Consider the following 109986-nt stretch of genomic DNA (forward strand, 5'->3'; position numbering starts at 1 on the left):
TGATGTATGCGCCGATCCTCCTCGTCATCGGTGCGCCGATCCTCCTCCTGCTCCGTGCCACCCCTGCACGCACCGACGGCAGCAGGGGCCTGCGTGAATGGACGCTGTGGATCTTCACCTCCCGCTACAGCCACTTCCTCACCAGACCTCCCGTGGCAGGCTTGCTGTTCATCGGGAGCCTCATCGGGTTCTACTATTCGCCGGCCTTCGAGTTGTCCCTGTCCACCCACCTCGGGCACGTGCTGATGTGCATCCACTTCATCCTCACCGGATACCTCTTCGCCTGGGTGCTCATCGGCATAGACCCCGGCCCGGCGCGTGCACCGTTCCCGTTCCGCCTCATCATCCTGCTGGCCATCATGGCGTTCCATGCCTTCTTCGGGCTGTCCCTGCTCAACGGCACGGAGATCCTCGCACCCGGGTGGTGGGCGGATCTGCAACTGACGAATCAGGAAGCGCTCCTCGCCGACCAGCAACGAGGAGGAGCCATTGCCTGGGGTGTCGGCGAGCTGCCCACGCTGCTCCTCGCACTGGCGGTCGCCGTCGCGTGGAGGAAGGACGACCAACGCCGCGCACTCCGCGAGGACCGCGCCGCGGACAGGAACGGTGACGCCGCCCTCCGCGCCTATAACGACCATCTTCACCAGCTGCGCACGGGAGCTCCCCCAGCACCACCGGAACACCCCTGACGGGTCGTCGCCCGGGTATCGGTGCCTCCGCAGGCCGGCCGGCGCCTTCACGGGATCGGTCACCCGACGGTCCCCGCCCCCGCCCCGAGCCGGGGGCGGGGGCGGGGGATGCGATCGGCTAGGACAGGGCAGGGGTCGTGCAGGACGACGGCAGGACGACGGCGTCGTCCGTCCGGACGTCGGGGACGGAGCCGGCCCAGGCATTCATCGCTTCGAGGACTGCCCGCAGGTCGTAGCCGATCGGGGTGAGCTCGTACTCGACCCGTGGTGGGATCTCGGGGTAGACCGTGCGGGTGACGATCCCGTAGGTCTCGAACCGGCGCAGCCGGTTGGTCAGCGTGTGCGCACTGATACCCGGTAACGCGTTCTTCAGATCCGTGAAGCGCAAGGGTCCCTTCAAGAGTTCTCGCACGACGAGAGTCGCCCATGGGCCATCAAGCAGGGTCAGGAACCGGGCTATCCCGCACTCGGGCCACACCTCCGGTGTGAACGACATGGGTGATCTCCTCCTGGTGCAGTTGACGTAACCAATGCATCATATGCACTAATGGGCGCATGACCTTCATCATCCACGGAGCGACCGGCGCCCAGGGCGCTCCCGTCGCTGCCGCACTCCTGCAGGCAGGCCACTCCGTGACCGCCGCCGTCCGCAACCCCCAGACCTACCAGCAGGGCCCCGCCGTCGCCATCGACCTCTCCGATGCCGCAGCACTCGCCGACGCGTACACCGGCGTCGACGGGGTCTTCGTCCACCTGCCCCTCGGCTCGCCCGGGCAGCAGCTCGAACTGGCCCGGACGATCATCGCCGCCGTGGACGAAGCCCGGCCGGCCCGTGTCGTCTTCTCCACCAGCGGGTACGACCTCGGGGATGGCGAGGACAGCCCGCACGGTGTCCTGATGCGCGGCCTGCTCGATACCGGCGTGTCGACCGCGATCATCGCCCCGCGCCTCTACCTCGAGAACCTGCTGCTGCCGCCGGTGATCGCCGCCGCCCGTGAGCACGGCGTCCTGCCCTATCCGATCAGGGCCGATTATCGCGTCTCCTGGAGCTCGCATCTCGACGTCGCCGACGTCGCCGCGCAGCTGTTCGACCGGGTGGACATCACCGGCACCATAGCCGTCGGGGCACGTCCCGGGCTTCTCGGTGATGACCTCGCCGCGGGCTTCGCCGCCTACCTGGGACACCCCGTCCGTTTCGAGTCACAGACGCCGGATGCCTTCGGCGACTCACTGATCCCGATCTTCGGGGCCGACGCCATGACCCCCGTCATCGACTCGTACCGTGCGCGGTCCACCCAGCAGGATGACGTCATCGACGCGAGCCGTAGTGCGCAGACACTCCTCGGGCGTCATCCGCGCTCCGTCGAGGCATGGCTCCGCGACACGAACGCCTGACCCTCACGGCCCGGATTCCACCCAGCCGATGCAGCACACGACGCCCACGCCCGGTCGACCTCCCGAGCGGCGGGTTCGCCCGCCCTCAGGCGTCGAAGTGTGTCTCGGGGAGTTGCTGGCCGATCGATGCGACCACGGCGGCCGCGATCTCCGCCAGTTTCACATTGCGCCCGCTCGAGGCCGCCTTGAGGATGGTCATCGCGGTGTCGTGGCTGCAGCGGTTCTGGCCCATGATGACGCCGGCCGCCACGTCGATGGTGGTCCGGGAGCTCATGGCGTCCCGGAGCTGCTTCCCGGTGTCGGAGAGGTGGGCCACGCGCACGGCCAGGCGCAGCGACTGCGATGCCTCCCGCGCCAGATCGCTCACCGCGGTGATCATCGCGTCATCGAAGGCTCCGGGCTGCGGGGAGTACAGGTTGAGGCCGGCCGCCGCGAAGCCGTCGAGGGGGATCGGCACACCGAGGGCGGATCTCAACCCGTGTCCGGCGACCGCCTTCGGGTACTCGCCGAAGCATGATTCCTCGCGGAAGTCCGTGACCACGTAGACCTGACCCTCCCGGGCGGCGCGGATGCAAGGGCCGTCGTCGAACTGGTACTGGATCTCGTCCATCAGCCGGGCCTGCTCGCTGCTGCTCGCCACCGTGCCCTTGGACCGAGGCCTCAGCAGGGTGATCCCACACAGCATCTCGGTACCCTCGGAGGAGAGCCTGTCGGCGGCGAGCCCGGCCAGGCCATCGAGGAACTGGTGGATGTCGGGGCTCTCGAGCACCATGTCCTGCAGTATCCGCGGCAGGCTGACCTCACCAAGGATCCTGTCGTCAGTCATCACAGCGCCTTCCCTCACCTTCGGGCCACGTCCGCGCGGTCCGCTGAGGTCACGCTACCGGGCCGGGTCGCTCCGACGGAAGGCTGGGATTTCCGCCCCGGACACGTGGGCGCGCTGTACGACGCCGACGGCGCGCCCGCCCTGGACGGGGCGGGCACGTGCGCGGTACGACGACGGCGCGCCCACTGCGGACGGACCCGGGACCGGTCCGACTAGGAGGCGCGACCCGCCGGCGTGAGGCCCCCCGAGCAGGCGGCGCCGGGCTCGCGGGTCTGCTCACCCTGGATGTACTTGTCGAGGAAGGTGGCGAGACGGGCATCGTCCGCGGAGTCGACCTTGAGCTGGAGGCCCCAGGCGCTGGCCGCGATCGGGGTGTCCAGATCGGGGTACGGGCTGAGCAGCACGTAGGACCGGGTCCCCACGAGCTCCGTGAGCTTGTCGATCTCGGCCTGCCCGATCTCCGGGTCGTACGTGATCCAGACAGCGCCGTGCTCCATCGAGTGGACGGAGTTCACGTTCGGCACGGGCTCGGTGTACACACCGCAGTTCGTCCAGATGGGATTGTGGTCCCCACCGACGGGTGGGGCCTGGTCGTACTCGACCTCACCCTCGACGTGGTTGAAGGTCACGTCCGGGTACTCCTGGATGCCTTCGATGGGCTGGGACGCCGCCGCCTCGCGCTCCTGGTTGACCTGGACCTGGTTCACGATCACCAGGGTCACGGCGATGATGACGGCCAGGATCACGGCACCGATCCCGCCGAAGATGAGGGCGTTGCGCTTGCGCTCACCGGCCCGCTGCTCGGCCTGGATGGCGGCCAGGCGCGCTTGGCGGTCCTGGTTCTCCTGTGATCGCTTCTTGTTCAACGGTCGTCCTTCAGTGCTGGGGGTCTGCGGCAACGGCCGCGGATCGGGTGGCGCCGGAACCCAATGTACCGGCGGGAGCTGCCAGTCCTCGAACCGGCGGGCGCGCGGGTCGGGTCCACGGTTCGGTCAGAGCTTGTCGAGCAGGGACTCCATCAGCGTGATCTCCGACTGCTGCCCCGACTGGATCTTCGATGCGAGGTCGCGGACCTGGTCGGTGGCCCCCAGCTCTGCCCCTGCCTTCGCCATGTCGACGCCTGCGACGTGGTGGGTGATCATGAGCTGCAGGTAGAGCCGCGCGGCGTCGTCCCCGGATGCGGACCTCAGCTCGTCGAGTTGCTGCTCGGTCGCCATGCCGGGCATCCGGCCGTCCGCTTCGAGCATCGAGCCGGACCCGTCCGACTGCCCCATCTGCATCCCGCCGTGATCGCCGGAGGCGCCGGCCATCCACTCCATCCGGGGTTGGGTGCTGCTCTGCGACAGGCCCCACTCCTCCAGCCACGCGTACATCTGGCCCGCCTGCTGCTGCTGCGTGGTGGCGATGTCGTAGGCGACCGCCCGCAGCGTCTCGTCGTCCACCTCGTCCCGGACGATCATGGACATCTCGACCGCCTGGTGGTGATGGACCTGCATGTCGCGGGCGAAACCGGCATCGGCACTGGTGGTGCCCGGATGGGTGGGCGCGGCGGACAGGCGACCTGCCGAGAAGGCGAGGGCGAAGAGCGCGACGACGGCGAGCGCGGACAGGGCGAGGAGAACGCGTTTCTGCCAGCCCGACAGCGAGATGTTCATGGTGTCCTTGGATCGGTGGGGTGCCGGTTGACCACCGTACGGCATGCTGCTGGACGTTCCCGCAGAACGGCCGTCGAAGCAGCGGAATGAAATCGCCACTGGTCCGGTTATACCCCCCGAGGGTATAGTCGAGAGCATGCGAGGACCACGATGACCACGGAGACCCGTGCTGAGAACAGCGCACCCCACGGCTACACCGCCGACAAGGAGGCCTACCTCAAACGCCTGCGCCGGATCGAGGGCCAGGTGCGCGGTATCGCTCGGATGGTCGACGAGGACAAGTACTGCATCGACATCCTGACGCAGGTCGCCGCGGTCAACAAGGCGCTGCATGCGGTCTCCATGGGCCTGCTCGAGGAACACATCTCGCACTGTGTCGTCGGCGCGGCACAGGAGGCGCAGTCCTCCGGTGACGACACCGCCGTCCAGGACAAGGTCCAGGAAGCGACGGCCGCCATCGGCCGTCTCCTCCGCTGACACCCCACCCGCCGGAAGAACCCGGCACCCCACCCGACTCAAGGAGAACACCATGACAACGACCACCATCGGCATCACCGGGATGACCTGCGGCCACTGCGTCAGTGCCGTGAAGAGCGAACTCGGGGGGCTCCCCGGCGTCGAGACCGTCGACGTGGACCTCGTCAACGGCGGTACGTCCACCGCCACCATCTCCTCCTCAGCACCACTCGGTGCCGACTCGATCGACGCCGCCGTCGCCGAAGCCGGCTACACCGTGGTGCCGTCGGAGGCCTGAGATGGCCGCGCAGCAGGCCCCGCTCCGGAACCCGGGATCGGAAGGGGCGGGCATCGCCGGGGAACAGCGCGTCGTCGAACTCTCCATCCAGGGCATGACCTGCGCCTCCTGCGTGGGCCGCGTCGAGCGCAAGCTGGGCAAGCTCGACGGCGTCGAGGCGAGCGTCAACCTGCCGCTCGAATCCGCCGTCGTCCGGGTCCCCCCTAGCGTCAGCGACCAGGACCTGATCGACACGGTGGTCGCCACCGGGTACGGCGCCCACGTGGTGCGGCCCGAGCACGACGGCGAGGGCGGTCACGACCACGACCACACGCCGTCGCTGCTGGGCGCCCGCCTGACCCTCGCGGCCGTGCTCTCCGTGCCCGTCCTGCTGATCTCGATGGTGCCCGCACTGCAGTTCGCGAACTGGGGCTGGGTGGTGTTCGCCCTCTCCCTGCCCGTCGTGACGTGGTCGGCGTGGCCGTTCCACCGTGCGGCCGCCGTGAACGCGCGCCACTTCGCCTCCACGATGGACACGCTCGTGTCCATCGGCGTCACCGCCGCATTCCTCTTCTCCGCCTGGCAGCTCCTCGCCGACCCGACGCTGACGCAGCACGCCGGCATGGCCGGTATGGACATGACGGAACACTCGCTCTACTTCGAGGTGGCCGCCGTCGTCGTGACCTTCCTGCTGCTCGGCCGCTTCCTCGAGGCGTCCGCCAAGCAGCGGGCCGGGAACGCCCTGAAGTCACTGCTGAGCCTCGGCGCCAAGGAAGCACACGTGCTCCGCACGGTGGACGGCGAGCGCACCGAGGTCACGCTTCCCGTCCACGCGCTGATTCCCGGGGACGAGTTCGTGGTCCGCCCGGGCGAGAAGATCGCGACCGACGGCGTGGTGGCCGAGGGCCACAGTGCCGTGGACACCGCACTCCTGACGGGCGAGAGCATCCCGGTGGAGGTGGCTCCCGGTGATGCGGTCACGGGCGCGACGATCAACACGTCCGGCAGGCTCGTGGTCCGCGCCACGCGCGTCGGCTCGGACACCGTGCTGTCCCACATGGGCCGCCTGGTCGGCCAGGCGCAGAGCGGCAAGGCGCGGATCGCCCGCCTCGCGGACCGCATCAGCGCCGTCTTCGTGCCCGTGGTGCTCGTGATCGCCGTCCTCACCTTCGTTCTGTGGCTCGTGCTCACCGGGGACCTGGATGCGGCCTTCACCGCGTCCGTGACCGTGCTCGTCATCGCCTGCCCGTGCGCCCTCGGACTCGCGACCCCGACGGCGCTCCTCACCGGCACGGGGCGCGGCGCCCAGCTCGGTATCCTCATCCGCGGCCCCCAGGTCCTCGAGGACACCCGCACCGTGGACACCATCGTGCTCGACAAGACCGGTACCGTCACCACGGGAACCATGGCCGTGGACGACGTCGTCGTGCTGGCGGACCTGCCCGCGGCCGCCCTGCTCGGGCTCGCCGGAGCGGTCGAGGCGCAGAGCGAGCATCCGATCGCCCAGGCGATAGCCCGGCACGCAGCCCGGGCAAGCCGGCTCCCCGAGGCCACGGCCTTCGCGAGCGCACCCGGTGGCGGCGTGCGCGGGACGGTCGACGGCGTGACCGTCACCGCAGGGCGCGCCTCGTGGCTGGAGCACAACGGCATCCGCCCGACCGCCGGCCACCTCGCAGCGTTCGCCGCGGCTGAAGCGACGGGCACGACGGCGGTGTGGGTCGCCGTCGACGACGCCGTGGCCGGATTCATCGCCCTGTCCGACACGGTGAAGGACGGCTCCGCTGCCGCGATCCGGCGGCTGCGGGACCTCGGGCTGCGCCCGGTCCTGCTGACGGGTGACAACCGCGCCGTCGCGCTCCAGGTCGCAGCGGCCGTGGGAATCGACGCCGCCGACGTCCACGCCGGCGTCACGCCGGAAGGCAAGGTGGACGTGGTTCGGGATCTTCAGGCGGCAGGGGCCACGGTCGCGATGGCTGGTGACGGCGTGAACGACGCCGCGGCCCTGGCGCAGGCCGACCTGGGTATCGCGATGGGCTCCGGCACCGACGTGGCCATCGAAGCCGCCGACCTCACGGTGATGGGGAACAGCCTCGAGCAGGTGGCTCAGGCCATCGAACTCTCACGGCGCACGCTCGGCACCATCAAGGGGAACCTCTTCTGGGCGTTCTTCTACAACGCGGTCGGCATCCCCGTGGCGGCGTTCGGCCTGCTGAATCCCATGCTCGCCGGGGGCGCGATGGCTGCCAGTTCCGTCCTCGTGGTCCTCAACTCGCTCAGGCTCCGCCGCTTCGGGCGGTAGCCCGCGGCGCGGCCTCCCGGTGGCTGCTCCGGGCGGCAGGCCCCGAGCGGGGGCGGGCAGGCGTGGGGTATCGGCTCTTGTGCAGGGCGCAGCATCTGCCGGCTCGTCACGGACGGGGACCATACCGGCAGGCGGCCGGGTCGCTTTGCATCCGTCAGACGCGCGGCAGTGACTCCACCGGGTTGGGAACGCCGGGTCGGCCGCTCGTCTCGTCCACTGTCCCGTCGACTGTCTCGTCCACGGCTGCGGACCGGAGTTCGTCGAGGCGCACGCACACGACACCAACGACGATCAGCAGTCCGCCGAGCAGCTGCACGGCAGCGGGGAGCTCACCGAGGATGAGCCATGCCGCGACGACGGCGAACATCACCTCGGTCAGGGCCACGAAGCTCGCCACCTTCGACCCGAGGCGCCGCGCGGCGAGGATGCCCGTCACATAGGCCGCGACCGTCGCGACGAGCACGAGGACCGCCACCGGGACCAGCCAGCTGTAGGTCTGCCCGGCCAGCTGGACATCGGAGAAGACGAACCGGAAGGGCATGATGTTCGTCAGCCCGAGCACCAGGATCACGCCGGAGGCGACGACCATCCCGCCCCCGGCCATGACGATCGGCGGCAGGGACTCGTCCACCCGGGCCGACATCAGGAAGAACACCACGAGGCAGACGGCGGCCGCGAGCCCGAAGAGGATCCCGACCGGATCGAGGCGCGTGTCCCCGGCGAGGTCCAGCACGAGGAGCAGTCCCAGGATCGCCGTGACGGACCCGATGATAGTGAGTGGCCGAGGCGCCTTCCGCGAGGTCAGCCAGAGGAACCCGACGAGGAGCACGGGCGCGAGGTACTCCAGGAGCAGCGACACCCCGACGGACATGCGCTGCACGGCGTTGAAGTAGAAGAGCTGGCAGAGGGCGATCGCCGTCGCGCCGTAGATCGCGATGGTGAGGGCGTTGCCGCGCACCGTCGACCAGCGGCCGTGCAAGGCGATCAGTGCCGGGACGAGGAGCACGACGGCGGCCCCGCCGATGCGGAGGCCGACGGCGGCGCCGGGGCTCCAGCCGATCTCGAGGAGGGACTTGGCGAAGGGCCCGGAGACGCCGAACGTCGCAGCCGAGACGAGGGCTATCCAGAGGCCGGCGGCGGGTCGCAGGGTCACGTCCGCTCCCTTCGGGTCGATGATTGGTGTCAGGACTGACAAGTGGTTATGGTCGTGACATTAGAGGTGCACGCTGTCAGGAGTCAACATGTCTTTCACCTATGACACGGAGGTGGCGCTCTCCTCGGCCGCCGCGCTCATCAACACCGGGAAGGATGACGCGGATCCCCTCGCCACCCTCGAGGGCCTCGACCGGTTCCTGGCGGAGCAGCGGTTCACCGGCTCGCGCACCCATACCGATGCCGAACTCGCCTCGGTGCGGACCCTGCGCGCCGAGTTGGAGGTGATCTGGTTCGCGGAGGAGGACGACGCCGTCGCCCTGGTGAACGCGATCCTCCGCCGTGCGAGGGCACTCCCCCAGCTCGTGCGGCACGACGAGTGGGACTGGCACCTGCACGCCACCGCACCGGAAGCCCCGCTGGAGGAGCGCATGGCGACCGAGGCGGCCATGGCCCTCGCCGACGTCATCCGCGGACACGAACTCGACCGCCTGCGATCCTGCGCGGCGGAGGACTGCGACGGCGTGGTGCTCGATCTCAGCCGCAACCGTTCGAAGCGGTTCTGCGACACCGGCAACTGCGCGAACCGCACCCACGTGAAGGCGTACCGGGCCCGGCGGGCGCGCTCCGCCTGAGCCCCGGCCCCATCTCAGTTGCATAACGATCGCCATCGGCCTTGATGTAACGCGCATCACTGGATATGTTGTCTTCGCCTACATATTGTCGACATCCCATCGACGGGGCGCTACAGCGTTGTACCAGCTCGATCCGCCCGGACAGCGGACCGCCTGCCGCCGTCAAGGCCGCACCCGGTCCGCCGACGCCCGGATCCCTTTCGAAGGCTCGACCATGACCACGATCAAGAAAGTTTCCGCCGCCCTGCTGGCCGTCGGCGTAGCAGCAGGCCTGTCGGCCTGCGCGCCCGCCGGATCCACGCCGGCCGCCGACGGCGATTCCGCCGCCACCTGCAATGTCGGTATCTCCATGCCCACCCGCAGCCTCGAGCGCTGGATCAACGACGGTGAGGGACTCAAGGAGAAGCTCGAGGCCGCGGACTGCACCGTGGATCTCCAGTACGCGGACAACAAGACGGACCAGCAGATCAGCCAGATCCAGAACCAGGTGGCCGGCGGGGCGAAGATCCTCGTCGTCGCGGCCATCGACGGACAGACCCTCGGACCCGCCCTCGAGGACGCTGCGTCCCAGGACGTCAAGGTCATCGCCTACGACCGACTGATCAACGGCACCGAGGCCGTGGACTACTACGCCACGTTCGACAACTACAAGGTGGGCCAGCTCCAGGGCCAGTTCATCGAGGAGCAGCTCGGCCTGGCCGACGGCAAGGGCCCCTTCAACCTCGAGCCCTTCGCCGGCAGCCCGGACGACAACAACGCGGCCTTCTTCTTCGCCGGCGCCTGGGACGTCCTCCTGCCTTACGTCGAGTCCGGCCAGTTGGTCGTCCCCTCCGGGAAGTCGCCGGCGGACAATGACGGCTGGAAGGCCATCGGCATCCTCGGCTGGGGCTCCGACGACGCCCAGGCCGAGATGGACAACCGCCTGCAGTCGTTCTACACCGGCGGTGACAAGGTCGACGTCGTGCTCTCGCCCAACGACAGCCTGGCGCTCGGCATCGAGGCGTCCCTGGACGCCGCCGGCTACAAGCCGGGTACGGACTGGCCGCTCATCACGGGGCAGGACGCCGACGTCGCCAACGTCAAGGCGATCCTGGCCGACCAGCAGTCGATGACCGTGTGGAAGGACACCCGCGAGCTCGGCGGCCAGGTCGAGTCGATGATCCAGGCGATCGTCGCCGGCGAGGAGGTCGAGGTCAACGACACCGAGACGTACGACAACGGCACCAAGGTGGTCCCCTCCTACCTCCTCGATCCCGTGGTCGTGGCGAAGGACGACGTCGAACCGACGCTCGTGGAGTCCGGCTTCGTGAAGGCAGCAGACATCGGTCTCTGACCACCGGGTGGCAGCACGGGGCGCGGCGACGAGCCACGCCCCGTGCTGCCCTACAGCGAAGCGAGAACAGCATGAGCAACGTCATCCTCGAGATGAACGGCATCGTGAAGGAGTTCAACGGCATCCGGGCCCTCGACGGCGTCTCGGTGAGCGTGGAGCGCGGCGAGGTGCATGCCATCTGCGGTGAGAACGGCGCCGGGAAATCCACCCTGATGAAGGTGCTCAGCGGCGTGTACGCGCACGGCAGCTTCGATGGCACGATCACGATCGACGGCGAGCCGGTGGCGTACGGCTCCATCAACGACAGCGAGCGTGACGGCGTCGTCATCATCCATCAGGAGCTGGCGCTCAGTCCGTACCTGTCGATCGCGGAGAACATCTTCCTCGGCAACGAGGTCCAGCGGGGCGGGGTGATCGACTGGAACGGGACGAACCTGCAGGCCACCGAGCTGCTCGCACGCGTGGGCCTGCAGGAGAACGCCGCCACGAGGGTGCTCGAACTGGGCGTGGGCAAACAGCAGCTCGTTGAGATCGCGAAGGCCCTGTCGAAGGAAGTGCGGATCCTCATCCTGGACGAGCCGACGGCGGCACTCAACGACGACGACTCCGCCCACCTGCTGGGCCTCATCGACCAGCTGCGGAACCAGGGCATCACCTCGATGATCATCTCCCACAAGCTCAAGGAGATCCGGGCGATCGCCGACACCGTCACCGTCATCCGTGACGGACAGACGATCGAGTCCTTCCCGGTGAAGGACAGCGATGACATCGAGACCCGGATCATCCGGGCGATGGTGGGGCGCCCCCTCGACCACCAGTTCCCCCCGAGGACACCGGAGATCGGCGAGGAGAAGTTCCGGGTCGAGGACTGGTCGGTGCACCACCCCATCGACGTGGAACGCGTCGTCGTGGACCGGGCGTCCTTCCACGTCCGGGCCGGCGAGATCGTCGGCTTCGCAGGCCTGATGGGTGCGGGTCGCACGGAACTGGCCATGAGCATCTTCGGCCGGTCCTACGGGACCGGCATCTCCGGACGGGTCTACAAGGACGGCAGGGAGATCCAGACACGGACCGTGGGGGAGGCGATCCGGAACGGGATCGCCTATGTCACGGAGGACCGCAAGCGCTACGGCCTGAACCTGATCGGCAGCATCACGGTCAACGTCTCGGCGGCAGCCCTCGGCAAGCTCGCCCGGCTGGGGATCATCGACCGGAACAGGGAGTACGCCGTCGCGGACGAGTACCGCAAGCAGATGAACATCAAGACGCCGAGCGTCTCCTCCGTCGTCGGGAACCTGTCAGGCGGGAACCAGCAGAAGGTCGTGCTCAGCAAGTGGATCTATTCAGGACCGGACGTTCTCATCCTGGATGAGCCCACGCGCGGGATCGACGTCGGCGCCAAGTACGAGATCTACGGGATCATCAACGAGATGGCGGCCCAGGGGAAGGCGGTCATCGTGATCTCCAGTGAGCTGCCCGAGCTGATCGGCCTCTCGGACCGCATCTACACCATCGCGGAAGGCAAGCTCACCGGCGAGCTGGATCGCGCCCATGCCACCCAGGAGGAGCTCATGCGCTACATGACCGCCGCCAGGAACGAAGGAGCACAGGCCTCATGACCACCGCCACTCCCGAGCAGGCCACTGCTCCCGTCCCACCGCGCCCTGATCCGGTGAGGAAGAAACGGCGACGGGTCGACATGCGCCAGTACGGCATCCTCGCCGCGCTCGCCGTCATCATCGTGCTGTTCCAGGTCCTCACCGGTGGCCGTCTCCTGTACCCCGGGAACGTCAGCAACCTCATCCAGCAGAACGCCTACGTGCTCATCCTCGCGATCGGGATGGTGATCGTCATCATCGCCGGCCATATCGACCTGTCCGTAGGGTCGATCGTGGCGACCGTCGGTGCAGTGGCAGCGCTCTCGATGAACAGCTGGGGCCTGCCCTGGGGCGCGGCGGTCGCCCTGTCACTGCTCGTCGGAGCACTCATCGGTGCGTGGCAGGGGTTCTGGGTCGCCTTCGTGGGGATACCCGCCTTCATCGTGACGCTCGCCGGCATGCTCGTGTTCCGCGGCGTCGCCCTCGTGCTCCTCACGGGCGGCACCATCAGCGGCCTGCCCCGGGCCTTCAACTCCATCGGCTCCGGCACGCTCCCGTCCACCGGCACTCCGGATCTCATCACCCTCGGCATCGGGGCCCTCGCCTCGCTCGCCCTGGTCGTCCAGCAGCTCAAGGGCCGCGCTGACCTCCGCCGCCTCAACCTCCCCCGGGAGCGGACGCTGTCCTTCGTCCTGAAGACCGCCATCGCCGTGGTCGCCATCATGTACCTCTGCTACCTGCTGGCGTACAACCGGGGCACACCGATCATCCTCATCATCCTGGCCACGCTCGTCCTCCTCTATTCGTTCCTGCTCTCGCGCACGGTGTTCGGACGACACGTCTATGCCATGGGAGGGAACCTCTACGCGGCCATGATGTCCGGCGTGAAGACGAAGTGGGTCAACTTCTTCATCTTCGTGAACATGGGTTTCCTCGCCGGTCTCGCCGGGGTGGTCAGCACCGCCCGCGCAGGCAGCGCCGTCGCCTCCGCGGGCGGCAGCTTCGAGCTCGACGCGATCGCGGCGGTCTTCATCGGCGGCGCCGCTGTCCAGGGTGGAGTCGGGACGGTGATCGGTGCCGTGATCGGTGGCCTGGTGATGGGCGTCCTCAACCAGGGACTGTCGATCCTCTCGGTGGACGCAGCCTGGCAGCAGGTCATCAAGGGCCTCGTCCTCCTGCTCGCGGTGGCGTTCGACGTGTACAGCAAGCGCAGGACCGGTCGCTGAGCCCGCCCGGCGGTTCCATGATCGACGACGTCCTTCCTGGGCGTCCTGCCTCGGGCGGAGACGGGCGGTGGCCCGTCCCCGCCCGAGGCAGGACGCCGAGCACCGTCGACCGCGTGCGGGAGCGGGTCAGCCGGTCGTGCGCGGCCCCGCGTCAGGCGGCGCGTCCTCCCTCGATTCCGACGGCGGCACCACGGCGTCGACGCCCTCACCCGAGAAGCCGTCCTCGGAGTACCCGCCGTCGGCGAACCCCGGCCGGCCCGTGAAGACCTGCCCGGTCGTGGCCGGCATCGGCGTGTAGCTGCCGGCAGACCTGAGATGACCCGGTCCCGCGGGGAACGGTGCCGCGGGGAACGATGGATCGGGATACGATCCTCCGGGTCTGGGGTCACCCTCCCCGCCGGGCCCGCCGCTGCCGAGCAGCCTCCTCGTCAGGGCGGCTCCGTCCGACATGAGTTCCTCGACCGCGGCGAGGAGGTGCCCGTCCGTGACGGGACCTCCCTGCAGGGCAGCCGCGAGGACGGTCCTGCGGACGAGCTCGCGGGTGAAGGACGCCGTCGTACCCTCCGTCCGGCCGGCTGCCACCCCGATCCCCGCCCCCGTCAGCGGCAGTCCGGCCGCGTACAGGCGCAGCAGCGCCGCCCGTTCGGTCTCGGCAGGCAGGGGTACCTCGATCGCGAGGTCCACGCGGCCCGGCCGCTGGGCGAGCGCCCGCTCGAGCATGTCCACACGGTTGGTGGTGAGGACGAAGGTGACGTCGGCGTCGGCGTCGAGCCCGTCCATGGCATCGAGGACCTCGAAGAGCAGGGGCTGCGGCCCGTGGCCGAAACTCCGGTCCTCGGCGATGAGGTCGCAGTCCTCGAGCACCACGATCGAAGGCTGCAGCGCGCGCGCCATCCTCGCGGCCTCGCCCACGTGGGCGAGCGTGCCGCCGGACAGGAGGATCGCCGTCGTCCCCTCGCTCGCGCCGAGCAGGAAGCGGACCGTGTGGGTCTTGCCCGTCCCGGGCGGTCCGTAGAGCAGGATCCCCCGCTTGAGATGCTGGCCCGCGGCCACGAGCGCCTCCCGATGGGCGGCGATGCCCAGCGCATGTTCCGTGACCCTGGCCAGCAGGCCTTCGGGCAGGATGACGTCCGCTGCGGTGATCCGGGGCCGGTGGTGGAAGGTGACGCCGGCGGTCTGCTGGCCGAAGTCGTCGCCTGCGAGCGAGAGGACCTGGCCCTTCAGGACGCTCTCGGTCTGCATGCGCCGGCGGAACTCCGCGAGGAGCGCGGCCGTCACACCCGGCTCCGCACAGAGCACCTCGAGCGTGGCCGTCTGGCGGCCGAAGCGCGGCTCCGCCCTGCGCTGGAGGAGGGCGACGGCGACGCCCCCACGCTCGAAGAGCCGGAGTCCGAAGGCCACGGTCTGGCGCTGCTCGTCCGGGCCGATCGGGAGGTTCGCGTAGTCCGGCTGGGCGAGGGGGAAGTTCGGGTACATCTGGGACTGCTGGAGCATGTCGCTGAGCGACATGTGGTTGCGCTGGTCCCCGCCCCCGATGCCCACGAGGCGCGCGTCCCCGCCCACGAGGCCGGTGAGGACGATGTCCGCATCCACAAACCGGTGCGCACTGACGTCCTCGAGGACCACGGCCACGCCACCGGCGTCCGTGCCGAGATGGGCCGTCAGCGTGTCGAGCAGTTCCCTCCCGCGCGCCGACTGCGGCTGGGCCTCCTGGACCAGGCGCACCATGGTGCCGAAGTCCGTGACGAAACGCGCTGTGTCATCCCCCATGGGGGGAGGTTAGCAGCGCCGTCAAGGGGCGGTGCCGGCACTGGCCGGAGCTAGGTGTCCTGCCGGGGGAGCCGTTCGCCGTACCGGGGTTCGCCGTCCGGCTCCGGGGCCGCGGCGGGACGGGCCGCGCCCGGCTTCGGGTCCGGCTTCGCGGAGGAACGGTTGACGCCCGAACCCTTGCTGAGGTGCTCGGCGTTCGGCGTCTCGGCCATCATGAGCATGGCGCAGATGACCAGCGAGGCGATGAACGCGATACCGGCCGCGGTGAAACCGAGATCCACCCGCAGCTCCCTGGTCCCGCCGCCGGTGGCGAAGATCGACGTCGCCGTCCCGGCCACCACGGCCAGCACGGCGGAGAACACGAGCGGAGCCTTGATGCCGTGGCGGAACCGCCCCTGCGTGGGTTTCCCCGGTCGGCGCTTGGCCACGGGCACTCCTTCCGGTGATGCGTTGTCTTCTACGAGCCGTAGAGCTTCTAGTTTACGGGGTCCGCTCCGCCGTGGGCGCCCGAAGTGCCCGGTGCGCTCAGCGCTGAATCGTGCCGGTAGCTGAGGGCCGCGATGGCGAGGACGACGGCGGACAGCAGCGCCCCTCCCCCGGTCACACCGAGGAGGGCATGGGCGCCCAGTCGCTCGACGAACGGCAGGAGGGCACCGGTGGCGATGGACACGATGCCGACGATCACGAGGTCCCGGGCTGCGAGGTGGCTTCTGAGGCCGAGACCGCGGATCAGTTCCGCGAGCCCTGCGACCACGAGGGCGACCGCCCCGGCGAAGGCGAAGGTGCGATCATCGACGAACGCGATGCTCGCGATCCCGGCGCCCAGCAGCAGCCCCCCGCCGATGTCCGTCAGGAGGGACGTGGAGCCCCAGTGCGCCTGGCGGTGCGTCCACAGGTATACGGCGCCGCCGAGCAGGAGGTAGAGGCCTCCGGCGATGGCCATGACGAGTGTGGACGGCTCGCGCCAGAAGATGGTGACGAGCCCGAACACGGCGCCGACCACGGCGCGCGCGAGGAACGGCTTCCACGCGGCCGCCGCGGCGGTGTCGGGGCCGAGACCGGAGGCGGTCGGTGCAGCAGCCATCAGGGGCCTCTCGGGAGGAGAACGGTGGCCGGGCGATCTCCGGCCAGTCCAGTTTAGTCCTGCCGGCGGCGCCCCTCACCGCCGGTGTCGGAGCCCTGTCGAGGCGGGATCCGCATGCTTCAAGGGTGACCTTCCACGATCGCCCCTCCCCGGCGTGAACGCGATCCGTCGCTCACCACCCTGTGATCGGCGCTGTATCGCCCGACAGGTGATGCCTCGACACCTCACCTCCACCGAAGGCGACGTGGCTCCCGGCCCGGAATCAGACGTCGATCAATCCGCTCTGCACGGCGAGCACCGCCAGATCGACGCGGCTGAAGGCCTTCATGGTCTTCATGATCCGGTTGAGATCGGCTTTGACCGTGGCAACACTGACATGAAGGTGCTGTGCAATGTCCGAATTCGTGCGCCCACGCGCGAGTTCCCGGAGGATGACGGACTCCCTGATCGACAGGGCGCCAAGCCGGGTGAGCACGTCCGCGCTGATCGCAGGATGGCCATCGGTCCGTGCTACCTCGACGCCGCACGACGTGACATGTCCACCATGACGAACGACCCGAAGGATGGGTCCGATGTCCTGCAGATAGTCACCGCCCCGGATCAGGACGCCCTCGAGTCGCGGTCGCACCGTCAGGTGGAGTGTGTCGGCAAGCCGTTCGTCCGCGAGCACGACGATCTTCAGCGATTCATGTCGCCCTCGAGCGGCCGGCACGATCGACTGCACCTCCGATTCGCTGCCGGCGTTGAGCAGGAGTATGTCCGGCTGCTCGGCGTCGAGGGCAGACAGCGTGACCTGCTCGTCCTCACTGACTCCGGTGACGCTGATGAACGAGCAGGGCTTCAGCAATTGCCTCAGACCTGCAATGGTCAGGACGTCCCTCGACGCCAGATGAACCCCTACTCGCCGCTGAGACCGGACCGACGCACGCATAATCCCCACCCACCCCCAAATGGCCGCCGCTGGCCACGCGTCTAGTCTGTCTGACTACTTGGCTATGTGCCACCAAATACTTGGTCCCTTCTTGGCCTTCGAGCCAGAAAAGTCTGGTCGACCGGCCATGGTGCTTCATGGAGCGCGTGGTGTGCCATGAGAGGTAGGACGCGGTCTCAGGAAATTCTCAGGTTCACCGGTGTTCTACACGCTCGCTTCACTCAGGAATGCACGTCTAAAGGGGAAACATCGCAATGTCTCAGAACACCCGACTTCTTGCCGCTGGCTCGACCGCCGCTCTCGTAGCCGGCGGTCTTTTCTTCACCGCCGCCCCGGCTTCGGCCGCACCGAACTCCGCAGAGTGCCTCGCGGCCCAGGACCTGTTCCGCGCGGCACTGGACAACGCCGCCGCAGATGACGATCTGTCGATAGAACTGGGAGCAGCCCTCGAGGCCGTCCTCGTCGCGCTGGCCGAGCGCGACGCCCTTGTCGCAGCCGTACCCGGAGACACGGAAGCTGCCCAGGAGGCACTGGACGCGGCCCTGATCGTGCTGGCCGACGCACAAGCAGATGTCGAGGCCGCCCAGATCGTCCTCGACGAAGCCGAGGCAACGCAGGAGCCCCTGGACCAGGCCGTTGTCGACGCCCAGCTCGAACTGGATGTCGCGCTCCAGGCCCTGGCCGACGCCCAGGCAAAGGTGGACACCGCAACCCAGGCCCTTGCGGACGCAGAGGCACTCCTCGTGCAGCTGCAGGCCGACGTCGACGCCGCGCAGGATGCCGTGGATGCAGCGATCCTCGTGCTGGTCGATCTGAACGCCGACGTCGACGAAGCCCAGGACGCCCTCGACGCGGCCGTGGCTGCGCAGGTCGGCCTCGACCTGGCCGTCGATGCAGCTCAGGACGAGCTGGACCTGGCCCTCGAAGCGCAGATTCCGCTCAATGAGGCCGCGGACGCAGCGGAACTGGAACTGAACGGAGCACTGACGGTTCAGACCGCTCTCGAGGCCGCTGTGACGGACGCCGAGGGCGACCTCGCTCTTGCGGCCGCAGCGCAGCTCGAACTGGACGCGGCCGCAGATGCTGCCGAAGCGAACGTCGCGTCCGCCGTCGCAGCGCAGCTCGACCTCGAGGCCGCCGTCGACACGGCTGCCGATGACCTCGCCGATGCGAACGCAGCCCTCCCTGTCCTGCAGGGCGACATCGACGCCCTGACCCTTTCCCTGGGCGTCGCCGTGGAGGCCTTGCCGGCCCTGCAGACGGCAGTCGATACAGCAGCTGTCAACTTCAACGCAGGTGGCGCCGTCGTCGCTGATCTGCAGGCGGACGTCAGTCTCGCCACGACGGTCCGTGACGATGCCGTCGCGGTGCAGGCCGGCATCATCGCCGCCGCCCAGGCGGAAGTGAATACTGCAGCGACGAACGCCGCCGCTACGCAGGCGATCGTCGTCACCGCGCAGGCGAACCTTGCGGCAGCGATCGCCACCGACCCCCAGGATGCAACCGCCATCGCAGCAGCGTCTGCAGCATTGCAGGTCGCGAACACGAACAACGCCACGGCGCAGGGGCTCCTGGTCACCGCGCAGGCGAATCTCGCCGCGGCGTCGATTCCGTCGCCGGCAGTCGTTGCCGCGGAAGCCAATTTGGCGGCTCTCACTGTCGAGCTGGCAGCAGCCCAGACTGCCCTCGCCGGCCTTCAGGCTGCACTGACGGTTGCGGTCAACGCCGAGAATGCGGGAGAAGCACTCGCTGCTTCCCTGCAGGTCGACCTGAACCTGGCGATCGGCGCCCTTGCCGAGGGGCAGCAAGCAGTCATCGACGCCGAGGCAGCCCTGGTGGAAGCCCAGACCGCCGCGACCGCCAACGCCCAGGTGATCCTCGACCTCGGCGTCCTCCTCGAGCAGGCCGAAAGCAACCAGGCCGCCGGTCTGCTCGTCCTCGCCGACCTGGAGGATGCCCTCGCGGACGCCGAATCGGACGCGACGGCAAATGCTGCCATCATCGCCGAACTGCGGGTCCTCCTCGCCGACGCCGAGGCCGACCAGGCGGCCGGCGCGGCGATCATCGTGGGGCTGCAACTCACACTGGACGAGGCCGAAGGGGCGGCGTCGACGAACGAGGCGCTCGCCGTCAGCCTCGGCGTCATCCTCGATGCCGCCACCGATGCCCGGGACGCGGCCGAGCTCGAGCTCGAGAGGTTGGAGGACGTCCTCAACTTGGCGCTCGAGGCACAGGCGGACGCGGAAGCCACGATCGACCTCGACGCCCTACAGGAGGACATCGACGCGGCTCTCGCCGATCAGGCGGAGCTCGAGGCAGGCATCGACCTCGATGCCCTTCGGGCAACCCTCGCCGCAGCCGTCACAGCAGCAGCCGAGGGCCAGGTCGACGTCGACGCAGCGCAGGCCGACGTCGACGCAGCCCTCGCTGCGCTCGCCGCCGCCGAGGACGGCGTCGAGGAAGCACGGGCTGCGCTGGCAGCAGCAGCGAACCTCGAAGCGATCATCGCTGCGAACGTCCGGCTGGAGCTGGCGATCGCCGCCGCGAACGAGATCCGCATCGACGCCGACGCCATCACCACGGACTTCGAAGCCATCGAGGATCTCTTCGACGCAGCGGTCATCGCCTGCTCCGGAGATACGACCGTCATCATCGACATCGACATCGACGGCGACGGCACTGTGGGCATCATCGTTGATGGTGTCAGTGGAGGAGGGACCGGCGGCGTCGTGACCGGCGGTACCGGCGGAGGCAAGGGCGCGGCCAACACCGGCAGCAACCGCGGCATGAATGTGCAGACCGCCACGGTGGAAAGCACTCCTGACAGCGGGTTGCCGCTCGGCGGAATGCTCGCGGCGGGCTTCGGCCTTCTGGCCGCAGCCGGTGTCTGGGCTCGTCGCTCACTGACGACGAACGACTAGCAGGGCGTGCCCTCGCCTTCGAGGGCACCTGAGGAGTGAACTCCCGGCCCCGTTCCGCAGCCCACGCTGCAGAACGGGGCCGGTTGCTCGAGTCCTGACGTCAGGACTCCCTGCGTCCCACCATCTCCCGGATCCACACGGGCGCGAACGGGGACGTGCAGTTCGGCGGCGTCGGGTAGTCCTTGAGGACCGCCAACCGCTCGCCGATGTCCAGTGCACGAGCCCGACGGTCGGCGTCCTCGATGCCGATGAAGGCCAGGGTGTGGTTCATGGCCCACTGCAGTCGCTCCGGCGCCGTCTTCATCTCCGCCTCGACGGTGTCGAGCAACGCGTCCAGGTCCAGCCCCTCGGGGCCCTTCGCCACACGGTCCGACGTGAGCGCCCAGCCCGCCGAGGCCACCACCGGGTCCGCGTCCGCCAGCCAACGGACCCTCAGCTCCTCCGCGTGACGGCCCTTCTTCACCACGTAGTTCACGAGCCAGTCGTGCACCTTGGGCGAGCGCGCCTCCCGTAGCATCGCGTCCAGGTCCTCAGCCCCGAAGTCCCTGGGCCGGCAGATCAGCAGGGCGAGGAGTTGCGCGGCGGTGTCGTCCGCCCCCCATAGGCTGAGCGCCAGGTCCTGCCGGGTCTTCAACCGTCTGGCCAGTGCCCGGAGCGCGCCGAGGTTCACCCCGTGGTCGTCGCCGTGCCTCTCGTTGACCGCACGCATGCGCGGATCCTCGAGTGCGGCGAGTTCGGCGAGTACCTCGTCGACCGTCATCGGTTCCTTCCCTCCACGCTCTCGCCCGCCCGGGTGGCGCACCCCCCGGCCGGGCCTACTGTGCGGCGGAGGTGGGCAACGTCAGGATCTCCGCGCCGGTCTCCGTGATCGCGATCGTATGCTCACTGTGCGCCGTCCGGCTACCCGTTACACTGCGGAGGGTCCAGCCGTCCGGATCGGTCACGAGCGTCGCGGTGTCCGCCATGATCCATGGTTCCAGAGCGAGCAGCAGGCCCGGCCGCAGCGTGTAGCCGCGTCCCGGGCGCCCCGTGTTCGTGATGTGCGGATCCTGGTGCATCGTGGAGCCGATGCCGTGCCCGCCGAAATCGGTGTTGATCGGATAGCCGGCAGCGCTCAGGACCGACCCGATGGCGTGTGAGAGGTCCCCGATGCGGGCTCCGGGACGCGCCGCGGCGATACCCGCGCGGAGGGCACGCTCGGTCGTCGCGATCATCTCGGCATCCTTCGGGGACGGCGCCTGCCCGACGGTGAAGCTGATGGCCGAGTCCGCTGCGATCCCGCCCTTGAGGACGGCGAGGTCCAGCGTCAGCAGATCGCCGTCCGCCAGCGCGTAGTCGTGCGGCAGGCCGTGCAGCACGGCGTCGTTCACCGCGGTGCAGATGTAGTGGCCGAACGGTCCCCGCCCGAAGGACGGGGCGTAGTCGACGTAGCAGGACTGGGCGCCGGCGGCCACGATCATCTCCTGCGCCCACCGGTCGATCTGCAACAGGTTCGTCCCGACCACGGCGCGCTGCCGCAGCGACTGCAGGATGTCGGCGACGAGCCTGCCCGTCACGCGCGCCCGGTCCAGTTCGGCGGGTGTCAGGATCTCGATCATGGGGTGCCTTCCGACTGCTTCCAATAACTATCCCGGTAATACTATCCCGGGCTATCATCGGGGGCATGGTCAGATTGCCACTCACGCCCGCCGACGTCGAACGCGGCCAGCGCCTCGGCGCCCTCCTGCGTGCTGCCCGCGGGGAGCGGTCCGTGCTGGAGACAGCCCTCGACGCGGGCGTCTCGCCGGAGACGCTCCGGAAGATCGAATCGGGCCGCGTCGCGACGCCGGCCTTCCCCACGATCGCAGCCGTCGCCGTCGTCGTCGGGCTGTCCCTCGACGCCGTGTGGGCGGAGATCAGTGCGGCCGGTCCCTGCACGGTGGCGCCCCGAGGCGATCGGGCTCGGGAGCCCCTGGCCTCCTGAGCGCTACGCGGTCCCGCCGCGTGTGGCACCCGTGACCATCCAGCGGTCGTCCCGTACGCGCCAGCCGAGGGTCGCGGCCCGCGCCAGCATGTAGCCGACGCCGAAGGCGAGCCACAACCAGACGATCCCGGTTCCACCGGTGAGGTCGGCCCGGGCCACGAGGACCAGCAGCGGCACGTAGACCACGAGGTTCACGACGCCCGCGAGCGCGAGGTAGCGGGCATCCCCCGCACCGATGAGGACGCCGTCGAGCACGAACACGAAGCCGCAGACGGGCTGCGACGCGGCGAGGACCCAGAGCCCGGCCGCGAAGGCGGCCTGCACGGCGGGATCGGTGGTGAAGATCCAGCCGACGAAAGGCGCGACGGCGGCGAGCAGCGCACCGGTGACGACGCCGAAGCCCACGCCCCAGACGAGCATGCGCCGCGTCAGGGCACGGGCGCGGGGTGCATTCCCGGAGCCGAGTTCCTTGCCGATCAGCGCCTGTGCGGCGATGGCCAGGGCGTCGAGGGCGAAGGCCAGGAACGTGAAGACCGTCATGACCAGCTGGTGGGACGCGAGACTCAACGGACCCTGCGCGGTCGCGACGAAGACCGTGGCCAGGATGGCCGCGCGCAAAGAGAGCGTGCGGAGCATGAGCCAGGAGCCCACGCTCGCGGTTCCACGGATGCCGCGCAGCGTGGGGCGGAGCGTCACCTGCTCCCGCCGCGTGGACCGGACGATCATCACCAGGTACACCGCGGCCATGCCCCACTGGGCCAGGCTCGTCCCGAGCGCCGAACCCGCCACCGACATCCCGGCGCCGTACACCAGCAGGTAGTTGAGCACGACGTTGGCACCGAACCCCGCGCCGGCCACCACGAGCGGGGTCCGGGTGTCCTGCAGCCCGCGCAGCACGCCGGTCGCGGCGAGCACCACGAGCATGGCGGTGAGGCCCGGCATGGACCAGCGGAGGTAGTCGACGGCGAAGACGTGGACGGCACCCTCGGCGCCCAGCAGGGACGCGAGCCGCGGCGCCGTGGCCCAGCCGGCTGCGGACAGCACCACACCGAGGAGCACCGCGAGCCCCACGCCGTCTCGCCCCGCTGCCAGCGCCTCGGGCAGCCGACCGGCGCCGAGGAGGCGGGCGACGGCGGGCGTGGTCGAGTAGGCGAGGAACACCATCAGCCCGACGGCGGTCTGCAGCACGGTGGAGGCGAGCCCGACGCCGGCGAGCTCGTCCACGCCGAGGTGGCCGACGATCGCCGAGTCGGCGAGCAGGAACAGCGGCTCCGCGATGAGGGCCCCGAGGGCGGGTACCGCGAGGCGGAGGATACTGCGGCTGAGCCGGCGGTTGCTGGGCAGGGTCTCGTGCACCCGACCAGCGTAGGCGTGTGGGCGGCACGGCCTAAGCTGGGAAGGAACCGTGACGGGTCCGTCCCGGTCGCGACGACACCCAGGGGAGTCATGAAGCTCGGCATCAAGCAGTACCTGGCAGGACTCGTCCTGCTGTTCGTCAGTACCCTCTTCGTCCCGCAGGCCGTCTCCGACTTCGCACGGGCCGAGTCCACGGACACCCCGATACCCGCCGAGGCACCTCTTCTCCTGGCGATCGGCCTCCTCTTCATCCTCGCCGCCGCCGCGTGCATCGGCTGGGGTTACTGGCTCACCCACCGCGTTGGCGGCGCCCGTAAGGTGAACCCGGAGGACGATCCGGACGAGCCACTCCTGCGCCCCGGCTACGGGCCGGACCCGTCGGAGGAGGCGTCCTGGCGGGAGAATCCGCTACGCCGCCGCGACCCCGACGGACGGGCCTGAGGACCGCGGCTCCCTCACCGGGCAGGTCGCGACGAAGAGACCGGGACGTTCCGGCTACGCGGAGTCGACGGTGACGCCGCCGCTGTGCACAGGCCGGACCTCGACACCTCCGGTGGCCGTGCGGACGGCGGGATTGAGGCGGGCGAGCGCCACCGCGGCGTCGAGGTCGGGGGCGTCGAGGACGTAGAAGCCCGCGACGAACTGATCGGCCTGCAGGAACGGTCCCTCGGTGGTGCCGTCCCGGCGGATGGAGACGGCCGCCGCCCGGGGCGTGAGGGCATAGGCCAGGGTGAGCGACCCCGAATCCTGCAGGTCGCCTGCGTGCCGGTCGTTCTCCGCCAGCTCGGCGTCGGCAGCATCCAGGGCATGGAGGGATTCGTCGGCGTAGATGAGAACGGCGAAGTGCGGCATCGGAGCTCCATCGTCGAGTCGGTGGACCTGAGCGCGGCCCGCTGGATCCTCCGACGATGATGCGCCCTTCTCCTCCGATCGGCCCGGCGCCACGCCCTGTCCTCCGCCGCCTGTCCACGTCTGTCCACATCCGTGACCCTCCGCGTCGCCGCTTGTTGCGCGGCCGGGCCCGATCGTATCGTCGAAGGGAAAGCGTGCCGGCGAGTCCGCCGGTGACACCGACGATCCGCCTGGCCACGAGGAGCGCCCGCCCATGACGTCCACCACCCGCCGTCCCCTCCGGGCGACCATGGTCGCTCTCGCCCTGCTGCTCGCCGTGCCGGGGTGCACCGCCACCGGGGTCTCCGTGCCCACGGCGAGCGCTCCCACCCAGGCGCAGGAGGGTTCGGCGTCCGCCACCGCCCCTCCCGGGTCGTCCGGCGGCGGGACGGGCTCGGCGCAAGACGCGGACGCGGACGCCACCATGAGCATTCCCGAGATCGTCGAGGCCGTCGAGCCGTCGGTGGTCACCATCTTCACCGAGGAGGGTCTGGGCAGCGGGGTCATCTACACGGAGGACGGCCTGATCCTCACGAACGAGCACGTCATCCGCGGCAACGAGGACGTCGAGGTGGCCTTCGCCGACGGCCAGCGCGTCTCCGGCACCGTCGAGGCATCCGACGCCGTCTCCGACCTCGCACTGGTCCGCGCGGACCGGACCGACCTCCCGGCAGCCACCTTCCAGTCCGGGCTGCCGCGCATCGGCGAACTCGCCGTCGTCCTGGGTTCCCCGCTCGGGTTCGAGAACACCGCGACGTCCGGCATCATCTCCGGCCTGCACCGGGAGATCCCGGGCTCGGCGGCATCGAGCCAATCGCTCGTGGACCTCATCCAGACCGACGCCGCCATCAGCCCGGGCAACTCCGGCGGCGCGGTGGTCAATGGCCGCGGGGAGATCATCGGCATCAGCGAGGCCTACATCCCGCCCGCGCAGGGAGCCGTCGCGCTCGGGTTCGCCATCCCGGCCCCCACGGCGGTGGAGGTGGCGGAGGAACTGCGGGAGGACGGTACCGCCGAGCACGCGTTCATGGGGCTGGCGCCCGGCGCCATCACGCCGCAGATCGCGGAGCAGCTGAACCTCCAGGACACGGCGGGCGTCGCCGTCCTCTCGGTGTCCGAGGGCGGACCCGCCGACGACGCCGGGATCCGGCCCGGTGACATCATCACGCGCATCGAGGACGAGGATCTCGCGGCCCCGGAAGACCTGCTCGCGGCACTGCGGCAGCGTGACCCGGGGCAGACCGTCTCGGTCGAGCTCCGTCGAGGGTCCCAGACCCGGACCGTCGATGTCGGACTCGAGGACCGGCCCGCCGCCGACCGCTGACCGCCGGGTCTACGGCCGCCCGCTGACGCGAGGTCTGCCACCCGCGACCGACGACGGGACCGAAACTCCTCCGCCGACGTCGTCCCAGGCAGCCGTCAGACCGTGCCGGCCCGCTCGGACCCCGTCGCCGCCGAACTTCCGAGATCACTGCCCTGCAATGTCTCGCCCGCCTCGAGGGCCGCGATCCACTGATCCGTCTCCGCGACGGCGGCCCAGTTCGAGTTCAGCAGGGCCATCAGCGTGGTGTGGACCGTCTTGGCGTCGGCGAAGCCGGCACTGTTGGCGAGGTTGATGGCGCCGGTGGCGTCCGAGAGGACCTCCGTGGAGAACCCGATGGCCTCCGCCTCCACGGCCGAGGCGAGGATGCAGTTGTTGGTCATGTAGCCCACGAGGGTGATGGTGTCGACGTCGTGCTCCCGCAGCCATGCGGTGAGGTCGGTACCGGCGTAGACGGAGCCGTACTGCTTCGTGATGACCTTCCAGGCGTCGGTCCGTCGGCTCTCGATCTCCGGGTGGAGCTCGAACTCCGGGGTGCCGGGCGCGAAGACGGGCGCGCCCTCACCGGACGAGTGCTGGAAGGCAGCGACGGGGATCCCCGCGGCGGTCGCGGCGTCGATGGCGGCCGTGATCCGGCCGAGCGACCGGGTGTGGGGCGGGAACTGGATCTCGAGGAGTCCGCCGAAGTACTGCTGCTGGACGTCGACGAGGACGAGGGCGCGGCGAGGGGTGCTCATGATGTGGCTGCTCCTGGGAGGTAGGGGACCGCTCGATGCGGCATCACGTCCATCCTCCCGGTCCCCGTGCCGACCCACCAGTGGCCCGGAGGTCGGTATACGATGGATTCGGGCCAACGGAAGGTACCCGATGCGTATTGCGGTCTACGCGTTCGATGACGCGACCCTGTTCCACCTCGCCGTCCCGCAGATGGTCTTCGACGAGGTGCGACGCCAGGGCCTCGCGGACTGGACGACGGTACTCTTCGGCGACCGTCCCGGCTCGGTCCGCACGGCGGAAGGCTACCGGCTCGCGGGGGTCGAGGGACCCGAGGCCGGCTCCTCGGCCGACATCCTGGTCATCCCCTCATGGTTCGACGACGGGCGGGCGCTCGGCGACGGCCTCCTCGGCGCGCTCCGTGACGCGCACGCCCGGAAGGCGACCGTCCTCGGCCTGTGCCTCGGCGCGATCGCCGTCGCGGACGCGGGGCTGCTCGCCGGGAGGAAGGCGGTCACGCACTGGCAGGCCTTCGACACGCTCACTTCACGGCACCCCGACATCCCGATCGACCAATCCGTGCTGTACATCGACCACGGAGACGTCCTGACCAGTGCGGGAACGGCCTCCGGGCTCGATGCCTGCCTCCATGTGGTGCGCGCGCGGCTGGGCGCGGATGCGGCGAACCGGGTGGCACGCAGCCTGGTCGTCGCCCCGCACCGGGACGGCGGGCAGGCCCAGTACATCGAGCACCCGGTACCCGAGGGTTCCGGCGACGACCCCGTCGCACACCTGCTCGAATGGGCGCTCGGGCGCCTCGACGAGCCGCTGGGCATCGACCGGCTCGCCGCGCAGGCACACCTGAGCCGCAGGACGTTCGTCCGCGCCTTCCGCGCGACGACCGGGACGACGCCGTCGGCCTGGGTGCGCTCCCGACGTCTCGACGCGGCCCGGCGGCTGCTCGAGACGACCGACCTGCCCATCGACCGCATCGCGTCCGACTGCGGCTTCGGCAACGCTGTCACCCTCCGGCAGAACTTCGCGGCGTCGCTCGGCACCACGCCGACCGCGTACCGGAGGCGGTTCACCACCCGTCCAGCAACCGGTGCGCACAGGCCTCCCGCCGCATGACGGCCCTCGCGCCGGCGGGCCCTGAGGCTCAGGGGTGCGCGACGGCCGCCAGGATCGCCGGGACCTCGGTGCGCCGCGTGTAGTCCGTCTGGACGTCGACGAAGCGGACCGTCCCGCCGGCGTCGACGACGAGGACCGTCGGGAAGGGGATTGCCGCCGTACCGTCCGCATTGCTGTCCGACACCTCGAAACCCAGCTGCGTATGCGCACGCCGTGCAGCCGTGCTCGGTTGGGTGACGATGCCGAGCGCTCCCGCAAGCGTGTTCGAAGGATCGGACAGGACGTCGAAGCCCAGCTCGGCGCCCTCGGCCGTCGCACCGCTCCGCTCCGGGTGCTGCGGGCTGATGGCGACGAGCACGATCCCCTGCCCGGCGAGGTGCGGCAGGAGCTCGCGCTGGTAGGTCCGCAGCGTGATGTTGCAGTAGGGGCACCACGCGCCGCGGTAGAAGACGAGCACCGCGGGGGCACCGCCCAGCACCGCGGACAGCCGGACCGCGTCGCCGTGGGCGGTGAGCAGCGCGGCGTCGGGCAGTGCATCACCCGGCCGCACCACGCCGCTCGGAGTGCCCACCGAACGGAGGTCGGCCTGCTCCTGCGCGAAGGTGCCCGCCAGGTCCGGGCCGATCTGCAGCTCGAAGCCCTCGTTGAAGCGGGCTACCTCGGACTCGATGCTGGTCTGCGCCATGGCGTGCTCCTCGACGTGTCGCTCGATGTGCTGCCGGCCCGGGCGGGCCGTAGCTCAGAGGATAGGTGGGTCACCCGACCGGCTCTCCCCGGTGCGTCACACGCGGACACAGACGTGCTGAGTCCACCGGTCAGAGCAGGCGCCAGGCCTTCCAGCCCGGGTACACCTCCCGCTGCATGTCCTGCGCCAGTTCCTCGAGGTCCTCGAGATCCTCGTCGCTGAACGCGCGTGGCGAGGTGGACATCACGCAGAGCGACCCGACCAGCCATCCGCCCGGCCCGCGCAGCGGACACCCGGAGTAGAAACGGACGTACGGCGCACCGGACACGAAGGTGTGCCCGCGGAAGCGTTCGTCCTGCAGCGTGTCCGTCAGGACGAGGGGACTCACCGCGCGGATGGTCTCGTTGCGGAAAGCCTGCGTCCGCTCGAGATCCTGGTCGGCCTCGCCCACGGCGGACTTGATGAACTGCCGGTGCTCGGCGATCAGGGCGAGCGTCGCCAGTTCGCACCGGAATCGCTCGGCCGCCCGCCGGGTGATCCTGTCGAACCGCTCCTCCGGGGGCGTGTCCAGGAGGTTCAACCGATCGAGGGAGTGCAGGCGCTCGCGCTCGGCGGACGCTTCGTCGAGCAGCGCCGCCCCTGCAGCGCCCAGCGGCCGCAGGGCCTCCTGCTGATCGTGCGGGCTCCCGCCCGGACGACTGAGGACGACCCCGCCCCCAGCCGGCATCCTCTCCCCCGCCGCTTCCTGCACGACCTCGGCGAGGAGATCCGACTCGACCGCGGGCAGGTCGCCGAGCCCCTCGAGGTAGGCAGCCACCCGGGCCTCCGACAGGGTGCCGCCCTGCGCGAAGTAGCCGATCCAGGCCTGGGTGACGGACAACCCGGACCGCCGCATCCCCGCGGCCAGGTGCCGGCGCCGGCCGTGCTCGTTCGAGTGCTCCATGATCGCCGGCCGTGCTGCTACTCGAAGTGCGTGCTGGCCGGACCCTGGCCCAGCGACTGGAGCACGGACGCGGCGACCTCCCGCAGCTTGACGTTGCGGGTACTGGAGGCCGCCTTCAGGATGGCCATGGCGGCGTCCTGGGAGCAGCGGTTCTGCCCCATGATCACCCCGACCGCGAGGTCGATCGTGGTGCGGCTCTCCATCGCAGCCCGCATATCGGCACTCGACTCCGTGAGCTTCCCGATCCGGACTGCCAGGCGGAGCGAGGCCGAGACCTCCGCGGCGAATCCCTCCGCCGCCTCGACGGCCTCGGCGCTGAACGCGTCCACGAGGGGCGAATAGAAGTTGAGCGCCGCCGTCGCATCGCCTTCGAGGGGGATGGGCACACCCAGCGCGGACTTGATGCCGTGGTCCGCGATCGCCCGGCTGTACTCGGGGAAACGCTCCTCCGCATCGAAGTCGCTGACATAGTGGACGACTCCCAGGCGGGCGGCCCTCAGGCACGGCCCGTCGTTGAACTCGTACTGCACCTCGTCCATCTTCTGGGCGTCGGGACTGTTGCTCGCGACGGTCGTCTTCGTGCGTGCCCTCAGCAGCGTCACGCCGCACAGCACCTCGTCATCCTCGTGCGACAGGCTGTGGCCGGCGACGGTGACCAGCTTCGTCAGGAACTCCTCGACGTCGTCGCTGTCGAGGACGAGGTCCTGGAGGAGGCCCGAGACAGCCGGGCCCTTGTCAAAAGGATGTTCGGACAACAGGTGAACCTTTGCATCCGCCCCTGGCCGACCACGCGAGATGCTGGGCAAGGAGAAGGTGAGGAGCCGCCTGCTGCTAAACGACCTAGGAGATATTACCCAATTCTGCCGCCGGGTGGAGACGTCCGCCGACGGTGATCGTCCGGGCGGCCACGCTCGTTCGATGGGAGAATCTCCGCGGTTCGCGGAGCGGGTCTAGGGGACCACCGGCCGCAGGCCATCCCTTCGGCCTCACCACGCCGTGACCTACCGACCCGCGGTGTCGTCCTGCCACGTCGTCCTGTCAAGCTGAGCGGATCTTGACCCGCGTCACTGCGCACCTTGAGCAGCGGGGCGCACACTGGGGACACGCAACGACGGCCCGGACCTGTCCGCGGACCGACGATGAATACATCGATGTGCTTGCACGGGCATGGGGTGTCGGTCAGGGGTCAAGCAGCCGGCTCCTGACCGACGCTTGGCCGTCGTCCTGCCCGAGCAGGCCCGCCGCCTCGTGGTGTCCGCGGTAGATTGCGGTCCGCAGTTCGATCGCGTAGGCCTCGAGAGCGGGCATCCCCAGCGCGGCAGCGAGGGCGATCTCCGCTTCGATGTCGTACGCGACCCGCACGAACTGGATGCCGAACGGGGCCGAGCGGTCGCCGTCGGGCTCACCCTCGAGGATCACGTAGGACGCGTGCGGCTCGTCGAGCGGGTTGCCGACGCTGCCCACGTTGACGAGCGTCCTGCTCCTACGGGTGGAGATGAAGGCGTCGTGGATGTCTCCGTAGCAGACGACGTCGGGCAGCGGTCCGTCACCCGTGAGCTCCGTCGCCGCGAACATGCCCGCGAACTCCTCGTCCGTGTGCTGCGCGTGCACCCGGTGGTACACACTCCTCGCGGACGCATGGAACAGCCGGATGCGGCGGCCGCTGAGGGTGATGTCGTGCGAGAGCGGGAGGGACTGCAGCCACGCGCGGTCCTCCGGGCTGAGCTCGCCGTGCCACCACCAGCCGGCATCGTCACGCCGCGCGGGCGTCTCGCTCGGCAGGAAGTCGTCCCAGTTGCCGCGCACCGTCACCGCGCAGTGCAGGCGGCTGAGCCGGACGCACTCCGACCCGCGTGGGCCCTTGCCGGCGACGTCGCCCAGGTTGATGATCGTGGAGACGTCCCGGTGTCCGAGGTCCGCCAGGACCGCCTCGAAGGCGGTGGCGTTACCGTGCAGGTCCGAGATCACCGCCACGCGTTGCATCTCCTCAGGCTATCCCGGAGCCGCGGCCCGCCGGACATGAACGCCGCCGCGGCCCGCTGGACATGGACGCCGCCGACGCGCAACCCGCTACGCGTCCTTCGTCACCGTTGCCGGCGCCCGCCGCCGGTTCCTAGCGTAGGAGGGGACATGCGGGCCGGATCGATCCGGATCGATACAGGCGGGTGGAGGCACATGAGGCACTGGATCCGGGACCACGGCCTGCTGCTCGTGAACGGGGCCCTCTTCGTCATCTCCTTCGCGGGCATGGTGCTGAGCGGAGCCTCGAGCTACGCCGCAGACCAGCAGGCCCACGGGGAAACGACCGTGGGTGTCCTCGGCTTCCTCGGGACCGGCGAGTTCGTCGAGGCGACGTTCGAGAACTGGGAGTCCGAGTTCCTCCAGATGGGCATGTACGTGGTGCTGACGGCGTACCTGTTCCAGCGGGGATCCTCGGAATCGAAGCTGCCCGGCCGGCACGAACCGCAGGACGACGATCCCCGCGACGCGTCCGGCACCAGCGACGCTCCGTGGCCGGTGCGCCGCGGGGGCGTGATCCTGCGACTGTACGAACATTCGCTGTCGATCATGTTCTTCGTCCTCTTCGCCGCGTCCTTCCTCCTGCATGCGGTGGGTGGCAGTGCAGCCTACAGCGAGGAGCAGGCGGCTCACGGCCTCCCGGGTGCCACGGTCCTGGAGTACCTGGGCACGTCCCGGTTCTGGTTCGAGTCCTTCCAGAACTGGCAGAGCGAATTCATGGTGATCGCGCTGATGATCGGCGCCTCGGTCTATCTCCGGGAGCGGGGGAGCGTGGAATCGAAGCCGGTGGCCATGGCGCACGGATCCACCGACACCTGATCACCGCTATCCTCGTGGTGCCAGGCCTCCCCCGCCGAAGGGCCGTCCCATGCCGCACCGTCAGCACCCCGTCGACTCCGCCCGGCCCACCGAGGCCGCGATGACCGCACGACTGCGCGCCGCCGGATGCGTCTTCGCCGAGGACGAGGCGCGACTCCTCGCGGCGAGCGGGGCCGGCGACGAACGCCTGCTGGAGATGCTGGAGCAGCGGGTGGTGGGCCTGCCGCTCGAGCACATCCTCGGCTGGGTGGACTTCTGCGGACTCCGACTCCTCGTCGGACCAGGTGTCTTCGTGCCGCGGCAGCGGTCCGCCCTCCTGGTCACGGCCGCGGCCGACGTGACGGCGCCGGGTGCCACGGTGCTGGATCTCTGCTGCGGGTGCGGAGCGCTCGCTGCGGGCCTCGCACACCTGGTCCCGGGTCTCCGCCTCCACGCGACCGACATCTCCGGCGCCGCCGTCGCGCTCGCGCACCGGAACCTCAGCCGACACGGCGCCCGCTGCTACGAGGGCGATCTCTTCGCGCCGCTGCCCGCTGCGCTCCGCGGCACCGTCGACACCCTGCTCTGCAACACCCCGTACGTGCCGAGCGCCCAGGTGGGGAACCTGCCGCCGGAAGCCAGGCTCCACGAGCCGCGGGCCACCCTCGACGGCGGCGCCGACGGCCTGGAGGTCCAGCGGCGCGTGGTGCAGGAGGCCCGGGAGTGGCTGGCGCCCGGGGGCCATCTGCTCGTGGAGATCGGCGAGGACCAGGAAGCGGCCTGTCTCGACCTCCTCGCGGCCGGGGGTTTGCGCGCGTGGACGCGGAGGGACGACGACGTCGGAGCCCTCGTCGCCATCGGCCAGGCACCCCGCGTGCGCCGTGAGTACGGCAGGTCGGGGTCCGCTCCCAGTGCTGCGCACAGCAAGATGGTGCCCGAGCAGCCGTAGCCGGGCGCGGGCACCATCAGGGGGTTTGCTGTGTCAGCCGCTCCTTGACCAATCAGTAAGCCCACTTACTAGTTCACCATGCCGTGTCCAGCCCGGAGTACCGCGAGCGCATCCGGAGGCGCGCCGAGGGGACGGAGACGGGGCGGAGCCAGGGCAGGGACGGGTAGCACGCGGGGCGGCCGAGGCTCCGGCACGCCCGGTGTCACGCGTTCAGCTGGGCCTGCACCTCGAGGGCCATGGCGTGGAAGTCCGCCTCGTCTTCGGCATCGAAGATGCGTGGCTCCTGGTCGATCACGCAGAGGGTCCCGACCGCCCATCCGTCGGGACTCCTGAGCGGGTGCCCCGCGTAGAACCTGATGAAGGGATCGCCGAGCACCAGGGGGTTCCACCGGAAGCGGGGATCGTCGAAGGCGTCCTCCACGATCACGGGGACGGACTCGCGGATGGTGGTGTCGCAGAAGGACCGTGTCCGGGGCATGTTCTGCTCGACGGGCCCGATCGCGGACTTCAGGAACTGCCGGTGCTCGTCGAGGAGCGTCACGATCACCGAACTGCTCCTGAAGCGCTCCTGCGCCCTCCGGGTGATGGCGTCGAAGCGTTCCTCCGGCTCCGTGTCCAGCAGGCTCGTCCGGCGGACCGCCTCCAGCCGCTCCTGCTCCTGCTCCTCGTCGGTGAGCAGGAAGGCCGCATCCGCACCGAGGTCGCCGATGCCGCCCGGTCCCTCCGGTGCGTCCTCGGCCATGGGAGGTACCGCCACTTCCATCCCTGCCCCGCGCAGCAGGATGTTCACGGCTGCGGCGAGGACGTCACTCTCGGGGGCCCGGAGATCGAGGCGCTGGTGGAGGTACTCCCTGACGTCCGGCAGGGACAGGGTCCCTCCGAGCAGCAGACCCGTCCGCCACACATCCTCCGGAGCCAGGCCCGCACTGCCGACGGCGGCGATCATGAGCGCCCGCTGGGGCCGTCCGTCGGTCATCCGCCCTGCCGTCCTGTCGTCGTCGTTCCCGTGGTCCCCGCACGATCGGGAGACCCCTCGGGCTCCATCCATTAGACCCCAGGGCCGCAATCCCCTGCGCATCCGTCCGCCGTCCGGACCGGCGATGCCGCGGGAGGCTGGACCGGAGGGGTGGTACGGGTTAGATTCAGGACACAGGGCCGCGCCCTGTGTCCTCAGGAGGGCCGGACTGCCGCTGGTGGCACGCCGGCCCGACGACTCCCGCACCCGCGGTGGGGATGGTTCTGCCCCGGTCTCAGCCAGAAAGCTCCACCATCGCCTCCTTCCCCCAGGCGGTCGCCTCCCCTCCCCCCGCGACCGCCGCTCCCCGGGTCCATCCCGCCCCATCCGACGACGACGGGCAGGACCCACCCGGGCCCGACCTCGTGGAGTTGCTGACGTCCGCCGGATCGAAGGACGAGGCGGCCTTCCGCGACCTGTACACCGCGTGCTCGCGCCGGGTCTTCGGGCAGGCCCGCCGGATCCTCCTCGACCCGGACATCAGCGCGGAGGTCACGCAGGAGGTCTTCCTGCTCGTCTGGGAGCAGGGCGATCGCTACCGGCCCGAGCTCGGCCACCCGCTGACGTGGCTGAAGACCCTGACGCACCGCCGCGCGATCGACCGCCTGCGCTCGGAGGTCTCCCGGGGCGCGCGGGACGAGAAGTGGGGACGCCGGAACCAGTCGAGCGCCTTCGACGAGGTGTCGGAGGCCGTCGTCGGGCGGGACGAGGCGTCGCGCGTGCACGCCGGGATGGCCGTCCTGTCCGCAGTTCAGCGCGAGGCCATCACCCTGGCCTACTTCTCGCACCTCACCTACGCTGAGGTCGCTGTACGCCTCGGCATCCCCGTCCCGACGGCGAAGACACGCATCCGGGACGGCCTCCGGAAGATGCGTTCGGTTCTGGAGACTCGTCCGATCGAGTGAGCCGTGCCTCCCCCACGGGGACGAGTCACGCCTCGCGGCCCACTTCTCCATCAGGGCGCGGCCGCGACTCGTCGGCGAGGCAGGACAGACGGTTCTGGTCTCCGAGCGAGGTCAGTCCCTGCGGGACAGGTACCCGGTCACCGTTCCCGGCGCACGGCTCGACGGACGGGTTGCAGCGGCGATGGCCGTGGCGCTCGACGCGCTGCAGCCCCGGTGGGCGCGGCCTCCGCCATCCCGTCCGCGGCCGGATGCGGTCCGGCGGCCGGGCAGGCCCGGAACAGCGTGCGCGGTCCGGCTGGTCCGCTCGCTCCCGCCCGGCTGTACGGGGCGCGGCAGCAGGACAGCAGGCCCACACGCGCCTGGTCGTCGAGCAATTCGTTGACGGCCTGGGTCACGCAGTCGCCGTCGTCGGCGGGCAGGGTGATCACGCCGTGGAGATAGCCGTCCACCTCGAGATGGTCGATGCATCCGCCCATGTTGAGGAAATGCTCCCAGACCGTCGCGAGGGAGAGGCCCGCGTGCTGCATCGCGAGACGCGTGTGGTGTCCTTGCATGCGGCGGTGTCCTCCGGCGATCCTCTGCGGAAGCCGGATGGGGCCGCCGCCATCGGGCAGCCGAGCGCGCACCTCCCGCAGCCGGCTTCGTGACCACGGGCGGCCACCCGGGTACCGGGCCGTCGCACTGCCATCATTCTGGCACCCGCGAGCGCCGGACGGAGCGCTCGATTCAGCACTGGCGCTCGGGCCCGGATGCTGCATGCAGCGCTGCGACGACCACTGGACTGTCATCCATCGGCCCGAGGCGCGGGAATCGGGTCCGCCGTCGTGCTTCCGAGGGCACCGTGGACCGCCCGGTGGGACTCCCCGATGGAGCCGAGTCCCCGCCACGAGCGACGAACGTGCTCAGGTGGCGGGCCGGAGCGCCGACTGCACGACGACGACGTCGGGCCCGTACTCGGCGTCCATCCGCGTCTGGAAGGAGCCGTCGTCGTACACCACCGTGAGGCTGACGAAGCCGCGGTCCATTCCGGCGGTCACGGCGTAGCCCTCGTGGCCGGCGTAGACCTCGGTGAGGATGCGGTCGAGCTCCTGCTGGTCGGTGGTGCCCTGGCGTCCGGCGAGGGGATCCTCGAACGGCAGGGCATCGTAGAGCGAGAGCGGGACGGGGATCCCCGTGCGGGTGAAGGCACTCCCGTCCCACGTCCCCGTGACCGCGTAGGCGCCCCAGGTCACGCCCGACGCCCTCTCGGCCTGCTGCGCGAGCCCCCAGTCCCAGCCCGCCACTTCGGGACCCGAGCACTGCGGCGGGTAGGACTCGGCGACACCACCGAGGCAGAGCTGCGGCGGCGCGTCCCCGATCTGGAGGACGGTGCCCTGGCCGGCCACGGGCCCTTCGGCGGGCGGAGGTGCGAAGTCTCCGGGTGCGGGGACCGGGGGCGTCGCGGGGTCGGCGGTATCCGGTGGACCGGCGGTGGCGCCCGGCGACGTGGCCGGACCACCGACGACTGCACCGGCGCTGCCATCCGTCCCACACCCGCTGAGCAGCACCGCTGCGAGGACCAGGATTCCGACGTGCACCGACCGTGTCATGCACCCATGATCGACGGCCCGCACCCTCCCGGCCATGGCCCGCCCCGCATCAGCGCCGAACCGTGACCACGCGTCCGGCGGCACCGCGCGCACCGCGGTCCCTCCGCCCCTCCGCCCGGCGCCTTCCGGGGAGCGGCGAACCCACCGTGGTCCACCCGGAGGACCGCCCCGAGAACCCGCACGGCGCCCACGACCGCGCGCCCGGCACCGGGTCCTACGGCCGACGTCCCCCGGCCGCACGGCGCTGTGCGCTGGTGGGCCGAACGGCCTATCCTGTGGAGACGTGCCTCGGTTCGGCTGGTCTCACGGCGTTCGCGCCGGGTCCGCGCCACGGCGTCCCGCCCATCACTGCTGCCGGAGATGCATGAGACCCGCCTACACCTTCGAGACCACGTACGAGATCAGCCGGTTGGAGCGGTGCGCGGTGACCGTCCGCGCCCGGGAACCGGTCTCCGTGACGGAGGTCGATGCGCTCATGATGCTGCGCCGGGGATTCGAGCTCACCGACCACCGACCGTACGTGGTGTTCGTCGACCTGAACGACGTCGTCGAGATCCTCCCCGGGGCCCGCCGCGTCCTTGCTTCCGCACGGCACGTCCTGGCCGCGTCGATGCTCGGCAGCACGCCCGTGGACCGCATGACGGCCGCCGGGTACGCGCACGCCGCCTACCCTGCCGAGTACTTCGAGGACAGGGCGGCCGCGTTCCAGTGGCTGGCCGTGATGCACGACCTGCTGTGCGCCGACCCTGTTCCCCACACCATGAGCCTCACCGTCGATCTCGATCCCTTCGACCGGCCCCGTTACCAGCCGACGCGCGGCTGACCCCCACGCGGGCCCGTGGCGGGATCGGTGATCGAGCCCCCGCGACTCCGGAGGCTGTCAAGGTGACCCGACTGCGGGGACAGCCCTTGTGGAACCTCGCAGCCCGTCCCTAGCGTGAGGGCCATCGACGGCCACGCCCCCGCAGTTCGGCAGAAGGAGTACGGACCATGAAAGCTCTCGTCTGGCACGGTGAAGGTGACATCCGCCTCGACACCGTCGACGATCCCGCCATCCTCGACCCGAACGACGCGATCGTGCGCATCACGCGCAGCGCGATCTGCGGGACCGATCTCCACTTCATCCGGGGCACCATGTCCGGCATGAAGGAAGGCACCATCCTCGGCCACGAGGCGGTCGGCGAGGTCACGGCGGTCGGTGCCGCCGTGCGCCGCTTCGCCCCCGGTGACCGCGTCGTCGTGTCCTCGACCATGTCCTGTGGCGTGTGCTGGCAGTGCCGCGCCGGGCACACCGCGCAGTGCGACACCGCCAATCCCAACGGTCCCCAGGCCGGGACCTGCTTCTTCGGTGGCCCGCAGACCACCGGTCCTGTGAACGGACTGCAGGCCGAGTACGCCCGCATCCCCTACGCCTCCAACACGCTGACCGCGCTCCCCGACACCGTCAGCGACGAGCAGGCGATCCTGCTGTCGGACATCTTCCCCACCGCCTGGTTCGGAGCGGAACTTGCCGGGGTCCGGCGCGGTGACACCGTCGCCGTGTACGGAGCGGGCGTCGTCGGGCAGTTCGCGATCGCCTCCGCCTTCCGCCAGGGAGCCTCGCGCGTCTTCGCGATCGACGGCGTCGAGACCCGCCTCGTACAGGCCCTCGACCAGAATGCCGACGTCGTCGACTTCAACCGCGAGGACCCGGTGCAGGCCCTGATGGACGCGACCCTCGGTATCGGGGTGGACGCCGTGATCGACGCCGTCGGCGTCGACGCGCAGCGCCCTTCCTCCGGACCGGCGGCCGCCGACGGCGAACAGCAGGCCGGCGAGTTCGCGCGTGAGGTCGCGCAGGTGGCCCCCTCGACCAACGTGCAGGGCGAGAACTGGGTCCCGGGGAACGCGCCGTCCCAGGTATCCCGGTGGAGCGTCGAGACGGTGCGGAAGTACGGCCGGATCGGCATCATCGGCGTGTACAGCCCGCAGATGATGTCCTACCCGATCGGACAGGCCATGAACAAGAACCTGACCGTCCGGATGGGCAACTGCGACCATCGCTCGGTCACGCCACCCCTTCTGGACCTCGTGGCCTCCGGCGTGTTCGACCCCACCCGGTTCATCACCCAGCACGAGCCGATCTCGGACGTCGTCGACGCCTACCTGACCTTCGACCGCCGCGAGGAAGGCTGGCTGAAGACCGTCCTCACGACGCCATGACCCCTCGCCTCGCCGACAGGCCCGCACGGGTCCGCGGCCGGTCCCGAGCTGTCCGCGGGGGACGTGATCAGGCCGCAGGGTCCTCATCGGAGGGTTCGTCCGCGGGGATGACGAGGATCTCGGCGATGCGTCGACGATCCATCCCCGTGACCTGGAGGGTCGCGCCCTCCACCTCGACGACGTCACCCTGGCGGGCGAGCCGGCCCAGGCGTTCGAGGACGAACCCCGCGACGGTGTCCCAGGTGCCGCGGGGAAGCTCGATGCCGGTGGCCTCCTCGAAGTCCTGCAGGTTGAGCCGGCCATCGACCACCCCTCCGCCTTCCGCCATCTTCGCCGGCGCGGCATCGGTGTCGTACTCGTCGAAGATCTCGCCGACGACCTCCTCCACGAGGTCCTCGAGGGTGACGATGCCGTCCGTGCCGCCGTACTCGTCGATGACCACGGCGATGTGCGTGTTGCGGGCGCGCAGCATGGTCAGCGTCGGCAGGACGCGGGCCGTCGCCGGCAGGTAGGGGATGGAGCGGATGACCTCCGTGACCGGTGTGCCCGGATCCAGCGCCGCGGCCTCGTAGAGATCGCGCACATGAACGAACCCCGTGATGTCGTCGATCGACTGGTCCACGACGGGGTACCGGGAGAACGGCAGGCCCGCGATCTGCGCCACCGCATCGCCGACGGATTCGGCGCCGGTGATGGCGACGACCTCGGGGCGAGGTCGCATGACCTCGCTGATCTGCCGGTCGCGGAGGGACAGGACGTCGTCGAGGATACGGCGTTCGTCCTCGGGCAGTCCCTCATGGCTCGTGACGATGTCGCGGAGTTCCTCTTCCGTCATGCTCTCGCTCGTGCGGGTCGGGTCCCCGCCGAGGAGGCGCACCACCGCATTGGTGGACACGGACAGCAGCCAGATCACGGGCCGCATCACCCGGGCGAAGTTGTTGAGAACGGGCGCCACGGCGTAGGCGAACTGCGCGTTGCGCTGGATCGCGAGCCGTTTGGGCGCCAGCTCACCGAGGACGAGCGACAGGTAGGCGACCACCAGCGTGAGCAGGATCGTGGCGAGCGTCAGCGCGGCCTGCTCCCCCAGCCCGAAGGTGACCAGCAGCGGAGCGACGGACGGGGCGATCGACGATGCTCCGTAGGCTGCGGAGGCGAAGCCGGCCACGGTCACACCGATCTGCACTGCGGACAGGAACGTGTTCGGGTTGCGCGCGAGCGCGGCGACCTTCTCGCCCCGCCTGCCGCGCTGGGCGATGGCGTTCACCTGGCTGTCGCGCAGGGTCACCAGGGCCATCTCCGTGGCGGCGAACACCCCGCCGATCAGGACGAAGACGATGACCAGCGCGATGTTGAGGATCAGCTCCCCGTTCATCGCTGACTCAGGTCGGCGGGTTGACCCGGCACCTGCCGGGTGCCGGGTCTGTCGGAGTCGGACGAGGTCTCGGGTGATCGGGGCATGCCTCCACTCTAGGAGAACGCGCGGTCGACCGCTGCTCCACGCTCCGCCGCCCGCCCGCTCGCGGTCAGCCGGGCGTCCGGAGTTCGCGTCGCAGGTTGTCGAGAGCGCGCTCACCCCAGCGTTCCCGGCCCGCCGTCGTGCGGAACAGCGGATCGAGGGCGATCAGCCGCGTCAGCACCGCCCGGCGCCCCTCCATGAAGGCCGCATCGGTGACATGGGCGTACTCCTCGCGGACCGCCGCGGTGTACCGCGCGTACTCCGCCTCGGAGCCGCCCAGGACCGCCAGGTCCGCATCGCACAGCAGGTGTCCGGCGCGGTCGTCCTCCGCCGGATCGTGGCCCGCCGTCAGGAGCACGAGCCGCTCCACCTCGCGCACCTCGGCCGGCGGGAGCCGCCCGGTCAGGCGTTCGACGGCGAGGTCCGCCGATGCCCGCTCGTCGCCGCCCGCCACTGCCTCGTACACGGCGTCGTGGAACCAGGCCGCGAGGACCACCGGTCGGCGCAGGGCGTCATCGGTGCCCTCCAGCAGGAGGTCGAGAGCCTCCAGGACGGCGAGGAGGTGCGTCCGGGTGTGATAGCGCCGGTGCTGCTCCCCCCAGCGGTCGAGGAGTTCCGCGCCCAGGTCAGGATCGGACGGGAGCACCGAGGACCAGCGGGAACCGAGAGCCGCGCGGAGCTTCGGGCCCCGCCGTCGGGCAGGGATCCGCAGACCGCTCGCGATCAGGGCGCGCACCAACTCGGCGCCACCGACCTCCTCCGCTCCGCGCTCGACCAGCTCGCGGTACCGCCGCACCGGCACGTCGTAGTGGTCCTCGTCGAAGGCGCGGAGCGGTATGCCCGCGGCCTCGGCGAAGGCGTGCAGCTCCCGCAGGGACGACGTCGACACCAGGTGGGAGAAGACCGTGCCGTGCGCCGGCCAGGACGGAGGATCGATGAGGACGGCCATGGGCAGCAGTCTAGGTGCGGCCCATGGCCGTCCGTCACGGAGTGGGCCGCGTCGCCGCCCCGTCGAGCCACAGCTCGGTGGAGACGTCACGGTGCACCCCGCCGGTACCGACATGCGTATCGCTGATCGTGGCGCCGTTCCTGATCACCTGGACGAGGGCCATGGCGTGACCGCGCCCGAGCTCGTGGTCCTCCTTGAGCCAGGCGACGATCTCGCCCGCCTTCACGCCCGGCCCGTCGAACCCCCGTTCCTTCGCCTGCGCCACGAGCTCGCGTGGGGTGAGCCCTGTCTTCGACTCGATCGCATCGAGATATGCCTGAAAGGACATATCTACTCCCCGACCGATCCGGCACGAAGACCGTAGGACGCGAGGACGTTGCCACGGCTCGTCGTCGTGACCTCCTGCAGCTCCAGTCTCGTGACGGGGTCCGCCGCCTCGAACAGGTGGCGGCCCGCGCCCGCCACCACCGGGTGGATCATCAGGGTCAGGGAGTCGAGCAGCCCGGCGAACATGAGCCGGCGGACCAGGGAGATGCTGGCGCACACGGCGATGTCCCCGCCCTCCGTCTGCTTCAGCGCGCGGACGAAGTCCTCGAGCGGCCGGTCCATGAGGGACGCATTCGTCCAGCCGAGCGGACCGGACAGGGAGCGGGACGCGACGAACTTCTCGACGGGATTGATGAAGGCGCCGAAGGGGTCCGCGGCTTCCGCCGCGGGCCAGTACTGCGCCCACTCCTCGTACCCGCGGCGGCCGAGGAGCACGGTGTCCACCCTGCTGATCATGGCTCCCATCCCGGCTCCGAGTTCGTCGTCGAAACTGTCGAGCTGCCAGAGATGGGGGTCCTCCACCACCCCGTCCACCGAGGAGAAGAGGCCTGCTGTGAGTCTGCGCATGGGGTGCTCCGGTCTGTGTCGAATGCTGTTGTCCCCCAGTAGACGTCACCGAGGGCCCGGAATCATCGACCCTCGCCCACTTTTCCGGCCCTGTTTCCCCCGAAGGTCCCCCGCCCTCGCTACGCTCGAGGCATGCAGCCCGCCACCGCCGCGTCGCATCCGGACGCCACGTCCGGCCCCGTCCGGCCCGACGCCTCCTTCGACCACCTCCTGGAGGCCTCACGCCGGGAGCTCACCGGCTACTGCTACCGCATGCTCGGGGCAGCCTCGGAGGCCGAGGACGCCGTGCAGGAGACGATGATCAAGGCGTGGTCCCGCAGGGACACCTTCGCCGGCCAGTCCTCCCTGCGGACGTGGCTGTTCCGCATAGCGCACAACGTCTGCGTCGACATGCTGCGCAGTCCCCAGCGACGCGCGCGGCCGATGGACCTGGGCCCCTCCACGCGGACGGCGGACGCCGTGCTGGGCGCTCCCCTCACCGAGGGGACCTTCGTGCAGCCCATCCGGGACGATCGGGTGATCGACACATCGGGGGACCCCGCCGTCGTCGCCGAGGCACGTGACACGATCAGGCTCGCCTTCATCGCCGCCCTGCAGCACCTGCCACCCCTGCAGCGCAGTGCCCTGATCCTCTGCGAGGTGCTCCGCTGGTCCGCCGCCGAGGTGGCCGACCTGCTCGATGCGACTACGGCGTCGATCAACAGCGCGCTGCAGCGGGCGCGCAAGACCATGGCCGGGCACGAGCCGAGCACCAGCATGCCGCTCGAGGACCCCGCGCACAGGGACCTCCTCGCCAAGTACCTGCGCGCCTTCGAGTCCTACGACATGGACCTGCTCGTCTCACTGCTGCGCGACGACGTCGTGCTGTCGATGCCGCCGTTCGACCTGTGGCTCAGCGGTCCGGACGACGTCATCGCCTGGTTCGTCGGCAAAGGCAGCGTCTGCGAGGGCGGCCGCCTCCTCCCGCTCGGCGTCAACGGTGCCGGCGGCTTCGCCAACTACCACCTCGTGGAGCCGGGCCTCTGGAAGCCCTGGGCCATCCAGGTCATCGAGACCGCCGGGGGCCGGATCATCGGGCACCACAACTTCCTGTACCCCGAACTGTTCGACGCCTTCGGGCTCCCACCGGTCATCGACGAACGGCGGGCCGCCGTCCCGGCGGACGCGGATCGTGCCGGAACCGCGGACGAGAGCAGGTAGGCGGATGATCACCGTGCACCTGCGCTATGAGATCGATCCGGACAGGATCGCCGACTTCGAGGAGTACGGGCGGCGCTGGATCCGGCTCGTGGGGAAGCTCGGCGGCAACCATCACGGGTACTTCCTGCCGGGCGAGGGCGACAGCGACATCGCCTACGCACTCTTCACCTTCCCCTCGCTCGCGGACTACGAGCGCTACCGCACGGAGTCCCGGACGGATCAGGAGTGCATCGAGGCGTACCGCCTCGCGCGGGACAGCGGCTGCATCCGCCGCTACGAGCGCCGCTTCCTCACGCCGATGTTCGGCTAGCCGTCCCGCCCGCCCAGTGCCCATTCCTGCGCCGCCCGCGGGCATTCGAAGTACCGCGTCTCGGACAGCCCCTGGTCGAGGAACGCCGCGATGACCTGGTCCACGGGCCCGGTGCCGACGTAGGCGATGCGCGAGGAGAGGGAACTCTCGAGGATGAGGGTCCGTGCCGCCGCGGCGATGCCGACCATGCCCTGCAGGTGCACCACGAGCGGGAGGCGGTAGCCGTCGGACACGTCGCGGATGACCTCGGCGGCGCCGGCCACGTCCGCGAGGCCGAGCACGGAGCCGGTCGCCCACCAGAGGGAGAGGAGACGCGGTTCGACCCGCACGCAGAACGAACCGGAGCAGAACCGGCAGGGCGGAGCGGGCAGGGCCGGGAAGACGGTCGAGGCAGCCGGGCAGGATCGCAGCGGTGCTGGACTTCCGAGGACGATCTGACTCACGCGGTGCCTCCAGGGGTGGATAGGTCCGCGCCCCAGCGTCCGGATGAACCCACTCTGGCACGACGCAGCGGGCCCTGTCGCCATTCCGGACAGAAGCGGGTAGTCGGCCCTGTACAAAACGAGTGGCGGGTGGCATCGTCCCAAGTGATCCGCACCAGGAGACGGCCCGACAGCCGCCAGGACGCCAACGGGGGCAGCCATGTCAGCAGCACGGAAGACCGTTCTTCTCGCCATCGGGACGAAGAAGGGGTTGTGGCTCGCGACGAGCACGGATCGTGAGACCTGGACGCTCTCCGACCCCCTCTTCCTGATGGAGGAGATCCCGAGCGTCGGCATCGACACCAGGGGCGGCACGACGCGTCTGTTCGCAGGACGCATGTCCTGGCACTTCGGCCCCTGCATCGCGCACTCGGACGATCTGGGGACCACCTGGACCGAGCCGCAGGAGGGGAGCATCCGCTTCGCGCCCGAGGACGGGGCCGCCCTCGAACGTGTCTGGCAGATCCAGCCCGACGCCGAGAACCGCCCCGGTGTGGTCTGGGCGGGCTGCCAGCCCATCTCGGTGTGGAAGTCCACGGACCACGGCGAGACCTTCGAGCTGAACCGGGGTCTCTGGGACCACCCTCATCGCAGCGAGTGGGGCGCGGGCTTCGGCGGCGCGGCGGCGCACACCGTCCTGCCGAGCCCGACGGACGAGACCCTCCATGTCGCCATGAGCACCGGAGGCGTGTACCGCTCCGACGACGGCGGAGCCTCCTGGCGGCCGAGGAACAAGGGCATCAGCGCCTACTTCATGCCGGACCCGGATCCGGAGTTCGGTCAGTGCGTCCACAAACTGGCACGCGACGCCGTCGACCCCGACCGCCTCTTCGCCCAGAACCACCACGGCGTCTACGCGACGACGGACCGGGGCGACTCCTGGCAGTCCATCGCTGACGGCCTGCCGGCGGACTTCGGTTTCGTGATGCTCTCGCACCCGCACCGCAGCGGCACGGCCTGGGTGATCCCGCTCAAGGCCGACGGCGAGCGCATCCCGCCCGACGGGCACCTCGCCGTGCACCGGACGGACGACGGCGGCGCAACGTGGCAGGCGTCCGACGCCGGACTGCTGCGCGGCGAGTACAACGCGGTGCTGCGCGACGCCGCCTGCGTGGACGACGATGCCGTGGCGGGCGTGTATTTCGGGACGCGTGGCGGGAGCGTCTACGCGAGCGCCGACGAGGGCCGCACGTTCCGGGAAGTGGCCAGCCACCTGCCGGACGTCCTCTCGGTCCGGGCCGCCGTCGTCCCCGCCTGAGCGGGTGCACCCGATGGAGACCCTGCCAGGGGCCGCAGCCGGTGACGTCACCGTCCTGATCCCCACGCTGCTGCGACCGTACGTGGAGGGACGCACCGAGGTCGGTCTGACCGTGCCCGAGGACGGCGACGTCGCGGCCCTGCTGGACCGGCTCGGCGAAGGGCGCCCCCTGCTCGAGCAGCGGATCCGCGAGGAGACGGGGGCGCTGCGGCGGTACGTCAACATCTACGTGGATGGTGAGGACGTGCGCCGCCTCGACGGCCTCGCGACGCCCGTGCCTCCCGGGGTGACCGTCATGATCATCCAGTCCGTGGCCGGCGGCTAGGGACCGGGCGCGGCGTAACACAGAGTTAACGGCGGCCGCCGGGGGCGGAAACGTGGCGCTGTCTACCATGGCTCAGCGCGGCGTGCCCTCCCGGTTCCGTACCCCACCCCCTGTGCGGGAACCGGCCCTGTCCCCTCCGGCACGCAGGAGCGCTGTCACGGAAATGGACTCCCATGGATTCTGGAAACGTCGCTTGGATTCTCGCCAGTTCTGCGCTCGTCTGTCTGATGATCCCGGCCCTGGCCCTGTTCTACGGAGGGATGGTCGGTTCCCGGCGCATCCTGAACATGATGATGATGTGCTTCGGCGGGGCGAGCCTCGTGGCGGTGCTGTGGGCGCTCTTCGGCTACTCGATGGCGTTCGGCGACTCGGTGGGCGGGCTCGGCCTGATCGGTGACGTCGCCGAGTACGCCGGCATGGGCCAGCTGCTCGCGGAGGACCCCGCGGCCTCCATCCCGCCGATCCTCTTCGCCGCCTTCCAGCTGTTCTTCGCCTGCGTCACCACGGCACTGGTGGCCGGGGCCGCGGCCGGGCGCATGAAGTTCGGTGCCTGGATGATCTTCGCGGGGGTCTGGGCCACCCTCGTCTACTTCCCGATCGCGCACTGGGTCTTCGCCTTCAGTTCGGAGGACGGCTCCGTGGTGGGCGGCTGGATCGCGAACGACCTCGGGGCGATCGACTTCGCCGGAGGCCTCGCCGTTCACATGAACGCCGGGATCGCGGCCCTGGCCCTGTCGCTCGTGCTCGGCCGCAGCCACGGCTGGCCGACGGTCGACCATGCCAAGCCCCACAGCCGTCCCCTGGTCCTCGTCGGCGCAGGCCTGCTGTGGATCGGCTGGTTCGGCTTCAACGCCGGATCGGCGCTCTCCGCCGGCCAGTCCGCCTCGGTGGTGTTCCTCAACACGGCCGTGGCGGCCTCCGCCGGCCTTCTGGCCTGGGCCCTCGTGGAGCGGATCCGGAACGGTGCCGCCACCAGCCTCGGTGCGGCGTCGGGCCTGATCGCCGCCCTGGTGGCGATCACCCCCGCCTGCGGTGCGGTGAGTCCCATGGGCGCCCTCGCCATCGGCGCCATCGCCGGTGCCGTCTGCTCGCTCGCCGTGGAGCTCAAGTTCCGCCTCGGCTTCGACGACTCGCTCGACGTCGTGGCGGTGCACCTGGTCGGTGGCATCCTCGGCACCCTGCTCATCGGGTTGTTCGCCACCGAGGACGCGCCGAACGGCGTGGCGGGGCTCTTCTACGGAGGGGGCTTCGAGCTGCTGGGGATCCAGTCCCTCGCGACCGTGGCCGTCCTCGCCTACTCCTTCGTGGTCACCTGGGTGATCGCGCAGGTCCTGCAGCGGACCATCGGGCTCCGGATCGAGCAGGAGGACGAGATCCGTGGCATCGACATCGCGGCCCATTCCGAATTCGCCTATCTGACGGACGAGGATCCGGTGGACCTCGGAGCACCCCGTCCGTAACCCTTGCGCGGATTGTTGAACAATCTGTAAACTCCCGTTCGAGGCGTGACGCCCGTCACGCCGCCTGCTGAACCGATGACGGGAACCCCATGGCCGACAGGGCAGCGAAGAAAAGGACACCGGTGGCAGTGCGCCCCGAACGGGGCGCACTGCTGGGAGCCATGTTCCTCATGGCCACCAGCGCGGTGGGGCCCGGCTTCATCACGCAGACCAGCACGTTCACCGTGACTCTCGGGGCCGCCTTCGCCTTCGCGATCCTCGTCTCCATCCTGGTGGACATCGCCGTGCAGCTGAACGTGTGGCGCGTCATCGGCGTGACGGGTCGCCGGGCCCAGGAGCTCGGGAACCTGGTGCTGCCGGGCGTGGGCTGGTTCCTCGCGGCCCTGATCTTCCTCGGCGGCATGGTGTTCAACATCGGCAACACCGCCGGCGCCGGGCTCGGCCTGAACGCGATGCTCGGGGTGGATGCGAAGATCGGCGGAGTGGTCAGCGCGGTGATCGCCATCGCGGTGTTCCTCATCAAGCGCGCAGGCGCGGCACTGGACCGGATCGTCGTCGTCCTCGGTGCCCTGATGATCCTGCTGACCGGGTACGTGGCCGTCGTGTCGCAGCCACCCGTGGGGCTCGCGATCAGGAACGCCGTCATCCCGGACCAGATCGACTTCCTCGTGATCACCACCCTGATCGGCGGGACGATCGGCGGCTACATCACATATGCGGGAGCACACCGCATGCTCGACTCCGGCGTCGTCGGGCCGGCGAACGTCCGCCAGATCACCCAGAGCTCCGTGCTCGGCATCATCGTGACGGGCGTCATCCGCGTACTCCTGTTCCTGGCCATCCTCGGCGTCGTCGCGGGCGGTGCGGAGCTCGCCGGCCAGAACCAGGCCGCGGAGGCGTTCCAGATCGCGGCGGGCGAGGTGGGACTCCGGCTGTTCGGCATCATCCTGTGGGCCGCTTCCATCACGTCCGTCATCGGAGCGGCCTACACGTCGATCTCCTTCATCACCTCCTCCGCCACCGCGCCCCGCCGCCGGAACCTCTACACCTGCGTCTTCATCGCCGTCTCCGCCGTGATCTACCTGCTCGTGGGACAGGCGCCGACGACGCTGCTCATCGCCGCGGGCGCCGTGAACGGGCTGATCCTGCCCGTCGGCTTCGCCGTGATCCTGTGGGTGGCCTGGCGCCGCAGGGACCTCCTCGCCGGGTACGTGTACCCGAGGTGGCTCCTGGTGGTCGGGGTCCTCGCCTGGCTCCTGACCCTCTTCCTCGGCTACCAGTCGCTCAGCGGTCTCGCGAAGCTGTGGGCATGACCGTCGCAGGGGTACCGGCCCCCTCCGATGCGTCGCGGCTCACCGCCGGCGAGGCGCGCGCCCTGTTCCGCGGCGGCACGGTGGCGCCCAGCGCGGGCTGGGCGGACGGCTACACGCAGGCCAACCTGCTGATCGTCCCCGCGGACCTCGCCTACGACGTCCTGCTCTTCGCGCAGCGCAACCCGAAGGCCTGCCCCGTCCTCGACGTCCTCGACGCTGGACAGGTCACCGGGCGCCTCCTGCCCGACGGCGACATCCGCACCGATGCCGCGCGGTACGTGGTCTACCGCGACGGAGTCCCCGTGGAACGGCCCACCGACCTGCTGGAGGTCTGGCAGGAAGACCTCGTGACCTTCATCATCGGGTGCAGCTTCACCTTCGAGTCGGCCCTGCAGGCCGGCGGCATCCCGATCGCGCACATCGACCAGGGCGTGAACGTGCCCATGTTCCGGACCGATCGCCGGTGCTGGCCGGCCGGGAGTCTCGCCGGACCGCTCGTCGTCTCCATGCGGCCGGTCAGCCCGGACCGGATCGCCGACGCCGTCCGGATCACCTCGCGCTACCCGGCCGTGCACGGCGCTCCCGTCCACGTGGGAGACCCGGCAGCCCTCGGTATCGCCGACCTCGGCTCACCCGATTTCGGCGATCCCGTGGACCTGCCCCGCGGCACCGTCCCGGTGTTCTGGGCCTGCGGCGTCACGCCCCAGGCCGCGGTGATGGAGTCCCGGCCGGGCCTGGCCATCGGCCACGCACCCGGCCACATGCTGGTCACCGACGCGCGCGACAGCGACTATCTCGTCCCCTGACGCATCGCGGTCAGAGCCGCAGGGCATCGAGTCCGGCCAGTGCCCCGTCCGGCCCGACGGAGGCGATGCCGTGCACGCGCGCCCAGGAGGTCAGCTCCTCCGTGATGGCGCGCGCGATCCCCGACCACCGGGCGTAGGGCACGACATAGACGTCGGTGACCTCGGCAGCGGCGCCGATCAGGCGGAGTCCACCGCACCCGACGGGCTGTCCCGACGCCAGCTCGTACGCGATGAGGAACACCGCAATGTCCGAGCCGTCGTCGGGCGCGACAGGGACGGGGGGCACGTGCCCGCTCCCGGACTCAGCACGGAGCGCTTCCCGCAGCCCCCTACCCACGGGGTTGGTCCAGGGGACCTGTCGAACCCTCAGCGTCTGCACGGCAGCCTCCTGTGAACGGGGTGTTCTCCCTCACGCTACGGAACGGCGGTTTCAACCGCGTTTCCGGCCGCGAACATCCCTGTGCCGGGAATCCCACGGCCACGCGGCCCGTCCCGATATGACGACGAGGCCCACCGACGGGACGTCGAGCATCCGCGCGTGGGCGTCCGGCAACGACCTCTGTCAGTCCGGGGCCCGGGGTCCCCCCGCCGTTCGGGCTGAGCGCAGCGCCGAAGGACCCGTCAGCTCCGGCGCACCGCCGCGAGGAGTTGGGACTCCGCCTGGTCCAGATAGGCGCGCATGCCCTCCGCTGCCTCGTCCGCCCGGTCCGCCCGCAGCAGTGCTGCGATGTCCCCGTTGGCCTCCACATAGGGCGCGTGGAACGCAGGATCGTCACCCATGCCGTGGAACACCAGGCGCATCTCGGCCAGTACCTCGGACATGATGGCGTCGAACCGCGCACTGCCCGCCCGCGCCACCACCGCCTTGTGGAACTCCTGGTTGGCACCGGCCATGGCGGCGACGTCGCCTGCGTCCCGCGCTGAGCGAGCCCGGGCGATGACGGCGTCGAGCTCGGCCGTCGCCACCCTTGAGCCGGCACCGCCCCAGCGCAGCGCCGCTGGCTCCAGGTACCGGCGGACGCGATAGATCTCCGCGATGTCCTCGGCCGTGGGGCGGGCGACGAAGACCCCCCGGTTGGGGACCCGCGTGACGATGTTCTCCGCGGCGAGGATGCCGAAGGCCTCCCGCAACGTGTTCCGCGAGACCCCGAGCGCGGACCCGAGCGCCTCCTCGAGGAGCTTCGTCCCGGGCGGCAGGTCACCCTCGGCGATGCGGGTCCTCAGCGCACCCGCGACCCACTGCCCCGTATGGGCGTGGCGCGCTCCGCTGGAGAGCCGGCGCATGGCCGCCAGGGCGTCGTCGAACGTCATGATCCCACCCTAACCGGGCCCGCCCGCCCGGTATCCGGTCCGATCAGGGGTCTGCGACGAGGAATCGCACGGTGGAGCCGGGCGGCAGCTGGGCCGCACGGTCCAGGTCGGCGGAGACCACGACGGCGATGACAGGGTACCCGCCGGTCACCGGATGGTCGGCGAGGAACAGCACCGGGAGGCCCGACGGCGGCACCTGGAGGGCGCCGCCCACCGTGCCCTCGCTCGGCAGCTCCCCCTCCCGGGTGCGTTGCAGGGCGGGCCCGTCGAGGCGGAGCCCGATCCGGTTCGACTGGGCGCTGACCGTCCAGTCGGAGGAGCAGAGGCGCTCGAGACCCTCGGCACCGAACCAGTCGTCCCGGGGGCCCGTCCGGATGCGGAGGACCTCCGGCGAGGCGGCGCGCCGGAGGGATTCGGGCTCGCCGACCGGGGACGCGGGCGCCTGCAGTGCCACGGTGAGCGGCGTGCCCGTGACGAGCGGTCGGGGCCCCAGCCCGGACATCGAATCGGTGGAGCGACTGCCGAGGACCTCCCCCGCAGCGAACCCGCCGCGCACTGCCGTGTAGCACCGGAGGCCCGTCGCCGGGGCCGACTGCCGCAGCACCTCGCCGGCGCGCAGGAGGAACGGCGCGCAGACGAGCGGTTCCCGCTCGCGGCCGTCGGGCATCGCGATGGTCAGGCCGACGTCGGCACCCGTCACGGCGAGCACCTGGTCCGTCCCGGCCTCCAGGGCGAGCCCGCCGTTGAGGCTCTCGATGACCGCTGAACCCGCTGCGTTGCCCACGAGTCGGTTGGCCTGGCGGGCAGCGGACCGGTCCAGCGCGCCCGCCTCCGCGACCCCGAGGGACATGAGCCCGGGCCGGCCGAGATCCTGCAGCGTGCTGGAGAGGCCGGGGTGCACCACCATGAGGTGCGGCGGCTCCATCGCGGGCGCCGCACCGCGTTCTGCCGGGCGTACGGGCGCTTCCCCGCCGGTGGCCTCGACCCCGGGTGCGCCGCGTTCGGCCGGCTCCGCGGGTCCGGCCGCTTCCTCCGGCGCGCCGACCTGGACGCGGTGCCGTACCGGGACGAACCGGACGCGGTTCCCGGGTCGGATGAGCGCCGGCTGCTCGCGGTGCGTGTCCCACAGGACGGCGTCGGTGTGCCCGATCAGCTGCCATCCGCCGGGCGACTCCCGCGGATACACCGCCGAGAAGGCTCCAGCGAGGGCCACGGACCCGGCGGGTACGGCGGTGCGGGGTGAGTCGCGCCGTGGCACCTCGAGGCGGGGATCACCGCCAGTGAGGTAGGCGAAGCCCGGCGCGAACCCGCCGAAGGAGGCGGTCCAGGGACGGGAGGAATGGGCGGTGACGACGGCGTCCTCGCTGAGACCTGTCCGCCGCGCCACCTCCGCGAGGTCCTCGCCGTCGTACTGCACCTCGATGGTGACGAGCGTGTCCTCGACCTCCACGGGAAGCGTCGGATCGGTGCTGCGCAGGCGCTCCGCGAGCGCCTCGAGGTGCACCGCGTCGCGCACGGTCACGAGCACGGTGCAGGCCGCCGCGACGACGTCCACCTGTCCGTCGGCCGGCCTGGCCTGCAGCTGGGACTGGATGCTGAGCACCTCTGGCAGGCCCGGCAGTTCGACGAGCAGTCCGCGGTCCCCGACGGCTCGGAGTGTCATCCCGGTCCTACCCGCCGGGCCGGGCCGCTCAGGCGAAGGCACCGATCCCCACACCCGCGGCGGTGAGGGCCCGGCGAACCGCCGCAGCCATGGCGACGGCGCCGGGTGTGTCCCCGTGGACGCAGATGCTCTCGGCCTCGATGCGGATTCGCGAGCCGTCGACGGCCAGCACCTCGCCCTCCGTCGCCATCCGCAGGACGTGCTCGACGACGTCGGTCTCGCTGTGCAGCACGGCGCCGGGTTCACGCCGGGAGACCAGGGCGCCGTCGGGCGTGTAGGCCCGGTCCGCGAATGCCTCGACCACCGTGCGCAGGCCTGCGCTGCGGGCCTCCGACTCGATGACGGTGTTCGGCAGCACGAGCACCGGAAGGGTTGCGTCGACCTCCCGGACGGCCTGGACCACCGCCCGGGCCTGCCGCTCGTGCACCGCGATCGTGTTGTACAGGGCACCGTGCGGCTTGACGTACCGCACCGTGGTTCCGGCGGCCCGGGCGAGCGCCTGGAGCGCACCGATCTGGTAGACGACGTCGTTCGTCAGTTCGGCGGGCTCGACGTCGATGAAACGACGGCCGAAGCCCGAGAGATCGCGATATGCGGGGTGGGCGCCGACACTGACGCCGGCGGCAGCCGCGGCGGCGCAGGTGGCCCGGATGCCGGTGGGGTCCCCCGCGTGGAAGCCGCAGGCGACGTTCACGCTCGATACGGACTCGATGATCCGCGCGTCGTCACCGAACGTCCAGGCGCCGAAGGACTCGCCGACGTCGCTGTTCAGGTCGATCGTCATGTGTGACCTCCATCTCAGTATTCCTCCCAGCATGCATCAGCCACGTGAATTGTTCAACAATCCACGTGTTCCCGTCCGCTACTGGTAGGTCACCAGCCAGGGCCGGGGAGCGACGAGCGAGTAGGTCTGCTCGGGGGTCAGCATCGGCCGGTCCTCGTCGTAGAAGTTCTTCCAGGACGGCCACACCCCTGCGGGCATGGCGTCCTGCAGGACCGCCCAGGTCTCCAGCTTCTCCCCCGGTGTCCCGTGCCCGTCCGCGTGCAGGGTGACGGCGAGCTCGCTGCGTGAGGTGTCCAGCGTGTCGCGGTCGCTGATCATGTCCAGCCTGAACTGGTGCACCATGAACAGTTTCTGTGGGAGGGCCCTGTCCCGCGTCAGGTCCGCCAGCCACCGGGACGAGGCATTGATCTCGCCGGCACCGACGGTCCCGATCTGCTCGAGCGGCCGCTGACCCGGCGCGAGCCGCCACTCGGGATCGAGGGCCAGCCCGACGGTCGGGCGCGCCAGCAGCTCCTCGTACCGCGTCACCTGGGAGAGGAAATCGGTGCGGCCCGACTGGAAGTCGAGCACCACGTACACTCCCGCCTTCTCCGCGGCATCCACCCAGGGCAGCAGGACCTCGACCGGTGTCTCACCGGAGTAGTCACCGTCGGGCCCGGGCTCGCCACTGGCCACCGTGGCGATCAGGTCCAGCGCGGGGATCACCGGCTCGTCGCTGAACGGCTGGTACTGCGCGGCGAGCTGCTTCACGCGGTCCATCGTCGCGTCGATGCCCTGTTCCCCGAGTGCCCCCAGGTAGGGACCGCTCGGATGCCCGTACAGGGCCACCATGCGCCGGCCGGGGAACACGGTCTGCCCACCGCCGGGGAGTTCCACGCCCGTGGCCGCGACCTCGACGTGGGCTGCGAAGTCCGCTGCGCCACCGAAGTCGGCGCCGATTCCGTAGACGGGCCCGTCCGCGTGCGCGTGCACGGCCGCGACGCCCGCCGGCGTCGACCTCGGGTCTCCGTCTGCGAGGATCGCCACGTCCGCCTGTGCCGCCCGCGCCGTGGCGACAGCTGCGGCGGGCGAGGCCTCGGTGACCAGGACGAGGGCGTCCGTACGTCCCTCCGGAGCCGTGATCGGCGGCAGTGCGTCCGTGGTCGCGATCCCCTCGAGTCCGGCTCCGCCCTCCGGTGCGGTCGACGGGGCCGGCGTACTCCCGCTCACGGGGTCCGGTGGCCCGTCGACGGTCACGAGCGTGAGCCGGGCCGGATCGAGGGCGTCGATGGCGGCCACCAGTTCTGCTGCCGGCACCGTCTGCTCGGAAGCCCGGAGACCCAGGCCGGAGGAGAACCCGTCCGCCGACACCGGACCGGTGAGGAGCTCCCGGTCCGCGCCGAGGCCCGCCCAGTCGGCCGTGGGATCACCGTAGGCGATGATCGTCCCGACGCCGAGGCGGTCCAGCTCCTCGATCACGGGCCCGGGTACCGGCACCTGCGGATCGACGGTCAGGAGGGGCACGCCGAGGCCCACAGCGGCGGTCGCCGCCACGCCGAGCGCAGGTGCCGTCGCGTCGCCGGCGGCCGCGACCACCACCGCGACGGGGGACCGCTCGAAGAGGGAGCGGCTCGTCGCGAGGGACGCGTCGGAAGGCGGTCCGGCCAGCACCTCCCTGACGTCCGCGCCGCGATCCGCGAGGACCACGGCCGACTCCGGCTGGGCGGACCATGCCGAGGTTTCCGCGGCGGACGGGGGCCGTGACGCGGTGCAGCCTGTCAGGGCGAGCAGCAACCCGACGATCAGGGCGGTACTCCCCCGGATGGATCGACGACGGATGGGTATCGCCTTCTTCCTCGATCGATGATGTGCATCGAGCCTACCGACCGCGCGCAGCGGGACCCGCATCGCGATTTCAGCCCCGCGGCAGAAGGCGACGCATATCCTGTCTGGACGGGGGATCGCACGGTCACGGCTCCGAACGGAAACCTGTCAGCTTGTGCGACCCGTCGCAGTAGGGTTTCAGCACCGAAGCACCACACCGGCAGAGGGCGACCGTCCGGCGCGTGCGGGGCAACTCCTTGCCGTCCGCTCCCACCAGTCCGCCCCCCCCCCCGATCAGGAGCGGCCCGTCGGGGCAGGCGACAACGGAGACCGGTGACGCGGCGCCGGAGTTCAGTGAGCGTTCGGGCCCCTCGGCCTCGCCCCGCCCATCGGGTCCGGGAACCGCCTCCGGACTCACGAGGTCATCGCTTCCGAGCGGCGCAGCGAGGAGCGGCCACCCTCCCAGGCGTCCATGATGTACCTCGTCATCAGTGTGTCGATGGCCAGCCCCGCAGCCGCGCCGAACAGCACGTCCGGCAGGAGGCGGGGGTCTTCCTCGACCAGGCCGCCTGCCATGTCCCGGCCCGCGATCTGCTCGTGGACGGCGTCGGACGCGACGTGCTCGTCGACGTATTCCGTGGCGTTCTCCTCGGACGGGACGCCCGCCTTCCGGGTCCGTCGCTTCCACCGGACAGGAGGACGCGCGCAGGAAAGCTCCTACCAGGACATGACGACGCCGGGCCGGTGTCCCCCGAGGGGGACCGCCGACCCGGCGTCGTCGTGCCGGCATCCTGCCGGCGAGGCACAGCGGCCCGGAGACCGATCAGGCCCGGCGCGGGGTGGTGGTGCGGGCGCGGCGGCCGAGCGCCAGGGCGAGGCCGATCATGCCGACCGCGAGGAGGAGGTGCAGCCAGTTGTCCGCCGAGTTCAGCGGGACGAAGTTCGCGGCCGACTCCTGTCCGATGACCAGTCCGTAGATCCACAGGATCGCGTAGATGATCCCGCCACCGAGCAGGTACGACCGCGCACCGGAGACCGTCCTGGCCATGGCGAGGCCTGCCACACCGAACAGCAGGTGCACGATGTTGTGGAGGATCGAGACCTGGAAGATCCCGAGGAGCATGGCCTCCGACTGGTGGCCGGCGAACATCATGGTGTCGTAGTCCGACGTGATGCCGGGGATGAACCCCAGGATGCCGACGAGCAGGAAGACGACGCCTACCGCCTGCGCGGCACGCTGCAGGGTGGTCCGCCCACCCTCCACCGTGCGGTTGTTCGTGTTTGTCATGAGAATCTCCTTCTGGTCGATGAACTCGGTGGGCGGGCCCAGCGCCTACTCGCGGTTCAGTTTGTCCTGCACTGTTCCCGCCATCTTCTCGACGGTGTTCAGGATCTCGGTGGTCCCGTAGAACCGGGAGTCCGGGTGGGTGGCCGGCGGCATGGGAGCACTGGTCGTCGGGCCTTCGTGGTAGGTGAACTCGCCCTTGCCATCGGGTGAGGGACCGGACGCCCAACTGCCCTCCGAGGCCGACTTGCCGTCCGAGAAGTTGAGGTACTGGTAGGACACCTCGCGCGCTTCCTTCTTGAGGGGGAAGTTGCTCGGCACGGGAAGCTCCTCCAGCTTGGCTTCCTGCAGCTCACGCGCGGCTGCGGTCCACTGGTTCTGGTGCATGGTGTCGCGGGCCAGCAGGAAGGACAGCATGTCCCGGATCCCGTGATCGTCGGTCATGTGGTAGAGCCGGGCGACCTGGAGGCGGCCCTGCATCTCGGCGTTGGCGTTGGCCGTGAAATCTGCCAGCAGATTACCGCTCGCCGTGACATAGCTGCCCTGCCAGGGGTTCCCCATGCTGTCGACGGGTCGTGCGCCCGCGCCCGCAACGATCGCGTGCTGTAGGTCGGTCCCCCCGATCACTGCGGCGATGGCCGGATCGGCCTGGACAGCGTCCTCCGTGATGCCGAGCGGAGCCTTCTCGAGCAGTTGCGCGATCATGGTCGCGAGCATCTCGACGTGACCCATCTCCTCTGCACCGATCCCGAAGAGCAGGTCCCGGTACTTGCCGGGGATGTGCGCGTTCCAGGCCTGGAAGCTGTACTGGAGGGCCACGGTGATCTCGCCGTACTGGCCGCCGAGCACCTCCTGCAGCTTCCGTGCATAGATGGCGTCCGGCTTGTCGGGCGTCGACTTGTACTGAAGTTCTTGCTTGTGGAAGAACACGGGTGAACACCTCCCCACCTCGGGGCCTCCCCAGGGGTTCCGCTCCTTCTGGAAGCGGCCGGAGGAGGTCCTCTTGATTCGACGCTAACGGCGACCATAAGATTTTCGGAAGATGCTAAGGCTACTTATTTTGGGGTTGCGGGAAGTGGCGAAAGGGCTTGCAATCACAAACGTAAGCATGCTTAGCTTCAGTGATACGTCCAGCACGAGATGCCGGGCCAGCACATCGAGAACACGGTGGAGCGTCCGCTTCGAACGGCAAGATCAACGTTAGGAATGACCATGACTACGCAGAATTGGCCGCAGGATCCCCTGGTTCCCTCCACGACCGGCAACGAGTCGTCCACCGCCGACCTGGGCACGCACCAGCTCGGCACCGACGGCCACACCGACAGCAAGGCCTCAACCGCCAAGGACCAGGCCAAGCAGGTCGGCCAGGACGGCAAGGAAGCAGCGAAGAATGTCGCCGGCACGGCGACGTCCGAGGCGAAGAACGTCGCCGGGACCGCCGCGTCCGAGGCCAAGAGCGTCGCTGCGGAGGCCGGCACCCAGGCCAAGAACCTCCTCGGCACCGTGACCTCCGAGGTCAAGAGCCAGGCAGGCTCGCAGCAGCAGAAAATCACCGAAGGGATCCGCGGAATCTCCGACGAGCTGAAGTCGATGGCCGACAAGTCGGACAACCACATGGTGTCCAACCTCGTCCAGCAGGCCTCGCAGCGAACGGACTCCGTCGCCGGCTGGCTCGAAGGCCGCGATGCATCCGAGCTCCTCGAGGACGTCAAGAGCTTCGCGCGTCGGAAGCCGGGAACGTTCCTGGCCATCGCCGCAGGCACCGGCCTCGTCGTCGGGCGCCTGACCCGGGGCCTGACCGGCAACCCGGGCTCCGCCGACAGCAGCACCTCCGGGCCGCAGGGCTCCGCACCCACGGGCACCAGCGGCACCACGACCGCCGGGTACACCGGGTACACCGAGGCGGACTCCGACCTCTACAGCGGTACGCCCGCCACGGGTGGCTTCGACGAGGCGACCCGCGGGCAGCACGTCGCCGGATCCAATCCCGCCTTCGTCGACCCCACCGACGACTACCCCACCATCCCGCCGGGCACCCCCCCGGTCGGCACCCGCGCGAATGACGGGGGCCTGCGCTGATGAGTGAGGCATACACGGGCGGCGCCCACCAGGCTGCCGCACCCCTGCCGACGGAGGCCGAGCAGCGCTCGGCCAACGCGTCCGTCGGCGAGCTCCTCGGGGAGGTGACGAAGGACCTCTCCAAGCTCATGCGCCAGGAAGTGGCCCTGGCGAAGGCCGAGGCCACAGAGTCGGCCAAGAACGCAGGGAAGGGAGCCGGCATGTTCGCCGGCGCCGCCCTCGGCGGACACTTCGTTCTCCTCTTCCTCTCCATCGCCCTGATGTGGGGCCTCGGGGCCCTCATGCCCCTGGGGTGGGCCGCCCTGATCGTGGCCGTCCTCTGGGGCATCATCGCCGCAGTCCTCGCCGTCATGGGCAAGAAGGAAATGAAGCAGGTCAAGGGCCTCCCGCAAACAGCGGAGACCGTCAAAGAAATTCCGCAGACACTGAAACCAGGTGAGCAGACACGATGAGCCAGACACCAGATGAGATCCGCGCCGACATCGAACGCACGCGTCAGGAGCTCGGCACCGACGTCGACGCCGTGGCCGACAAGGTGAATCCCGCGAATATCGCGCACCGCCAGACCGAGAAGGTCAAGCACAGCTTCAGCAACGTGAAGGAGACCGTCATGGGCAAGGCCGAGGACGTCAAGGATTCAGTGCTCGGCAAGGCCGATGACGTGAAGGGCGCGGTCGCCGATAAGGCCGGACACGCCAAGGACCGGGCAGGGGATGGCATGGGTCATGCGCAGTCCACCACCGGTACCGCGAAGGACAAGCTGCACAGCGCGGGCCAGGCCGCCCAGGGCGCCCCGCACCAGCTGAGCAACAAGGCCGCCGGTAACCCGCTCGCCGCCGGGCTGATCGCCTTCGGCGCGGGCCTCCTCGTCGCGAGCCTCATTCCTGCCAGCGAGAAGGAGCAGCACGCCGCCTCGCAGCTCAAGGAGCAGGCTGCCCCCCTCAAGGAGAAGGTCACGGACGCCGCCAAGCAGGTCGCCTCCGAGGTCAGGGAACCTGCCCAGGACGCCATGCAGTCCGTGAAGGAGTCTGCGGCGGACTCCGTGCAGACCGTGAAGGACGAGGGACAGCACGCCGTCGGCGAGGTCAAGGGCGAGGGCCAGCAGGCTGCCAGTAACGTCAAGGGCAGCGCGCAGGACGCGAAGTCGAACGTCCAGCAGCACTGATCGGACCCTGAACAGTGAAGGAGGCCACCGGACACATCCGGCGGTCTCCTTCGTGTCCGCCCCCTTCGTCACCCCTATCGTCGAACGACGACCGGTGATCGGCCTGCTGATTGGTCCCGTGGTCCACACAGGAACCGACTCAACCCAACAGGTCCACGGCGGTGGCGAGGTCCACGATCGGCTGGCGGTATTCGTCGGACAGGATTTCCAGCATGGCTTCCGCATACCGCTCATTCGTACTGCCGATCGCGTCGATCACGTACGTGACCCGGAAGTCGGCGGCAAAGGCGTCAGCCCCTGTGTGCGCCACGCAGTTGTGCGTCGAGACGCCCGCGAGCACGAGGTCCTGCACTCCGAGGAGGCGTAGGCGCCCTGCGAGGTCGGTGCCGAAGAAAGCACTGTCGCGGGTCTTGGTGACCGATTCCAGCCCCTCCACGTGCAGCCCCGTCACCGGCTCGGCCTGCGCCGTCCCGCGGAAGATGAAGCCCTGCTCATCATCGAGCATCGACAGCGTCCAGGTCGAGCGGTCCGTCTCGTGCTCCGTGCGCGCCACGAGGACGATCGAACCGCCTCGGGCGGCGGCGGCGATGAGCTCGTTGCAGGCGGTCACCAGGGAGGAGCGCGAGCGCTGGAGGACCTCGTCCTCGAAGAAGGCGTTCTGCATGTCGATGATCAGCAGTGCCGCGCGACCTGGCATGGCGTCCACCGCTCGTTCACCGGGCGGCATCCGGCTCCTTCCGCTGGTCACGGGGAGCGGGCGGGACAGAAGCTGTCGCATCAGCCAAGGGCTCCTCGGGCAGGAGGGACGGGCTCCCGGCCGCGGCTAGGTCGGGGAGCGGATAGCCCGCGAGGTAGGCCACCCCCGCCGGCGGCGCGACCGGGAGCGTCGGCTGCTCCGCGAGGCGGCGCACGTCCACCTCGGAGAGGCCGGCGGCTTCCGCGAGCATGTGGTAGGTCAGGCCGGTGGCGAGGGCCTGACGGATCGCGTCGCCGCAGACGAGGGCCAGGGCGTCCCGTGTGAATTCGGCGTTCTCGAGATCTGCCGCGGCGATCATGACGTCGTGGATGGCAGCGGGGCGTGCAGCGTGCATGGGAACCCTTCCGGGGCTCGAAGACCCTGGCGTGCAGCAGGCGACCGGTCGGGAACCCATCGGGCGACGCCGGAGACGATCCCCCACCGCTCGCGTGGAATCGTCTCCGGCGACACGGACGCCTGCGGACGCCGGGTCGGAGGATGTCAGGCCGGTGGCTGGACCTACGGCCATCATACGGACAGGGAGCAGCTCGAGGCGGGATTGCCCGAACCTCGGGCGATCAGCCCGTCGAGGCATTTCGGGAAAAACGCTAAGCAGGCTTCCCATCAGGTACTAAGTGTGCTTACTCTAGGGGTCGGCGGTTAGCCGTGGACTCCGGTCAAGGCGAAGCCGAATCCCGAACCAGTGAGATGACTCAGAAGGAGAAGGACATGATTACTCAGGACCACATCGATACCCTGCTCGGCAACGGCGGCAACGTCCTCGGATCCGATGGGGAGAAGATCGGCTCGATCGGTCAGGTCTACCTCGACGACCAGACCGGCGAGCCCAGCTGGGTCACGGCGAAGACGGGCCTCTTCGGGACGTCGGAGTCCTTCGTCCCCCTTCAGGGTGCGGATGTCGAGGGCCACGACGTGCGCGTTCCCTACTCCAAGCACCAGGTGAAGGACGCCCCCCGCGTGGAGTCCGACGGCAACCTCAGCCCCGAGGAGGAGGACCGCCTGTACCGCCACTATGAGATCGGCGGCGGAACGGGCGGCTACACCGATACGCCCAACGCCACGGGTACGACGAGCGGAACGACGGGCACCACGGGTCACAGTGACCGCGATGTCGATATCGACACCACCTCGGGCCGCACGTCGGGCCTCACCGATACGGACACCTCACGCGACAGCGGCTTCGGTACGTCGGACCGCGACGCGGGCAACACGCACGGCACGGTCGGCCACGACACCTCGGGCCCCACGACCGATGATGCGATGACGCGCTCCGAGGAGCAGCTGCACGTCGGCACCGAGCAGCGCGAAGCCGGCCGCGCTCGCCTGCGCAAGTACGTGGTGACCGAGAATGTCACGCAGACCGTTCCGGTCAGCCACGAGGAGGTCCGGGTGGAGCGCGAGCCCATCACGGACGCCAACCGTGGCGACGCCTACGACGGCCCCGCCATCAGCGAGGAGGAGCACGAAGTGACCCTCCACGCCGAGCGTCCCGTCGTGGAGAAGGAAGCCGTTCCCGTGGAGCGCGTGCGCCTCGACAAGGAGACGGTCACGTCCAACGAGACGGTCAGCGGCGAGGTCCGCAAGGAAGAGATCGAGGTCGACGGCGCGGACGACACCCGTCGCGGCGACAACCGATAAACAGCATCACCGACTGAGCAGAGGGCCCGGGGCCGTGCCCCGGGCCCTCTGCTCGTTCTGGTTGACCAGCCGTAGCGCCCCAGGGGCGTCGGGTGATTTCTGCCCGCTGTGCAGAACTGATGCTAAGCCTGCTGTCTATTTCGGGCGAAGTTGTCTAGAGTAAGTAGTAGGGAACAGCGAATCCACCGCGTAGGACCGAGGGGAAGGACACGCTATCGTGCCGGAGTTGAACGATTGGTCGACCAGCCGCCTGCTAACGACCGCGGCCCGCATCGTCGAGCACTCATGGAACGAGAAGCTCCTGAGCATCGGCATCACCCACGCCGGGTTGACGACCCTCGGCGTCCTCGAGCGCGAAGGGACCCTCACCGGTGTGCGCCTCGCCCAGCTGGTGCACGTGCAGGCCCAGACGGTCGGCCGCACCCTGGACCGCCTCGAGAAGCGGGGACTCGTGACGAGGCTCCGGAACACCGCGGACCGCCGCAGCCAGCGAATCACCATCACCTCCGCCGGCCAGAAGGCCCTCGAGCGTGCCAAGAACATCGAACACGAGCTGATGGCCGAGGACGGCCTGGCATCGCAGGATCTGCGTGATCGCCTGGCGACCGTCATCAACGAACTCGGGCCGAAGAAGGACTAGTAGCCGCCGCCGTCCGCCGCCATGTTGTTGAAGCGCGAATAGTGGCCCTGGAAGCCCACGACCAGGGTCTTCGTCGGACCGTTGCGGTGCTTCGCCACGATCACGTCAGCCTCTCCCGCCCGCGCGGACTCCTTGTCGTAGACATCGTCCCTATGCAGGAGGATGACCATGTCCGCGTCCTGCTCGATCGACCCCGACTCACGGAGATCGGAGACCTGGGGCCTCTTGTCCGTCCGCTGCTCCGAGCCACGATTCAGCTGTGACAGAGCGACCACCGGCACGTTGAGCTCCTTGGCCAGCAGCTTCAGTGCCCGTGAGAACTCCGACACCTCCTGCTGGCGGGATTCGACACGCTTGCCGGAAGACATGAGCTGCAGGTAGTCGAGGACCACGAGCTTGAGGTCGTGGCGCTGCTTCAGGCGCCGGCACTTGGCCCGGATCTCCATCAGCGACATGTTCGGGCTGTCGTCGATGAAGAGGGGCGCATCGTTCATGCGTCCCATGGTCGTCGCGATCTTCCCCCACTGCTCGTCCTTGATGGTCCCCTTGCGCAGGTCCTGCAGGCCGATCGTCGCCTCGGCGGAGAGTAGTCGCATGGCGATCTCGTTGCGCCCCATCTCGAGCGAGAAGAAGACCGTGGTCATGTTGTGCTTGATCGCCGCCGACCGAGCCCAATCCAGCGCGAAGGTCGACTTGCCCATGGCCGGCCGTGCGGCCACGACGATCATCTGTCCACCGTGGAGGCCCTGCGTGAGCTCGTCGAGCTCGTAGAAGCCGGTGGGGACGCCCGTCATCCCCTCGCCCTTGTGTCCCGCGGACTCGATCTCGTCCACGGTCCCCTCGATGATGTCCTTCAGCGCGACATAGTCCTCGGCCGTCCGCCGCTCGGCCACGGCGTACACCTCCGCCTGCGCGGCGTTGACGAGGTCGTCCACCTCGCCATCGTTGGAGTAGCCGAGCTGCACGATCTTCGTGCCGGCGTCGACCAGGCGGCGCAGGACCGCCCTCTCGCGCACGATCTCGGCATAGAACCCGGCATTCGCGGCCGTGGGGACGGACTGGATCAGCGTGTGCAGGTAGGCAGGACCACCGATGCGGGAGATCTCACCCCGTTTGGTGAGCTCATCCGACACGGTGACGGCGTCGGCCGGCTCACCCCGTCCGTAGAGGTCGATGATCGCCTCGTAGATGCTCTCGTGGGCCGGGCGGTAGAAGTCGATGCCCCGGAGCACTTCCACGCAGTCCGCGATGGCGTCCTTCGACAGCATCATGCCGCCGAGGACGGACTGCTCGGCGACGAGGTCCTGGGGCGGCGTGCGGGAGAATTCCGGTGACCGTGTGTCCGATGATGAATCTGCATGTGCCAGGGACACTGAAGGGCCTTTCTCCTACTGTCGAAGCGGCCGACGTCACGACGTCGACCGGACACCCGGGCCGGGTCCGACAGGACATACCTATCACCCGACACCCTCACTAGTGGGAATCTCCCGCTACCGTAGCCGTCGCCTCGCAAGGCACAAAGCGCTCCACCAACAGGGGGTGTGGGTAAGTGTGAATAACCTGTGGATTACACGGCGTGTCTTGTGCACAGGATGGGGAGAACCCTGTGGACAAAGAACGGGATTCCGGCTGAAGAGCCCTTTGACCTGCGGAAACGTTGTCCCCGCCCTGTGTACGAAAAGAATTCTCTGCCCGCATTCATCCACAGGGCCGCTGTTGACAACATTACCGGAAGTAGTTCGCTAGGCCCCCTAGCGGTCCTTGCACGCCGTCCCGTGCCGCATTGCCGAAGCGTGATGCACGCCGCGCCGACCCGCACGTGGGAGTATGCCGATCGAGGCATAGTGGAGGGCGCAGTGCGCCGGAGGGATCACGAGGGGAGTACGTTCGACAGCGCGAGGATCCGGCCGCGGCGGTCGGCATGCAGCTCCCGGGGATGGCCCGATGGAGCCGACGAGGACCCACTCAAGCCGATGGCGGAGCGTTGCTGACGAACCGGGGCGACGAGCACCCGGCAGAATCCTTGCCGACCTCGCACCCCTCGCTGCACCCGCCCTTAAGCACGGGAAGCCCCCGCCGACGGCGGAGGCTTCCCGGACGAACAGGACGACTAGCTTGCGACGACGTCCAGGTCGATGACTGCTGCGACGTCCTCGTGGAGACGGACGTTGGCCTGGTAGGACCCGACCGACTTGATGTGGGCGGGCAGTTCGACCTTGCGCTTGTCGATCTTGCCGAGACCAGCGGCCTCGACGGCCTTGGCGACGTCGTCCGCCTTAACCGTGCCGAACAGGCGGCCGGAGCCACCCGCCTTGACGGTCAGGGTGACGGGCTTCGCCGACAGCGCGGCGGCCTGGCGCTGGGCGTCCTCAAGCGATGCGTGCTCGCGGGCGGAGCGGGCAGCCTTGATGGACTCGACCTGCTTCTCGCCACCCTTGCTCCACATCAGGGCGAAACCGCGGGGCAGAAGGTAGTTACGTGCGTAACCGTTCTTCACCTCGACGACATCGCCTGCTGCACCGAGACCGGTGACTTCCTGGGTGAGAATGAGCTTCGACATGATGTGTCCCTTTCCTAGCCGCGGCCGGCGCCGGAGTACGGCAGGAGGGCGACTTCGCGGGCGTTCTTGATGGCCTGAGCGATCTTGCGCTGCTCCTGCACCGTGACACCGGTGACGCGACGGGCACGGATCTTTCCGCGATCGGAAATGAACTTACGCAGCAGGGCTACGTCCTTGTAGTCGATGACGGTGACGTCAGCGGCCTTCAGGGGGTTGGACTTTGGTTTGGGCTTACGGAGTTCAGCCTTAGCCATCGTGGTGCTCCTTTTTCTGATGGAGCCCGCAGAACGATTCTGCGGGATGGGAGGTGCGAGTCACGGATCGTGACTTCGGCAGGGACCCGGGACCGGATCCCTGCCTGGAGAGCCTAGAAGGGCGGCTCGGAGTCGGCGCCGTTGCCCCAAGCCTGGGAGTTGTTGCCGCCGGCGGGTGCGCCCCACGGATCATCCGCGGGCTGCTGGGCCTGCTGGCCGCCGCCCCAGCCCGAGCCCGCTTGCGGGTTCGACCCGGAGTTGCCCCCGCCTGAGTTGCCGCTGAAACCACCGCCGCCGCCGTTCCCGCCGCCTGAGCGCTGGGTCCGGGAGACTTTCGCGGAGGCATAGCGCAGGGATGGACCGATCTCGTCCACCTCGAGCTCCATGACGGTGCGCTTCTCGCCCTCTTTGGTGTCGTACGAACGTGACTTGAGTCGGCCCTGGGCGACCACGCGGGTGCCCTTGGTCAGGGTCTCGGCGACGTTCTCCGCAGCCTCGCGCCAGACCGACGCGCGGAGGAACAGCGTTTCGCCGTCCTTCCAGTCGTTGGACTGGCGGTCGAACGTACGCGGAGTGGACGCGATGGTGAAGTTGGCAACCGCCGAACCCGACGGCGTGAACCGCAGCTCGGGGTCGTTCGTGAGGTTGCCGATCACCGTGATGACTGTCTCGCCTGCCATGGTGCCTCCTTGAGTCACTACCCGCCGGAGCGGGATGGATGGGTGAGGAATACGCCGAAACTACTCGGCGGAGACCTTCTGCTCCTCGGGACGGATGATCTTGGTACGCATGATCGTCTCGTTGAGGCTCAGCTGGCGGTCGAGTTCGGCAGCCACGGCCGGAGTCGCGGTGAAGTTGACGACGGCGTAGATGCCCTCGGTCTTCTTCTGGATCTCGTAGGCGAGGCGCCGACGTCCCCAGATGTCCACCTTGTCCACAGTGCCGCCGCCGTTGCGGACGACATTGAGGAACTTCTCGAGTGTCGGGTCGATGGAGCGTTCCTCGACGTCGGGGTCGATGATGACCATCAATTCATATGCACGCATGTGTGAACCCACCTCCTCTGGGCTGAACGGTCGCGGTCTTTCCGCAACAGGAGGTTCTTTAGCGTTGGTCCGGCCGCCGTCGACGATATGTACCGCCGCCCGGCTGTGGCACAGACGGATCAATAATACCGGACGAATGCAGAGCGACGAACTCCTGTGGACAACCGCTAGCGTCCGCCACGGAAGAAGGCGGTGGTCGCCGTCGCGAGGTGGCCGGGGTCAGCCACGCCGCACAGTTCGCGCGCCGAATGCATGGACAGCAGCGGGGTCCCGACGTCGACCGTCCTGATGCCGAGCCTCGTCGCCGTCAGGGGACCGATCGTCGAGCCACACGGCATGACGTTGTTCGAGACGAACTCCTGGTACGGCACGCCGCTGTCCCGGCACAGGGCGGCCCAGAACGCGGCTCCGGGAGCGTCGGTGGTGTAGCGCTGGTTCGCGTTGATCTTGAGCAGCGGGCCGCCGTTCAGGACGGGCAGGTTGGCGGGATCATGCCGTTCGGCGTAGTTCGGGTGCACGGCGTGACCGGCATCCGCGGACACGCAGAACGACGACGCCAGCGCGCGCAGCCGTTCCTCCGCGCCGGCTCCCAGGCCCAGCGAGATGCGCAGGAGCATGTCCTCGAGGAAGGGACCACTGGCGCCTGAGCGGGAACCGCTGCCCACCTCCTCGTGGTCGAACGCGGCGAGCACCGCGATGGGACCGTCCGCCAGGGGGCGCCCGGCCGCATCGATGATGGCGGTGAGTCCGGCGTGCACGGAGGACAGGTTGTCGAGCCGTCCGGACGCGAAGAACTCGTCCTGGGCGCCGAACACACGGGGCTCCTGCGTATCCGCGACGACGACGTCGAACCCGCCGACGTCCCGCGGGTCGACCTCGGCCCGGGCGGCGAGCAGGCCCAGCAGATCGGCGTCCGCGGGGTCGCCGAGCCCCCAGACCGGGTTCATGTGGCGCTGCTTGTCGAGCGCCAGACCATCATTGACGGCGCGGTCCAGGTGGATCGCGAGTTGCGGGAAGCGCAGCAGCGGCCCCGTCGCCACCAGGTGCTCGGTGCCGTCATGCAGGGTCAGCCGGCCTGCGAGCGCCAGCTCCCGGTCGAGCCAGGAGTTCAGGAGCGGACCGCCGTACACCTCGACGCCGGCCTGCAGCCACCCGTACTTCCCCGTGGTGGGCTTCGGCTTCAGCTTGAACGACGGCGAATCGGTGTGCGCTCCGAGGATGTGGAAGCCCGTCGTGGGTCCCGCCGTCGTCGGGACCGTCCAGGCGATGAGCGCTCCGTCACGGAGGACGAAGTAGCTGCCCGCCCCGCCCTCCCAGGCGTCCTGCTCCTCGAGGCGCCGGAATCCCGCCGCCGCGAGCCGCCTGCCGGCCTCGAAGACCGCGTGGAAGCTCGACGGCGACGCGGACACGTAGGCGCCGAGATCGGAGATGTGTGCGGGTGCAGGGCTCATCCCCCGATTCAACCAGATGCCGTGGAGGCGCGCGCTTCAGCCTGCCTTGACCTGTTGTTCGGTTTTGCGACCGGCTTCGGTTTTCCTTCGCCCGAGGTTCGCCCTGACCACACGGCACACTTCAGCCTGCTCGACCAGAGTTTCCACCAGAGGAACCGGGACCCACTGGGGGGACCGGAGACACCCACACCCGACACACTCAAGGAAAAAGGTCTCACCATGGCACGCACCGCTCGCTCCGCCCGCATCAGCATGAAGTCCACGTCCGGCAAGGTCCTCGCCTCCGTCGCACTGCTCGGCGTGGCAGCGTCGGTGGCCGGCCTCGGTACCTATGGTTCCTTCACCTCGACGACCTCCGCGAGCGAGACCGTCACCGCCGGCACCGTCGACGTCCAGCTCGGAGCAGCGGGCACCGCCGCGAACCGCCTGACCGTCGCCGCCACCGGCGTCGTCCCCGGGGACACCATCCAGCGCGCCGCGACCCTCACCAACGCCGGCAACCAGAACTTCGGCGGAGTCACGCTCAGCACCACGGCTGTGGGCACCGCGACCAAGCTCACCACCGACGCCGTCAACGGCCTCCAGGTGGCCGTCGACGCCTGCAGCGTCCCCTGGACCGAGGCCGGTACCGCCCCCGCCTACACGTACACCTGCGCCGGTACCGTCACCTCCGTCCTGGCGACCCGCCAGATCATCGGCACCGACGTCGTCCTCTCGAACCTGCAGTCGATCGTCAGCACCAAGGCCGACAACCTGCGCGTCACGGCCACCCTGCCCACCGCTGCGGACAACACGTTCCAGGGCCTCACGAGCACCGTCAACTTCGCCTTCACCGCCACCCAGCGCGCGGCAACCAGCCGCTGACCCTTCGTCCCGGCGCCCTGGTCCCCACGCCAGGACGCCGGGATCCCCGTACTCCCGCCGAGCGGCCCGCGGCCGCTCGGCGGATCACGCACCGACGGACGCCGACGCGGCACATCACCCATGACGCAGAGGAAGGACCACCATGAGCACCACCCGGACCGCCGTGCGCCGGATCCGCCTGCTCGTGCAGCTGGTCGTCGCCGTCGTCATCCTCACCTGGGTACCCACGATCGCGCAGGCTGCCTTCTCGGACGCGGCACGCGCCGACCTGAGTGTGGGCACCTACGCGATCCCGGCCCCAGCCGGCGTCACCGGAACCTTCAGCTGCACCTCGACGAAGCTCTCCATGACGGTCACCCTCACCGACTTCGGTGCCGTGGACCGCGCCACGGGCTACACCGTCACCCTGACCGCCCCGACCGGCCAGGTCACCACCAATGCGGTGCCGGCGAGCCCGCGGTCCACGACCATCACCCGCACGTCCACGACCGTGGGCACCTACACGTTGCGCGTCCGCGCGAACGTCGGCACCTGGACCGGTCAGAACCTCGAGCGCGTCCTCACCTGCCCCTGATCCGAGCGGTGGAGGTCAGGCCGGTCCGGGCACCACGATCCCGTTCTCGTAGGCGTACACCACGGCCTGCACGCGGTCCCGCAGATCGAGCTTCGTGAGGATCCTCCGCACGTGCGTCTTGATGGTGGCCTCCGAGAGGAAGAACCGGCCCGCGAGTTCCGCATTGGAGAGCCCTTCCGCGATCGCCTCCAGCACTTCACGCTCGCGTGGCGTCAGTTCGGTCAGGCGCCGGTCCGGCGTCCTCGTGGGGTGTGCGGGCGGCAGGGACCGCACATAGGTCTCGAGGAGGCGCTGCGTGACGCGGGGGGCGACGACGGCGTCACCGCTCGCGACCACCCGCACGGCGTGCACGAGTTCCTCCGGCGCCACGTCCTTCAGCAGGAACGCCGAAGCACCGGCCTGCAGGCCGGCGAACGCGTACTCGTCGAGGTCGAACGTCGTCAGGATGATGATGCGCGTGCCGGAGCCCGAGGCCGTGATCTGCCGGGTCGCCTCGATGCCGTCCCCGAGGGGCATCCGCACATCCATCAGCACGACATCGGGGGTGAGTTCCGTGGTCATCCGGACGGCCTCACCACCCGTGGAGGCCTCACCCACGATCTCGAGATCCGGCTCCCCCTCGAGGATGAGCCTGAAGCCCATGCGCAGGAGTGGCTGGTCGTCAGCGAGCAGAACCCTGATGGGCGTGCCCTCCGTACTGTGCTGCGTCGTCATCCTTCTCTTTCCCCCGTTGATGCCCCGGACCGCCGTCGGCGTCGGGAACCGTCAGTTGCACCTCGACGACCCAGCCGCCCGAGGATCTCGCCCCGACGTCGACCGATCCGCCGTAGATGGCTGCCCGCTCACGCATGCCCGCGATGCCCTGGCCGGAGCCGAGCGACACTGCGGGGTCCATCGCGCCCCGGCCGTCGTCGGCGACCCGCAGTGACACCAGGTGGCCCGTCCGGGCGATCGAGATGTCCACCAGCGTAACGCCCTTGCCGTACCGCAGGACGTTGGTCAGGGATTCCTGCAGGATCCGGTAGACCGTGAGCTGGAAGGCAGGGTCGTCCGGCAGTCTCGGACCGCTCGCGGTCACCCGCAGCGGCAGCCCGGCCGCCCGGAAGCCGTCGAGCAGGTGGGCGAGCGAACTCGACGCCGGCAGCGGCTGCAGGGATTCGCTCGCGGCTTCGGCCCGGAGGACCCCGAGGACGCGGCGCATGTCGGCGATGGCCGTCCGGCCCGTGCCGGACAGCTCCTTGAGCACGGCCGTGGCACGGTCCGGATCCCGTTTCATGACGACGGCTGCTCCGTCGGAGAGCGCCACCATGACGGTCAGGGAGTGGGCGACGACGTCGTGCATCTCCCGCGCGATCCTGTTCCGCTCCCCCGCCGAGGCGAGCTCCGCGTTGCGGGCAGCCCATTCGCGCAGCTCGCTCTCGTGCTCGCGGTCACGTCGGACGGTGACGCCGACCCCGACGGCGATCCCGAGGAAGATCACCACGAAACCGCTGATGACCCAGACCGCGCCCGGCGCTTCGGCGAACGCCTCGGCGGGGATGAGGAAGAGCGAGCCGACCGAGAGGATCGTCGCCGAGACCGCGGCGACGAGGGTGGTACGGAGCGGGTGGGCGACAGCGACGGCGTAGAGCGCGAACATCGCGGCGATTCCGCTGCTGCCCTCACCCATGGTCAGGATGCCGATGGGGACGTCGAGCACGGAGACGAAGGCGAGGACGACCAGGGGTCGGTCCCGCCGGAAGGCGAGCGCCGTCGCGGCGAGGACCAGCCCGGGCATCCCGAGCCATGACGCCTGGTCGACGATCAGGAAGAGCGCACTGGGCAGGGTGATCGCCACGAACACCAGGACCACGACGGCGTCCATGGCCCGCGGATACCTGCGGAAGAACCGCCGGACGGGACCCAGCCGGCGGGCATTGAGCTCGGTGAAGGAGACCGCGGCCGTTCGTTCCGCGGTCTCCCTCACCGAGGGGCTAGTGCTCATGACCGGGCGTCATGAGGTGGGACGGTCATCGTCCTAGATGTCCCGCTTCTTGGTCACCAGGAGGGACGCCGCCAGGAGGACGAGCGCCCAGCCGCCGAGGACCAGGGAGCCCTGCCACTGGTTCAGATCGCCGTCCTGGATGGTCGTGGCGACCATCTGCTCGCCACCCGAGCTGGGGAGGAACCGTGCCGCGTCAGCCACCCACTCGGTCCCGCCACCGAAGATGGCGACGAGGATGGGCAGGACGAGCAGCACGCCGATCGACGTGACCACACCGCCCGCGGTGTTGCGGATCAGTGTGCCGACGGACATGGCGAAGACCGATACGAGCGCGAGGACAGACCCTGTGTTGATGATGTGCAGCAGCGCACCGTCGGCGTCGAGGCTGAAGCCGAGTTCTGCGGTGTCCAGGATGGGCTGCGCGACGACGTACCCGATCAGGGCGGAACCTGCACCCACCAGGAACGAGACCGCAGCCATGATCAGCTGCTTGGCGAGCAGGGCGGACGTGCGGTTGGGCACGGCCACCATGGTGGACCGGATCATGCCGGTCCCCCATTCGGAGGCGATCAGCACGACCGCCAACGAGGCCATGAGCAGCTGACCGAAGATCAGTCCCGACCCGGGGATGTCACGGGAGATCTCCGCGGCATCCGGCGCCCCCTGCGCCTGCATCTGCGCAGCCATGTCGGGGTTGCTCTGGGCGTCGAACAGGAAGGTCGTCTGCCAGGCGAGGAGTGCTGCGATGCCCACCATGACGACGATCGTCGTCACGATCAGGATCACCGTCGAGGGCACCGTGGTGACCTTGATCCACTCGGACTTGAGGACACGGCCGAAGGTGACGCCGGGGAGCTGTTCCTGGCGCGGCCGCTGCCGGGCGGGAGCCTGTGGGGTCGATGTTGCCATGATCAGCGGCCTTCCATGTGCGCGGGGACCTGCTGCATGTCCGGCGTCGCCGGCGTGAGGGGCAGGTCGTGTGACTGGTATTCGACCTCGGTCTGGGTCAGTTGCATGTACGCGTCCTCGAGGGACACCTGCAGGGGCGTCAGTTCGTAGACGAGGACGCGTTCCCGGAGCGCGACCTCCGCGATGCGGCGGGGCTCGACGCCGGTGATCTCGACCAGCTCCGGTTCGAGGACCTGCGAGGTCACTCCTTCGCCGGCGAGGCTGCCGAGGAGGTCCTGCGGGCGATCGACCCGGACACGGACCCGGGCCTTGCCCTGCCCGTCGATGATCGACTGGATCGGGGCGTCCGCGATGATGCGGCCCCGCCCGATCACGATCAGGTGGTCCGCTGTCAGCGCCATCTCCGACATCAGGTGCGAGGAGAGGAAGACCGTGCGGCCCTCCGACGCCAGGCCCTTCGCCAGGTGGCGGACCCACTGCACGCCCTCGGGGTCGAGGCCGTTGACGGGCTCGTCGAGGATCACCGTGTGCGGATCGCCGAGGAGCGCAGCCGCGATACCGAGGCGCTGCCCCATGCCCAGGGAGAACCCGCCCACACGCTTCTTGGCGACGGATCCGAGCCCGGTGAGCTCGATGACCTCCCTGACCCTGCTGTCGGGGATGCCATGGGTGGCCGCCATCGCCCGGAGGTGGTTGTACGCGGAACGCTTGGTGTGGACGGCTTTCGCGTCGAGGAGGGCGCCGACCTCGCGCAGCGGCGCCCTGTGCTGGGCATAGGGCCGGCCGTTCACCGTCACCCGGCCACCGCTGGGGTTGTCCAGGCCCATGATCATGCGCATGGTGGTGGACTTGCCGGCACCGTTGGGGCCGAGGAAGCCCGTGACCTTTCCCGGATGCACGGTGAAGGAGACGGAATCCACGGCAGCCTTCGCTCCGTACCGCTTCGACAGGGCCTGTGCCTCGATCATGGTTCTTCCTTCGACTGGTGACGACACGGGAGCCGCAGACGCGGGCCCGGTACAACCAACAGTAGGCCTGGGGCCGGTGACGAATCACCGGCCCCAGGGATGATCACCGAGGAGTGCGCCGTACCCCTTTCGGACGACGGCGACGTGTCAGCGCGAGCTGATCGAGGCGAACTTCCGGATGCACAGGGGGACGAAGATCACGAGCATCAGGACGATCCCGACCATGACCGTGACCACGGCGTTCTGCATGGGCCACGCATCCGGCACCGGCACCGTCCCCGTGTTCCCGAACAGCTCGCGCACCGCCTGGACGAGCGCGGAGACGGGATTCCAGTTGGCGAAGGCTTCCAGGGGACCGGGCAGGGTGGAGGACAGGACGAACGCGTTCGAGATGAAGGTCAGCGGGAACAGGATCATGAAGGACGCGTTGTTGATGACCTCCGGCGATTTCACCGACATGCCGAGCAGCGCCATCACCCAGCTGAAGGCATAGGAGAACAGGAGGAGGAGCCCGATCCCGGCCAGTGCACTGCTCAGCGAGGTGTTCACCCGCCAGCCGACCAGCAGGCCCGTGCCCATCATGATGATCACCGAGAGCGCGTTGAGCACGAGGTCGCTGTTCGTGCGGCCGATCAGCACCGCCGACGAGCTCATCGGCAGCGTGCGGAAACGGTCGATGATGCCGTCCTTGAGGTCCTGCGCCATCGCCGATCCGGAGAACGTGGAGCCGAAGATCACCGTCTGCGCGAAGATGCCGGCCATGAGGTACTGCGTGTAGTCGCTGCCCTCCACCTCGATGGACCCGCCGTAGATCTGGCTGAACAGCAGCACGAACATGATGGGCTGCAGGATCGCGAAGACCAGCATGTCCGGGGACCGCTTGAGCTTGGTGAGATTGCGCTTCGTGACCGTCCAGCCGTCGGAGAACCACATGGCGAGTTCCGAGGGCGGTTCCACGCCGGAACCGGAGGGTGAAGCCTGCTGGTGCTCGGGCTGCCGGCCCTCGGGTGCCAGGACACTCATGCTGCCGCCTCCTTCTGGGTCGATGCGTCCTTGGTGTCCGAGGCCTCGGCGCGCCGACCGGTCAGCGTCAGGAAGACGTCGTCGAGGCTGGGCCGCCGCATGCCGGCGTCGTGCAGTTCGATACCGCTCTCGCCGAGGTCCGACAGGATGTACTGCAGCGCCCGCGGGCCGTCGCTCACGGCCACCTCGATGCTCCGTCCGTCGTCCCCGACGAGCGGCTCGCCGTCACCGTGCCGCCCGAGGATCTCACGGGCGGAGGCGGCGTCGGAGGAGTGGACCAGGGAGACCACGGCGCGGTGGCCGCCGATCTGCGCCTTCAGCTGGTCCGCCGTGCCCTCCGCGATCGCCTTTCCGCCGTCGATCACGGCGATGTCGTCCGAGAGCTGGTCCGCTTCCTCGAGGTACTGCGTGGTGAGCAGCAGCGTGGTGCCGTCGCGCACGAGGTCCTTGATGATCCCCCACAGGGAGAGGCGACTCCGGGGATCGAGCCCGGTGGTGGGCTCGTCCAGGAACAGGATCTTCGGGTTGATGACGAGCGCACCGGCCAGGTCGATCCTGCGACGCATGCCACCGGAGAACCCCTTGACCGGCCGGTTGCCCGCCTCGGTGAGCTCGAACTGCTCGATCAGCTCCTGTGCCCTGCGCTTCGATTCACGTGCGCCGAGGTGGTAGAGCCGCCCCACCATCTCGAGGTTCTCGAAACCGGTGAGGTTCTCGTCGACCGCGGAGTACTGGCCGGAGACGCCGATGATGCGCCGTGCGGCCTTCGGCTCGCGCAGGACGTCGATGCCGTCGATGTGCGCTGTCCCCGCCGTCGGCTGGATGAGGGTGGTCAGGATCTTGACGACGGTGGTCTTACCTGCACCATTGGGGCCCAGCAGGGCCTTGACCGTCCCCTGGGGGACGGAGAGATTCATACCGTCGAGAGCATGGACGGGCCCGCTCTTCGACGAATAGGTCTTCTTCAGACCTTCTGCCTCGATGATTGCCATGCATGAAGGGTAGGGCGATGCCCGCACTGTTCCTAGGGGTGCTGGTCAGAAGCTGTCCGCAATGCATCCTCGTCCTCGGGATCTCCGACGTCGGTGCCGCGCTCCCGCGCCGCAGGGGCGACGAGGAAGGATGCGAGGACCGCCACGCCCACCGCCAGCAGGGCGTTCCGGATCCCGACGACGTCTCCGAGGAATCCGATGAGCGGCGGTCCGGCGAGGAAGGCCGTGTACCCGATCGTCGAGACGACGGACACGCGCGCAGCGGCACGCTCCGGCTCGTCGGCGGCAGCGGACATGCCCATCGGGAACCCCAGCGCGGCGCCCGCACCCCACAGGATCGCGCCGGCCGCGGCGAGGGGGACGTTCGGTGCGAGGACGAACAGTGCGAGCCCGGCGAGGGAGGAGCCGAGGCTCGCCTGGAGGACACGCACCCGCCCGAAACGGTCGATCAGGGGACCGCCCACGAACCTCAGCGCCGTCATGGCCGCGACGAAGACCGCGAACATGATGGCTCCGGTGCTCTCCGACGTGCCGAGGCCGTCGACGCTGGCCTTGGCGACCCAGTCGTTCGCCGCGCCCTCGGTGAGGGCGGCGCCGAGGACCACGAGGCCGATGAGCAGGGTGCGGGGTTCCCCCCACGCCCCGAAACCGCGCGGACGTCCGCCGTCGGGCGCCGTGGCCGAGGCGTCCGGTGCCTCCTCCGGCAGGAAGGAGCGAGGCGTCCACAGGGAGACCGTAAGGCTGAGGACCGCGACCGCCACGAGATGGGCGGACAGTGTCACCTGGAGCGCGGAGAGGCCCGCGCCGACGAGCGCTCCGACGAAGGCGCCACCGCTGAACGCCGCGTGGAAGCGCGGCATGATGGTACGGCCCACGAGGCGTTCGACGGCGGCCCCCTCGATGTTCTGCCCCACGTCCCACAGGGCGATCCCGCACCCGAACAGGAACAGGCCGACGGCGACCACCGGGACGGACACGATGAACAGACCCAGCGCGACGGCGCCGGCGGCCAGCGCGGCGGCGGTTCCCCCGATGCGGACGGTGTTGGCGGTACCGAAGCGTGCAGCGATGATCCCCGCGAGCGGCAGGGACAGGACGGAGCCGACGGCGCCCACGAGCAGCAGGGCACCCATCTGGCCCGAGGCGAGGCCGAGGGTGGTGGAGGCTGCGGGGATACGGGCGGCCCAGCTCGCGAAGACGAGTCCGTTCAGCCCGAAGATGGCGTAGGTGGCGAACATGGCGGATCGGACGGCGGGCTTCACCTGATCAACCGTAGGCGGGACGATCACGAGCAACAAACGGGACACAGGCGGCGTGACGGAGGCCGGAGGATCCGTCAGCCGCCGGTCCCGGCGTCCGGATCGAGGTCCACGTCGAGCCCATCGGCGGATACCGTCACGGTGGCGGTGATCAGCAGCGGCTGCGGATCCTCCTCGCGGGTCCATCGTGCCGGTTCCCCGCGGTCGAACTCGATGTTGCGCTCGTACGAGAACGTGGCCTGCGCGTCGTGGCCCGTCAGCCGGTACACCCCGGGGTCGTAGCCCTTCTCGAGGGAGTAGGTCGGCGCACGGTCGAGGGTCCAGCGCGGAACCCGGACGTCCTCGGGGTCGCCGAACAGGAAGGACCGGTTGGGGCATCCTGCGGGAGCGGCGTCCGAACTCGCGATGCAGGCGTTCAGGAGCGCTTCGACCCGGTCCGCCGCCTCCGCCTCCGCGGCGGGTGTTGGAGCCGGCTCGAGCAGCACCCCGCCGGGCGCGAACCGAGGATCCACCGGAACCACGACCTGCTGCTCGCTGCCGTAGGACAGATAGGCGGAGGGCGCGGGCGGCGAGACGACATAGCGGCCGGGCAGGGCCGGCAGCATCACCGACCGCAGACCGGGGTATCGAGCAGCGCCGCCGGGGGGAAGCGCCAGGTCGACGCCGTTGACGGTGAGCAGTCCGAGCCTCTCGTCCACCAGGACGCGGATGTCCCGGAGGGGTTCCGGCCCGTCGAGCCTCCACTGGTCGAGCACGAGGGCTGTCCTTCCGGTGCGCGTCAGCTCGAAGGCGTACCGCGTCGCGGCGCCGTCCTGCATCAGGTCCACCGCCACCGTCGCCGTGTCCCCGAGCACCGTGACGTCCTGTACCTCGTACCCCGTCAGCCGGTCCTCGGCCGAGCGGTAGACGGCGTCGGACAGGAGGATCGCCGAGGCACCGTCACCGTCACCGTCACCGTCACCGTCACCGTCACCGTCACCGTCACCGTCACCGATCAGGGTGCGGGATCTCTCGGCGTCACCCGCGACGAGCGCATCCAGGTAGGCCTCGACGGCCCGGGCGGGCCCGAGGACGGTGTGGTTGACGAGGGCGACGCCGGTCACCGCGGCGACGACCACGAGCAGGAGGGCCGCCCCCGCGATCAGGGCAGGACGCAGGCGCCGGGCGCGGGTGGGTACCTCCACCGCGGTACCCGGGGTGGAAGCGTCGGGTGCAGGCGTCGTCGTCCCCGTGTCCATCGTCGCTCGCCCCCGTGTCCGCTGCGACGCCCTTCGGCGCCGTCGTTCACTGTACAAGGGGGCGCCGCCGGGCCCGGAAAGCCATCGGAAAGCCCGGCGTCCGGCGGATTCGCACAGGGTTATCCACCGAATGTGGATAACCCTGTGGAGAGCGTGTGGACGGGTGGGACCGGATGACCCGGTGCCGGCTCATGGCAGGGGGCGTGCCTGTGGAAACCGGGGCCTCACCGGGCCCGGACCACCCGGCTCTCGTCCCACACCGGCTCCTTGGTCTCGTAGACCTTGCCGTCGGAACCGAAGACGAGGAAGCGGTCGAAGCTCCGCGCGAACCAGCGGTCGTGCGTCACGGCCATCACCGTGCCCTCGAAGGAATCGATGGCACGCTCCAGTGCCTCGGCCGAGTGCAGGTCCAGGTTGTCGGTGGGCTCGTCGAGCAGCAGCAGGGTGGCCCCGGAGAGTTCGAGCAGCAGGATCTGCAGGCGGGCCTGCTGTCCGCCGGACAGGGAGTCGTAGGGCTGCTCGGCCTGCGGAGCCAGTCCGTAGCGGTCGAGGACGGCCGAGGCCGCCTCCCGTCCGAGCCCCGAACGGTGCTCGTCGCCGCGATGGAGGATGTCCACCAGTGTCCGGCCGAGGAGGTCGGGGCGCGAGTGCGTCTGCGCGAAGAAACCCGGTCGGATCCGCGCCCCGAGCTTCACCGAGCCCTCGTGCGGCACGGCCCTGATGTCGACGTCGGACACCGGCAGGTGCTCCTTGTCCGGATCCGAGCCGCCACCGGCCAGCAGGCGGAGGAAATGCGACTTCCCGGAACCGTTGGAGCCGAGGACGCCCACACGGTCGCCGAACCAGACCTCGGTGCTGAACGGCTTCATGAGGCCCGTCAGTTCGAGCTTCTGCGCGACGACGGCGCGCTTCGCCGTACGACCACCGGCCAGGCGCATGGAGACGTTCTGCTCGAGCGGGATGGCCTCGGGCGGCCCGGCCTCGAGGAACTTCGCGAGCCGGGTCTGCGCTGCGTGGTAGCGGTTGGCCATGTCGGAGCGGAACGCCGCCTTGTTCTTGTACATGTTGACGAGTTCCTTGAGCTTGACGTGCTCCTCGTCCCAACGCTTGCGCAGCTCCTCGAACCGCGCGTTCCGGTCCTCGCGTGCCTTCAGGTAGGTCTCGAAGCCGCCTCCGTGTGTCCAGGAGGACGCGCCGAGCGCCCCGGGTTCCAGCGTGACGATCCGCGTGGCCGCGTTGGCGAGCAGTTCGCGGTCGTGGCTGACGAACAGCACCGACTTCTTCGAGTCGCGGAGCTTCGCCTCGAGCCAGCGCTTGCCGGGCACGTCGAGATAGTTGTCCGGCTCGTCGAGGAGCAGCAGGTCGTCCGGGCCGGAGAACAGGGCCTCGAGCACGAGCCGCTTCTGCTCCCCGCCGGAGAGGGACGACGCCGCCCGGTACTGTGCACGATCGAACGGCACCCCGAGGGCCGCCATCGTGACCTCGTCCCACGTCGTCTCGAGCTCGTAGCCGCCGGCGTCCCCCCAGTCGGCGATCGCCTGGGCGTACGCCATCTGCGTGGGTTCGTCCTCGGCCTCCATCATGGCGAGCTCGGCGTCGTCGATCCGCTGCGCCGCCGCCGCGAGGACAGGCGGCGCGGCCGAGACGAGGAGGTCGCGGACCGTGGTGTCGTCGCGCACCTGCCCGACGAACTGCCGCATGATGCCCATGGACCCGGAGCGGCTCACGGAGCCCTCGTCCGGGATGAGGTCGCCGGCGACGATGCGCAGGAGGGTGGTCTTTCCGGTGCCGTTGGGGCCGATCAGGGCGGTCTTGTGTCCGTCGCCGACCTTGAAGGCCACGCCGTTGAGCAGCTGCCTGCCGTCGGAGAGGAAGTAGTCGATACCGGAGATGTCGAGGTGAGCCACCCTTCCAGTGTTCCACCCATGGACGGGGCGGCAGGACGGCCGGACCGAGACCGGACCCGTCAGCGCTGGGGTTCGCTCGGCATCATCCGGTAGCCGACGCCCCGCACCGTGCGGATGAAGCGGGGGTTGCTCATGTCCTCGCCGAGCTTCTTCCGCAGGTTGCGGATGTGCACCTCGACGAGGTGGTGGTCCTGGCTCCAGCCGTCCCCCCACACCCGGTTGAGGAGCGCCTCCCTGGTCCACACACGCTGGGCGCCGGTCATGAGGGTCTCGAGGAGGTCGAACTCGATGCGTGTCAGGGCGAGCTCCTGGCCGTCGAGCGTGACCACGCGGCCTTCCACGTCCATCAGCAGGTCGTTGTGGCGGAGCATCTCGTTGCCGTCCGGTTCCTGTGCCGGTGGCGCCGTCCCGGTCACGGCGGACGGACCCGTCCGGGGACGTCGGAACATCGCGGAGACGCGCGCCGAGAGCTCCCGGGGGCTAAAGGGTTTCCCGATGAAGTCGTCCGCGCCGGTCTCGAGGCCGATCAGTCGATCGATCTCGTCCTGGCGCGCGGTCACCATCACGATGTAGGCATCACTCACGGCGCGACACTGGCGGCACACCTCGACGCCGTCGAGGTCCGGCAGGTTGAGGTCGAGGGTGATGAGATCGGGCCGGTGTTCCTTCAGCGCCGCCAGGCCAGCGTGCCCGGACGCGGCCTCGATGACGGTGAAACCGTTCATCCGCAGCGTGACCGCCAGCAGCTCCCGGATGTCCGGATCGTCCTCGACGATGAGCGCGCTACGCTGCGACGGGGGAACGGACATGATCCAAGAATTCCACAGATCGGCTCCGCGGAGGACGGGACCGGCGATCCGGCCGGCTATTTGCCAGGCGCGGTGCAGTGACGGCGGCCGTGCCGCCATAGAATCTTCGGATGCCCTCGACCCTTCTCCGTACGGTGCAGATCCGCGGATACACGATCACCGTGCGGACGACGCCGGGCCCCGCCGGTCCGGCCCGGTCCCGATCCCCCTATGTCCTGGTGCACGGGCTCGGCATGACACACCGCTACCTGGACCGCCTGCGCGCGGAACTCGCTTCGGACGCCGACGTGCACGCGGTCGACCTGCCCGGCTACGGCCGGGACCCGCGACCCCGTACCCGGCTCGGCATCGAGGACCATGCGGCCCTGATCGTCGAGGCGCTGGACCTGCTCGGCATCCCGCCCTGCATCCTGGTGGGGCACTCGATGGGCGTGCAGTTCGTCACAGCCGCCGGCCTGCGTGCACTTACGTCCGTGCGGGGCGTCGTCCTCATGGGGCCGGTCGTCGACCGGCGCCGACGTACCGTCCTGCAGCAGGCGGCGTCACTCGGCCGTGACACCCTTCGGGAGAGCGCGGGCGCCAACCTGATGGTCTTCGCCGACTACCTGAGGACGGGCCTGCGCTGGTACGTGCGCCAGCTCGGACCGATGCTCGAATACCCGCTGGAGCGCGCCGTGGAGCGGCTGGAATGCCCCGTGCTGGTCCTGAGGGGGAGCCGCGACCCGGTAGCCCGACGGCGGTGGTGCCACGAACTCGCGGACCGTGCGCAGGACGGCTTCTGCGTCGAGATCGACGGGGAGCAGCATGTGGTCCAGCACTCCGCGGCGGACCGGGTGGCCGCGGAGATCGTGGCGTTCGCGCGCCGTCGACTGCCAGTGGCCGAGCCGATCTTGCCGGAAGCTTCGGGCGGCACGAGGGGAAAACTTGAAGATCGAAGCGCATAGTAGACGTATTGCAGCTGGTCCCGTCCTGCTTCACCGACCGCCTGCAACGACACGACACCCGGCCGGCGCTGGTCAGCAGTACCGGCCGGGTGTTCCAAAGCTTCTGGAGGAACATCGCATGTCTGAACTGGAAGAGTGGTCAACCAGCCGCCTGCTCACCACGGCAGCACGTCTCGTCGACCACGCGTGGAACGAGAGGCTGCTCGACATCGGGATCACCCATGCGGGCTACACGACCCTCGGCGTCCTGTCCCGCCAGGGCACCATGACGGGGGCCAAGCTCGCCCTCGCCGTCCACGTGCAGGCCCAGACGATCGGCAAGACCATCGAGAAGCTCGAGCGGCAGGGCTTCATCTCCCGCATCCGCGACAGCATCGATCGCCGCAGCCAGCGCATCACCATCACTCCTGAGGGCATCGATGCCCTGGCGAAGGCCGAGGACATCGAACGCACCCTGATGGTGGGGGAGGGCCTGGAATCCTTCGAGCTCCGCAGCCTCCTTCGTGGCATCATTGGTGAACTCGCCCCGCAGCGCCAGAAGCCGGCAGCAGCCGTCGTCTGACCCGCGGGTCCCGCAGATTTCTCAAGAGAACGGAGAACGGCCGCCCCTCGGGGCGGCCGTTCTGCCGTCGCTCATGCGGGAGCAGGGCCGCTTCCACGTGACCGCGGGCCGCGGGTTCGTCGACGTGGCCCGCGGAGGCCTCCGAGATAGCTAGACAGACTAGCGATCTATCGTAAACTGACCCGGTAAACGACGATCAGCACGGGACGGCGGCAGCAGCCGCCTCCGAATTGCAGGACCTCATGCTCGGCAATGAGAGCGTCGACCAGTTCCTCGAGGACCTCGCAGGCCTCTCCTCGCGGATCCTCGGCGGAACGGTGGAAGTGCAGTGCGGGGTCACGTACCAGCACCGGAGACTCGCCACCACCGTCGCGTGCAGCAGCGACGAGGCGAGGGTGCTCGACGAGATCCAGTACGGCTTCGGAGATGGTCCCTGCCTGCACGCGATCAGCTCCGGCAGCACCGTGGTGGTCGACGACGTCCGCACCGACGGCCGGTGGCCGGACTACTTCGAAGCGGTGGCGAACCGCGAGTACTACTCCATGATGGGCGTGCCCCTGGTCCTCGGTGCCGACAGCGGAGCGGCGCTGAACTTCTACGCGGCGGCCCCCAGCACCTTCACCAGCACGACGCAGGAGCTCGCCGAGGGTTTCGCGGCCCAGGCAGCCAAGGCGCTGCAGATGGTGCTCCGGGTCTCGAAGCACGCCAACACGTCGTCGGACCTGAAGGCCGCCATGGAGTCGAGGACCACCATCGACATCGCGATCGGCATCATCATGGGGCAGAACCGCTGCACGCAGAGCGAGGCCTACGACATGCTCAAGCGGGCCTCGAACGCACAGAACGTGAAGGTGCGGGACATCGCGGAGCGGATGGTCAGCGGTATCTCCAGCTCGCCCGCCGAGACCCACTTCTCGGACTAGGCACCCTCCAGCCCGACGGGACCAGCGACGGGAACAGCGACAGGGCCGGCCGGACAGGACGCGCACTACGGTCCGACGGAACAGCGGCAGGGCCGGTCCGGCAGGACGCGGCCGCCCAGCGAGCGGATGGACACGACGCCGACAGGACGGTGGCCGCCCAGCGATGGTGGACGGTGGCGGGACGGCGGACGGCTCAGGCAGACGTCGCCCGGTTCCGGTCCGCGAGCACCCGGAAGGCCGCGACGAGCTCGGGTGGCCCGACCACCCGCACGTCCGTGTCGAAGCGGTTGAGGGACGCTGCGAGCGCCACCCAGGACCACGAACCAGCGCGCAGGCGGCAGGATGCCGGCCCCAGGTCCTCGACGACGCCGTCTCCCGCGAAGGGCAGCACCTCCCCGGCCGGCCGACCGAGGACCACCGTACCGACGCACGGCCAGCCGCCACCGTCCGCCGCCCCCGTGAAGCGTCGGGACACGAACCCGGCGACTCCCCCGTCCGGCAGCTCTCTCGGTGTGAATCGGGGCCCGGTCGGCAGCTTCGGTGTGGTCCGGTCCGCCCTGAAGATGCGCCAGTCCTCGCGCTCGAGGTCCCAGGCGACCAGATACCAGCGTCCGCCGTGCGTCACGAGGTGGTGCGGTTCGACCCGGCGCGGGCCGTCGCTCCCCTGCGGAGCCGCCGAGGCGGCACCTGCATAGTCGAAGCGGAGGACCTGCTGCGCACGGACCGCGGCGGAGAGTGCGAGGAGCACCTGCGGAGTCGGAGGATCGGGGACGTCCCTGCCGCTGGGCGGCAGCGCGGTGAACTCGAGGGCGTCGAGCCGCGGGCGCAGGCGTGCAGGCAGGACCTGCCGGACGGTGGCGAGGGCCCGCAGTGCGGCCTCGCCGACGCCCGGCTGCGATGACACCGCACTCCGGAGTGCCACGGCGAGCGCCAGGGCCTGGTCGTCGTCGAACAGCAGGGGCGGAAGGGTGCTGCCGGCGTCGAGCCTGTACCCGCCGTCCGGCCCCATGGTCGCCCTGATGCTGTAGCCGAGCTCCCTCAGCCGGTCGACGTCCCGCCGCACCGTGCGGTGGCTGACGCCGGTCCGTTCGGCGAGGAGCGCTCCGGGCCAGTCCCGCCGGGTCTGGAGCAGGGAGAGGAGGGTGAGGAGGCGGGAACTGGTCGTGGCCATGCTCCGATGGTAGGCCGAGTGCAGGACCGAAACCGTCCTGCACTGCTGCGACGGTGGTGTCACCGGGAAAGGCCCGGCATCCTCGACACAGGGAGTTCCTCGATGAGCATCACCGTCACCACCCACCTCAATCTCCATGGCACGGCCCGCGAGGCCCTGGAGTTCTACCTCTCGGTCTTCGGTGGCGAGAGCACCATCACCACCTACGGTGACCTCGGGATGCCCGCCGATGCACCCGATGCCGGACGCGTGGTGTTCGGGCAGGTACAGGCACCCGGCGGCTTCCGCCTGATGGCCTATGACGTCCCAGGGGCGTCGGGGGCCTCGGCGACGACGGCCGGCTCGACCACCCGCTCGAACGGCATGACCCTCACGGAGCAGCCCTTCTTCGTCTCGGTGCGAGGGGACTCGCTGGAGGAGGTCCGGCGCTACTGGGAGGGGCTGTCGGCCGGGGGGACGATCGTCGAGGACCTCGCGGCGTCGGCCTGGAGCCCCGGCTTCGGGATGGTGACGGATTCCTTCGGCGTGACCTGGATCCTCGACGTCGCCGGGGAGGCGCGCGCCGACTGAGGGCCGCCCGCGGCGAGCGGTCATCCCGGGCCGTCCGGACTGGCCGCCCACCGCGAAGGGCGGTTGCCTGCGGTCAGTAGTCGATGCGCCCGCGCCGGTCGTGGAACTGCCCCGTCGGGCCCGAGGCCTCGAGGCTTGCGAGCATCACCGTGGCGTCCGTACCCTCCGTCACGGTCTGGTGGCCGCTGTGGTGGTTGACGTCGGTGTCCGTGTAGCCGGGATCGCTCACGTTGACGCGGAAGCCGGGCAGGTTCTTCGCGTACAGCACGGTCAGGGCGATCACCGCGGCCTTCGACGCCGCGTAGGGGATGGCGAGGACGCCGGATTCATCGGTGCCCTCGGTACTGAGCAGGCGCGGCCAGCCCACGCCCGAGGCCACGTTGACGATGACGGGGGCGTCCGACGCACGGAGCAGCGGCAGGGCGGCCTGGGTCACGCGGACGAGTCCCACCACGTTGGTGTCCAGCACCGCGCGAAGGGCTTCCGCGGAGAGGTCGTCGACCCCGAAGGAGGTCCCGAGCACCCCGGCATTGTTCACCAGCACGTCGAGGCGGGGCAGGGACGCGATGGCGGCATCGACGCTCTGCTGGTCGTCGACGTCGAGCTGGACAGGATGGGCGCCGATGGCGCGGGCCGCCGCACCGGTCGCGGTGTCCCGCATCCCGGCGTAGACGGTGTGGCCGGCCTCGACGAGGCGGCGGGCGGTCTCGAGTCCGAGGCTTCTGTTGGCCCCGGTGATCAGTGTGGTTGTCATGTCCTCAAGGCTCTCCCGGCACCGGCCGGTGGCAAAGGTACCGCTCGACGGTAGGACCGGCAGTACCACCCTCTCCGCGCCGTGGCACGGGAGGATGGGTGCATGAGTGAATTCGCCAGTGTCCTCCGCTCGTGGCGCAACCGGCTGACCCCGGCCGAGGTCGGACTGCCCGGGGGGTCCGGCCGTCGCAGCCCGGGGCTGCGGCGGGAGGAGCTCGCCGCCCTGGCGAACGTGAGCGTGGATTACGTGGTGCGGCTGGAGCAGGGGCGCGCCACCCATCCGTCCCCCCAGCTCCTGAACGCGCTGGCCATCGCGTTGCGCCTCGACTCCGGCGAGCGTGACCACCTGTACCGTTCCGCCGGCGCGGCACCACCGTCACCCGCCGTCGTACCGCACCACATCACGCCCGGGGTCCACCGCATCATCGACCGGCTGGGCGACGTGCCCATGGCGGTGTTCACGGCGACGCACGACATCCTCCTGTGGAATCCGCTCTGGGCGGCGCTCGCCGGCGATCCCTCCCGGCTCGTCGGGATGGAGCGCAACCTGGTGTGGCGGTACTTCACCACGGGCCACGACGGCGTCGAGTTCGACGAGCAGCACGAGGAGGAGTTCTCCGCCGACCTCACGGCCGACCTGCGCGCCGCCATGGGCCGATATCCGCAGGACCGGGGGCTGCAGCGCCTCGTGTCCCGGCTGCGGGCCACGTCGCCCGAGTTCGAGCGGCGGTGGGCGGAGGCCCGGGTGGCCGAGCACCGCGCCAGCCGCAAGACCGTGACCCGCACGTCCGTGGGACCCATCACCGTGGACTGTGATGTGCTGACGGTACCGGGCGGGGACCTGCGGATCGTCGTCTACACCGCGGTGCCCGGCAGCGAGGACGAGGCGAAGCTGGACCTCCTGCGGGTGATAGGGCTCCAGGACCTGTCGTCCGGGTTTGCAGGGAGCGCGACCGCCGCCGGCTGACGCTGCCCGGATCCGCCGGCAGGACGGTCGCCGTCCCTGATGCCTCGTCTCCTCGCTGTGTCGAACGCGCGCCCTCCAGCCCGCACGACGGCGGACCCGCCACCCGGAGCGGGCAGAGGGCGGACCCGAGGGGCACCTCTTGCGCGTCGCCTCCGTGCCGACGGCATCGAGCTGTTCGGCGGGGTGGTCGCCTTCAGGAACCCGGTGCGACGGGTCCCACGAGACCCGAGTCGGCCAGTTCCGCGAGGTCGTTGAAGCTGTAGAGGTGCAGTCCCGCATAGCCGGCGCCGTCGAGGGCCTCCACCAGCGGCGCCGGATCGTAGGAGGCCGAGGTGACCAGCTGCCGCAGCACCGAGCCGGAGTTCGAGCCGCCGGCCGAGCGTTTGAGGAAGCCCAGCGACTGCCCGACGCCGATCGATCCCGCGAGGCGCAGCAGGCGGCTCATGCGCACGGGACCGGGGATGCCGGCCCACACGGGCAGCGTGATGCCTTCTGCGCGGAGCTTGGCGGGGAAGGTCCGCACCGTGTCCGGGTCGAAGCAGAGCTGCGTGACACACCAGGAAGCGAGATCCTGCTTGGACCGCAGCGTGGTCAGGAGGGCGTCCTCCGCCGTCGCCGGGTGCCCTTCGGGGTAGACGGCGATCCCCATGCGCAGGGCACCGCCCGAGAGCCCCGCGACCTCCTCCATGAGGGCGCCGCTCCAGACGTAGGGGCCTGCGGCCACCGGCGCGTCGCCGCCGATGACGAACACGTCCGTGATCCCGGCGTCGAGGCACCGGCCCACGTGATCGCCGAGCTCCGTCCGATCCGCCACCGACCGCGCGGCCAGGTGCGGGACGGCCGTGTACCCGGCAGCGGCGAGCTCGACCGCCAGGTCCACTGCTGCCCGCGGACCGTGCTGGGGCAGGCAGGTGACAGTGACGGTCGCGGGAGCGGGAAGGTGCGCGCGGAGCTTCTCCACCAGGTTCTCCCCGGGGATCACCTCGACGCGGACGGGCAGGTCGGGCAGGACCGTCACAGCGTGCCGACCGTCCTCAGCATTCCACGACGTTCAGGGCCAGGCCGCCGCGCGCGGTCTCCTTGTACTTGTCCATCATGTCCGCGCCGGTGTCCCGCATGGTCTTGATCGCGACGTCCAGCGAGACGTGGTGCTGCCCGTCGCCGCGCACCGCCATGCGGGCAGCGGTGATGGCCTTCATCGCCCCGACGGCGTTCCGCTCGATGCACGGGATCTGCACGAGACCGCCCACGGGATCGCAGGTGAGCCCGAGGTTGTGCTCGATCCCGATCTCCGCGGCGTTCTCCACCTGCTCGGGCGTGCCGCCCAGCACTTCGGCGAGGGCACCCGCCGCCATGGCGCAGGCAGAGCCGACCTCGCCCTGGCACCCGACCTCGGCGCCGGAGATGGACGCGTTCTTCTTGAAGAGGGAGCCGATCGCCGTGGCCGCGAGCAGGAACCGGACCACGCCGTCGTCGTCCGCTCCCGGCACGAAGTCCACGTAGTACTTGAGGACGGCGGGGATGATGCCTGCCGCGCCGTTGGTCGGGGCGGTGACCACACGGCCGCCCGCGGCGTTCTCCTCGTTCACGGCGAGGGCGAACAGCGTCACCCACTCCATCGTCCCGAGGCGGTCGTTCGGATCGTCCGCCTTCTCGAGCAGCTGGCGCTGCCGCTCAGCCCGTCGCCGCACGCTCAGACCGCCGGGGAGGATGCCGCCCGTGGTGGTCCCCCGACGGATGGTGTCCTGCATGACGGACCAGATCTCCAGCAGCCCGGAGCGGACGTCCTCCTCCGAGCGCCAGGAGAGCTCGTTGGCGAGGACGACGTCGGAGAAGGACCACCCGGTGGCACCGCAGACGCCGAGGAGCTGGTCCGCGGTATCGAACGGATGCGAGACGGGAACGGGCTTCAGCACGGCGGTCTCCGAGCCGATCTGGTCCTCGTCGAGGACGAAGCCGCCGCCCACCGAAAAGTATTCCCTCGTCTGCATACGATCACCGGCCGCATTGTATGCCGAGAAGCGCATGCCATTGGTGTGGTAATCGAGCCGCTGCCGCCGGTGCAGTAGCACGTCGGTCTCCGGATCGAAGGAGATGCGCCTCTCCCCGGCCAGATGCAGGGACCTGCACTCACCGATGTAGGCCACGCGGGCGTCGGCCGATGTCGGGTCGACGAGGTGCGGCTGGTCACCCTCGAGGCCGAGGAGCACGGCCTTGACGGTTCCGTGGCCGTGACCGGTGACGCCCAGCGAGCCGAACAGGTCCACCTGCACCCGGTGCACATCCACGAGGAGCCCACTGGTGCGGAGCAGATCGGTGAAGAGGTAGGCGGCGGTCATCGGTCCGCCCGTGTGGGAGCTGGAGGGTCCGATCCCGATCTTGAAGAGGTCGAAGGCGCTGATCGTCACTGCGCTGGTCCGGCCGGTTTCTCCCGCTTGTAGAACGGGGTCGGGATGACGGTGAACGGTTCCGGACGTCCGCGCAGGTCGACCTGCACCTCGGTGCCGATGGCCGCGTGGGCCGCGTCGACATAGGCGAGCGCGACGGGATAGCCGAGAGTGGGACTCGGCAGGCCGGACGTGACAGTACCGACCGGCACACCGTCGACGACGACGTCGTACCCCGCCCGCGCGGACCGGCGGCCGACCGCCCGGAGGCCCACCAGGCGGCGCGCCGGCTCCACGGCCTTCAGCGGCTCCAGCACCGCCCGGCCCACGAAGTCGTCGGCCTTCTTGGTGCTCACCACGGGGCCGAGCCCCGCTTCGAAGGGGTTGGTGTCCAGGCCGAGCTCGTGCCCGTAGAGGGGCATGCCCGCCTCGAGCCGCAGTGAGTCACGGGCTGCGAGCCCGCAGGGCAGGAGCCCGTGGGCGTCACCCGCCCGGAGTGCGGCGTCCCAGAGCCGCACGGCGACGTTGCTGCCGATGAAGATCTCGAAACCGTCCTCGCCCGTGTAGCCGGTGCGCGCCAGCAGGACGGGCAGCCCGGCGAGTTCCAGCTCGACCGACGCGTAGTACTTCAGCTCGCGGATCAGGGCACCGTCCTCGGGACGGGCGAGATCGAGCAGCACCGCCTCGGCCGTCGGTCCCTGGACCGCGATGAGCGAGGTCGCCTCCGACTGGTCCTCCACGGCAACGTCGAAGCTGTTCGCACGGATCCGCAGGGCCTCGGCGACCACGGGTGCGTTGGAGGCGTTGGGCACCACGAGGAAGGAGTCCTCGGCGAGCCGGTAGGTGATCAGATCGTCGATCACGCCACCCTCCGCGGTGCAGATGAGCGAGTACTTCGCCTTGCCGACCGCCATCACCGCCAGGTTGCTGACCAGCGCGTAATTGAGGAACTCCGCGGCCTGCGGCCCGGTGACGAGGACCTCCCCCATGTGGGACAGGTCGAAGAGACCGGCGGCCTTCCGGACGGTGTGGTGCTCCTCGAGTTCGCTGCGGTACTTCAGGGGCATCTGCCATCCGCCGAAGTCGGTGAAGGACGCCCCGTGGGCCTCGTGCTGGGTGTAGAGGGCGGTGTGCTTGCTCTGCTCGCTCATGGAGGTTCGGGTTCCTAGTCTTCGAAGGCTTCGATGGGCGGGCAGGAGCAGACCAGGTTGCGGTCGCCGTGGGCGCCGTCGATCCTGCGCACGGGAGGGAAGTACTTGTCGTGGCGCAGCTCCCGGAGCGGGTATGCGGCGAGCTCGCGGGGGTAGGCCTGCGTCCAGCCGTCACCGATGAGCAGCTGGGCGGTGTGGGGCGCCTGCCGCAGCGGGCTCTCCTCGATGCTGAACTCGCCGGAGGCCACGCGGTCGATCTCGCCCTTGATCGCGATCATGGCGTCCACGAAGCGGTCCAGCTCCGCGAGGTCCTCGGACTCGGTCGGCTCCACCATGAGGGTGCCCGCCACGGGGAAGGACAGCGTGGGGGCGTGGAACCCGTAGTCGATGAGGCGCTTGGCCACGTCCTCGGCCGTCACGCCGGTGGTCGCGGTCAGCGGGCGGAGGTCCAGGATGCACTCGTGCGCCACGAGGCCCTGCACGCCCGTGTACAGCACGGGGAAGTGCTCGGTCAGGCGGGCGGCCACGTAGTTGGCGGCGAGGAGCGCATGCGCCGTCGCGCTCGTCAGGCCCTCGGAGCCCATCAGTGCCACGTAGGCCCAGGAGATGGGCAGGACGCCGGCCGAGCCGTACATCGAGCCGGAGACGGGGGTGCCGCCCTCGCTGCCGGGGGCGTCGTCCGTCGTGACGTCGCGGTTCGCGTCCCCGGGCAGGAACGGCGCAAGGTGCGCGGCCACGGCCACGGGGCCGACGCCGGGCCCACCGCCGCCGTGGGGGATGCAGAAGGTCTTGTGCAGGTTCAGGTGGGAGACGTCGCCGCCGAACTCGCCGGGCTGCGCGAGTCCGACCAGGGCGTTCAGGTTGGCGCCGTCGATGTACACCTGGCCACCGGCCTCGTGCACCTTCTCGCACACCCAGCGCACGTCCTCCTCGAACACGCCGTGCGTGGAGGGGTAGGTGATCATGATGGCCGAGAGGTTCCCGGCGTGCTGCTCGATCTTCGCGAGCAGGTCGTCGTGGTCGATGTTGCCGTTGGCCGCCGTGCCCACGACGACCACCTTCATCCCGGCGAGGACCGCGGATGCCGCGTTGGTTCCGTGCGCGGAGGACGGGATGAGGCAGATGGTGCGGTTGTCGTCGCCGCGCGAGCGGTGGTAGCCGCGGATCGCGAGGAGGCCGGCGAGCTCGCCCTGCGATCCTGCGTTGGGCTGCAGGGACACGCGGTCGTATCCGGTGATCTCGGCGAGGCGCTCCTCGAGGTCCGTGATGAGCTCACGCCAGCCCTCGGTCTGGCTCTCCGGCGCGTAGGGGTGGATGGACGCGAACTCGGGCCAGGAGATGGACTCCATCTCCACCGTCGCGTTCAGCTTCATGGTGCACGAGCCCAGCGGGATCATGGTGCGGTCCAGGGCGAGGTCCTTGTCGGAGAGCTTCCGCAGGTAGCGCAGCATCGCGGTCTCCGAGCGGTGCCGCGAGAAGACAGGGTGCGTCATGAAGGAGGACGTCCGGTGCAGCTCCGACGGGATGCGTTCCCCCCGGTCCGCAGCGGCGTCGACGGTGGCGCCGAAGACTGCGGCGACGGCCGCGACGTGCTCCGGCGTCGTCGTCTCGTCGCAGGAGATGCCGAGGTGGTCGGCATCGATGCGGCGGAGGTTGTAGCCGGCGGCCTCGGCGGCGTCGGCGTACTCGGCGGCCTTCCCGGGTACGCGCACGAGCAGGGAGTCGAAGAAGGCGCCGTGCACGACGGCGGCAGCCGACCCCTCGAGGGCCGCGGCGAGCTCGACGGCCCGCTGGTGGGTGGTGCGTGCGATCGCCGTCAGGCCCTCGGGACCGTGGTAGACCGCGTACATGGACGCGACGATGGCGAGGAGGGCCTGCGCGGTGCAGATGTTGCTCGTGGCCTTCTCGCGGCGGATGTGCTGCTCGCGGGTCTGGAGGGCCAGGCGGTAGGCGGGGGCGCCGTCGGCGTCCTTCGAGACACCGACCAGGCGGCCGGGCAGCATGCGCTCGAGGCCCTTGCGGACGGCCATGTACGCGGCGTGCGGCCCGCCGAAGAAGAGCGGGACACCGAAGCGCTGGGCGGAGCCGACGGCGATGTCCGCGCCCTGCTCGCCCGGGGCGGTGATGAGCGTGAGGGACAGGAGGTCCGCGGCGACCGTCACGAGGGCCCCGCGCTCCTTCGCGGCGGCGATGACGTCGGCGTGGTCCCGCAGCGCTCCCGAGGCACCGGGTTGCTGGAGGACGACGCCGTTGATGTCGCCGTCGGGCAGTCCCGCCGAGAGGTCGGTGACCTCGACGTCGAAGCCGAGGGCCTCGGCGCGGCCGCGGACCACCGCGACGGTCTGCGGGAGGGCGTCGGCGTCGACGACCGTGCGGCCCTTGTTCTTGCCGGAGCGGCGCATGAGGAGGACGGCCTCGGCCACGGCGGAGGCCTCGTCCAGCAGGGAGGCGTTGGCGATGTCGAGGGCCGTGAGGTCCTGCACCATGGTCTGGAAGTTCAGCAGCGCCTCGAGGCGGCCCTGGGAGATCTCCGGCTGGTAGGGCGTGTAGGCGGTGTACCAGGCGGGCGATTCCAGGACGTTCCGGCGGATGACGGGCGGGGTGACGGTGTCGTAGTACCCCTGGCCGATCATCTGGACGGCGGTCCGGTTCCGGCCGGCGATGCGGCGGAGCTGTGCCAGGACCTCGGTCTCGCTGAGGGCCGCGGGCAGGTTCAGCGCCCGGTCCAGCCGGATGCTGGCGGGAACGGCCATGTCGACCAGCTTCTCCAGGCTCGGGTAGCCGAGGACCTCCAGCATCTGTCCGGCGTCGGCGGACCGGGGGCCGATGTGGCGGTCGGCGAAGGTCGCTGCGGGCTGGGCGGCGGGTGTCGGGTTCAGCGAGGCGTTCATGGGAACTCCGTACGTCGGGGAGGTGCGCGGGCGCAGGCCTGGTCGGGTTCCTCCCCGCTCTGTAGGGGACCTGAGAGTTTTCGCAGGACGCGTTGCCTGCTTGCACCGTCGGTGAGCGCCGAGTGGATGTCGGGGCTGCTTTCCAGAGTTGCCTAGCCGCAGCGGTGCATTGGCCTGAGAGATTCCTGGGGAGGAGTTGCTCCTACGGCGCCTGCCGGTGTGGTGGACGGGAGGACTCTCCCGCTGCAGATCGATGGCGTATTCAGTTGGGTGTTCGGGCGGCGTGTGAGCCGTCCCACAGCCTACCGCGCAGGGCGGAAGGGAGGCAAAGCCCGACATCGACGGGCCGAACAGTACCGTGTCCCCTCCCATGCCGGAAGGGTGTGCCATGAATGCTCCTGCAGAACCGTCCGATCGGCGCGATGCAGGCTTAGCGTGGGTACGGATGACTGCTCACCACTGCCCGACCTGGAGTATCGATGACGATCCCCCGCTTCCGCCCGGCCCTCGCCGCGCTCGCCCTGCTGGCCGCCGTCGTCCTCCCGGCGCCTCCCGCCTCCGCGGCAGGGGCCTCCTACGTGGCGCTCGGGGACTCCTACTCCTCGGGCACCGGCACGCGCGCCTACCTGGCGGACGGGACGGCCTGCCAGCGCTCCGTGTACGCCTATCCGTCGCTCATCGCGAGCGCCAGGGGGTACGCGCTGAATCTCCGGGCGTGCTCCGGGGCCACCATCCCCGACGTCGCCGCGACGCAGCTGGGCGCGCTGACGCCGACCACCGCCTACGTCTCACTGAGCGTCGGCGGCAATGATGCGGCCTTCGTCTCCGTCCTGACCGAGTGCGCCAAGCCGGCGTGGATGAGCAACTGCACCGCGGCCGTCGACAGGGCCCAGGCGATCATCACCGATCAGCTACCGGGAAGCCTCGCTTCCCTGTACGGGCAGATCCGCGCGCGGGCACCCCGGGCGGCCGTGACCATCGCCGGGTACCCGCGCATCTTCAACGGCGAGGACTGCAACGCCGCCACATGGTTCTCACCCGCCGAGGAGTCGCGGCTGAACGCCACGGCGGACCTCCTCAACCGGACGACGGCGGCCGCGGCCGCCACCGAGGGCTTCGCCTTCCGCGACCCGGCACCGGCGTTCACCGGTCATGCCGTGTGCGACGACGTCGAGTGGCTGAACGGGCTCTCCAGCCCGATCTCCGACTCCTACCATCCGAACCGGACGGGCCACGCGTCCGGGTACGTTCCCCTCATGGGTGCTGCGCTCACGGGCGCCCGCGTCGCCGTCACACAGGAGACGCTGCAGTCCGCCGAGGCCGCCGCCCCTGCCCTCACGGAGCAGCAGGCAGCGTACTCCGCGACGGACCGGCGCATCCGGCCCGAGGAGTTCGTCCTGCCCGACCTGAAGAGCCGGTCGGCGCGGGCCGCTGCGGCGAGGGCCGGCGTCGACCTCGCGGACCCGGCGAGCATCGCGCGGGCGGATCGCGCCGCGGAGGCCGCTCAGGCCGCTCAGGCCGCTCAGGCCGCTCAGGCCGCTCAGGCCGCTCAGGCCCGGGAACGGTAGCCGCGCGCCGGTCCCCTGGGTGCAATGGTGCGGTGTCCCTCGGCTCGGGGGTCAGCCGGGCTCGCCGTGCGTCTGCGCGGCGGCCTCCCGCAGCAGCGCGACGACGTGGCGGATACCGGGGCTCTCCGCCATGGTGCGCCGGTGCACCACGCCGACCTGGCGCGCCGGCGTGGGCCGCACCACGGGCACGACGACGACCCGCTCCGGCAGCACGGGCCGTCCCAGCCTCGGCACGAGCGCCACGGCGACGCCCTGCTCGACGAGCGCGATGTGCGTCGCGAAGTCGTCGTCGTACAGGCGGATGTCCGGCAGGCGCCCGAGGTCCGCATGGAGCTTCAGGAGGGCCTCGTTGCAGATGGCTCCGTGCGGGGTGCTGACCCAGGTCTGGTCCACGAAATCCGCGGGTTCCACCGAGACGCGGCCCGCGAGCGCGTGGTCGTCGCGGACCAGGAGATCGGCCACGTCCTCGCACAGCCACTCCAGCTCGAGGTTCTCCGGCACGCCCAGGGGCACCGAGTTCCAGTTGTGGACGATCCCGAGATCGGCCTTCCCCTCCGCGACCCGCGCCACGGCCTCGCGGGGATCGTCCGAGCTCACCCTCAGGTCCAGGTCCGTCCCCTCCGTGGCGATCCGCCCCAGCACCGGACCGACCAGCCCGCGGCACGCCGTCGAGAAGGCCACGAGCTGCAGGCGCCCCCGAGGTTCACCGGGCTCCGACAGGAGGGAGGACTGCAGCGCCTCGAGGTCCGCGAGCATGCGCCGGCCGTAGTCCGCGAGCACGTTGCCCCGCTCGGTGAGGAGGACGCCGCGGCCGTGCCGCTCGAGCAGGGGCACGCCGGTCTGCCGCTCGAGCTTCTTGATCTGCTGGGAGATCGCCGACGGGCTGAAGTCGAGAGCCGTCGCTGCCCCGATGACGGAGCCCGTCTGTCGGACGGCAGCGAGGGCCTGCAGGGCCGAAGGATCAATCATGAAGGAAACGTACACGATCAAGTGCACTTCTGTGCGCTGGTCCTTCACGCTCCGTCGCGGTTGACTGACACCATGACCCGTCGCCACTGTCTTCTCGCCCTGCTCGTGGCCGTGCTGTGGGGCCTCAACTTCGTCGCCATCGATCTGGGGCTGCACCCGGCCGACGGAGCGGAGGTCCCACCCCTGCTGTTCGTCGCCCTGCGCTTCGCCCTGGTGGTGCTGCCGTGGATCTTCTTCATCCGGAAGCCCGACATCAGCTGGACGGCGATCATCGGGGTCGGGCTCTTCATGAGCGCCGGCCAGTTCGGCCTGCTCTACCTCGCGATCTCCCTCGGCATGCCGGCCGGGCTCGCCTCGCTCGTCCTCCAGGCGCAGGTCCTGCTGACCGTCCTCCTCGCGGCGATCTTCCTCGGTGACCGTCCGCGACCGATCCAGCTCGCCGGGCTGGCCCTGGGCGCCCTCGGGCTGCTCGTCGTCGCCCTCGGCCGGAGCGCCGTGGCCCCGCTGCTGCCGCTCGTCGTCGTCCTCGCCGCCGCACTGTCGTGGGCCGTGGGGAACGTGATCGCCCGCAGAGCCCGCGCCGCGTCGGGACTGGGCCTCGTCGTCTGGTCCGGCGCCGTGGTCCCCCTGCCGCTGCTGGGCCTCTCGCTCGTGGTCGACGGGCCGGCCGCCGTCGGCGACGCGCTCGTGCATCTGCAGCCCGTGACCATCGCGAGCGCCCTCTACACCGCGGCCCTCGCCTCACTCGTCGGATACGGCATCTGGAACCATCTCCTCGCCGTCTACGAGCCCGCGTCCGTGGTGCCCTTCACCCTGCTGGTCCCGGTGGTCGGGATGGGGGCGGCCTGGCTCGTGCTCGCCGAGGTGCCGTCAGCCGTCGAGGTGCTCGGGGCCGTCGTCCTGCTCGCCGGTGTGGCCACGGCCCTTGCCCGTCCGCGCCGCGTCCGTCACCATCGGGACACGCCGATGAATCCCGGACCGGCGCCGCGTCTACAGGCTGTGGTCCGGGACGCGGACCGCCAGACCCAAGGAGCATCATGACGCACCGCGACATCCCCGGAGACCTGTTCGAGCAGTACGCATCGGCCGTCCTGCAGAAGGACGCGGAGGCACTGCTGTCCCTGTACGACGACGACGTGCGGGTCTTCGATCTCTGGTCCGAGTGGTCCTACGAGGGGAAGGCCGCATGGCGCGTCGCGATCGGGCAGTGGTTCGGCTCGATCGGCGAGGAGAACGTCGGCGTGGTGTTCGACGACGTGCGCTCGGTCGTGGTCGAGGACCTCGCGACGATCGTCGCGAACATCTCCTACCGCGAGACGGAGTCGGACGGCGCGGAGGGGCGCGGGATGGACAATCGCCTGACCTGGGTACTCCGGCGTTCGGCCGACCGGTGGCGGATCGTGCACGAGCACACCTCGGCCCCCGTGGACGCCGGGACGGGATCGGTCAGGCTGGAGCGTCGGGCCGCCGGGTAGCCGGGAGGCCCGTCAGGTGAAGACGTGGAGGAAGCGGAAGAACACGGAGGCGGCGACGGCGATGTAGGTCAGGGCGATGATCGGCCCGACCCAGTCCGTGAGCCACCGGGTGAGGCCGGCGGGCGCAGGGATGACCCCCTGGGCCAGGTTCCTGAGGGTGGTGAGGATGACCAGGGGGATCATCGCCGCCCAGACGATCATGCAGTAGAGGCACAGGATGTAGATGTCGAACAGGGCCTGGCTCCACAGCCACACCGCGAAGACGGCCCCCAGGGTGACACCCACCTGCAGGCCGATCCAGTACCAGCGCGCCAGCCGGGCGCCGGCGAGCAGTGCCATGCCGGTGGTGATGACGATGCTGAAGCCGACGAGGCCGATGAAGGGGTTGGGGAAGCCGAAGAGCTCAGACTGCCAGGTCTCCATGACCTGGCCGCAGGACACCCATGGATTGATGTCGCAGCTGGTGACGTGGTCCGGGTCCCGGTAGAGCTCGAGCTTCTCGAGGATCAGGATGCCGGCCGCGATCCAGCCGGTGATGCCCGTCGCCAGCAGGAGCAGCCCGAAGGCGCGGGGACGCGCGAAGGCCGGGACGCCGATCTCAGGATCCGCCCCCGATGTCGTCCGCTTCGTGGAGTGCACCTGGAGGTGTGGTCGCATCGCGGGCCCCTACCGGCCGATGGCGGTGTCGATGAGCCGGCGGAACTCCTCCTCGCTGGCGGGCTGGATCTTCCGGCCCTCCAGGAAGAAGGTGGGGGTTCCCTGGACGCCGAGCGCCAGTCCGTCGTTCTTGTCCCGGGTGATGCGCTCCATGGTCGCGGGATCCGCCACGGCGGCGTCGTAGGCGGCCAGGTCGAGGCCGAGCTCCTCGGCGTAGCCCCTGAAGTCGGGCGACCTGTCCTGGTCGGTGTGTGACCATTCGGTCTGCGTCTCGTACATCCGGGCGTGCATCTCCTTGAACCTGCCCTGCTGCGCAGCGGCTTCGACGGCGACGGCTGCGGTCTCGGAGTTCGGGTGACCGGGCAGCGGGAAGTACCGGGACACGACCGTCAGGTTCTCCCTGTACTCCTCGGAGAGGTCTTCGACGAGCGGGTACGCGGCGAGGCAGGATTCGCACTCGAAATCGAGGAACTCGACCAGCACGGCCTTCTCGTCCGTGGCCTGGGACAGCCGGTGACTGTCCGCGCGCACCACCTGGGCATCGGCACCGGTGGCGTCGGCGGTCCGGGAGGGCTCGTCGCCGAGGTTGCCGAGGATGATCACCAGAGCCACGACGAGCGCCGCGGCGGCGAGCAGTCCGATCACTATGCGGTTCTGCAGGCTCAGGCCGGTCTTCGTGCTGGTCGGTGGCGCTTGGGTCGGCACAGGGAAGTCTCCTCGTCGGCTGGGTGCGTCGTCGTGCTCGGTCCCGCCGGGACCGGGTGAAGCGGGTGGAGCGGGTGTTCGGCCGGTCTTCTATCCGCGCGCGCAGCAGGCGCAGGACGCGCCCGCCGCCGAGCCGGAGTTCTCCGGGACACCCGCGGCATCGGGGGAGGTGCCCCCATGGCATCAACGCTGTCGTGGGCGTCGAGGTTTCCGACGGTCGGGGCGCAGCAGGAGTCGCCCTTCCAGGCCTCACGGCCTTCCTTGATGGCGACGGCGGCGATGACCAGGGCAGCGATCGGGTCGGCCCAGGACCACCCGAGGGTGCTGTTGAGCAGCAGGCCGACCAGCAGGACGCCGGACAGATAGGTGCACAGCAGGGTCTGCTTGGAATCCGCGACGGCCGAGCGGGACCCGAGTTCGCGGCCGGCGCGGCGCTGCGCCCAGGACAGGAAGGGCATCACGGCGAGACTGACCGCGGCGAGGGCGATCCCTACGAGGGAGTGCTCGGCCTCCGCCCCGCCGAGCAGGCTGCGGATCGCATCGAAGCTCACGAACGCGGCGAGGCCGAAGAAGGAGAACGCGATCAGGCGCAGCGCGGTCTTCTCCCGGGCCTCCGGGTCGCGGCCGGCGAACTGCCAGGCCACAGCGGCCGCGGAGAGGACCTCGACGATCGAGTCCAGCCCGAAGCCGATCAGCGCACTCGAGGACGCGATCGTGCCGGCGCTGATCGCGATGACCGCCTCGATCACGTTGTAGGTGATGGTCGCGGCGACGAACAGACGGATCCGCCGGGAGAGGACCGCGCGACGCTCCGCGGTCGGAGCAGCCGGCCGCGGCCGGTGCGCGTCCGGTGACGTGTGGGTGCTCATCAGCAGCAGGCCTTCCCTTCGACGTGTTGCCCCTCGGGGGTGCAGCGGCAGTCGGGGTCACTGACCGCGACCACGTGCAGGAGGGCCGTCAGTGCGTCGCCGAGCTTCTGGTCGGCCAGCTCGTACCGGACGCGGCGCCCCTCGGGGACGGCGACGACGAGCCCGCACCCCCGCAGGCAGCTGAGATGGTTCGACAACCGCTGCTTGCTCACCCCGGCCATCGCGGCCAGATCACCCGGGTACGACGGTGCTGCCCGCAGCGCCAACAGCACCTGGGCGCGCACGGGATCAGACAGGGCATACCCGAACCGGGCCAGCACGGACTGGGGGGTCAGCGTCTCCATGGTCCCCATAGTACACAGAAGCATGTACTACAGTGATGGCCCCTCCCGACCCTCCACCTCCGCATCGGTGGCACCGGGCCCCGGGACGAGGGCCGACGAGCCCGTCCTGCGGGCACGGGGGGATACGACGGCGGACAGAGTGATGCCGTGATCTTTCAGGAAGCCTGGGGGCAGGTACATACGTATGCATGGAATAACGGGCCGAGGGCGCCGGTTCTACCAGCAGGCCCAGGGCGGGCCGGACGGCAAGCACAGGAGCGACACCATGGCACGCGAACTGGAACTCGGACTCGACACCTTCGGGGACGTCACGCGCGGCGAGGACGGCACCCCCGTCCCCTACCCCCAGGTGATCCGGAACGTCATCGCCGAGGCCGTCCTCGCGGACCAGGTCGGGATCGACTTCTTCGGCGTCGGGGAACACCACCGCGACGACTTCGCGGTCTCCGCCCCCGAGACGGTGCTCGCGGCCATCGCCGGGCAGACGCAGCGCATCCGGCTCGGCTCCGCCGTCACCGTCCTCAGCTCCGACGATCCCGTCCGTGTGTACCAGCGTTTCGCCACGCTCGACGCCGCCTCGAACGGTCGCGCCGAGGTCATCCTCGGGCGCGGATCCTTCACGGAGTCGTTCCCCCTCTTCGGCTACGAGCTCTCCGACTACGAGCGCCTGTTCGAGGAGAAGCTGGACCTGTTCTCCGAGCTCATCAAGGAAGGGCCCGTGACCTGGTCCGGGAGCACCCGTCCGGGACTCGAGGACCACGAGGTCTACCCCAAGACCGAGGGCGGCCGGCTGAAGACGTGGATCGGTGTCGGTGGGAGTCCCGAGTCCGTCGTGCGGGCCGCGCGCTACGGCATGCCGCTCATGCTCGCGATCATCGGCGGGGAACCCGCCCGGTTCGCCCCCTATGTCGACCTGTACCATCGGGCGCTGACGCAGCTCGGGCAGCCCACCCTGCCCATCGGCGTGCACTCCCCCGGGTACATCGCGGACTCGGACGAGCAGGCCCGCGAGGAGCTGTGGCCGGACAACCGGATCATGCGCGACCGCATCGGGCGCGAGCGCGGCTGGGGTCCGACCACCCGGGCCGAGTTCGACCAGGAAGCGGACGTCGGATCGCTGTACGTCGGCTCCCCGGAGACCGTGGCGCGGAAGATCGCCGCGACGGCGCAGGCTCTCGGCATCGACCGCTTCGACCTCAAGTACAGCGCCGGGCCCCTGCCCCACGAGAAGCTCATGCACAGCATCGAGCTCTACGGGACGAAGGTCATCCCGATGGTCCGGGAGATGCTCGCCTAGCAAGGGCCTGACGGCGGAAATTTTTCCCGCCCGGGGATCCGGTGAGTGGGTAGCGTGGCGCCGTACGCCAGCACCCACCCACCGGAGGTCCCGCCATGGTCGATCGCATCGCTGATATCTGGGGGACGAGGACGCCGTACGCCCGGGGTGAGCGCTGGCCGGTCCGCGTGGACCAGACGCTGGCACCCGGGGTCGCCGAGGGCGACGTCGACCGCTGGGTGCAGTCCGCCTGCGTCCTGTGCAGCAACGGCTGTGGCTGCGACATCGCCGTCAAGGACGGGCGCATGGTCGGGATCCGCGGACGGCAGGCGGACATCGTCAACCACGGACGGCTCGGCCCGAAGGGCCTGTTCGGCAGCTGGCAGGGCGTGGACACCGGGGATCGCCTGACCCGCCCCCTCATCCGCATCGACGGCGAACTCGTCGAGACCGACTGGGACACCGCGATGAACCGGATCGTGGAGCGGAGCCGTCACCTGCTCCACACCAAGGGCCCGCTGAGCCACGGCTTCTACACGACCGGCCAGCTGTTCCTCGAGGAGTACTACGCCCTCGGCATCATCGGCAAGGCCGGCGTGGGAACACCGCACATGGACGGGAACACCCGCCTGTGCACGGCCACGGCGGCCACCGCCATGAAGGAGAGCTTCGGCTCGGACGGCCAGCCGGGCAGCTACGTGGACATCGACGAGTGCGACGCCATGTTCCTCTTCGGCCACAACATGGCCGAGACGCAGACCGTGCTGTGGATGCGGGTCCTCGACCGCCTCGCCGGACCCAATCCGCCACGCCTCGTCTGCGTGGACCCGCGCGAGACGCCGGTGGCCCGCGCGGCGGAGGTGCACCTCGCCGTCCGGCCCGGCACCAACCTCGCCCTCATGAACGGGCTGATCCGGGAACTCTTCGTGAACGGCTGGATCGACGACGCCTACATCGCGGCGCACACGCTGGACGTCGACCGGCTCCGGGCCACCGTGGAGCGATGGACGCCCGAGGCGGTCGCCGAGACGTGCGGCGTCGGCGCCGACGACGTCCGCCGGGCGGCGGAGATCTTCGGCACGAGCGAGCGGATCCTCTCCACGGTGCTGCAGGGGTTCTACCAGTCCGCGCAGGCGACGGCGTCGTCCTGCCAGGTGAACAACCTGCACCTGCTCCGCGGCATGCTCGGCAAGGAGGGCAGCGGCATCCTGCAGATGAACGGTCAGCCGACGGCGCAGAACAACCGCGAGTGCGGGGCCGACGGCGATCTGCCAGGATTCCGGAACTGGGAGAATCCGCAGCACGTGCAGGAGCTCGCCGACCTGTGGGATGTCGATCCGGACACCATCCCGCACTGGGCGCCGCCCACCCACGTCATGCAGATCTTCCGCTACGTGGAGCTCGGGTCCATCGAGTTCCTGTGGATCTCGGCCACGAACCCGGCGGTCTCGATGCCGCAACTCGAACGGATCCGGCGCATCCTCGACACGGAGGGCCTGTTCCTCGTGGTCCAGGACCTGTACCTGACGGAGACGGCCCGGTACGCCGACGTCGTCCTGCCCTGCGCCGCCTGGGGTGAGAAGACCGGGACCTTCACCAACGTCAACCGCACGGTGCACCTGTCCGATAAGGCGGTGGAGCCGCCGGGCGAGGCGAGGAGCGATCTCGATGTCTTCCTCGACTACTCGCGGCGCATGGACTTCCGCACCCGGAGCGGAGCGCCCCTGCTGGACTGGACCGGACCCGAGGACGGCTTCCGCGCCTGGCAGGAATGCACCCGCGGGCGTCCCTGCGACTACACGGGCATCAGCTACGAGCGGCTGCGCGGCGGAAGCGGGATCCCGTGGCCCTGCAACGACGAGAATCCGGACGGCACCGTGCGCCTCTACGGGGACGGCGTCTTCCCCACGGATCCGGACTACTGCGAGTCCTACGGCCACGACCTCCTCACCGGCGCCGCGACGGGCCCGGTCCTCTACCGGGCCACCGTGCAGCCCGGCAAGGCGTGGCTGAAGAGCGAGGACTACCGGCCACCGCACGAGGAACCGAGCGAGGAGTACCCGCTGCGCTACACCACGGGGCGGACGGTCTACCAGTTCCACACACGGACCAAGACCGGGCGCAGCCGCGCCCTGAACCGCGCCGCGCCGGGCGCCTGGGTCGAGGTGTCGCCCGCGGACGCGGAGCAGCTGGGCATCGTGGAGGGCGACATGGTGGCGGTCCTCTCACGTCGGGGACATCTCGAGGTACCGGTGCGGGTCGGTGACCTGCGGGAGGGCACGGTGTTCGCCCCGTTCCACTACGGCTACTGGGACGACGGCGGATCAGAGGGCTCCGCGTCGGCGCACCACGCGGCCAACGAACTCACGATGACGGAGTGGGACCCGGTGTCCAAGCAACCGGTGTTCAAGAACGCCGCGGTGCGCATCGAGAAGGTCCGCGACGGCGCGGGCCCGTCCCCCGCCCCGACCACGGCGGCCTCGAGGCCCGCCCGGGCGGGCCACCGTGCCGCGGGCCGTACCACCGGTTCGGGCGGGGGGCCCGGAAGGGTGCCGGCGACGGTCGGAGGCCCGGAGGGCGAGGCCACCGAGAGGTTCCCCGACACGGCACCACCCCGGGTCGCTTCGAGCGAGGAGCGGCCATGAAGCTCCCCGTCTACCTCGGACTCCTCCACGAGGCCGAGCGCATCCTCGCCCGGTCCTTCCGCGTCGTCGCGGACGGCCACGGTGACGAACCCGACGTCCACGTCATCCTCGGGACCCTCGCCGGGCAGTGCGACCGGCACGTCGAGGCCCTCGAGCCTGTCATCGTGCGCTTCGGATCCGAGGTGGAGGGCGAGGAGGAGCACCGGGTCACGGCCGACGGCGTCGAGGAGGTCCGGACCGGCGCCCTCGGCCTGCTCCTCGACCTGCAGGACCTCTCCGTGCTCGTCCATCACCTCGATGTCATGTGGACCATGGTGGGTCAGGCCGCGGCAGGCAGCCGTGACCGCGAGCTCCTCGACATCGTGGTCCGCTGCGCGCCGGACGCGGACCTGCAGAGCCGATGGCTGCAGACGCGCATGAAACAGGCGGCACCGCAGGTCCTGCTGGTCGCGTCATGACCGGACGGATCCCGCTCGTCGAGCGCCTCCGGTCGGCGCGCGGCCGGTTGGGCGGCGGGCTGTACGCGGGCGGGCTGTACGCGGGCGGACTGAGCCTCCTGACCGTCGGCGCGGTCGGGCTCGTGGGGCTGGTGACCCATCTGCCCTGGCTCTTCCCGAGCCTCGGTCCCACGGTCATGCTCTTCTTCGAGTCGCCCGACCAGCCGGCCTCGCGGCCCGTCAACACGCTCGTCGGCCACGGAGTCGGGCTCGCCGCCGGCGTCGCCTGCTTCTACGGGTTCGTCGTGGACGGCCTGCAGGCCGCCCCGGTCGGCGGACTCACCGGAGCCCACCTGGCCGCGGGCGCCCTCTCGGTGGCCGTGACCACCTTCGTCCTGACGCGGATCGCCCTGCCCCATCCGCCGGCAGGAGCCACCACGCTGATCGTGAGCCTCGGCATCCTCCACACCCCCGTCCACTTCGACACCGTGGCCGCCGCCGTGGTACTCCTCACCGGGATCGGGTGGGGCGCCAATCTGCTGCTCGGCACGCGCCCTGCGGCCGGAACCGACTGAGCGGGAACCGCTTCGCCCTTTCTTCGGTTTTCTTTCGCCCTTCGGCCACGCCCTCTTTGATCGGGGTCCACGAGAGTTGTTGTCAGGAGCACACCGCTCCGCGTTCTTCCCGCCGGCTCCGGTCCGTCCACCGGAACCGGCGGGTAGCTTCACCCCGGACCGATCAGCGGACCCGGAGACCAGCGGCAGCACCAAGGAGCAGGCGTGACCACCATCGATTTCCCGTCCTTCTCATCGGGTCCTCGTGCCGCAGTACGGACGTCGCCCGCTCCCGTCGCAAGCGTCCGGTCCGGCGACTCCGGTGCACCATCCGTCCGAGCGGACCCGCGCCCCTCCGTCGTAGCGCGTCTCGCAAGCCTCCTCGGCACGCTGCTCATGATCGTCGCGGTCATCGCGGTCCTCTTCTTCGCCATCGGCCCACGCTTCCTCGGCTACCAGACCGCCACGATGCTCACGGGCAGCATGGCCCCCGGCATCATGCCGGGCGACGTGGTCGTCACCACCCTCCAGCCCGTCGGCGGGATCGAGGTGGGAGACGTGATCAGCTACCACATCCCCGTCGAGGACCACCGGGTCGAGACCCACCGGGTCACCGAGGTCGTCCGCGGCGCGGATGGGACCACGGCCGTGCGCACTCAGGGCGACGCGAACGATGCCGTGGATCCGTGGCTCGCAACCCTCGAGGGTGAGAACGTGTACCAGGCCGCAGCGGTCATCCCCGAGGTGGGCAACGTGATCCGGGCCCTCCGGACCCCGGCCGTCAGCCACGTCCTCGTCTACGGTGTCCCGGCCGTGCTGGTCGGGGCGCTGCTCCTCATGATCTGGTCGCGCCGGGAGGAGGACGACGACGACGACGCCTCCGAGCCTGCCCCGGGCTCCGCCACGCCCGCCGGGTCGGTCGGAGGATCGGGGCATGTCCCCGGGAGCTCCCCTCGTACCGACCAGCCGGTGCTCGATCGCGGGATCCTCGACAACCTCGGCGTGGAACTGTCCAGCCACGCCGGCGCCCTGCTCTTCGCCGGGACGTTCGTCGAGATGCTCCCGCAGCGGATCGGCGCCGTCGAAGCCGCGCTCACGGCCAGGGATGCCGACGCCGCCGTCGTCGCGCTCCTCAGCCTCACCGTCAGTGCCTCCATGGTGGGCGCGCGCCGGCTGGAGGAGGAGTCCTCGGCCGCACTGGAGCTGATCGGTCGGCCCATCACACATCGGGCCCTCGTCGCGAGGCTCCGGCAGCACGGCGCGGACGTCTCGACCGCACTGGACGCCATCCGCCACCAGGACGTCCACCCCCACTGAGCACTCGGCGGCGTGCACGGGCGTCAGCCGGTCGATGAGCCGGCCAGTCGGCCTGTCAGGCAAACGGTGGTCAGCCGGCCGGCGCGTCAGGCAGTGGCCGGCGGCATCATGCGGTACCCGACCCCGCGCACCGTACGGATGAACCGCGGTGCCTTCGTGTCCTCGCCGAGCTTCTTGCGCAGGTTCCGGATGTGCACCTCGACGAGGTGCTGGTCGTTGACCCAGCCATCCCCCCAGATACGGGAGAGCAGCGTCTCGCGTTGCCATACTCGCCGCGGACCCGAGACGAGCGTGGCCAGGAGGTCGAACTCGATGCGTGTCAGGGGCAACTCGGTACCGTCCAGCATGGCGATCCGGCCCTCGGTGTCGATGCTGAGGGGACCGTGCCGCAGCAGGCCCTCGATGTCCTCGTCCGCCACGGGTGCCACCGGCACGGCTTCGGTGGCCTGCACGGTGGGCGCCGACTGGGCCACCGGCGCCGCCGCAGCGCCCATCAGCGGCTGGACCACGCTGCGGACGGTGTTCCTCGGTCGCCGGAACATCGCGTTCACCCGGGCGCCCACCTCCCGCGGACTGAAGGGCTTGACGACGAAGTCGTCGGCCCCGATCTCGAGTCCGATGAGGCGGTCGATCTCGTCCTGGCGCGCGGTGATCATGATGACGTAGGCGTCGGTCAGCGGCCTGATCTGCCGGCACACCTCCACGCCGTCGATGTCCGGGAGGTTCAGGTCGAGCGTCACGAGATCGGGCTGCCGTTCCCTGACCAGTGCCACGCCCTGGCGTCCGTTCTCCGCCTCGATGGTGGTGAAGCCGTTCATGCCCAGCGTCATGACGAGCAGTTGCCGCACATCGGCGTCGTCTTCGATGATGAGAGCGAGGCGCGCATCGGGGTCGGATGTCATGACTCACACACTGCCAGATCTTCGGACGACCACCGAGTGCATCGGGGCCGTTCCGGTGAAATTCTGGCTGATCCGCCCACCACGCGTCGCCGAGCGGCCATCAGGCCCTCCCCGCTCCGACCCGGCGATCCGACAGCCACGGTGAGACCGTACCGGCGGGCAACGGCTCGGCGATCAGGAAACCCTGCGCGAAGTCGCAGTCCCGCGCCCGCAGTTCGTCCCGCGACCGCTCGTCCTCCACGCCCTCGGCGACCACCCGGAGTCCCAGGCTGTGGGCCAGGTCGATGATCGACCCGACGAGCCCGACCGCCCGCGGGTCGTCCTTCATCGCCGTGACGAAGGACCGGTCCAGTTTCAGCTCGTCGACGGGCAGGTCACGGAGGTAGGCCAGGGAACTGTATCCGGTCCCGAAGTCGTCGATGGCGATCTGGACGCCGGCGGACCGGAGTTCGGCCAGGATGGCCGAGGTGCCGGTGGGCGAGGACATCAGGACGTCCTCGGTGATCTCCAGCATGATGCACGACGACGGTACCCCGTGGGCCTCGAGCAGGCGGGTGATCTGGTGCGGGAGGCACGCGAGGATGCAGGATCCCGACATGTTCACCGCCACCGAGATGTCCAGCCCCTCGGCACGCCACCGCGCCATCCGGCGGACGGCCCGCTGCAGCACGATGGTCGACAGCGCCGGCATCAGGCCCGCCTCCTCCGCGAGCGGCAGGAAGGCGACGGGGAGGAGCATCCCGCGCGTCGGATGGTTCCAGCGCACCAGGGCCTCCACGCCCGTGACCTCACCGTCGGAGAGACGCACCTTCGGCTGGTAGTGCAGCTCGAACTGGTCCTCGGCGAGGGCCACCCGCAGTTCCTGGACGGTCCGCAGCCGCAGGGCGCCGTCGTCGTCGTCCGAGGCGTCGTACACATGGTGTCCGCTGTGCTCCGACTTCGCGCGGAACATGGCGATGTCCGCCTTGCGCATGAGCAGGCTCATATCGGTACCGTGGTCGGGGGTCAGCGCGATCCCCACGCTGGCACTCACCTGCAGGGACGCCGCGCCGAGCTCCACCGGATCGGCGAGTTCCGCCGCGAGGCGATGCGCCGTCGCGACGGCCTCCTCCTCCGTGACGCCCTCGAGGAAGACGGCGAACTCGTCCCCGCCCAGCCTCGCCAGCATGTCTCCGGGCTGCAGCTGGGCGGCGAAGCGCTTGCCCACCTGCACGAGGAGGGCGTCGCCGACGTCGTGCCCCAGGGCATCGTTGACGTGCTTGAAGCGGTCGAGGTCCAGGAGGAAGAGTGCACCGGTCCGCCCGGCCAGCAGCCGGACGGGGACGTCGGCGATCAGGGCCCGGCGGTTGGGCAGGCCCGTCAGCTCGTCGGTGCGCGCGAGGGTGACGAGCATGCGGTTGCGGAACGCCAGCGGCACCGCGGCGAGCGCCAGGGTGGAGGCCGCGAACACCACGGCCAGCACGGGGATGCTGAGCTGGCTGCCCACCACGAGGACCGCGAGTGCCGTCGCCGTCGACACGACGGGAGCCGCGAGCTCCGGGACTCCGTGCGTGGTGCGCTGGGCCACCCGGGCCGGGTCCGCTGCGCCGTCCACCCAGGCGGCGATCGCCACGATCCCCGCGACCCAGCCGACGTCGATGATCGAGCCGACGGCATAGTCCTCCATGCCGAGCGCATACGCGACGTCCGCGGCGGAGAAGATGGTCAGTCCGGCGACCAGCAGCGGCCAGCGTGGTCCGATGTCCAGCCCGCGGGAGGCGAGGACGCCGCCGACGGCCGTGATGAGGAGGAGGTCGAGAAGCGGGTACACGACGGCGACGATCACTTCGAAGGGCGTCCCCCCGTTGGTCCCGGGGCTCAGCACGGGTGCGAGGATCAGGGCCATGAGCGACGCCGCGCCGAGGGCACCGACGATGCTGTCCAGCAGCAGCGGCCACGCCAGTCCCTTGATCTTCCGGACCGTCACCACGCCGAGGGCACCGAGCATCAGGGGGTAGAAGGCGAGGTAGGCCACGTCGGCCACGGACGCATAGGTCAGGGCCGCTGCGCCGTCGAGCGAGGCCGCGTAGTACGCGTCACCCGCGCTGTAGGTGACGATCGCGCCGGTTCCGAGCAGCACCTGCGGCTCGGCGAACCTCGACCGCACGGAGGCGCTGATGCAGAGAGCCACGGCCGCCAGCTCGGTGGCGATGCACAGCCACCCGTCCATCAGGGGGTCGAAGGTACCGGGGTCGCCGACCAGGAGGCCTACCGTGTAGGCGATGAGAAGGAGGACCGTCACGGACATCAGCACTCGTGGGTGCGTAGGACTCCAAGGGCGGCCCCTCCCGGCCGCGCGGGCACCGTCGCTCCGCATGCAGTCCCCGTTCTCGCAGTGATCCTGAGTCCACAGCATAGGTCGGATCGCCCGCGAGCTCCCGCCAGGCGGCGCAGGGAGTCCTTTCCTGCGACAATACTTGGCTCCGACGGCGGGAAGGCCCGGCATCGGTACCCTCTTCCTATGCTCAGACTCGTCGACCAGCTCAGAATGGTGCCCGAGGTCGCGCGCCTCGCGGTGCGGACGCCCCGGAATGCCGCCGTGGCCTGGGAGGGCTACTGGAGCAGGGTCCGCACCACGGGCCCCGCGGGCGAGGTCCTCTGGGACGCGGAGATCGGGCCGGAGGCGGAGCAGTACGCCGCTGTCATGGACGAGTTCATGGACCGGTCGATGCCCGTGATCGACGTCGGCTGCGGCAACGGCCGGTGGTCGCGCTGGCTGTCCCGGCGCTTCCCGCAGGTGCTCGGCGTCGATGTCTCGGCGAGTGCCGTGCAGCGGGCCGGGGAGGAATCGGAGGGCGTGCGGGGCGTCGACTACCGGACCCTCGACCTCACCGTGCCCGGCGCGGGCCGCCTCCTGCAGGCCGAGTTCGGCGACTCCCACGTGTTCGTCCGCGGCGTGTTCCACGTCCTGCGGCCGAAGCAGCGCGAACAGCTGGGCCGGAACCTCCGCGACGTCGTCGGAGCACGCGGACGTGTCCTGCTGACCGAGACCGACTACCGGGGCACTCCCCTGTCCTACATGCAGAGCCTTGGGGCGAGGCCGGGCAGCATCCCGGCCCCGCTCCGGCGGGCCATCGGCAGCATCCCCGTGCCCGGGCACTTCGGGCCGGCCGAGCGGCGGGCAGCGCTGCCGGACAGCATCTGGACGGTACTGGCGGATGGCCCCGCACTCATCGAGGCAATCCCGATGAGCGGCAGGACGACGACCAGCATCCCGGGTTATCTCGCTATGCTGGGGTCCCGCTGATCCTTGGTCTCACGGGGGTACCCGGGGCCGCTCGGCCCGGGAGCGTCAGCGGCATCACCAGGAGGTGGGCCATGCCCGCAGAACGCATCGACGGGGACAAGGCGACCCTCGAGCTGCTCCCGAACGGCATCCTCCATCTCGAGTGGGACCGTGACTGCACCATCACCACCGAGGACGCCGGCTTCGCGATGGCCGCGGTCAACGCCCTGGTCGGAGCCGAGGGCCACCCGATGCTCGTCGACATGGAGACGACGAGGACGGTGACGCGCGGTGCGCGCGCGGTCTTCGCGATCCCCTGCTCGGCGTCGCGCATCGCCCTGCTCGGCTCCTCGCCGGTGGACCGCATGCTCGCCAACTTCTTCCTGGGCGTGAATTCACCGCCGTGTCCCACGAAGTTCTTCACCTCGCGGCACCTGGCGGTGGCCTGGCTCCAGAGTGCCGCCGACGGCCAGGCGCATCCGGCGAGCGCCTGACCCCGGCCCGCCGCCCTACCCGAGGTGGGCGGGCTCGCTCGAGGTG

Annotated in this window: 114 protein-coding genes, 1 pseudogene and 1 riboswitch (2 of these 116 cut by a window edge); of the genes and pseudogenes, 48 read left to right on the forward strand and 67 right to left on the reverse strand. The window is 70.0% G+C overall.

Annotated elements, in window-relative coordinates; genetic code table 11:
- A protein-coding gene (locus tag NVV32_RS16140) for a cytochrome c oxidase assembly protein (protein WP_422390844.1) crosses the window boundary here: on the forward strand, positions 1–689 show its final stretch. Its footprint begins 1384 nt before the window's first position; 689 of the gene's 2073 nt are visible here — the last part of the coding sequence; its start codon lies beyond the left edge, outside the window; its stop codon occupies positions 687–689.
- A gap of 118 nt (positions 690–807) precedes the next feature.
- Here NVV32_RS16140 and NVV32_RS16145 read toward each other — a convergent pair whose 3' ends face one another.
- Positions 808–1101 (reverse strand): winged helix-turn-helix transcriptional regulator, encoded by a 294-nt coding sequence (locus NVV32_RS16145; protein ID WP_422390845.1) that lies wholly within the window; start codon positions 1099–1101, stop codon positions 808–810.
- 143 nt (positions 1102–1244) lie between these two features.
- On the opposite strand from NVV32_RS16145, the gene NVV32_RS16150 reads away from it, so the two are divergent.
- A complete protein-coding gene (locus NVV32_RS16150) occupies positions 1245–2084 on the forward strand; it encodes an SDR family oxidoreductase (RefSeq protein ID WP_422390846.1) in 840 nt (279 codons plus the stop codon).
- Between the two features lie 85 nt (positions 2085–2169).
- Here NVV32_RS16150 and NVV32_RS16155 read toward each other — a convergent pair whose 3' ends face one another.
- The 3 genes from NVV32_RS16155 to NVV32_RS16165 all read right to left on the reverse strand — a co-directional run bounded on the left by NVV32_RS16155 (position 2170) and on the right by NVV32_RS16165 (position 4565).
- Positions 2170–2910 (reverse strand): GAF and ANTAR domain-containing protein, encoded by a 741-nt coding sequence (locus NVV32_RS16155; RefSeq protein ID WP_422390847.1) that lies wholly within the window; start codon positions 2908–2910, stop codon positions 2170–2172.
- A gap of 212 nt (positions 2911–3122) precedes the next feature.
- The gene (locus NVV32_RS16160) at positions 3123–3776 is read right to left on the reverse strand and encodes a DUF3105 domain-containing protein (protein ID WP_055766510.1); all 654 of its coding nucleotides are present in this window, start codon (positions 3774–3776) and stop codon (positions 3123–3125) included.
- Positions 3777–3902: 126 nt separating this feature from the next.
- Positions 3903–4565: a DUF305 domain-containing protein gene (locus tag NVV32_RS16165; protein WP_422390848.1), complete on the reverse strand. Its 663-nt coding sequence runs from the start codon at positions 4563–4565 to the stop codon at positions 3903–3905.
- 150 nt (positions 4566–4715) lie between these two features.
- On the opposite strand from NVV32_RS16165, the gene NVV32_RS16170 reads away from it, so the two are divergent.
- From NVV32_RS16170 to NVV32_RS16180, 3 genes are all read left to right on the forward strand, one after another.
- Positions 4716–5042, forward strand: a complete 327-nt coding sequence (locus tag NVV32_RS16170) for a metal-sensitive transcriptional regulator (RefSeq protein WP_422390849.1) — start codon at positions 4716–4718, stop codon at positions 5040–5042.
- Between the two features lie 52 nt (positions 5043–5094).
- A complete protein-coding gene (locus tag NVV32_RS16175) occupies positions 5095–5319 on the forward strand; it encodes a heavy-metal-associated domain-containing protein (protein ID WP_055766500.1) in 225 nt (74 codons plus the stop codon).
- A gap of 94 nt (positions 5320–5413) precedes the next feature.
- Positions 5414–7597, forward strand: coding sequence for a heavy metal translocating P-type ATPase (locus NVV32_RS16180; protein ID WP_422392067.1), 2184 nt, complete (start codon positions 5414–5416; stop codon positions 7595–7597).
- Positions 7598–7751: 154 nt separating this feature from the next.
- Here the strand turns inward: NVV32_RS16180 and NVV32_RS16185 are convergent, their stop codons facing one another.
- Positions 7752–8750: an EamA family transporter gene (locus tag NVV32_RS16185; protein ID WP_082471186.1), complete on the reverse strand. Its 999-nt coding sequence runs from the start codon at positions 8748–8750 to the stop codon at positions 7752–7754.
- 88 nt (positions 8751–8838) lie between these two features.
- Between NVV32_RS16185 and NVV32_RS16190 the strand changes: the two genes are divergently transcribed.
- The 4 genes from NVV32_RS16190 (at position 8839) to mmsB (ending at position 13541) form a co-directional block, all read left to right on the forward strand.
- Positions 8839–9384: a CGNR zinc finger domain-containing protein gene (locus NVV32_RS16190; RefSeq protein ID WP_422390850.1), complete on the forward strand. Its 546-nt coding sequence runs from the start codon at positions 8839–8841 to the stop codon at positions 9382–9384.
- 214 nt (positions 9385–9598) lie between these two features.
- Positions 9599–10717, forward strand: coding sequence for a multiple monosaccharide ABC transporter substrate-binding protein (gene chvE, locus NVV32_RS16195; protein ID WP_055766495.1), 1119 nt, complete (start codon positions 9599–9601; stop codon positions 10715–10717).
- A 71-nt stretch (positions 10718–10788) separates the two neighbouring features.
- On the forward strand, positions 10789–12336 hold the full coding sequence (gene mmsA / locus NVV32_RS16200) for a multiple monosaccharide ABC transporter ATP-binding protein (protein ID WP_422390851.1): 1548 nt from the start codon (positions 10789–10791) through the stop codon (positions 12334–12336).
- Entirely contained in the window at positions 12333–13541 is a 1209-nt protein-coding gene (mmsB, locus tag NVV32_RS16205) for a multiple monosaccharide ABC transporter permease (protein ID WP_422390852.1), read from the forward strand. The genes mmsA and mmsB overlap by 4 nt, the downstream gene beginning before the upstream one ends.
- A gap of 126 nt (positions 13542–13667) precedes the next feature.
- Here the strand turns inward: mmsB and NVV32_RS16210 are convergent, their stop codons facing one another.
- The 4 genes from NVV32_RS16210 to NVV32_RS16225 all read right to left on the reverse strand — a co-directional run bounded on the left by NVV32_RS16210 (position 13668) and on the right by NVV32_RS16225 (position 17242).
- The gene (locus tag NVV32_RS16210; RefSeq protein ID WP_422390853.1) at positions 13668–15311 is read right to left on the reverse strand and encodes an AAA family ATPase; all 1644 of its coding nucleotides are present in this window, start codon (positions 15309–15311) and stop codon (positions 13668–13670) included.
- A 50-nt stretch (positions 15312–15361) separates the two neighbouring features.
- Positions 15362–15739 carry a hypothetical protein gene (locus NVV32_RS16215; protein ID WP_422390854.1) on the reverse strand — a complete coding sequence of 126 codons (378 nt, stop codon included), beginning with the start codon at positions 15737–15739 and terminating at the stop codon, positions 15362–15364.
- Between the two features lie 47 nt (positions 15740–15786).
- Entirely contained in the window at positions 15787–16395 is a 609-nt protein-coding gene (locus NVV32_RS16220) for a hypothetical protein (protein WP_422390855.1), read from the reverse strand.
- Between the two features lie 262 nt (positions 16396–16657).
- Positions 16658–17242: a helix-turn-helix transcriptional regulator gene (locus NVV32_RS16225; protein ID WP_055766480.1), complete on the reverse strand. Its 585-nt coding sequence runs from the start codon at positions 17240–17242 to the stop codon at positions 16658–16660.
- 338 nt (positions 17243–17580) lie between these two features.
- On the opposite strand from NVV32_RS16225, the gene NVV32_RS16230 reads away from it, so the two are divergent.
- Positions 17581–20247, forward strand: a complete 2667-nt coding sequence (locus tag NVV32_RS16230) for a hypothetical protein (protein WP_422390856.1) — start codon at positions 17581–17583, stop codon at positions 20245–20247.
- Between the two features lie 100 nt (positions 20248–20347).
- On the opposite strand, the gene NVV32_RS16235 is transcribed toward NVV32_RS16230, so the two are convergent.
- Together NVV32_RS16235 and map are read right to left on the reverse strand one after the other, a co-directional pair.
- A complete protein-coding gene (locus NVV32_RS16235; RefSeq protein ID WP_422390857.1) occupies positions 20348–21007 on the reverse strand; it encodes a DNA alkylation repair protein in 660 nt (219 codons plus the stop codon).
- Positions 21008–21062: 55 nt separating this feature from the next.
- Positions 21063–21845: a type I methionyl aminopeptidase gene (gene map, locus NVV32_RS16240; protein WP_422390858.1), complete on the reverse strand. Its 783-nt coding sequence runs from the start codon at positions 21843–21845 to the stop codon at positions 21063–21065.
- Between the two features lie 65 nt (positions 21846–21910).
- Between map and NVV32_RS16245 the strand changes: the two genes are divergently transcribed.
- Complete coding sequence (locus NVV32_RS16245; RefSeq protein WP_422390859.1) at positions 21911–22210, forward strand: helix-turn-helix transcriptional regulator; 300 nt, start codon at positions 21911–21913, stop codon at positions 22208–22210.
- 3 nt (positions 22211–22213) lie between these two features.
- Here the strand turns inward: NVV32_RS16245 and NVV32_RS16250 are convergent, their stop codons facing one another.
- Entirely contained in the window at positions 22214–23566 is a 1353-nt protein-coding gene (locus NVV32_RS16250) for an MATE family efflux transporter (RefSeq protein ID WP_422390860.1), read from the reverse strand.
- Between the two features lie 90 nt (positions 23567–23656).
- On the opposite strand from NVV32_RS16250, the gene NVV32_RS16255 reads away from it, so the two are divergent.
- Positions 23657–24007 (forward strand): hypothetical protein, encoded by a 351-nt coding sequence (locus tag NVV32_RS16255; protein ID WP_422390861.1) that lies wholly within the window; start codon positions 23657–23659, stop codon positions 24005–24007.
- A gap of 54 nt (positions 24008–24061) precedes the next feature.
- Here the strand turns inward: NVV32_RS16255 and NVV32_RS16260 are convergent, their stop codons facing one another.
- On the reverse strand, positions 24062–24418 hold the full coding sequence (locus tag NVV32_RS16260; RefSeq protein WP_422390862.1) for a YciI family protein: 357 nt from the start codon (positions 24416–24418) through the stop codon (positions 24062–24064).
- A 253-nt stretch (positions 24419–24671) separates the two neighbouring features.
- On the opposite strand from NVV32_RS16260, the gene NVV32_RS16265 reads away from it, so the two are divergent.
- Positions 24672–25781 carry a S1C family serine protease gene (locus NVV32_RS16265; RefSeq protein ID WP_422390863.1) on the forward strand — a complete coding sequence of 370 codons (1110 nt, stop codon included), beginning with the start codon at positions 24672–24674 and terminating at the stop codon, positions 25779–25781.
- A 95-nt stretch (positions 25782–25876) separates the two neighbouring features.
- Here NVV32_RS16265 and NVV32_RS16270 read toward each other — a convergent pair whose 3' ends face one another.
- Positions 25877–26515, reverse strand: a complete 639-nt coding sequence (locus NVV32_RS16270) for an isochorismatase family protein (RefSeq protein WP_422390864.1) — start codon at positions 26513–26515, stop codon at positions 25877–25879.
- A gap of 130 nt (positions 26516–26645) precedes the next feature.
- On the opposite strand from NVV32_RS16270, the gene NVV32_RS16275 reads away from it, so the two are divergent.
- Positions 26646–27623 (forward strand): GlxA family transcriptional regulator, encoded by a 978-nt coding sequence (locus NVV32_RS16275; RefSeq protein WP_422390865.1) that lies wholly within the window; start codon positions 26646–26648, stop codon positions 27621–27623.
- Positions 27624–27651: 28 nt separating this feature from the next.
- Here NVV32_RS16275 and NVV32_RS16280 read toward each other — a convergent pair whose 3' ends face one another.
- The 4 genes from NVV32_RS16280 to NVV32_RS16295 form a co-directional block, all read right to left on the reverse strand.
- On the reverse strand, positions 27652–28308 hold the full coding sequence (locus tag NVV32_RS16280) for a peroxiredoxin-like family protein (protein ID WP_422390866.1): 657 nt from the start codon (positions 28306–28308) through the stop codon (positions 27652–27654).
- A gap of 130 nt (positions 28309–28438) precedes the next feature.
- Entirely contained in the window at positions 28439–29251 is an 813-nt protein-coding gene (locus NVV32_RS16285; RefSeq protein ID WP_422390867.1) for a GAF domain-containing protein, read from the reverse strand.
- A 17-nt stretch (positions 29252–29268) separates the two neighbouring features.
- Positions 29269–30006 carry a GAF and ANTAR domain-containing protein gene (locus NVV32_RS16290; protein WP_422390868.1) on the reverse strand — a complete coding sequence of 246 codons (738 nt, stop codon included), beginning with the start codon at positions 30004–30006 and terminating at the stop codon, positions 29269–29271.
- 424 nt (positions 30007–30430) lie between these two features.
- On the reverse strand, positions 30431–31234 hold the full coding sequence (locus tag NVV32_RS16295) for a metallophosphoesterase family protein (protein WP_422390869.1): 804 nt from the start codon (positions 31232–31234) through the stop codon (positions 30431–30433).
- Between the two features lie 192 nt (positions 31235–31426).
- On the opposite strand from NVV32_RS16295, the gene NVV32_RS16300 reads away from it, so the two are divergent.
- Together NVV32_RS16300 and NVV32_RS16305 are read left to right on the forward strand one after the other, a co-directional pair.
- Positions 31427–32089, forward strand: coding sequence for a DUF6766 family protein (locus tag NVV32_RS16300; RefSeq protein ID WP_422390870.1), 663 nt, complete (start codon positions 31427–31429; stop codon positions 32087–32089).
- A 49-nt stretch (positions 32090–32138) separates the two neighbouring features.
- On the forward strand, positions 32139–33017 hold the full coding sequence (locus tag NVV32_RS16305; RefSeq protein ID WP_422390871.1) for a putative protein N(5)-glutamine methyltransferase: 879 nt from the start codon (positions 32139–32141) through the stop codon (positions 33015–33017).
- Between the two features lie 202 nt (positions 33018–33219).
- Here the strand turns inward: NVV32_RS16305 and NVV32_RS16310 are convergent, their stop codons facing one another.
- Positions 33220–33993, reverse strand: a complete 774-nt coding sequence (locus tag NVV32_RS16310; protein ID WP_422390872.1) for a GAF domain-containing protein — start codon at positions 33991–33993, stop codon at positions 33220–33222.
- Between the two features lie 257 nt (positions 33994–34250).
- On the opposite strand from NVV32_RS16310, the gene NVV32_RS16315 reads away from it, so the two are divergent.
- The gene (locus NVV32_RS16315) at positions 34251–34937 is read left to right on the forward strand and encodes a sigma-70 family RNA polymerase sigma factor (RefSeq protein ID WP_422390873.1); all 687 of its coding nucleotides are present in this window, start codon (positions 34251–34253) and stop codon (positions 34935–34937) included.
- 137 nt (positions 34938–35074) lie between these two features.
- Here NVV32_RS16315 and NVV32_RS16320 read toward each other — a convergent pair whose 3' ends face one another.
- A complete protein-coding gene (locus NVV32_RS16320; protein WP_422390874.1) occupies positions 35075–35491 on the reverse strand; it encodes a hypothetical protein in 417 nt (138 codons plus the stop codon).
- Between the two features lie 348 nt (positions 35492–35839).
- Positions 35840–36526: a hypothetical protein gene (locus tag NVV32_RS16325; RefSeq protein ID WP_422390875.1), complete on the reverse strand. Its 687-nt coding sequence runs from the start codon at positions 36524–36526 to the stop codon at positions 35840–35842.
- A gap of 364 nt (positions 36527–36890) precedes the next feature.
- Here NVV32_RS16325 and NVV32_RS16330 point away from each other — a divergent pair, with 364 nt between their 5' ends.
- Positions 36891–37349: a hypothetical protein gene (locus NVV32_RS16330; RefSeq protein ID WP_055766418.1), complete on the forward strand. Its 459-nt coding sequence runs from the start codon at positions 36891–36893 to the stop codon at positions 37347–37349.
- A 167-nt stretch (positions 37350–37516) separates the two neighbouring features.
- Positions 37517–38728 carry an alcohol dehydrogenase catalytic domain-containing protein gene (locus NVV32_RS16335; RefSeq protein ID WP_422390876.1) on the forward strand — a complete coding sequence of 404 codons (1212 nt, stop codon included), beginning with the start codon at positions 37517–37519 and terminating at the stop codon, positions 38726–38728.
- A gap of 67 nt (positions 38729–38795) precedes the next feature.
- On the opposite strand, the gene NVV32_RS16340 is transcribed toward NVV32_RS16335, so the two are convergent.
- From NVV32_RS16340 to NVV32_RS16355, 4 genes are all read right to left on the reverse strand, one after another.
- A complete protein-coding gene (locus tag NVV32_RS16340; protein ID WP_422390877.1) occupies positions 38796–40100 on the reverse strand; it encodes a hemolysin family protein in 1305 nt (434 codons plus the stop codon).
- Positions 40101–40251: 151 nt separating this feature from the next.
- Positions 40252–41133 (reverse strand): DUF4031 domain-containing protein, encoded by an 882-nt coding sequence (locus NVV32_RS16345; RefSeq protein WP_422390878.1) that lies wholly within the window; start codon positions 41131–41133, stop codon positions 40252–40254.
- A 34-nt stretch (positions 41134–41167) separates the two neighbouring features.
- Complete coding sequence (locus NVV32_RS16350) at positions 41168–41461, reverse strand: DUF4287 domain-containing protein (RefSeq protein WP_422390879.1); 294 nt, start codon at positions 41459–41461, stop codon at positions 41168–41170.
- A 2-nt stretch (positions 41462–41463) separates the two neighbouring features.
- Positions 41464–42027 carry a dihydrofolate reductase family protein gene (locus tag NVV32_RS16355; RefSeq protein ID WP_422390880.1) on the reverse strand — a complete coding sequence of 188 codons (564 nt, stop codon included), beginning with the start codon at positions 42025–42027 and terminating at the stop codon, positions 41464–41466.
- 132 nt (positions 42028–42159) lie between these two features.
- Here NVV32_RS16355 and NVV32_RS16360 point away from each other — a divergent pair, with 132 nt between their 5' ends.
- Together NVV32_RS16360 and NVV32_RS16365 are read left to right on the forward strand one after the other, a co-directional pair.
- Positions 42160–43227: a sigma-70 family RNA polymerase sigma factor gene (locus NVV32_RS16360; RefSeq protein WP_422390881.1), complete on the forward strand. Its 1068-nt coding sequence runs from the start codon at positions 42160–42162 to the stop codon at positions 43225–43227.
- Positions 43228–43231: 4 nt separating this feature from the next.
- Entirely contained in the window at positions 43232–43537 is a 306-nt protein-coding gene (locus tag NVV32_RS16365) for an NIPSNAP family protein (RefSeq protein WP_422390882.1), read from the forward strand.
- Here the strand turns inward: NVV32_RS16365 and NVV32_RS16370 are convergent.
- Complete coding sequence (locus NVV32_RS16370; protein WP_422390883.1) at positions 43534–43980, reverse strand: hypothetical protein; 447 nt, start codon at positions 43978–43980, stop codon at positions 43534–43536. The genes NVV32_RS16365 and NVV32_RS16370 overlap by 4 nt on opposite strands.
- Before the next feature lie 199 nt (positions 43981–44179).
- On the opposite strand from NVV32_RS16370, the gene NVV32_RS16375 reads away from it, so the two are divergent.
- From NVV32_RS16375 to NVV32_RS16395, 5 genes are all read left to right on the forward strand, one after another.
- A complete protein-coding gene (locus NVV32_RS16375; protein ID WP_422390884.1) occupies positions 44180–45277 on the forward strand; it encodes a WD40/YVTN/BNR-like repeat-containing protein in 1098 nt (365 codons plus the stop codon).
- A gap of 13 nt (positions 45278–45290) precedes the next feature.
- Complete coding sequence (locus NVV32_RS16380) at positions 45291–45602, forward strand: MoaD/ThiS family protein (protein WP_055766390.1); 312 nt, start codon at positions 45291–45293, stop codon at positions 45600–45602.
- A 173-nt stretch (positions 45603–45775) separates the two neighbouring features.
- Positions 45776–47062 carry an ammonium transporter gene (locus tag NVV32_RS16385; RefSeq protein ID WP_055766387.1) on the forward strand — a complete coding sequence of 429 codons (1287 nt, stop codon included), beginning with the start codon at positions 45776–45778 and terminating at the stop codon, positions 47060–47062.
- An 89-nt stretch (positions 47063–47151) separates the two neighbouring features.
- A complete protein-coding gene (locus tag NVV32_RS16390; RefSeq protein ID WP_422390885.1) occupies positions 47152–48375 on the forward strand; it encodes an NRAMP family divalent metal transporter in 1224 nt (407 codons plus the stop codon).
- A complete protein-coding gene (locus NVV32_RS16395) occupies positions 48372–49181 on the forward strand; it encodes a putative hydro-lyase (protein ID WP_055768992.1) in 810 nt (269 codons plus the stop codon). The genes NVV32_RS16390 and NVV32_RS16395 overlap by 4 nt, the downstream gene beginning before the upstream one ends.
- 10 nt (positions 49182–49191) lie before the next feature.
- Here NVV32_RS16395 and NVV32_RS16400 read toward each other — a convergent pair whose 3' ends face one another.
- The 9 genes and pseudogenes from NVV32_RS16400 to NVV32_RS16440 form a co-directional block, all read right to left on the reverse strand.
- Positions 49192–49467: a GNAT family N-acetyltransferase gene (locus NVV32_RS16400; protein ID WP_422390886.1), complete on the reverse strand. Its 276-nt coding sequence runs from the start codon at positions 49465–49467 to the stop codon at positions 49192–49194.
- 335 nt (positions 49468–49802) lie between these two features.
- Entirely contained in the window at positions 49803–50492 is a 690-nt protein-coding gene (locus NVV32_RS16405) for a GntR family transcriptional regulator (RefSeq protein ID WP_055766378.1), read from the reverse strand.
- 43 nt (positions 50493–50535) lie between these two features.
- Positions 50536–52155, reverse strand: coding sequence for a 5-oxoprolinase/urea amidolyase family protein (locus NVV32_RS16410; protein WP_055766376.1), 1620 nt, complete (start codon positions 52153–52155; stop codon positions 50536–50538).
- A gap of 28 nt (positions 52156–52183) precedes the next feature.
- Positions 52184–52939 carry a LamB/YcsF family protein gene (locus NVV32_RS16415; RefSeq protein WP_422390887.1) on the reverse strand — a complete coding sequence of 252 codons (756 nt, stop codon included), beginning with the start codon at positions 52937–52939 and terminating at the stop codon, positions 52184–52186.
- Positions 52940–53017: 78 nt separating this feature from the next.
- Positions 53018–54625 carry a hypothetical protein gene (locus NVV32_RS16420; protein WP_422390888.1) on the reverse strand — a complete coding sequence of 536 codons (1608 nt, stop codon included), beginning with the start codon at positions 54623–54625 and terminating at the stop codon, positions 53018–53020.
- A gap of 262 nt (positions 54626–54887) precedes the next feature.
- The gene (locus NVV32_RS16425) at positions 54888–55160 is read right to left on the reverse strand and encodes a CDGSH iron-sulfur domain-containing protein (RefSeq protein ID WP_422390889.1); all 273 of its coding nucleotides are present in this window, start codon (positions 55158–55160) and stop codon (positions 54888–54890) included.
- A pseudogene (locus tag NVV32_RS16430) lies at positions 55157–55348 on the reverse strand (iron-containing redox enzyme family protein); the annotation flags it as partial. The gene NVV32_RS16425 and the pseudogene NVV32_RS16430, both read right to left, overlap by 4 nt.
- A gap of 217 nt (positions 55349–55565) precedes the next feature.
- Positions 55566–56030, reverse strand: a complete 465-nt coding sequence (locus NVV32_RS16435; protein WP_055766368.1) for a DUF4383 domain-containing protein — start codon at positions 56028–56030, stop codon at positions 55566–55568.
- 45 nt (positions 56031–56075) lie between these two features.
- Positions 56076–56957 carry a manganese catalase family protein gene (locus NVV32_RS16440; RefSeq protein WP_422390890.1) on the reverse strand — a complete coding sequence of 294 codons (882 nt, stop codon included), beginning with the start codon at positions 56955–56957 and terminating at the stop codon, positions 56076–56078.
- 282 nt (positions 56958–57239) lie between these two features.
- Between NVV32_RS16440 and NVV32_RS16445 the strand changes: the two genes are divergently transcribed.
- Genes NVV32_RS16445 through NVV32_RS16455 form a run of 3 tightly spaced genes read left to right on the forward strand, consistent with a single transcriptional unit; the run spans position 57240 to position 59271 of the window.
- Complete coding sequence (locus NVV32_RS16445) at positions 57240–58106, forward strand: hypothetical protein (RefSeq protein WP_422390891.1); 867 nt, start codon at positions 57240–57242, stop codon at positions 58104–58106.
- A complete protein-coding gene (locus tag NVV32_RS16450; protein ID WP_422390892.1) occupies positions 58106–58558 on the forward strand; it encodes a phage holin family protein in 453 nt (150 codons plus the stop codon). The genes NVV32_RS16445 and NVV32_RS16450 overlap by 1 nt, the downstream gene beginning before the upstream one ends.
- A complete protein-coding gene (locus NVV32_RS16455; RefSeq protein ID WP_422390893.1) occupies positions 58555–59271 on the forward strand; it encodes a DUF3618 domain-containing protein in 717 nt (238 codons plus the stop codon). Before NVV32_RS16450 ends, NVV32_RS16455 begins: the two co-directional genes overlap by 4 nt.
- 139 nt (positions 59272–59410) lie before the next feature.
- Here the strand turns inward: NVV32_RS16455 and NVV32_RS16460 are convergent, their stop codons facing one another.
- Together NVV32_RS16460 and NVV32_RS16465 are read right to left on the reverse strand one after the other, a co-directional pair.
- Entirely contained in the window at positions 59411–59998 is a 588-nt protein-coding gene (locus tag NVV32_RS16460) for a cysteine hydrolase family protein (RefSeq protein WP_235498630.1), read from the reverse strand.
- Positions 59985–60362, reverse strand: coding sequence for a hypothetical protein (locus tag NVV32_RS16465; protein WP_422390894.1), 378 nt, complete (start codon positions 60360–60362; stop codon positions 59985–59987). The genes NVV32_RS16460 and NVV32_RS16465 overlap by 14 nt, the downstream gene beginning before the upstream one ends.
- Positions 60363–60736: 374 nt before the next feature.
- Between NVV32_RS16465 and NVV32_RS16470 the strand changes: the two genes are divergently transcribed.
- Both NVV32_RS16470 and NVV32_RS16475 read left to right on the forward strand, forming a co-directional pair.
- Positions 60737–61666, forward strand: coding sequence for a DUF2382 domain-containing protein (locus NVV32_RS16470; protein ID WP_422390895.1), 930 nt, complete (start codon positions 60737–60739; stop codon positions 61664–61666).
- Positions 61667–61883: 217 nt separating this feature from the next.
- Complete coding sequence (locus NVV32_RS16475) at positions 61884–62306, forward strand: MarR family winged helix-turn-helix transcriptional regulator (protein ID WP_152813471.1); 423 nt, start codon at positions 61884–61886, stop codon at positions 62304–62306.
- Here NVV32_RS16475 and dnaB read toward each other — a convergent pair.
- From dnaB to NVV32_RS16505, 6 genes are all read right to left on the reverse strand, one after another.
- Positions 62303–63679, reverse strand: a complete 1377-nt coding sequence (gene dnaB, locus NVV32_RS16480) for a replicative DNA helicase (RefSeq protein ID WP_055766349.1) — start codon at positions 63677–63679, stop codon at positions 62303–62305. The genes NVV32_RS16475 and dnaB overlap by 4 nt on opposite strands.
- 737 nt (positions 63680–64416) lie before the next feature.
- A complete protein-coding gene (rplI, locus tag NVV32_RS16485; RefSeq protein ID WP_043442543.1) occupies positions 64417–64866 on the reverse strand; it encodes a 50S ribosomal protein L9 in 450 nt (149 codons plus the stop codon).
- 14 nt (positions 64867–64880) lie between these two features.
- Positions 64881–65120, reverse strand: a complete 240-nt coding sequence (rpsR, locus tag NVV32_RS16490) for a 30S ribosomal protein S18 (protein WP_005273147.1) — start codon at positions 65118–65120, stop codon at positions 64881–64883.
- 113 nt (positions 65121–65233) lie between these two features.
- Complete coding sequence (locus NVV32_RS16495; protein ID WP_422390896.1) at positions 65234–65800, reverse strand: single-stranded DNA-binding protein; 567 nt, start codon at positions 65798–65800, stop codon at positions 65234–65236.
- Between the two features lie 60 nt (positions 65801–65860).
- Positions 65861–66166: a 30S ribosomal protein S6 gene (rpsF, locus tag NVV32_RS16500; protein ID WP_055766343.1), complete on the reverse strand. Its 306-nt coding sequence runs from the start codon at positions 66164–66166 to the stop codon at positions 65861–65863.
- A gap of 167 nt (positions 66167–66333) precedes the next feature.
- On the reverse strand, positions 66334–67617 hold the full coding sequence (locus NVV32_RS16505) for a M18 family aminopeptidase (RefSeq protein ID WP_422390897.1): 1284 nt from the start codon (positions 67615–67617) through the stop codon (positions 66334–66336).
- 219 nt (positions 67618–67836) lie between these two features.
- Between NVV32_RS16505 and NVV32_RS16510 the strand changes: the two genes are divergently transcribed.
- Positions 67837–68481, forward strand: coding sequence for a TasA family protein (locus tag NVV32_RS16510; protein ID WP_055766337.1), 645 nt, complete (start codon positions 67837–67839; stop codon positions 68479–68481).
- 142 nt (positions 68482–68623) lie between these two features.
- On the forward strand, positions 68624–69055 hold the full coding sequence (locus tag NVV32_RS16515; RefSeq protein ID WP_055766333.1) for a hypothetical protein: 432 nt from the start codon (positions 68624–68626) through the stop codon (positions 69053–69055).
- Between the two features lie 15 nt (positions 69056–69070).
- On the opposite strand, the gene NVV32_RS16520 is transcribed toward NVV32_RS16515, so the two are convergent.
- From NVV32_RS16520 to NVV32_RS16565, 10 genes are all read right to left on the reverse strand, one after another.
- Entirely contained in the window at positions 69071–69769 is a 699-nt protein-coding gene (locus NVV32_RS16520; RefSeq protein ID WP_422390898.1) for a response regulator, read from the reverse strand.
- The gene (locus NVV32_RS16525) at positions 69717–71039 is read right to left on the reverse strand and encodes a sensor histidine kinase (RefSeq protein ID WP_422390899.1); all 1323 of its coding nucleotides are present in this window, start codon (positions 71037–71039) and stop codon (positions 69717–69719) included. Before NVV32_RS16525 ends, NVV32_RS16520 begins: the two co-directional genes overlap by 53 nt.
- A gap of 33 nt (positions 71040–71072) precedes the next feature.
- Entirely contained in the window at positions 71073–71948 is an 876-nt protein-coding gene (locus NVV32_RS16530) for an ABC transporter permease subunit (RefSeq protein ID WP_055766327.1), read from the reverse strand.
- A gap of 2 nt (positions 71949–71950) precedes the next feature.
- Positions 71951–72916 (reverse strand): ABC transporter ATP-binding protein, encoded by a 966-nt coding sequence (locus NVV32_RS16535; RefSeq protein ID WP_422390900.1) that lies wholly within the window; start codon positions 72914–72916, stop codon positions 71951–71953.
- A 147-nt stretch (positions 72917–73063) separates the two neighbouring features.
- Positions 73064–73849, reverse strand: coding sequence for an ABC transporter permease (locus tag NVV32_RS16540; protein WP_055768982.1), 786 nt, complete (start codon positions 73847–73849; stop codon positions 73064–73066).
- Between the two features lie 86 nt (positions 73850–73935).
- Positions 73936–74931: an ATP-binding cassette domain-containing protein gene (locus NVV32_RS16545; RefSeq protein ID WP_055766320.1), complete on the reverse strand. Its 996-nt coding sequence runs from the start codon at positions 74929–74931 to the stop codon at positions 73936–73938.
- 32 nt (positions 74932–74963) lie between these two features.
- On the reverse strand, positions 74964–76169 hold the full coding sequence (locus NVV32_RS16550) for an MFS transporter (RefSeq protein ID WP_055768980.1): 1206 nt from the start codon (positions 76167–76169) through the stop codon (positions 74964–74966).
- A 98-nt stretch (positions 76170–76267) separates the two neighbouring features.
- On the reverse strand, positions 76268–77428 hold the full coding sequence (locus NVV32_RS16555) for a hypothetical protein (RefSeq protein WP_422390901.1): 1161 nt from the start codon (positions 77426–77428) through the stop codon (positions 76268–76270).
- 224 nt (positions 77429–77652) lie between these two features.
- Positions 77653–79335: an ABC-F family ATP-binding cassette domain-containing protein gene (locus NVV32_RS16560; protein WP_055766314.1), complete on the reverse strand. Its 1683-nt coding sequence runs from the start codon at positions 79333–79335 to the stop codon at positions 77653–77655.
- Positions 79336–79394: 59 nt separating this feature from the next.
- Complete coding sequence (locus tag NVV32_RS16565; RefSeq protein WP_422390902.1) at positions 79395–80144, reverse strand: response regulator; 750 nt, start codon at positions 80142–80144, stop codon at positions 79395–79397.
- A 110-nt stretch (positions 80145–80254) separates the two neighbouring features.
- Between NVV32_RS16565 and NVV32_RS16570 the strand changes: the two genes are divergently transcribed.
- From NVV32_RS16570 to NVV32_RS16580, 3 genes are all read left to right on the forward strand, one after another.
- The gene (locus tag NVV32_RS16570) at positions 80255–81088 is read left to right on the forward strand and encodes an alpha/beta fold hydrolase (RefSeq protein WP_422390903.1); all 834 of its coding nucleotides are present in this window, start codon (positions 80255–80257) and stop codon (positions 81086–81088) included.
- Between the two features lie 118 nt (positions 81089–81206).
- Complete coding sequence (locus tag NVV32_RS16575; RefSeq protein WP_055766305.1) at positions 81207–81650, forward strand: MarR family winged helix-turn-helix transcriptional regulator; 444 nt, start codon at positions 81207–81209, stop codon at positions 81648–81650.
- A gap of 242 nt (positions 81651–81892) precedes the next feature.
- Positions 81893–82573, forward strand: a complete 681-nt coding sequence (locus tag NVV32_RS16580; RefSeq protein ID WP_422390904.1) for a GAF and ANTAR domain-containing protein — start codon at positions 81893–81895, stop codon at positions 82571–82573.
- A 193-nt stretch (positions 82574–82766) separates the two neighbouring features.
- Here the strand turns inward: NVV32_RS16580 and NVV32_RS16585 are convergent, their stop codons facing one another.
- A complete protein-coding gene (locus NVV32_RS16585; protein WP_055766300.1) occupies positions 82767–83744 on the reverse strand; it encodes a helix-turn-helix transcriptional regulator in 978 nt (325 codons plus the stop codon).
- A 102-nt stretch (positions 83745–83846) separates the two neighbouring features.
- Between NVV32_RS16585 and NVV32_RS16590 the strand changes: the two genes are divergently transcribed.
- On the forward strand, positions 83847–84314 hold the full coding sequence (locus tag NVV32_RS16590) for a VOC family protein (protein WP_055766297.1): 468 nt from the start codon (positions 83847–83849) through the stop codon (positions 84312–84314).
- Positions 84315–84387: 73 nt separating this feature from the next.
- Here the strand turns inward: NVV32_RS16590 and NVV32_RS16595 are convergent, their stop codons facing one another.
- Positions 84388–85068, reverse strand: coding sequence for an SDR family NAD(P)-dependent oxidoreductase (locus tag NVV32_RS16595; protein ID WP_422390905.1), 681 nt, complete (start codon positions 85066–85068; stop codon positions 84388–84390).
- Between the two features lie 102 nt (positions 85069–85170).
- On the opposite strand from NVV32_RS16595, the gene NVV32_RS16600 reads away from it, so the two are divergent.
- Entirely contained in the window at positions 85171–86034 is an 864-nt protein-coding gene (locus NVV32_RS16600; protein ID WP_422390906.1) for a helix-turn-helix domain-containing protein, read from the forward strand.
- Positions 86035–86227: 193 nt separating this feature from the next.
- Here NVV32_RS16600 and NVV32_RS16605 read toward each other — a convergent pair whose 3' ends face one another.
- From NVV32_RS16605 to gcvP, 4 genes are read right to left on the reverse strand one after another with little or no spacing between them, the layout of a single operon-like run.
- Entirely contained in the window at positions 86228–87052 is an 825-nt protein-coding gene (locus tag NVV32_RS16605; protein ID WP_422390907.1) for a methylenetetrahydrofolate reductase, read from the reverse strand.
- Positions 87053–87068: 16 nt separating this feature from the next.
- A complete protein-coding gene (locus tag NVV32_RS16610) occupies positions 87069–88442 on the reverse strand; it encodes an L-serine ammonia-lyase (RefSeq protein ID WP_422390908.1) in 1374 nt (457 codons plus the stop codon).
- Entirely contained in the window at positions 88439–89572 is a 1134-nt protein-coding gene (gcvT, locus tag NVV32_RS16615) for a glycine cleavage system aminomethyltransferase GcvT (protein WP_422390909.1), read from the reverse strand. Before gcvT ends, NVV32_RS16610 begins: the two co-directional genes overlap by 4 nt.
- A gap of 14 nt (positions 89573–89586) precedes the next feature.
- Complete coding sequence (gene gcvP / locus NVV32_RS16620; RefSeq protein WP_422390910.1) at positions 89587–92463, reverse strand: aminomethyl-transferring glycine dehydrogenase; 2877 nt, start codon at positions 92461–92463, stop codon at positions 89587–89589.
- 152 nt (positions 92464–92615) lie between these two features.
- A riboswitch (glycine riboswitch) is annotated at positions 92616–92716 on the reverse strand.
- Between the two features lie 226 nt (positions 92717–92942).
- Between gcvP and NVV32_RS16625 the strand changes: the two genes are divergently transcribed.
- Positions 92943–94031 carry an SGNH/GDSL hydrolase family protein gene (locus NVV32_RS16625; RefSeq protein WP_422390911.1) on the forward strand — a complete coding sequence of 363 codons (1089 nt, stop codon included), beginning with the start codon at positions 92943–92945 and terminating at the stop codon, positions 94029–94031.
- 51 nt (positions 94032–94082) lie between these two features.
- On the opposite strand, the gene NVV32_RS16630 is transcribed toward NVV32_RS16625, so the two are convergent.
- Positions 94083–95000 (reverse strand): LysR family transcriptional regulator, encoded by a 918-nt coding sequence (locus NVV32_RS16630; RefSeq protein ID WP_055768977.1) that lies wholly within the window; start codon positions 94998–95000, stop codon positions 94083–94085.
- 72 nt (positions 95001–95072) lie between these two features.
- Here NVV32_RS16630 and NVV32_RS16635 point away from each other — a divergent pair, with 72 nt between their 5' ends.
- Both NVV32_RS16635 and NVV32_RS16640 read left to right on the forward strand, forming a co-directional pair.
- Positions 95073–96041, forward strand: coding sequence for an EamA family transporter (locus NVV32_RS16635; RefSeq protein ID WP_422390912.1), 969 nt, complete (start codon positions 95073–95075; stop codon positions 96039–96041).
- Positions 96038–96475: a YybH family protein gene (locus NVV32_RS16640; RefSeq protein WP_055766272.1), complete on the forward strand. Its 438-nt coding sequence runs from the start codon at positions 96038–96040 to the stop codon at positions 96473–96475. The genes NVV32_RS16635 and NVV32_RS16640 overlap by 4 nt, the downstream gene beginning before the upstream one ends.
- Positions 96476–96487: 12 nt before the next feature.
- On the opposite strand, the gene NVV32_RS16645 is transcribed toward NVV32_RS16640, so the two are convergent.
- The 4 genes from NVV32_RS16645 to NVV32_RS16660 are packed head-to-tail and all read right to left on the reverse strand — an operon-like array spanning position 96488 to position 99050.
- Positions 96488–97132: a vitamin K epoxide reductase family protein gene (locus tag NVV32_RS16645; RefSeq protein ID WP_422390913.1), complete on the reverse strand. Its 645-nt coding sequence runs from the start codon at positions 97130–97132 to the stop codon at positions 96488–96490.
- 9 nt (positions 97133–97141) lie between these two features.
- Complete coding sequence (locus tag NVV32_RS16650) at positions 97142–97837, reverse strand: DsbA family protein (RefSeq protein WP_422390914.1); 696 nt, start codon at positions 97835–97837, stop codon at positions 97142–97144.
- Positions 97795–98706, reverse strand: coding sequence for a cation transporter (locus tag NVV32_RS16655; RefSeq protein WP_422390915.1), 912 nt, complete (start codon positions 98704–98706; stop codon positions 97795–97797). The genes NVV32_RS16650 and NVV32_RS16655 overlap by 43 nt, the downstream gene beginning before the upstream one ends.
- A complete protein-coding gene (locus NVV32_RS16660; protein WP_055768972.1) occupies positions 98706–99050 on the reverse strand; it encodes an ArsR/SmtB family transcription factor in 345 nt (114 codons plus the stop codon). The genes NVV32_RS16655 and NVV32_RS16660 overlap by 1 nt, the downstream gene beginning before the upstream one ends.
- Positions 99051–99315: 265 nt before the next feature.
- Here NVV32_RS16660 and NVV32_RS16665 point away from each other — a divergent pair, with 265 nt between their 5' ends.
- The 5 genes from NVV32_RS16665 to NVV32_RS16685 all read left to right on the forward strand — a co-directional run bounded on the left by NVV32_RS16665 (position 99316) and on the right by NVV32_RS16685 (position 105279).
- Entirely contained in the window at positions 99316–100347 is a 1032-nt protein-coding gene (locus tag NVV32_RS16665; RefSeq protein WP_055766264.1) for an LLM class flavin-dependent oxidoreductase, read from the forward strand.
- Between the two features lie 95 nt (positions 100348–100442).
- Complete coding sequence (locus tag NVV32_RS16670) at positions 100443–102971, forward strand: molybdopterin oxidoreductase family protein (RefSeq protein WP_422390916.1); 2529 nt, start codon at positions 100443–100445, stop codon at positions 102969–102971.
- A complete protein-coding gene (locus NVV32_RS16675) occupies positions 102968–103429 on the forward strand; it encodes a hypothetical protein (RefSeq protein WP_422390917.1) in 462 nt (153 codons plus the stop codon). The genes NVV32_RS16670 and NVV32_RS16675 overlap by 4 nt, the downstream gene beginning before the upstream one ends.
- Complete coding sequence (locus NVV32_RS16680) at positions 103426–103983, forward strand: HPP family protein (protein WP_422390918.1); 558 nt, start codon at positions 103426–103428, stop codon at positions 103981–103983. The genes NVV32_RS16675 and NVV32_RS16680 overlap by 4 nt, the downstream gene beginning before the upstream one ends.
- A 204-nt stretch (positions 103984–104187) precedes the next feature.
- Entirely contained in the window at positions 104188–105279 is a 1092-nt protein-coding gene (locus tag NVV32_RS16685; protein WP_422390919.1) for a signal peptidase I, read from the forward strand.
- Positions 105280–105365: 86 nt separating this feature from the next.
- Here NVV32_RS16685 and NVV32_RS16690 read toward each other — a convergent pair whose 3' ends face one another.
- Positions 105366–106181, reverse strand: coding sequence for a response regulator transcription factor (locus NVV32_RS16690; RefSeq protein WP_422390920.1), 816 nt, complete (start codon positions 106179–106181; stop codon positions 105366–105368).
- A gap of 100 nt (positions 106182–106281) precedes the next feature.
- Entirely contained in the window at positions 106282–108468 is a 2187-nt protein-coding gene (locus tag NVV32_RS16695; protein WP_422390921.1) for a putative bifunctional diguanylate cyclase/phosphodiesterase, read from the reverse strand.
- Positions 108469–108681: 213 nt separating this feature from the next.
- On the opposite strand from NVV32_RS16695, the gene NVV32_RS16700 reads away from it, so the two are divergent.
- Together NVV32_RS16700 and NVV32_RS16705 are read left to right on the forward strand one after the other, a co-directional pair.
- A complete protein-coding gene (locus NVV32_RS16700; protein ID WP_422390922.1) occupies positions 108682–109467 on the forward strand; it encodes a class I SAM-dependent methyltransferase in 786 nt (261 codons plus the stop codon).
- 71 nt (positions 109468–109538) lie between these two features.
- Positions 109539–109940 carry an STAS/SEC14 domain-containing protein gene (locus NVV32_RS16705; protein ID WP_422390923.1) on the forward strand — a complete coding sequence of 134 codons (402 nt, stop codon included), beginning with the start codon at positions 109539–109541 and terminating at the stop codon, positions 109938–109940.
- 15 nt (positions 109941–109955) lie between these two features.
- On the opposite strand, the gene NVV32_RS16710 is transcribed toward NVV32_RS16705, so the two are convergent.
- A protein-coding gene (locus tag NVV32_RS16710) for an MFS transporter (RefSeq protein WP_422390924.1) crosses the window boundary here: on the reverse strand, positions 109956–109986 show its 3' end. Its footprint extends 1454 nt past the window's final position; the window shows 31 of its 1485 coding nt (coding positions 1455–1485); the start codon falls outside the window, past its right edge; its stop codon occupies positions 109956–109958.

The organism is Arthrobacter sp. N1, from assembly GCF_048288285.1.
Lineage (GTDB): Bacteria > Actinomycetota > Actinomycetes > Actinomycetales > Micrococcaceae > Arthrobacter_D.

Excerpts from the sequence above, each read along its gene's own strand:
- NVV32_RS16380 (WP_055766390.1), top strand. The coding sequence starts at position 45,291 with ATGGAGACCCTGCCAGGGGCCGCAGCCGGTGACGTCACCGTCCTGATC.
- NVV32_RS16275 (WP_422390865.1), top strand. The coding sequence starts at position 26,646 with ATGCGTATTGCGGTCTACGCGTTCGATGACGCGACCCTGTTCCACCTC.
- mmsB (WP_422390852.1), top strand. The coding sequence starts at position 12,333 with ATGACCACCGCCACTCCCGAGCAGGCCACTGCTCCCGTCCCACCGCGC.
- NVV32_RS16415 (WP_422390887.1), bottom strand. The coding sequence starts at position 52,939 with ATGACGATCGACCTGAACAGCGACGTCGGCGAGTCCTTCGGCGCCTGG.
- NVV32_RS16535 (WP_422390900.1), bottom strand. The coding sequence starts at position 72,916 with ATGATCGAGGCACAGGCCCTGTCGAAGCGGTACGGAGCGAAGGCTGCC.
- NVV32_RS16645 (WP_422390913.1), bottom strand. The coding sequence starts at position 97,132 with ATGCGACCACACCTCCAGGTGCACTCCACGAAGCGGACGACATCGGGG.
- NVV32_RS16305 (WP_422390871.1), top strand. The coding sequence starts at position 32,139 with ATGCCGCACCGTCAGCACCCCGTCGACTCCGCCCGGCCCACCGAGGCC.
- NVV32_RS16565 (WP_422390902.1), bottom strand. The coding sequence starts at position 80,144 with ATGTCCGTTCCCCCGTCGCAGCGTAGCGCGCTCATCGTCGAGGACGAT.
- gcvT (WP_422390909.1), bottom strand. The coding sequence starts at position 89,572 with ATGAGCGAGCAGAGCAAGCACACCGCCCTCTACACCCAGCACGAGGCC.
- NVV32_RS16515 (WP_055766333.1), top strand. The coding sequence starts at position 68,624 with ATGAGCACCACCCGGACCGCCGTGCGCCGGATCCGCCTGCTCGTGCAG.
- NVV32_RS16445 (WP_422390891.1), top strand. The coding sequence starts at position 57,240 with ATGACTACGCAGAATTGGCCGCAGGATCCCCTGGTTCCCTCCACGACC.
- NVV32_RS16230 (WP_422390856.1), top strand. The coding sequence starts at position 17,581 with ATGTCTCAGAACACCCGACTTCTTGCCGCTGGCTCGACCGCCGCTCTC.
- NVV32_RS16280 (WP_422390866.1), bottom strand. The coding sequence starts at position 28,308 with ATGGCGCAGACCAGCATCGAGTCCGAGGTAGCCCGCTTCAACGAGGGC.
- NVV32_RS16460 (WP_235498630.1), bottom strand. The coding sequence starts at position 59,998 with ATGCCGCCCGGTGAACGAGCGGTGGACGCCATGCCAGGTCGCGCGGCA.
- gcvP (WP_422390910.1), bottom strand. The coding sequence starts at position 92,463 with ATGAACGCCTCGCTGAACCCGACACCCGCCGCCCAGCCCGCAGCGACC.
- NVV32_RS16355 (WP_422390880.1), bottom strand. The coding sequence starts at position 42,027 with ATGCGCAGACTCACAGCAGGCCTCTTCTCCTCGGTGGACGGGGTGGTG.
- NVV32_RS16575 (WP_055766305.1), top strand. The coding sequence starts at position 81,207 with ATGTCTGAACTGGAAGAGTGGTCAACCAGCCGCCTGCTCACCACGGCA.
- NVV32_RS16220 (WP_422390855.1), bottom strand. The coding sequence starts at position 16,395 with ATGGCTGCTGCACCGACCGCCTCCGGTCTCGGCCCCGACACCGCCGCG.
- NVV32_RS16495 (WP_422390896.1), bottom strand. The coding sequence starts at position 65,800 with ATGGCAGGCGAGACAGTCATCACGGTGATCGGCAACCTCACGAACGAC.
- NVV32_RS16320 (WP_422390874.1), bottom strand. The coding sequence starts at position 35,491 with ATGCAAGGACACCACACGCGTCTCGCGATGCAGCACGCGGGCCTCTCC.
- NVV32_RS16235 (WP_422390857.1), bottom strand. The coding sequence starts at position 21,007 with ATGACGGTCGACGAGGTACTCGCCGAACTCGCCGCACTCGAGGATCCG.
- NVV32_RS16625 (WP_422390911.1), top strand. The coding sequence starts at position 92,943 with ATGACGATCCCCCGCTTCCGCCCGGCCCTCGCCGCGCTCGCCCTGCTG.
- mmsA (WP_422390851.1), top strand. The coding sequence starts at position 10,789 with ATGAGCAACGTCATCCTCGAGATGAACGGCATCGTGAAGGAGTTCAAC.
- NVV32_RS16335 (WP_422390876.1), top strand. The coding sequence starts at position 37,517 with ATGAAAGCTCTCGTCTGGCACGGTGAAGGTGACATCCGCCTCGACACC.
- NVV32_RS16165 (WP_422390848.1), bottom strand. The coding sequence starts at position 4,565 with ATGAACATCTCGCTGTCGGGCTGGCAGAAACGCGTTCTCCTCGCCCTG.
- NVV32_RS16600 (WP_422390906.1), top strand. The coding sequence starts at position 85,171 with ATGAGTGAATTCGCCAGTGTCCTCCGCTCGTGGCGCAACCGGCTGACC.
- NVV32_RS16450 (WP_422390892.1), top strand. The coding sequence starts at position 58,106 with ATGAGTGAGGCATACACGGGCGGCGCCCACCAGGCTGCCGCACCCCTG.
- NVV32_RS16395 (WP_055768992.1), top strand. The coding sequence starts at position 48,372 with ATGACCGTCGCAGGGGTACCGGCCCCCTCCGATGCGTCGCGGCTCACC.
- NVV32_RS16640 (WP_055766272.1), top strand. The coding sequence starts at position 96,038 with ATGACGCACCGCGACATCCCCGGAGACCTGTTCGAGCAGTACGCATCG.
- NVV32_RS16350 (WP_422390879.1), bottom strand. The coding sequence starts at position 41,461 with ATGTCCTTTCAGGCATATCTCGATGCGATCGAGTCGAAGACAGGGCTC.
- rplI (WP_043442543.1), bottom strand. The coding sequence starts at position 64,866 with ATGTCGAAGCTCATTCTCACCCAGGAAGTCACCGGTCTCGGTGCAGCA.
- NVV32_RS16555 (WP_422390901.1), bottom strand. The coding sequence starts at position 77,428 with ATGGACACGGGGACGACGACGCCTGCACCCGACGCTTCCACCCCGGGT.
- NVV32_RS16360 (WP_422390881.1), top strand. The coding sequence starts at position 42,160 with ATGCAGCCCGCCACCGCCGCGTCGCATCCGGACGCCACGTCCGGCCCC.
- NVV32_RS16630 (WP_055768977.1), bottom strand. The coding sequence starts at position 95,000 with ATGATTGATCCTTCGGCCCTGCAGGCCCTCGCTGCCGTCCGACAGACG.
- NVV32_RS16245 (WP_422390859.1), top strand. The coding sequence starts at position 21,911 with ATGGTCAGATTGCCACTCACGCCCGCCGACGTCGAACGCGGCCAGCGC.
- NVV32_RS16675 (WP_422390917.1), top strand. The coding sequence starts at position 102,968 with ATGAAGCTCCCCGTCTACCTCGGACTCCTCCACGAGGCCGAGCGCATC.
- NVV32_RS16570 (WP_422390903.1), top strand. The coding sequence starts at position 80,255 with ATGCCCTCGACCCTTCTCCGTACGGTGCAGATCCGCGGATACACGATC.
- NVV32_RS16525 (WP_422390899.1), bottom strand. The coding sequence starts at position 71,039 with ATGAGCACTAGCCCCTCGGTGAGGGAGACCGCGGAACGAACGGCCGCG.
- NVV32_RS16390 (WP_422390885.1), top strand. The coding sequence starts at position 47,152 with ATGGCCGACAGGGCAGCGAAGAAAAGGACACCGGTGGCAGTGCGCCCC.
- chvE (WP_055766495.1), top strand. The coding sequence starts at position 9,599 with ATGACCACGATCAAGAAAGTTTCCGCCGCCCTGCTGGCCGTCGGCGTA.
- NVV32_RS16435 (WP_055766368.1), bottom strand. The coding sequence starts at position 56,030 with ATGACAAACACGAACAACCGCACGGTGGAGGGTGGGCGGACCACCCTG.
- NVV32_RS16300 (WP_422390870.1), top strand. The coding sequence starts at position 31,427 with ATGAGGCACTGGATCCGGGACCACGGCCTGCTGCTCGTGAACGGGGCC.
- NVV32_RS16635 (WP_422390912.1), top strand. The coding sequence starts at position 95,073 with ATGACCCGTCGCCACTGTCTTCTCGCCCTGCTCGTGGCCGTGCTGTGG.
- NVV32_RS16410 (WP_055766376.1), bottom strand. The coding sequence starts at position 52,155 with ATGACACTCCGAGCCGTCGGGGACCGCGGACTGCTCGTCGAACTGCCG.
- NVV32_RS16705 (WP_422390923.1), top strand. The coding sequence starts at position 109,539 with ATGCCCGCAGAACGCATCGACGGGGACAAGGCGACCCTCGAGCTGCTC.
- NVV32_RS16405 (WP_055766378.1), bottom strand. The coding sequence starts at position 50,492 with ATGACGTTCGACGACGCCCTGGCGGCCATGCGCCGGCTCTCCAGCGGA.
- NVV32_RS16150 (WP_422390846.1), top strand. The coding sequence starts at position 1,245 with ATGACCTTCATCATCCACGGAGCGACCGGCGCCCAGGGCGCTCCCGTC.
- NVV32_RS16470 (WP_422390895.1), top strand. The coding sequence starts at position 60,737 with ATGATTACTCAGGACCACATCGATACCCTGCTCGGCAACGGCGGCAAC.
- NVV32_RS16585 (WP_055766300.1), bottom strand. The coding sequence starts at position 83,744 with ATGGCCACGACCAGTTCCCGCCTCCTCACCCTCCTCTCCCTGCTCCAG.
- NVV32_RS16680 (WP_422390918.1), top strand. The coding sequence starts at position 103,426 with ATGACCGGACGGATCCCGCTCGTCGAGCGCCTCCGGTCGGCGCGCGGC.
- NVV32_RS16595 (WP_422390905.1), bottom strand. The coding sequence starts at position 85,068 with ATGACAACCACACTGATCACCGGGGCCAACAGAAGCCTCGGACTCGAG.
- NVV32_RS16175 (WP_055766500.1), top strand. The coding sequence starts at position 5,095 with ATGACAACGACCACCATCGGCATCACCGGGATGACCTGCGGCCACTGC.
- NVV32_RS16540 (WP_055768982.1), bottom strand. The coding sequence starts at position 73,849 with ATGTGGTTCTCCGACGGCTGGACGGTCACGAAGCGCAATCTCACCAAG.
- NVV32_RS16180 (WP_422392067.1), top strand. The coding sequence starts at position 5,414 with ATGACCTGCGCCTCCTGCGTGGGCCGCGTCGAGCGCAAGCTGGGCAAG.
- NVV32_RS16330 (WP_055766418.1), top strand. The coding sequence starts at position 36,891 with ATGAGACCCGCCTACACCTTCGAGACCACGTACGAGATCAGCCGGTTG.
- NVV32_RS16340 (WP_422390877.1), bottom strand. The coding sequence starts at position 40,100 with ATGAACGGGGAGCTGATCCTCAACATCGCGCTGGTCATCGTCTTCGTC.
- NVV32_RS16670 (WP_422390916.1), top strand. The coding sequence starts at position 100,443 with ATGGTCGATCGCATCGCTGATATCTGGGGGACGAGGACGCCGTACGCC.
- NVV32_RS16345 (WP_422390878.1), bottom strand. The coding sequence starts at position 41,133 with ATGGCCGTCCTCATCGATCCTCCGTCCTGGCCGGCGCACGGCACGGTC.
- NVV32_RS16325 (WP_422390875.1), bottom strand. The coding sequence starts at position 36,526 with ATGACACGGTCGGTGCACGTCGGAATCCTGGTCCTCGCAGCGGTGCTG.
- map (WP_422390858.1), bottom strand. The coding sequence starts at position 21,845 with ATGATCGAGATCCTGACACCCGCCGAACTGGACCGGGCGCGCGTGACG.
- rpsF (WP_055766343.1), bottom strand. The coding sequence starts at position 66,166 with ATGCGTGCATATGAATTGATGGTCATCATCGACCCCGACGTCGAGGAA.
- NVV32_RS16520 (WP_422390898.1), bottom strand. The coding sequence starts at position 69,769 with ATGACGACGCAGCACAGTACGGAGGGCACGCCCATCAGGGTTCTGCTC.
- NVV32_RS16580 (WP_422390904.1), top strand. The coding sequence starts at position 81,893 with ATGCTCGGCAATGAGAGCGTCGACCAGTTCCTCGAGGACCTCGCAGGC.
- NVV32_RS16385 (WP_055766387.1), top strand. The coding sequence starts at position 45,776 with ATGGATTCTGGAAACGTCGCTTGGATTCTCGCCAGTTCTGCGCTCGTC.
- NVV32_RS16365 (WP_422390882.1), top strand. The coding sequence starts at position 43,232 with ATGATCACCGTGCACCTGCGCTATGAGATCGATCCGGACAGGATCGCC.
- NVV32_RS16190 (WP_422390850.1), top strand. The coding sequence starts at position 8,839 with ATGTCTTTCACCTATGACACGGAGGTGGCGCTCTCCTCGGCCGCCGCG.
- NVV32_RS16455 (WP_422390893.1), top strand. The coding sequence starts at position 58,555 with ATGAGCCAGACACCAGATGAGATCCGCGCCGACATCGAACGCACGCGT.
- NVV32_RS16660 (WP_055768972.1), bottom strand. The coding sequence starts at position 99,050 with ATGGAGACGCTGACCCCCCAGTCCGTGCTGGCCCGGTTCGGGTATGCC.
- NVV32_RS16170 (WP_422390849.1), top strand. The coding sequence starts at position 4,716 with ATGACCACGGAGACCCGTGCTGAGAACAGCGCACCCCACGGCTACACC.
- NVV32_RS16375 (WP_422390884.1), top strand. The coding sequence starts at position 44,180 with ATGTCAGCAGCACGGAAGACCGTTCTTCTCGCCATCGGGACGAAGAAG.
- NVV32_RS16690 (WP_422390920.1), bottom strand. The coding sequence starts at position 106,181 with ATGACATCCGACCCCGATGCGCGCCTCGCTCTCATCATCGAAGACGAC.
- NVV32_RS16545 (WP_055766320.1), bottom strand. The coding sequence starts at position 74,931 with ATGGCAATCATCGAGGCAGAAGGTCTGAAGAAGACCTATTCGTCGAAG.
- NVV32_RS16510 (WP_055766337.1), top strand. The coding sequence starts at position 67,837 with ATGGCACGCACCGCTCGCTCCGCCCGCATCAGCATGAAGTCCACGTCC.
- NVV32_RS16550 (WP_055768980.1), bottom strand. The coding sequence starts at position 76,169 with ATGTTCGCCACCTACGCCATCTTCGGGCTGAACGGACTCGTCTTCGCG.
- NVV32_RS16655 (WP_422390915.1), bottom strand. The coding sequence starts at position 98,706 with ATGAGCACCCACACGTCACCGGACGCGCACCGGCCGCGGCCGGCTGCT.
- NVV32_RS16260 (WP_422390862.1), bottom strand. The coding sequence starts at position 24,418 with ATGCCGCACTTCGCCGTTCTCATCTACGCCGACGAATCCCTCCATGCC.
- NVV32_RS16590 (WP_055766297.1), top strand. The coding sequence starts at position 83,847 with ATGAGCATCACCGTCACCACCCACCTCAATCTCCATGGCACGGCCCGC.
- rpsR (WP_005273147.1), bottom strand. The coding sequence starts at position 65,120 with ATGGCTAAGGCTGAACTCCGTAAGCCCAAACCAAAGTCCAACCCCCTG.
- NVV32_RS16255 (WP_422390861.1), top strand. The coding sequence starts at position 23,657 with ATGAAGCTCGGCATCAAGCAGTACCTGGCAGGACTCGTCCTGCTGTTC.
- NVV32_RS16155 (WP_422390847.1), bottom strand. The coding sequence starts at position 2,910 with ATGACTGACGACAGGATCCTTGGTGAGGTCAGCCTGCCGCGGATACTG.
- NVV32_RS16530 (WP_055766327.1), bottom strand. The coding sequence starts at position 71,948 with ATGGCAACATCGACCCCACAGGCTCCCGCCCGGCAGCGGCCGCGCCAG.
- NVV32_RS16665 (WP_055766264.1), top strand. The coding sequence starts at position 99,316 with ATGGCACGCGAACTGGAACTCGGACTCGACACCTTCGGGGACGTCACG.
- NVV32_RS16270 (WP_422390864.1), bottom strand. The coding sequence starts at position 26,515 with ATGAGCACCCCTCGCCGCGCCCTCGTCCTCGTCGACGTCCAGCAGCAG.
- NVV32_RS16505 (WP_422390897.1), bottom strand. The coding sequence starts at position 67,617 with ATGAGCCCTGCACCCGCACACATCTCCGATCTCGGCGCCTACGTGTCC.
- NVV32_RS16210 (WP_422390853.1), bottom strand. The coding sequence starts at position 15,311 with ATGGGGGATGACACAGCGCGTTTCGTCACGGACTTCGGCACCATGGTG.
- NVV32_RS16465 (WP_422390894.1), bottom strand. The coding sequence starts at position 60,362 with ATGCACGCTGCACGCCCCGCTGCCATCCACGACGTCATGATCGCCGCG.
- NVV32_RS16285 (WP_422390867.1), bottom strand. The coding sequence starts at position 29,251 with ATGGAGCACTCGAACGAGCACGGCCGGCGCCGGCACCTGGCCGCGGGG.
- NVV32_RS16310 (WP_422390872.1), bottom strand. The coding sequence starts at position 33,993 with ATGACCGACGGACGGCCCCAGCGGGCGCTCATGATCGCCGCCGTCGGC.
- NVV32_RS16315 (WP_422390873.1), top strand. The coding sequence starts at position 34,251 with ATGGTTCTGCCCCGGTCTCAGCCAGAAAGCTCCACCATCGCCTCCTTC.
- NVV32_RS16700 (WP_422390922.1), top strand. The coding sequence starts at position 108,682 with ATGCTCAGACTCGTCGACCAGCTCAGAATGGTGCCCGAGGTCGCGCGC.
- NVV32_RS16695 (WP_422390921.1), bottom strand. The coding sequence starts at position 108,468 with ATGTCCGTGACGGTCCTCCTTCTCATCGCCTACACGGTAGGCCTCCTG.
- NVV32_RS16295 (WP_422390869.1), bottom strand. The coding sequence starts at position 31,234 with ATGCAACGCGTGGCGGTGATCTCGGACCTGCACGGTAACGCCACCGCC.
- NVV32_RS16265 (WP_422390863.1), top strand. The coding sequence starts at position 24,672 with ATGACGTCCACCACCCGCCGTCCCCTCCGGGCGACCATGGTCGCTCTC.